Origin of the sequence: Streptomyces apocyni (assembly GCF_009739465.1) — a bacterium.
GTDB lineage: Bacteria > Actinomycetota > Actinomycetes > Streptomycetales > Streptomycetaceae > Streptomyces > Streptomyces apocyni.
Window position 1 is genome coordinate 1 of record NZ_WHOM01000034.1, and the last position, 111,719, is coordinate 111,719.

Below are 111,719 nucleotides of genomic sequence, written 5' to 3' on the forward strand. Positions count from 1 at the left end.
CGCGCTGACCGGGGGCCGCCCCGCGTACAGCAGCACGGCGTGCAGCCGCTCCTCGCTGGTGGCCGGGCCCTGGCGGAGCAGAAAGACGCCGGGCAGGAGCTGCTGCCAGGGCCCGCCGGGTCGGCAGGCGTCGTCGATCTCGGCTCCGGAGACGCCGTGGATCCGGAGTTGGGACCCGGTCAGGACCTGGCGCTGGGCGCCGGTGAGGTGGCGCAGGGGGCGGGGGGAGAGCGGGGTGTTGTGGTTCATGACCCGGAGATGCCCGCCCTCGAGCTCCTTGCTAACCGCTGTTACCGTCCCGTCGACAGAACGGGACAAGCCCGCACTAAAGGACGGACGTTCGACTGCCGAAAGCCCCACCCCCATCCGAGTGACTCACGGGCCCCCGCACATCCCGAAGGGGCGGGGGAATCCGCGAGCTCAACCACAACAGAAGGGGCGCGGGGAACTGCGCGACAAGCCACAACGCACCCGCACCCGACACACTGCCCCGCCCCGCCCCCTCGCCCCGCACAGGGCGCCCGGAACTACACCGCCGCCGCAGCGTCGCACCCCTGCGCCCGCAGGGCGCGGGCCAGATCGTCACGCGACTCCAGAACAAGGCGCCGCAGCGCGGGCGCCGCGTCCTGGTGCGTGGCAAGCCACGCGTCCGCCGCCGCCAGCGTCGCCGCGTCGTCCTGCAACGCCGGGAACAGCCCCCGCACCACCAGCATCCCGATCTGGATGGACCGCGAGGCCCACACCCGCTCGATCGCGTCGAAGTACGCCGTGGCGTACGGCGCGACCAACTCGCGCTGGGACGGCTGCGCGAACCCCGCGATCGTCGCCTCCACCAGCGCGTTGGACAGCGCGTCCGACTCCACGACCTGCGCCCAGGCCTGCGCCTTGACGGCTGCCGAAGGACGCGCGGCCAGGCACCGCACCTGGTGCCGCTTACCGGACGCCGTGTCATCCCGGGCCAGCTCCGCCGCCATGACGCTCTCGTCCGCCGCACCGTGCACCGCCAGCGGCTCCAGGAAGCTCCAGCGCAGCTCCTGGTCCACGTCGAGCCCGTCGATCTTCGCCGTGCCCTCCAGCAGCCCCCGCAGCAATTGCAGGTCCGCGGGCGACGAGGCGACGGCCGCGAAGAACCGCGCCCAGGTCAACTGGTGCTGGCTGCCCGGTTCCGCGACCCGCAGCTCGGTCAGCGCACCCTCGGCGACCAGCTCAGCGCCCCGCTCACGCCACTCGGGCGCCGCGTAGTGCGTCAGCGCCGTCCGCGCCCACGTGTGCAGCATCTGCAGCACCCCGATGTCGGTCTCGCGCCCCGCGAACCGCAGCACCAGGTCGATGAAGTCACGCGCGGGCATCAGCCCGTCCCGGGTGAGGCTCCACAGCGCGGACCAGCACAGCGCGCGGGCCAGCGGGTCGGTGATCTCGCCCAGGTGGCCCCGGAGCGTGGCCAGTGAGCGCTCGTCGAAGCGGATCTTGCAGTACGTCAGATCGTCGTCGTTGACCAGGATCAGGTCAGGCCGCACCGAACCCGCCAGCTCCGAGACGACTGTACGTGGTCCGGCCACATCCACCTCGGCGCGCGCGTACCGCACCAGGTCGCCGTCGGGGTCGCGGTGGTAGAGCCCCACCGCGACCCGGTGCGGGCGCAGTTCGCCACGCGGCGAAGCCGCATGTTCAGATGCAGCGGAGTCGGCGGCCTCCTGGAGCACGGCCAGCTCCGTGATCAGCCCGTGCGCGTCATAGGTGACCACCGGCGTCAGCGAGTTGACCCCCGCAGTCTGCAACCACGACCGCGACCAGGCGGCCATGTCCCGCCCGGAGGTCTCCGCCAGGACTGACAGCAGGTCCTCAAGCCGGGTGTTGCCGTACGCGTGCCGCTTGAAGTACCGCCGGGCGCCTTCCAGGAAGGCGTCCTGACCCGCGTACGCCACCAGCTGCTTCAGCACACTGGCACCCTTGGCGTAGGTGATGCCGTCGAAGTTGAGCTTGGCGTCCTGGAGGTCGCGGATGTCGGCGGTGACCGGGTGGGTCGACGGGAGCTGGTCGGCGCGGTACGCCCAGGCCTTGCGGTTGTTGGCGAAGGTGATCCAGCCGTTGGTGAAGCGGGTGGCTTCCACCATCGAGAAGGAGCCCATGAAATCGGCGAACGACTCCTTGAGCCACAGGTCGTCCCACCACCGCATGGTGACCAGGTCGCCGAACCACATATGGGCCATCTCGTGCAGGATCACGTTCGCCCGGCGCTCGTACGCCGCCTGGGTCACCTTGCCGCGGAAGATGAACTCCTCGCGGAAGGTCACACAGCCCGGGTTCTCCATCGCGCCGAGGTTGTACTCGGGGACGAAGGCCTGGTCGTACTTCCCGAACGGGTACGGGTAGTCGAAGTGGTCGTGGAAGAAGTCAAGGCCCTGCTTGGTGACCAGAAAGACGTCATCCGCGTCGAAGTGCTTGGCAAGCCCCTTGCGGCACATCGCGCCGAGCGGGATCTCCAGCGTCGTACCGTCGTCGAACGTCCGCGTGTAGTGGTCGGTCACATGGTGGTATGGGCCCGCCACGATGGCCGTGATGTACGTCGAGATCGGCTTCGTCTCGGCGAAACGCCACACGCCGTCCGTCAGTTCACCGCTCCCGTTACTCCACACCGTCCACCCCTCGGGCGCCCGCGCCTCGAAGCGGAAGGGTGCCTTCAGGTCGGGCTGCTCGAAGTTGGCGAACACCCGGCGGCAGTCGGCCGGTTCGTACTGCGTGTAGAGGTAGACCTCGCCGTCCTCCGGGTCGACGAAGCGGTGCATGCCCTCGCCGGTGCGGCTGTAGGCGCACTGCGCGTCGACCACCAGGACGTTCTCCTCGCGGAGGTCCTCCAGGGCGATGCGCGAGCCGTCGAAGACGGCGCCCGGGTCGAGGTCCTGTCCGTTCAGGGACACCGCCGTCACGCTCGGGGCGATCAGGTCGGCGAAGCTGGTGGCACCCGGCTCCGCACAGCGGAACCTGATGGTCGTCACCGAGCGGAACGTGCGCGGCTCACCCTCGCCGCCCTCGCCGTCGGCTCCGCCGATCGCCGAGCGCAGGTCGAGCGCGACCTCGTACCCGTCGACGGACAGCAGCGCGGCCCGCTCGCGGGCCTCGTCGCGGGACAGGTTCTCACCGGGCACAGGCACTCCCTTGTGACTGATATGACGTATGTGCGAACGCCTACGATCCTGCCATGCGGCGCTGACGGCGCGTATCCGGGAATGCCCGCGCCCGGGGCGGCGTTCCCGCGTGCAGCCACTACGACGCTAGGAGAAACATGACTGCCGCCCAACCGTCGAGCGACAAGGTCACGGCCGACTTCTGGTTCGACCCCCTGTGCCCCTGGGCCTGGATGACCTCCCGCTGGATGCTTGAGGTCGAGAAGGTGCGCCCGGTCCAGGTGCGCTGGCATGTGATGAGCCTCGGAGTGCTGAACGAGGACAAGCTGGACCAGCTCCCCGAGGAGTACCGCGAGAACATGCTCCCCGGCGGCCCGGCCTGGGGTCCGGTCCGCGTCGTCACCGCGGCGAAGGAGGAGCACGGCGAGGAGATCCTCGGCGACCTCTACACCGCGCTCGGCACCCGCATACACAACCAGGGCGAGGGTGTCACCAAGGAAGGCGTCGCCGCCGCCCTGGAGGAGGTCGGTCTGCCCGCCTCGCTCCTGGACCACTGGGACTCGCTGCGGTACGACAAGGAGCTGCGGGCTTCCCACAAGGACGGCATCGACAGGGTCGGCCAGGAGGTCGGCACCCCGGTGATCTCGGTCCCGGGCCCCGATGGCACCGAGATCGCGTTCTTCGGCCCGGTCGTCACCCCGGCCCCGCAGGGCGAGGAGGCGGCCCGCCTCTGGGACGGGACGCTGGCCGTGGCGTCGGTGCCGGGCTTCTTCGAACTCAAGCGCACCCGTACCAAGGGCCCGGACTTCAGCAACCTGTAAGAGCCCGCCTTCGCATCACGCAGAAGCCCCCGCGAGTCATGTCCTCGCGGGGGCTTCCGTTTCATCCGCCTGCCCGGTGAAGGTTGAGAAGACGATCACGAGCAGGACGCAGTAGGGGCGTCAGGGGGCGAGCAGCAGCGTGTTCGCGCGCTCCTTGGCCGCGGCGTAACGCTTGGCCACGTCCTGCCAGTTGACGACCTGCCACATGGCCTCGATGAAGTCGACCTTCTGGTTCTTGTACTGAAGGTAGAAGGCGTGCTCCCAGGCGTCGAAGACCAGGATCGGGACCGATCCCTGTCCGACGTTGCCCTGGTGGTCGTAGATCTGCTCGACGATCAGACGGCCGCTGACCGGCTCGTACGCGAGGACGCCCCAGCCCGAGCCCTGGGTGGTCGCCGAGGCCTTGGTCAGCTGGGCCTTGAAACCGGCGAACGAGCCGAAGGAGTCGGCGATGGCGTCCGCGAGGTCGCCCACGCCATCGGCGGCCAGCGGCTCACCGCCGCCCTCGCCGGTCATGTTGTGCCAGTAGATGGAGTGCAGGATGTGGCCGGAAAGGTGAAAGGCCAGGTTCTTCTCCAGGCCGTTGATCGCCCCCCAGGTCTCCTTGTCGCGCGCCTCCGCGAGCTGCTCAAGCGTGTCGTTCGCGCCCTTCACGTACGCCGCGTGGTGCTTGTCGTGGTGCAGCTCGATGATTTCCGGGCTGATCACGGGAGCGAGTGCGGAGTAGTCGTAAGGAAGTTCCGGAAGTGTGTAGACGGCCATAAGGATCGATCCCCTCCGAGCGCTTATTGCAATCAACTTGCAAGTGCACGCTACCAGCAGCAATGTCCGGAAGGCGGCCCAGGGCAGCCAAAAGGGGCCCTCGTACGGAACGTCATCCGTACGAGGGCCCCGAGAGCCTGCGCGTGCGCGTCAGCGATGTGTCAGCGGCGCGCCAGTGGTGCGCCAGTGGCGCGTCAGTGGCGCGACATCTTCGCCGCCAGCCGCCCCAGCAGCCCCTTCTGGTGCGCGTATCCCAGCGCCGCGAGCGTCGTCACCAGCCCGCCCGTGAAGTACAGCTGGACCCGGGTGTCCGGCTCCCGCGCCATCAGTACGAAGATCACCACCATGCCGAGCAGGGCGACCACCGTCAGGTACGGGAACAGCCACATCCGTACGACGAGCTGCTCCTTGTTCCTGCGGCGCAGGATCAGCTGGGACACCCCGATGAAGATCCAGACGACCAGGATCATCGCGCCGATCATGTTCAGCAGCCAGGTGAAGATCGTCTCCGGGCGCCAGTAACTGAGCAGCACGCACACGAAACCGAAGAGCGACGAAGCGAGTACGGCCAGCCGCGGCACCCCGCCGTTGACCCGGCTCAGCACCCGCGGGCCCTGCCCACGCTCGACCAGCGAGTAGGTGATGCGGGACGCGCCGTAGATGTTGGCGTTCATCGCGGAGAGCAGCGCGATCAGGATGACCACGTTCATGATCTGGCCCGCGCCCGGGATGCCCAGGTGGTCCAGGGTGGCCACGTAGGGGCCCTTGTCCTTGACCGCCGGGTCGTCCCAGGGCACCAGCGTGACGATGACCGCCATCGAGCCGATGTAGAAGATGGCGATCCGCCACATCGCCGTACGCACGGCCTTGGCCACACCCTGGACGGGGTTCTCCGACTCGGCCGCCGCGATGGTGACCGTCTCCAGACCGCCGTACGCGAAGATCGAGGCAAGCAGGCCCAGCATCAGCCCCTCGCTGCCGTTGGGCAGCCAGCCGCCGTCGCCGGTCAGGTTGCTCAGGCCGGGGGCATCCGAGCCGGGCAGTACGCCGGTGATCGCCAGGATGCCGAGGCCCAGGAAGAGGACGATCGCGCCGATCTTGAGCGCGGCGAACCAGAACTCGAACTCGCCGAAGTTCTTCACCGCGGCCAGGTTGGTGGCACAGAACACCAGCATGAACAGCGCGACCCAGGCCCACTCGGGCGTGCCGGGCAGCCAGCCCGTGACGATCTTCGCGGCGCCGATGGCCTCCAGGCCGACGGCCACACAGAGCAGCACCCAGAAGCCCCAGCCCGCGGTGAAGCCCGCCCAGGGGCCCATCGCGCGCTCGGCGTGCGCGGAGAACGAGCCCGACGAGGGGTTCGCGGCCGACATCTCGCCGAGCATCCGCATCACGAGCATCACCAGCAGCCCGGAGATCGCGTACGCGACGACGATAGAGGGGCCCGCCATGGCGATACCCGCGCCGGAGCCGACGAAGAGTCCCGCGCCGATCACGCCGCCCAGGGCGATCATCGAGAGGTGGCGCTGCTTGAGGCCGTTCGACAGCGGCGAACCGCTGGGGCTGGAGGAGGCCGGGGCGTCCTTCTTGCCGTCAACTGCCTCGGAAGTGAGGGTTGTCCGAGTCATGGGGGTGACGTGTCCAGTACGTGAGATGGCGTGCGAGGGCGGTCAGTGTGCGACGCGCGTTCGGCGAGGCGTCAGGGGTGACCGATATCCGGACGGAGCGGTGACCCAGAGTGCGCGCGCCCGTACGCGACCGCCCGCGCGGGTGGCGGTCGTGGCGGCGGGGGTGTCGTGCATGGTGGTGATGGCGCGCTCTCAGGGATTTGGCGAGACTCCACAGTCTCGCCCGCAGAAAGCCATCTACGCAAAAAGGGCAGCATGCGTCTAGCCCCCAGTGACGAGCATCACGCCCCGCCCTCCCCGCCTCGCGCATACTCCCTTCCCTTTGTGCACACCCCACCAAGTCCTCAAGCCCCGCTTTGTGGGCGGCTGATGGTGATCGGATGACCGCCGGTCGGTAGCGTCACGGTGTTCCCCCTTCGTTCCCGCTTCGCCCCACCCGCCCCTCGGAGTTCGCAGGCGTCCCCGCGCCCGGAATCCGGAATCCGGATGAACCTGGAGTCCGTATGACCACCGCTGCCCTCACCGCGCGCCCCGGCCAGGTGCTGGCCGACCTGCTGCCCGCCACCCGGGCCCGGGACATCGCGCTCGTGTTCGGCGGCGCCGCGCTCACCGGTATCGCGGCCCAGCTCGCCGTGCCCGTCCCCGGCTCGCCGGTGCCGGTCACCGGGCAGACCTTCGCGGCTCTGCTGGTGGGCACCACGCTCGGCGCCCGCCGCGGCTTCCTGTCGCTCGGTATCTACCTGATGGTCGGCATGGCGGGCGTTCCGTGGTTCGCCGAGGCCCAGTCCGGCGCCGCGATACCGTCGCTCGGCTATGTCATCGGCATGTTGCTCGCCGCGACGCTGGTGGGCGCCCTGGCCCGACGCGGAGCCGACCGCTCCGTCGTGCGGATGGCGGGTGCCATGGCGGTCGGCTCTCTGGTGATCTACGCGGTCGGCGTCCCGTACCTGATGCTCGCGACGGGGATGTCGCTGAGCAAGGCGGTGGCCGTGGGCCTGGTCCCGTTCCTGATCGGGGACGCCCTGAAGGTGGCACTGGCGATGGGCGCGCTGCCCACGGCCTGGAAGCTGGTCGGCCGCCGCGGCTGACCCGGGCGCGGCCACGCGCCCCCGGACATGCCACACTCAGACCATGCGCGTGTACCTCGGTTCCGACCATGCCGGATACGAACTCAAGAACCACCTCGTCGAGTGGCTCAAGGCGAACGGCCACGACCCCGTCGACTGTGGTCCCCACATCTACGACGCCCAGGACGACTACCCGCCGTTCTGCCTGCGCGCCGCCGAGCGGACCGCCGCCGACAGCGACAGCCTCGGCATCGTGATCGGCGGCTCCGGCAACGGCGAGCAGATCGCCGCGAACAAGGTCAAGGGCGTCCGCTGCGCCCTCGCCTGGAGCGAGCAGACCGCCGCGCTCGGCCGCGAGCACAACAACGCCAACGTCGTCTCTATCGGCGGCCGGATGCACACCCTCGACGAGGCGGTGAAGTTCGTGGAGATCTTCCTCGCGACGCCGTACTCCCACGAGGAGCGCCACACCCGCCGTATCGACATGCTCTCGGCGTACGAGACCACCGGCGAGCTCCCCGCGATCCCGGCCCACCACCCGCAGCCGAAGTAAGAGCCGTCTGAAGTAGGGGCCGTCTGAAGTAAGGGCTGTCTGAAGTAGGAGCCGTCTGAACCCCTTGGGGGCTGGGCTGGTAGCACACGTGACGAGGAGGACTCGTGCCTGAGGGGCACACCATCCACCGCCTGGCGGCCGACCACCGGGACCGCTTCCTGGACCAGGCGACCCGCGTCACCAGCCCCCAGGGCAAGTTCTCCGACAGCGCCGCCCTGCTGGACGGCCAGCGCCTCACCGAGGCCGAAGCCCACGGCAAGCACCTCTTCCTCGGCTTCGCCGACACCGGCTGGGTGCACATCCACCTTGGCCTGTTCGGCAAGCTGGGGTTCGGTACGGCCCCCGCGCCGCCGCCCACGGACACCGTACGGCTCCGACTGCGCACCGACGCGGCCTACGCCGACCTGCGCGGCCCCACCACCTGCGCCCTGATCACGGACGCCGAGAAGCAGGCGATACACGACCGCCTCGGCCCCGACCCGCTTCGTCACGCGGACGACCCGGACCGCGCCTGGCACCGCGTCTCCCGCTCCCGTACGACCATCGCGGCCCTGCTCATGGACCAGAAGGTGATCGCGGGCGTCGGCAACGTCTACCGCGCCGAGGTGCTGTTCCGGCACGGCATCGACCCGTACCGCACCGGCCGCGACCTCACCCCCGCCGAGTGGACGGCGATCTGGACCGACCTCGTCGCCCTGATGCGCGAGGGCGTACGCCTCAACCGCATCGACACCGTACGGCCCGAGCACACCCCCGAGGCGATGGGCCGCCCGCCGCGCGTGGACGACCACGGCGGCGAGGTGTACGTGTACCGCAGAGCCCACCAGCCCTGCCACATCTGTGGCGGCGAGATCCGCACCGCCGATCTCGCCGCCCGCAACCTCTTCTGGTGCCCCACCTGCCAGCGGCGCTGACAGTGCTGACCGTCCGACGGTCAGAAACCGTGCGGCAGCCAGGGCGCGACCGCCGACCCGAACGCCACCGACGCCTGAGCCACCGCCCCGCCGCGCAGCTCCCGCACCCGCCCGGCCGCCGCCAGCGACACCAGTGAGACCCCACCGAGATAGGCCGCGCCCAACTCCCGTACGGACAGCGCCACATCGGCCGCGTCCTCGGTGCGCTCACAGGACGCGCCCTTGGCGTCACCGGTCAGCCGCCAGCGCCCGGCGTTCCATGGGCAGAAGTCATCCTCGACGTCGAACACCACATCCACCGGCGTCTGATACGTACGCGCCTCAAGCGCGGCCCCGACCTCGACCAGCCGTACGTACAACGAGTCCCGCACCCGCACATTGCACCGCCGCACATCGGACACCATCTGCTGCCAGGCGTCGTCGACAGGCCGGTTCCGCAGCTGGACCGTCGAGATCAGGTCCAGGTCGAGGAGGTACCGCAGCAGCGCGGCGTACGCGGCCGGGTCCAGTGCGTCCAGATCGCGCAGCTGGACCGTGCCCTCGTGGGTGGAGGTCCACGTCCAGTCCGGCTTGACGTGGAACCGCGCGTACCCGACGATCTCACCCGCCCGCTCGGCCACCAGACACTGCAACGGCGACGCGCCGCCCCGGTCCTCGGCCGGGTCGATCAGCGCATGCCGCTCCCAGGGCGCCACCCGCGCGAGCATGCCGGGACGCCCCGGCACCAGCCGTGCGTACACCGCCTCACACGCGTCCAGTACCTCCGCGGGCGGCACCAACCGCAGCCGTACGTCATCCGTCCCGTCCGGCACGGCCAGCCGCACCCGACTGGTCTCGATCTCCGCCATCAGCTGCTGCGTCGCCGCCCCGTACCCGAAGCGGCCGTAGATCGCGGGTTCGGACGCGGTCAGGATGGCCAGCGGCTCACCCAGCGCCCGTACGTCGTCCAGCTGCCGCCGCATCAGGGCGCTGAGCAGACCGCGCCGCCGATGGGTGGGCTTCACGCCGACCATCGTCACCCCGGCCGACGGCACGAGGGCGCCGCCAGGCACGGTCAGCCGGAACGGGAAGGACCCGGCACCGGCGACGATTTCGGCCCCGCCCTTCGGCCCATCCCGGACGACGAGCGACCGCTCAGGGACGGTCGCCGCACGATCGAACCCGCGATTCTCGTCATCTTCTCTGATCCCGCCGAACGCCAGCTCCAGATTGCTGAACCAGGCATCCCAGTCACCCGGATCAAGCACGCCTATGTCTAGTCGTCCATCGCCTACTCGCCCATCCACCGTCATAGGCCATGCCTACCAGTACGCCGCCGCCCCGAGCGAGCCAATTCCCGCAGGCCGCGAGCCCGGCGCCCACCCAGACCGCCGACGGCCCCGCCGATGGCCCGCCGACAGCCCGCCGACGGCTCCGTAGAGGCCCAGAAGGGGACAACCGGCACCTCCTGTGCGCGACGGCCCGGCGGGTGGATAGGGTCCAGAGGCAATGGCACGAGCACGACGGCGCGGTCGCGGTAACCGCGCGGAAGCCGACACCGTCCCGGCCCGGCTGCGAAAGCGGGTGCACCGGGCGCGTATCGCGCTGCGCAGATCCGGCGTGGACTACTTCCGCGGCGACGGCTCCGACTGGGTAGCCCTGGCCGGGCTGCTGCTGTCAGTCCCGGCGATCACCGCCGGGACCCTCGCCATGCCCCTGTGGTTCTCGCCCGCACTCCTCGTGCTGCCGATCGTCGCGGGCGGCCTGCTGCTGCGCCCCGCCAGCCTGCTCGGCCTGTACGCCACGGTCGGCGCGGCGCTGATCCTGGAGTCCGTCCACCTCGGGCCCTACACGGAGGGCCATGACAGCGTCACCCCTGGCGTCGTCCTGACCGTCGCCGCCTGCGGCTTCTTCGGGCTGCTCATCGCCCAGTTCCGCAGCCGAGTCGGCGTGCCCTGGCGGCGCGGCCACACCATGCTCTTCGATCTGCGCGAGCGCATCCGCGTACAGAGCAAGCTGCCCAAACTCCCGAGCGGCTGGCACCGCGAGATGGCGCTGCGCCCGGCGGGCGGCCAGTCCTTCTCGGGGGACTTCGTGGTGGCCGCCCGTACGAACGGCGGCCGCACCCTGGAGATCGTCCTGACCGACGTCTCCGGCAAGGGCATGGACGCCGCCTCCCGCTCCCTGCTCCTGTCCGGCGCCTTCGGCGGCCTGCTCGGCTCGCTGCCCCCGCACGCCTTCCTCCCCGCAGCCAACGGCTACCTGCTCCGCCAGGACTGGGACGAGGGCTTCGCCACCTCCATCCACCTCGCTCTCGACCTGGAGTCCGGCGACTACGAACTCCTCACCGCAGGCCACCCACCCGCGATACAGCTGCACGCGGGCACCGGACGCTGGGAGGAGAAGTCCGCCGAGGGCCCCCTCCTCGGCGTGTACGACGGCGCCCAGTTCGACCCGGTCAAGGGCACCCTGCGCCCCGGCGACGTACTGCTCCTCTTCACCGACGGCTTGGTGGAGACCTCCGACCGCGACATCGCCGAGGGCATAGACCGCCTCACCGGCGAGGCCGACCGCTACGTCGCGGGCGGCTTCCGAGGCGCCGCCTGGCACCTGATCGAAGCGGTGGCAAAGGACGTCAACGACGACCGCGCCCTGCTCTTGCTGTCGCGAGACGCGTAGCTCTGCCCGGGATTAGGTCACCCGGTCACCCGGTACACAACCCACCCCACGGCAACCACGGTCAGCACGGTACTGGTGAACACCCACCTGCGCCGCAACCACCTGGCCACGCGAGGCGAAGCCCGCCGCGCCAACTCCTCCCGCCGAACCGCCCAGGCGGCCCGCACGGGCGCGGTCTTAAACCGAAGCGCGACAAGCACGAGCACCCCCAGCACCCCATAAACGATCAGCAACGCCCAAGCACCCCTTAGATCGCGGAAGCCGCGAGCGATGCTAACGGAGGCCCGACCCCCTGGCGTGCTCGGTGTTGGGGCGGGGCGGGGCGGTGTCCTGGTTGCCCAGTACCGGAGTAGGCACCGGCGGCCGCCCGGTCCGTCCGATGGTGGCAGGTCCGGGACGGGCGTCAAGGGCGCTCCCTTCGGTCGCGTCGGCTCCGCCGATTCCGCTGTCGCTCCACCCTTGACACCCGTCCCGGACCCGCGAGGGCGAGGTACACCGGGCGGCCCAAAAACGGGGCAGCGGTCCGGCCTCGGGAGGGGCGCGCGTTTGACCGCCGACCGCGGACTGGTTGTTGGGGCGCACGAGAGGGGCGGGGTGGTCCGACACCGGCTCAGCGTCTGCGGCGGGTGGGGGCCACCGGTGCGCACGAGTTGATGGCGGGTGCCGTCCCGGCTGAGCGGCTGCAGGTCGGGGACGGTCGCGGGTGGTGGGGCGAGGCCCCGGCCGGGAGGCCGACCGGCCCATCCTGCTTCAGTCGGGGGTAAGGGGAGACTTTGAGACAGCAACCTGCCCTCTTTGTCTGGCTTGTCGTGTCTCAAGTCGCACCTTTACTCCCCGACCTGCCCCTCACCGGCCCGTGGCAGGCGCACGGGCAGCGAGGTGTCAGCAGCACGCCCATCCCGTGGGGGAGGGGGACGTCTCGGGTCTGGCGACAGTCGTGGTGCAGGCCCTGGTACTCCGGGTGGCGGGCGAGCGTGCACTCGGCCGACAGCCCGTTCACCGTCCGTCTCCGGAGGCGGGCAGCAGGGTGACCACGTCGGGTGTGGGCGGCAGGACCGCCGCGCAGTCGGGGCAGGCGTAGACGCTGAAGCCGGGCCCCGAGTTCTGGTGCACCTCGGAGACGACCACCGGGGTCGTAGTGAGCACGGCGCACCGCACGCACACACGCGGCACTGGGCGCTGTGAGGTGGCTGCGCACGGCTGACACAGCAGTCGGTGACGCACCTGGCCGTCGCCGGTCTCGCTGGTGACGGTCGCGTACGGCCCCTGCGCCGTGCCGCACCCCGCGCACAAATCACCGCCCGTCTGCGATACGGCATCCATCACACCACCCCCACCCCGTACAGGACGTGGGTGTCGAGGTCGATCCCGAAGTCGGCCGCGAGCACGAGGGCGAGCCGCCGCTGCCGCTGCTCGTCGGCAGCCAGATACGGACGCACCAAGGCCGTCTCGGCACCGTCGATCGGTAGGTCCAGCCCGTATGGGGATCGGGGGAGCGCGACGGAAATGGGCCCGAGGGGGCGCGCCGACCTCTCGGGCGAGGGACCAGGCGTCGGGCGGCAACGGTGACGACCGTACGGACGAGGGCCAAACTTCACCGCCACCCAACTCAACAACGCGTGGATAATGCGCACTGTCATCAACCTCCATGGGGTTGGTGGCCACGCCCCCGGACGGCCGTCTCCCAAACGCCGTCGCGGGGGTCTGCTCTCGTCCCCCGACCTTACGCCAACTTGGTACGTCTTGGAACGTCTTCTCTCGTCCTAACCCGCCCTATGCTGTGATGGGTTGACCTTTTACGCTCCGAGTCATGATCGAGATCGACCGGGAGAGCATCACCCCGATGTACTTGCAGCTGGCATCGGTGCTGCGCGAGCGCATCCGACGCGGGGAGATCCCGGTTGGCCGCCGCATTCCCTCCCACCACGAACTGGAGCAGGAGACGGGCGGTGCGATCAGCCGCCGCACCATCAAGTCCGCCATTGACGTACTTGCGGCCGAGGGAACCGTTCAGGGCGTCCAGGGCAAGGGCGTATTCGTTGTCGCCGTGCCCGACGCTCCCCCGTCCACCGAGACGCCGGAGGCCGACGAGTCCGTCGATTGACGGCACCTTCACGTTCGCGTCGGAGGGGGCGCTGTGATCGCCCCTACGGCTATCGCCTTGCTGGACCTGGGGACGTCGAGCTTCAGTCTCCAGCCGGTGCGCGACAGAGACAATCGGGCCCCTGATCGGCCGCCTTGACGCCCCCGCCCGCACCACACCGCCAGTCGCGGCTGTGACCTACTGTGCTTCTCGGCCCCCGGTGGGCGCCTTCCAGACGATGTCTTCCTGGGCGTGTCCCCCACCCAGGAACGAAATGGTGGCGGGGCGGTCGTCCTTGGGCAGGAAGTGGATCGAGCACTGGGTGACTGTGGCGTTCGGCTTGACGAAGTCGTTCGGGACAGAGTGCGGACACTGCTTGACCCCAGGCCCGCCGATCTCAATTGCTGGCGCTCCTCCCACGGTCAGCCCGTTGGTGGTCTGTAGTTTTACGGTGTCCTGCATGCCGGGGTAGAGGTCGTTCTCCCCGTCGTTTCGGTACTCGAACGTCACGTAGTGCGGAACGGCCTTCTTCTGATCGTTGGTCAGGTCGAACTTGCTGAGATCGGCCAGGCTCCCCGCGCGGACGCTCTTCGGTGTGACCGGGATCGGGATGGAACAGCTGGACCTGTCCGTGCCGATGGCCTTGGCGGGTTCGCCCATCGGCAGCGCCTTGCTCGCTTCGGAGGCGTCGTCCTTGTCGTCCTTCGTGTCTCCCGCCTTCCAGGAGACCGGGTCGCCTCCCGGGGCGTCGTACCAGACGGACGCGGGCTCCTTGTGCTTGGTCAGCATGACGAGAGCGCAGACTTCCGCGGTTTCCCGGCAGCGAGCTCTGCGGGGTTTCCTTTCCGGCACTGCTTCGGCAGGTCCGAGGCGGAGGCAGGAGTGGCGTCGGCGAGCAGGACCGCCTTGCTCCGTGAGCTCGTCGGTCCGGCGAGGTAGAGGTAGCCGCCGAGGTCGGGGCGATCGAGCGTGTCCGGTCCGGTGTTGGTGAAGGCGACCGCGAGGTAGTACGGCCGGTCGTGCTGGAAGTTGACGTCGAGCCCCAGATGACTGAGATCCGATTCCGAACCGAGGGTCAGGCTCTTCGGAGTGACCCGGAGGGTACGGTCCTTCTCCTCGCGACTGGTCAACGTGACCTGTTCGGGGGTGGTCTGCAGGGGCAACGTCCGTGCGGCGGCGGCCTCGGCTGACGGTGTATCGGAGTTGGAACCCCCGCTACCCCCACCGCACCCCGTCACGAGGATGAGCAATGCGCCCGCCCCCGTGAAGCCAGCCTTCCGCCGAGCTGGTCGACCTATCCGCACGGTGCTCCTGTCCATCCTCTGCCCTGCAAAGCTGTTGTCGCTTACGTGTCGAGCTAGCCCACACCACCGCGCTGCGGCGGTGGTTGAAGGAGGCGTGAGCCTCAGGTGTCGATCTCGCCCACCCAGGCGTACTCCAGCAGTGCCTTCGGTAGGTAGTCGGATTCGACGTCGATCGGCATGTCGGCATCATGGGCCAGACAGGCGATGGCCAGGGGGCCGAGCGCGACCAGGCCGTCGCTACTCAGGGACCTTTCCTCGTCTGTGGTCCAGTACTCCTTGTGCCACCTGAGAGATTCGGCCAGCGCTTCGTTGAACTCCGCCTGCTCCCGGCGCAGATAGCGGTAGAAAATGTTGAGTGGCGGGTACAGGATCTTCAGCATCAGCTCCGTGTCCGCATGCCGGGCCACCGCTGGGGCGGTGCCGTTGACGGCGGCGACGAGTTTGTCCCAGGTGTCTTGTCGACCGAACCAGAAGTTCTGCAGGGTCTCTACCCAGTCGTAGATGTACTCGTCGAATTCTGCCCCCGACTCGCGGAGGAAGGAGACGGGCACCTGCGCCAGCTGCGCCAAACGCTCGTTCTCGCGGCAGATCGCCGCTAGGTAGAAGGAGGTGACCCAGGCTCCTGCGTGCAGGTAGGGCTGAGGCCCGGTCGCAGGGAGGTTCTTCACCTCACCGTGGCTCCCGATACGGCACGGCACAGGGCCCTCGGTCGCTGTGCCTGCGGCGAACAGCGCGGAGCCAGTCTGCATGGCCGTGACCCATGCCTCCCAGGTTGGGAACTCTGCCCCCCGTGGGTCGTCCGCGCAGTACGACTTGGCCACGTTCAGCGTGCTGCTCAGGACCCGGGAACGGGACATCTCCGATTCCTCGATCCGGTCGAGCATCCGGCCGAGACTCTCGATGCGCGCGGTGTTGCCCTCAGCCGTAACGCTATCGCTGGGGAAGTCATGACGGGTAACGCTCGTCACCACTGAGTCTCTCCTCTAGTAAATCTTGAGGTGCTCCAGTACTACAGCCGGAGATCTTGTAACCGTGGCATGTCACGTTCGTTGACCGGGCATGATGGGTGTGACGGCTGAGCAGATGGCTGGGTGGGACACGGAACTGTCCAAGCTGACCGGTTCGTTGGGCGGTTGTTCAACCGGCCTGAGCCACGCGTGGTGGCAATCCGACTGAGTTGTAGGAGGAGGTGACGGTAGGAACTCTCAGGACTGAACCAGGAGGGTTTCCGGGGCCATACCTTCTCGCACCCACGCGATCGCGACCTTCCTGGCGACGGCACGGTACAGCATGTCCTCGTCGCCGTCTTCGGATGAAGTTGTTTCAGTCTCCTTATTCAGCAGCATCGTCCGCTCGCGGCCCTTGATATCCGTGTACTTGTAGCGAACTTGCTGCTCGTCTTCCTGTAGTTTCTCAATCTTGGCGTACAGTGCCATCTTTACTCCCAGGCATAGTTTTCCCTTGCGGGAGGTGTCCTGACGCTACTCCAGTCGGCGACTTCTGTTGCCGCCGCATGCGCTTCTGCGTAGGTGGAACCGGGGTGAGCTTGGTAGTAGCGGTGTTCGGCGAGCTCGTGCTCCAGTAGAAGCAGATCAGACTCGGTATGCCTTCCGGACCTCAAGCGAATCCATGCCTCTGCCATGTCGGGGTTCGGATCATAGCGTGCGTGGACAATTCCGCCATCGACGGTCGCAAGTGGATGCTCCGCATTGAATACATGGTGCTTGATCTCTTCGATCTCTGCTCGCGAAAATCCCCTTCCCCCATCGATTCGCGGCACGTCACCTAGATGCTCTGCCATTGCCGTGGCATCGTCCGTAGTTCGGATCGCATCGTAGGCTTCCTCTGCCCACTCCTCCGATTTCATGTAGCTACGGACGCTGCCGTTGTCGGGCGGGCGCACTGTCCCACCGTGCTGACCTGGCGCATGGCCGTCCGCGCTCCCCGTACCGCCGTTGGCGCCCGTTGGGCCGCCGTGGCTTCCGCTGTTCGCGCCATCTCCGTAGTCACCCGGGCTGTCGCTATGTGGACCGACCGTACCGTCGCTGTCCCCACGTGGGCCGACAGGCGGTTCCTGGTTCGCGGACGGCCCCCGTGTCAGGTCATCGGTGCTGGCACCGGGGAGGTTGCCGCTTGTCCGACCGGCGTCGTCACCGGTCCGGCCAAGACCTCCGCCGCCCGGACCATTCGCACGGCCGGGCAGCGTGTCCGGCGCGCTGCCGCCCGAAAGGCCGTGGCTTGCGGTAGGGCCGCGGCCTCCCGGCAGGTTGTCGTCCAAGGCGCCGCCGCGCACGTTGTTGGTAAGGCGCCCGGGCAGTCCGTCGCCACCTCGTGCCACGCCTGCCGCGTCGCCGCCGACTTGTGCCCCGACCAACTGCCGGTCGGGGGCCGCGGCTCGAGTTGCGGCGGAGGGCTCGTGCGGGATGACGGCGCTGCTGATAGTGCCGTCGGTGTGGTGGATTTTGCGGGTTTCGACGTTGTAGTAGACGACCTTGCCCTCGGGGGTTTCCATGCGGACGGAGTTTTCCGGGGTCACACCCTCCGGGAGTTTCTCGGCCCTGGCGGAGTTCTCGGCGATCCTGTAGGACGTGTTGGCGAGTTCTACGTAGGTGCCGTTGGTGACTCCCTTCAGGCTTGCCATCACGTCACTGATCTTGACCATGCCGGCGCTCGCGCCCTTGATGATGTACGTCGTGGGGTCGACGATCCGGCTCGCCTTGTTCGCCGCCGAGAGCGCCTTGGCTGCCATGGAGGCCTTTCCGGCGGCGCTCGCGCCGGTTCCCACGCCGCCCGTGAAGACCGTGGTCAGGACGTTGAAGGTCGTCGCGCCTGCGGCCCGGGCCGGGTTGGTGCCCCACTGGTCCCAGGCGACCATCGCCTTGCCGGTCTCCTTCATCGCCGTACGCGACTCGCGGAGCCAGGAGGGGAGTTTGTCGTCGGGGGCGGTCAGGTAGGCGGCGCCGAGGCCCGGGGTGAGGGTGATCGCGAGGCCCGTGCCCAGCTTGCCCAGGCCCTTCCAGGCCTCCCCGGCCGCGTCCCAGCCGTCCGTGCCGACCAGGGTGCCCAGGCCCTTGAAGGTGCCCACGACGCCGTCCATGATGAAGCCGTCCCACACCGCACGTTTGATGTAGCGGTGGATCTCCCAGCCTCGGATGGACTCCTGCACCGGGTCGCCCCAGGGGAGGCCCTTGGCCCCGGCGAGGTCCTCGGCGCGGAAGCCGTACATGCCCTCCCGCTCGGACCCGTCGTTCACCGTCAGCGGGGTTCCGCCGACCAGGGTGACGATCTTGGAGTGGCAGGCCCGCTCGGCGGCCGTGAAGGCGTTCCAGGTGGCGGTTACCTCGTTGAGCCGTCGGTTGTTCTCGTCGGTCTTGCCGCCGTCGTCCTTCCAGTGGGCGTCGTCCGCGATGCTGGCACGGAAGGCGGCCGCCTGTCGGCGTAGCTCCTCGAGTTTCGCGATCAGCGGGCGGATCTCGCTCGCATAGGTGGCCAGTGCCTTGGAGATCGTCTGGAGTTCGTCGTGGAAGTCCTCGCCGGTGGCCGCCACAGGGGCGGTGGCGGCGAACAACTGCTCCGCCTCGGGCGCCTGGTAGTAGGCCGACAGTCCGCCGAAGGTCTTGTCCACGCCGGTCCCGGCGTCCCGCATCGCGGTCGCGGACCCGGCCAACTGCTTGATGTTCTGCTCCAGTTGGGCCAGGTTCCCGGTGAACCTGGGTATCTCTGCTGGGTCGACGGCGTCCTTGCCGCTCATCGGCGGCCCGTCGGCGGTTGCTGGGGACCGAGTTTGTCGGTCTCGGGCGTGAGCAGGGCGTCGCTCTGGGCCTTCTGGGCCTTCTTGGCCATCTCCTGGCCGCCCTCGTTGTAGGCGTTCATGGCCTTGACCGTGCCGCTCACGCTGTTCGCGGTCCGCTCTGCCATGAACGTCATCGTCTTCTGGCGCTTTTGCACGTACTCGTTCAGCGCGGCGGCCACCGGCCCAAGCGGCGCCCCCTCCCGGGGGGTTCCCACGGGCATGGGCCCCTGCACCGGCTGGTACTCGCTGCCCTGCACGACCGTGCCCGCCGACACCGCGGCGTCGGCCAGTTGCGTCACCATCGCCGAGCCCGCCTTCTCCAGCCGCCCGGCGGCCTCAGCCGTGGTCTTCAGTACCCCCAGAACACCCTGCTGCTTGATGTCCCACCCCGTCATGCCCCGCGTACCCCTATTCGCCTCTTCGCCGAAACGTTTCCCCGCGCCCTCTGGCGGCTGCTCAGCCGATGCCGTCGACTGCGGCCTTGGCCCGCGACATGGTCTGCTGCGCGGTGCCGTCGTTCTTCTCCAGCGTCGACTTCAGCAGTCGGATGATGGAGCGGACCTCGTTGGAGGCGCGGTTCCAGCGGAGTTCCTTGCCGTGGTACTCCTCGGAGACCCCGTCCGCCTGGAAGTCGGCCATCGCCGCCTTCACCTGCCGGTCCCGGTCCGCGATCACCCGTTCCAACTGGCCGATCACGGCTTGGATGTTCAGCTGCGCGTCCGAGGACGCGTTGGTGTCGTAACTGTTGCGGTCTGCGCCTGCGTTCGCCATAACGATGAATCTCCTTGGGTCAGCGGCCGCCGAAGCGGGCGGCGTCGAAGTTCGCGGCGGCCATGCTGGAGCGCGCGTTGTCCGCCGACTCCTGCTGGCCCGAGCCGAACGCCGCGTCCATCCCTGACTGGCCGCCCAGCAGTGCTGCCAGCGAACCGTTCAACGCCGCTGTGATTTCATCCGAGTTGTTCTTGAACTGGTCGAAGGCGACCTTGCCCGCTCCGTTGAAGCGGCCCTCCAACGGCTCCGCCGCCCGGATCAACTGCCGGATCAGCAACCCCAGATCCGTACTCGACCCCTGCGACTGCGACTGCAGACTCGCCAACACCGTCGCACCCATGTCGAACTTCATACGGCAACCCACCCCCATGTCTCAGTCCTGCGGCGGCACCTAGTCAGTCACACTGTTCGCATGCCGCACATGAGTACCCTACGCAATGAAGCCTAGGTGATTACGCGGGGTGAACTGAGAGGACATCGTGGTACAGCTGACCCTGGCCGAGGTCGAGGCCATCGCACGTGCCGCGCACGCCGGGCAGACCGACAAGGCCGGTCGCGCCTACGCCGAGCACCTGGCGGCCGTGGCCGACGGCGTACGCGCACGGGGCGGGACGGCGGAGCAGATCGCCGCCGCCTGGCTGCACGACGCTGTGGAGGACGGCGCGTTGAGCGAGGAGTGGCTCGAAGGGGCCGCGCTGTCTCAGCGGACCAAGGACGTCGTACGGGCGTTGACCAAGCAGAGCGGGGAGGAACCGCAGGCGTATGCGCGGCGCATTCTCGCGACACCGGGGGCCCTGCTCGTCAAGGAGGCCGACCTCGCGCACAACGCCGACCCGGCGCGGCTCGCCGCGCTCGACGACGAGCCGACCAGGATGCGGCTCAAGCGGAAGTACGCGGCCATGCGACAGTACCTCGGGCTGCCGGGCGAGGGCGGCGAGGACGGCGCGGATGGGGAGTAGGGGGCACGTACGTGGCGCGGGATTACGACAGCCAGCTCCTGGAGTCCGTGTCGGTACGCCGACGCAGACTGCGCGACGCGCTGCTCTTCGGAGCGCAGCGGGCCCGGCGCAGCGCGGACGAGCGGCTCGGGAAGGTGTTCGCCGGGATCGCCATCGCGGCCGTGCTGTGCGCGGGGTGCGTCGGCTGGTCGTTCGTCCAGGACATGCTGGCCCAGCAGAAGGCTGAGCAGCAGGAGCGCCAACAGCAGCAACAGCAGGTCAAGTAGCTGGCATATCAGGTGAATCGGGCCAAAGGGCGTCTCAGTCTCGCGATGATAGGTTCCCGCAAGTGGTGAGCACAGTAACGAATTCCCGTGCGCAACTGAGCCGGGTGACCCTCGTCGGCGAGCGGCGGCGGGCGGACATCGTGCTGCCGTCGGACGCGCCGATCGGGCAGTTGCTCCCGGACATCCTGCAACTGCTCGACGACCGGGCGGCGTCCCGCCCCATGACCCGGCAACTGATCACGACGGACGGCTCCGTACTTCCGCACGACAGCACACTCGCCTCCGCCGAGGTCGCGGACGGCGCGGTACTCCGCCTCGTACGCGCCCACGCCGCGCCCCCGGCCCCCGTCGTGCACGACGTCACCGACGAGGTCGCCGACGACCTCGACCTGCGGGCCTGGCGCTGGCGGTCCGCCGCGCGCCGGGTGTGCGCGGCGGTGACGACGGTCGTCTTCGCGGTGATCGCGGCACTGCTCGCCCGTGGCGAGTTCGCGCTCGCATCGGTCGCGGGAGGCCTGCTCGCGGTCACGCTCGTCGTCGCCGCTGTCGGCGCGCTGGTCGCCAAGGTCGGCGGAGGCAACCGAGGGCTTGCCGCCGCGCTGGTGCTCACTTCCGGGGTGCTCGGCCTGCTCGCCGCCTGGACGGGTGCGGACGCGTACGACTGGTCGGGCGCGGCACGCCTCGCCGCCGTCGCGGCGGCCCTTTTCCTTACGTTGCTGCTGCTCGGGTTCTTCACGCCGCTGGGCCGGGGCGGGCTCGTCGGTGCCGTGGCGGTCGCCGCGATGACCGGCGTCTGGGAGGTGGCCGCCGCCGCGCAGTCCGACCCGGCCCGGCTCGGGGCCGCGATGGCCGTGGTGTCCGTCGTGCTCCTCGGGACGCTGCCGCGGCTCGCGCTGATGGCCTCCGGGCTCACCGGCATCGACGACCGGCGCTCGGCGGGCAGTTCGGTCAGCCGCCACCAGGTGGGCAACGCGCTGGCCGCGACCCACCGCGGGCTGGCCCTCGCCACCCTCGTCACGGCCTGCTCCGCGGCGGCGGCGGGGTGGCTGCTCACGCTCGCGGAGCCGACCAGCTGGACGGTGCCGCTCGCGGTGCTCACAGCGGTGGTGCTGCTGTCCAGGGCGCGAGCGTTCCCGCTGGTCGCCGAGGTGGTGGCGCTGTTCGCCGCCGCCGCAGTGCTGGTGGTGCGGCTGGTCATGCTCTGGATGCGGTACGACGACGGGGTCGGGCCGCTCGCCGTACTGTGCGCGGCGGCCGTACTGCCGCTGCTCGTACTGGCGGTCCAGCCGCCCGAACATCTTCGGGTCAGGCTGCGGCGGATCGCCGACCTGGTCGAGTCCATCGGTGTGGTGGGGCTCTTCCCGCTCGCCGTCGGCGTCTTCGGCGTGTACGGGCAGCTGCTCGACACGTTTTGAGCGCGCCCCTAGAAGCCTTGGCCCCTGGGCCGCTTGGGCCCTTCGAAGCAGGGAGTAGGACGGGACATGCCGAACGGCGACAACTGGCAGGGTGACGTCCTGCGCGACCTGACGGGGGCGACGGCGCAGGGCGCGATACCCGTGACACCCACGGCACTGCCCGCCCCCGCACCCGCGCAGACGACCGCAGAGGCACCCCGTACCCGCGCCCCCGCAATCGAGGCCGGCCCACCCGCCCCGATCGCCCCCGCCACTCCCCACCCCACCCCCAACTCCCGCCCCACCCTGCCCCCCGCCCTCACCGCCACCGCCCGCAAGCCCCGCCACGGCGAGCCGCTCGTCACCCGAACCCTGCGAGCCCTGCGGCGAACCGTTTCCTCGTCCGCCGCCCGCGAGGTCGCCGAAGCGTCGAGCGTCGCCGAAGCGCTCCAGCAGCCCGTCACGACCGGGCGGCAGATCGCCGTCACCTCCATCAGAGGCGGCGCGGGCAAGTCCACCGTCGCCGCCCTGCTCGGCACCACCTACGCGCACTACCGGCACGACCCGGTCCTGCTCGTCGAGGCCGACCCCGCGCTCGGCACGCTGCCGCTCAGGCTCGGCGCCGACGCCCTGCGCTGGACGACCGCCGACGTCGCCGCCATCGTCGAGCCGCAGATGTCCCTGCTCGACATCACCGGCTACCTGGTCCAACTCCCCGACAACGCCTGGCTGCTGCCCGGTAGCCAGGGCCGTGTCGGCGCGATGCTCGACACAAAGGCGTACGAAAAGGTCATGGTGTCGCTGCGTCGCTACTTCGGGATCACCGTCGTGGACTGCGAGACCCTGCCCGCCGAAGTGGCCCGTACCGCCCTGTCCGCCTCCCAGGCCCGCGTCCTGGTCGCGCCCGCCACCCTGGAGGGCGTGGCCAGCACCCATTCCGTACTGGAGTGGATGACCGGACTGCCCCCGCACATCGTCGCCGGAACGGTCGTCGTGCTCACCCAGTCCGTGCCGCACGGCGGCGTCGACCTGGACAAGGCCGCCGGGCAGCTACGCGACACCGGCGCGAGCGTCCAACTCCTCCCGTACGACCGGCATCTGGCCGCCGGTGGCGCGATCAGCACGGACCGCTTGGCGCACTCCACCCGCACAGCGGCCACCCGCATCGCCGCCGAGGCACTCCAACTCTCCCAGCGACGACGCTGAGCGACCGAGACCCGACAGCGACAGTGACAGCGACAGTGACAGCGACATCGACATGAGTACGCGACTGATCCACCGCCCGGCCAGGACCACCCGCCCCGCGGCCACCCCCGAGCCCCGCACCATCGAGGCACCGCCCAACCTCCCCGAGGGCAAGGCGGGCAACATCGCGACGTCGCTGCTGCCCGTCGCCGGAGTGATGTCCTCCGTCGTCATGATGACGGTGCTGCGCAATAGCCAGTTCGCCGCGATCGGCGCGCTGATCCTCATCGTCACCGTCATCGGCTCCCTCGCCCTGGTCTTCTCCCAGCGCGGCAAGGCCCAGCGCACCCGCCGCACCCAGCGCGAGGCCTATCTGGAGTACCTGGAGGACCTGCGCGAGGAGCTGACCGACGAGGAGCGTGAGCGCCGCGACCGGGCGCGGGTCCTCAACCCGCCACCGGACGCGCTGTACGACATCGTCCGCGACCCGGCTCGCCTGTGGGAGCGGCGCCGCACGGACGGCGACTTCCTCCGGGTCCGCGTCGGCACCGGTGAGATGCCGGTACGGGACATCAGGATCGGCGAGCAGAGTTCGACGGTCCTCACGCCGCCCGACCGCTTCATGCTCAACGAGGCCTCGGCACTGCGCGCCCGCTTCCGCGACGGCACCGAACTCCCGCTCACCGTCCCGCTCGACCGCGTCGGCGACGTCAGCGTCGTCGGGCCGCGCGAGGACGCGCTGCGCCTGGTGCGCGCGCTCCTCGTCCAGGCCGCTGCCACCCACGCGCCGGACGACGTGGCGATGGCCGTCGCCGTACCCGGCGAGCACCTGGCCGACTGGGAATGGGCCAAGTGGCTGCCCCATCTCCTCGACCCAGAGCAGCTCGACGGCCCGGTCGCCGCCCGCCGCATCGCCCCGTCCCCGGCCCAACTCGCCCGCCGTATCGGACCCGAGCTGCGCCGCCGCGCCTCCTACGCCGCCGAGGTACGCCGTGGCCTGTCCGGCCGGGACGCCCTGGCGATGACCTCGCGGCTGCTGGTCGTCAGCGACGGCCACGGCGACGACGCCGCCGAACTCCCGCGCCCCGACGACGCGGTCGGCCTGCGCGAGATGGGCGTCACCGTGCTCCACCTGCTCGCCGAGCGCGTCCAGGAGCCCGGCCAGGTGTCCGTCCGTATCACCGTCGACGGGGACCAGGTCCGCATCGAGGACCTGCGCGATCCCGACCAGCCCGTCACCGCCCACGGCACGGTCGACGAGGTCACCGTCCCCGGCGCCGACGGCATCGCCCGGATGCTCGCCCCGCTCAGGCTCTCCGCCGAGTCGCTGGTCGACGCGCCGCTGTCCGGACCCGTCGACTTCGCCGAACTCCTCGGCATCGACGACGCGTCAGACCTGGATCTCAAACGGCTGTGGGCCCCGCGCGGTGAACGCGCCTTCCTGCGTGTCCCGATCGGCATCAGCGACTCCCACGAGCCCGTGCTGCTCGACCTCAAGGAGTCGTCCGAACTGGGCATGGGCCCGCACGGCCTGTGCGTCGGCGCTACCGGCTCCGGAAAGTCCGAGCTGCTGCGTACGCTCGTACTCGCCCTGGTCGCCACGCACCCGCCCGATGACCTCGCCCTGGTCCTGGTCGACTACAAGGGCGGCGCCACCTTCGCGCCGTTCGCCGGACTGCCGCACGTCGCGGGCGTCATCACCAACCTGGAGAACCAGGCGGGCCTGGTGGAACGGGTCCACGCGAGCCTCGCCGGAGAGGTCAAGCGCCGCCAGCAGGTACTCAAGGACGCGGGCAACGTCGCCGACATCGGCGACTACGCGGCCCTGCGCGCGAGCGAGCGCCCCGACCTCGACCCGCTCCCACACCTCTTCGTCGTCATCGACGAGTTCGGCGAACTCCTCACCGCCAAACCGGACTTCATCGACCTCTTCCTCTCCATCGGACGGATCGGCCGGTCCATCGGCGTCCACCTGCTGCTGTCCAGCCAGCGCATCGAGGGCGGCAAGCTCAAGGGCCTGGACACCTATCTCTCGTACCGGCTCGGCCTGCGCACGTTCTCCGCCGACGAGTCACGTACGGTCCTGGACACCACGGACGCCTTCCACCTGCCGCCGCTGCCCGGCTTCGGCTACCTCAAGGTCGACACCTCGGCGTACGAACGCTTCAAGGCGAGCTACGTCTCGGGCGCCTACCGTGGCCCGGTCACGCGCGAGACCGAGGACACCGGACCACTCGCGCTCCCGTACGACGCCTTCAACACCCTCACCGAGCCCGAGAGTTCCGCGCACGGGGGCGAACAGACGGTACGCCGCCGGGAGACCGGCCCCACCGAACTCGGCGTCATGGTGGACCAACTGACCGACGCCGCCGACCCGGTACGCCGCATCTGGCTGCCGCCGCTGCCCGACGCGATCACCCTCGACAAGGTCGCGGGCCCACTGGACGTCGGAGGGGCCCGCGGCATGCAGCTCGCCGGGCGCGGCGGCCCGCTGCGCGTGCCCGTCGGGCTGCTGGACGACCCGGCCAAGCAGTGGCAGGGCCGCTGGTACCTCGACCTCACCACGGCGGGCGGCCACGCCGCGATCATCGGCGGCCCGCAGTCCGGCAAGACCACCTTCCTGCGCACCCTCGCGCTGTCCCTCGCCCTCACCCACACCCCACGCGAGGTCGGCGTCTACGGCCTGGACCTGGTCGGCGGCGGACTCCAGGCACTCACCGGACTGCCGCACGTCGGCGGCGTCGCGGGCCGCGCCAACCGGGAGCGCGCCGCGCGCACGGTCGAGGAGATACGCACCATGCTGGCCGCGCGCGAGGAGCTGTTCCGCGAGCACGGCATCGACTCCGTCGACCAGCTGCGCGATCTGCGCGCGGCGGGCCGGATCGACGAGCTCGCCTCCACCGAGATCGTGCTGCTGATCGACGGATTCGGCGCGCTGCGCGACGACTTCGAGGAGCTGGACGACGCGGTCGTCGACCTCCTCAAGCGCGGCGGCGGCTACGGCGTCCACGTCGTGGCCTCGATGCTCCGCTGGAACGACGTACGGATCGCCACCCAGTCCACCTTCGGCACCCGCGTCGAGCTGCGCCTGAACGACGCGACCGAGTCCAGCGTCGACCGCAAGCTGGCCGAGACCCTGGCCCCCGACGAGCGCGGCCGCGCCCTCACCGACGGCAAGCTCTTCGCCCAGGTCGCCCTGCCCCGTACGGACGCCATCGCCGACGCGTCCGACCTCGGCACGGTCCTGGAGCGCACCGTCCGTACCGTCCGCGCCACCTGGACCGGCGAAGTCGCCCAGCCCGTACGGGTGCTGCCGCACCTGCTGGAGCCGCACCTGCTGCCGGGCCCCGCGGCCGAACCACGCCGCGTACCGATCGCCCTGGACCAGAGCGCCCTGGCCCCCGTGCACCTCGACCTCTTCGCCCATGACCAGCACCTGCTGATCATGGGGGACAGCGAGTGCGGCAAGACCAACCTGCTGCGGGTGATAGCCGACGGGCTGATCGAGCGCTACGGCGAGGACGATCTGGTCTTCGGTGTGATGGACCCGCGCCGTGGGCTGCGCGGCGCGATCCCCGAGGAGTACCGAGGCGGCTACGCCCACAACGCCAAGCTGTGCGCCGCTCTTTCGGCCGGTATCGCCACCGAGCTGGAGAAGCGGATGCCGGACGACGCCGCCGACGGTGAGCAGCTGGAGCCGGGCAGCTGGGGCTCCGGGCCGCGCATCGTGATCCTCGTCGACGACTACGACGTCCTGACGACCGCGGGCCAGCAGCCGCTCGCGCCGTTCCTGCCGTACATCCCCTCCGCGGTCGACATCGGCCTGCACTTCGTGCTCACCCGCCGCGTCGCGGGGGCGTCGCGCGGGCTGTACGAGCCGGTGGTGCAGGGCCTGCGCGAATCGGGCGCGTCGGCCCTGGTGATGACCGGCGACCGCGGCGAGGGCCAGCTGTTCCCCGGCGTGTACGCGTCCCAGCAGCCCACCGGACGGGGGGTGTTCGTCCGGCGTGGCGAACCGAACCGACTGATCCAGACGGTCCACGCGAGCAAGGACTGACCTGCGATGACCAAGAACCGAGCTGTGCCGAGCAAGGACTGACCTGCCATGACCAAGGACGTCACCGTCCTCACCCCGACCATGCCCGACCCGTGGAGCGTGCTCGCGGGTCTGCTCGCCGGTGGCCCCGACAAGCTGGTACGGGCCGCGGGCGACGGAGCCGTGGTCCAGCTCTGCGACGAGCGGGGGCGGCCGCTGGTCTCCATCGAGGCGCCCCTGTTCGTCCAGGTCGAGGGCGAGGCGGAGCGGCTGCTGGGCGCCGCCGCGCCCCACGCACCTGATGCGCCCGCCATGCCCCCCGTGCCCTTCTGGTGGACCGAGGCCCGCGCCAGCACCGGGGTCGGCGAGGCCGAGCAGTTGGCAGGGGCCTTCGCGGCCCGCGTCGTCGCGCTGCTCGGTGGCGGTGTCTGGCCGCCCGAGGCCGCGGGCGGGCTGGACGTGGTGGCCTCCTCCGGGGTGAGCGCGGTGACCGCTCCGGCCGCCGCGCAGCCCGCCGTCGACGTACTCACCGAACGCGCGGCCGTCGTCATCCAGGACCGTCCCGTCGTCGCGATGACGGCCTGGCTCTCCGACGCGCTCAGCGCCACGGCCGCCGCCGGGATCGGCCTGCAGATCGTCAGCCCGCCAGGCGCCCGGCTCACCCAGGCCGTACGTGACGCGCTCGGCGGCTGGCCTTCGCGCTGGGTGGTACGGGACGCCCGACGCGGATACTACGACGGTCTCTCCGGGGCCGTACTGAGCTGGCAGGACGGCATGTTCCAGCCGGTGCCCCGCGGTGCGGCGGTCGGCGAGGCGGACGGAGAGGCGGACGGCGGCACTCCGGTGGCCGAGTCCTTCCAGGAGGACATCCGCGACACAGGCGAGCGGCAGCTCACCCTCTCGTTCCGTACGGTGCACCCCGCCGACGAACGCCTGGTGCTCGGCGGCGCCCTGGAGGCCGTCTGGCGTGAGCTCACCGGTGGGCCCCCGGCTGGCTGGGGCACCGCCGAACCCGCGAACACCCCGTGGTCCCTACGGCAGCTGACCGACCTGGCCCGCGACCGGGCGCCCGAGCCGACCTGGCTGGTGGTGGTCGGCGACCCGGCCAGACCCGGCCTCGCCACGCTGCGGGTCAGCCGCACCGACGCGGGCGTGGAGGAGGAGGTCACGGTCACCTTCGGATACGGACCGGGCGAGGAACCCCCGCTCGCCGCCCTCCCGAAAGCCGCCGAGGCCCTGGCCACCCGCCATGACCTGCGCTCGCTGCTGGCCCAGATCCGCAAGGCCCGCCGCGACCTGTCCGTGCCGCCGCGTTTCGAGCCGCCCGCGGTTCCGGCCGGTTTCGCGCTCGGTGTGGACGAGGTACGCGCCCTGCCGGGCGACCGGGCCCGTCGTACGCCACTGGCCGCCGCCCCCGCCCAGCTCGGACCGGCCGCCCGGCACGGGCTGTACTACCCGCTGCCCGGCGACCCGTCCGACCTGTCCGGCTGGGCGGACTTCGAGCGGCTGGTCCGGCACCTCAACGGCGCTTGAACGCCCAGTCCAGCCGCGGCTCCACCGCGAACCCGAACAGCCGCCGGACCGGCGCCGTACACAGCAGGGTCACCACCACCCCCGACACGGCCGTGACGAAGATCGCACCCAGCGGCGTGTGCAGCCACTCCAGGTCGTACCAGTCCCAGAAGCGGGAGCCCTTGGCGAGGAAGCCGTGCAGCAGATAGCCGTACAGCGTGCCCGCCCCCAGCACCGTGAACCACATGTGCCGCCGGGGTACCCAGGCCAGGAAGCAGGCGACCAGCACCATGGAGCAGACGAAGAAACCGAGGGTCATCAGCACGCCGCTCCACCACGGAGCGGCCAGCTCCTGGGCGCTGTCCCGGTGGTAGAACCACTCGACGTTCATCCGCGGCGCGGCCCAGTACGCGAACGCCACCGCGCACGCGAAGACCGGTACGGACAGCCGCCGCACCTCACGGCGGCGTACCAACTGGAAGTGCTCGGGCTTCAGGAACAGGCCGACGACAAAGAACGGCAGGAACTGCAGCACCCGTTGCAGGTCGAGGTCGTTGCCGATGCTGGGTGACAGGGAGGCCAGTACGGCGATGGCGAGTGACAGCGGCACCGGCCAGCGCACCAGTTGCCACAGCGGGGTGGTCAGCCGCCAGATGAAGAGCGCGGCCAGGAACCAGGTCAGATACCAGGGGTCGAGCAGGCTGATCGGCTGGCCCGGAGCGTCGTCAGCCCATCGCTTGAAGAGGCTGTACGCGACCTCGAACACCACATAGGGGACCAGCACTCCGGTCACCAGCCGCTTGAGCCGGTCCGGCCGCATGTCGAAACTGCGGGAGAAGTAGCCGGAGATCAGGATGAAGGCCGGCATGTGGAACGCGTACACGGTCATGTAGAGCGCTTCGGCGGCACGGCTGTCGGCCGTCAGGGGCTGCCAGCCGTGGCCCATGCCCACCAGCACGATGGCCAGATACTTGACGTTGTCGAAGTACGCGTCCCGCTGCTTGACGGGTTCGGCGCCCCGGACATCGCCCCGGGAACTGGGGGAGGCGATCCGCGGCCGCTCGGTGTTCTTCACTGCGGTGGTAGTGGCGGCGTGGAACATCTGAGGCACCCTAGCCCCGCGAATGGGAATTCGTAAAACGGCCTCACAGGGTCTGTTTATGCGGCCCTCACATTGCGGCTCAGGTGACGTCGACATAGCGATCTGTTCCCGTGAGCGGAACCAGCAGGGTGACCGTTTTCTGCGCTCTCGTGCCGGTTGATACGGGCATAGCGCCTGCGGGGGACTCCGGTGATATGTCCCGGCTGCGGACCCGAGTGCGGGCCCGACTGTGTGCGCACCAACAATTCGAATGCATGACGAACACGATGTGTGTGTGGCGAAACGGGCGGGGCGGTTCAATATCATCAGCACAATCGAAGAAATTCGAATTTCTGCGCAAAGCTCCGCACAAGCGTGCGTACGGAGGTCCCGTACGAGTACCCCTGGCCCCTCGCCCCCCGCCGGTCCCTCCCGTATCGGCGGCACCCGGCGTGTGCGGTGGTCAGGTGATGTGTCAGGTGCCGCATACGGCGGGCGAGTTGGTGGCACGATGGTGTGGGCGGGGGCGTGCGGGGGCCGTGCACCTCCGGGCCGGGAGAGCGGACCGACCTAAGGTGTGATCAGTGTGGCCATTTCACTGTCAGTGGTGCTGATGTTGGGGATCATCCTGGTGGTGCTGATCCGTGGGGGGTCGATCAAGACGGGGCCCGCGATCGTCGCGATCCTCTTCGGCTTCTTCCTGGCCTCGACCGACATGGCGCCCTCGGTCAACCGCTTCCTCAACTCGATAGCGGACACCATCAACGAGATCACCTTCTGACCAGCCGCTGACGGGACCGGGACCGGGGCCGGAGGCCTGCGGCCGCAGGCCGTGTACGACCGGGAGATCCGAGACCGGAATCGGTGAGGAACGGGCGTAGTAGATTGGCGTTTTTGTCGACGTGCCGGTAACACCACCGGTAGCACCCGCACTTGAGGACACAACGTGACCACCAACGACCGGCCTCCCGTCTACGGTCAGATCACCCCGGACCCTCAGCAGCCCATCGCCCCGCCTGCCCCACCCGCTTACCTGGCCGCTCCGCACCAGCCCGCGCCCAAAGCGGACACGATCACCGTTCCCGTCATCAAGGGCAAGGCGGCCGCCTTCCTCTATCTGACGACTCTGCTCGCGCTGGTCGTCATAGCGTGGGCGCAGGTCAGCATGGCTTTGTCCGCCCGCGAGGACAGCGAGCGGTTCGAGCTCAACTACTGCGCGGGCGAGACCTACGGCGCGGAGCACTACACCGAGGCCGAGAAGGACAAGTTCCGCGAACTGTGCGGCCACGCCCCCCGCACCTCTGAGGAATAAAGCTGATCCCGGCCTCCAGAACGCGATCAGGGCCAGGCGAGGAAATGTCCTCTGACCTGGCCCTGAGTCGTGTGGAGCGGGTGACGGGAATCGAACCCGCGTAGCCAGTTTGGAAGACTGGGGCTCTACCATTGAGCTACACCCGCATATGCGGACCGCAGGTCACGACTGGCTGAAGACCGGTACGTGGACCGCGGCACGGAGAGCATCGTAGCGGGTCAACGCCCCGCGGCGCACACCCCCGTCAATGCGGAGGCCGCATCGCCTGCGGGCATGTACCCTACGTGTCGCACCGACGGGGTGTGGCGCAGCTTGGTAGCGCGTCCGCTTTGGGAGCGGAAGGCCGTGGGTTCAAATCCCGCCACCCCGACCACCAGCTCGACCAGCTCGGGCTCCGGCAAGCAAGATCGCTGGATCGTTTTTTGGGGCGCGTACCTGCTGCGGTTACTATGCAAGCTGCGCGCCCGTGTGTCTCTGTTCTGATCCGTTCTGATCCCAGTGTCTTCCGGGCGACGCTAATCCGCTGCAGCTCTCTGGCTCAGCAGAACCCAAAGCAGTCAGCCACAAGGAGACCGAACCGTGAAGAGCGCCGTGGAGACCCTGAACCCGACTCGGGTTCGGCTCACTGTCGAGGTGCCCTTCGAGGAGCTCAAGGACAGCCTCGACGCGGCGTACAAGAAGATCAACCAGCAGGTCACGGTGAAGGGCTTCCGTAAGGGCAAGATCCCGGCCCGCGTCATCGACCAGCGGTTCGGCCGCGGTGCGGTGCTGGAGGAGGCCGTCAACGACGCCCTCCCGAAGTTCTACACCGAGGCGGTCAACGAAGGTGAGCTGAACGTACTCGGTCAGCCCGACGTCGACATCACCGAGCTGAAGGACGGCGAGCTGCTGGCCTTCACCGCCGAGGTCGACATCCGCCCGACGATCGAGATCCCGGACTACTCCGGCATTGAGGTCGAGGTCGACGCCGTAGAGGTCACCGACGAGGACGTCGAGAAGTCGGTGGAGCAGCTCCGTGAGCGCTTCGCCTCCACCAGCCCGGTCGAGCGTGCCGCCGCCGAGGGCGACGTCCTCACCATCGACCTGCAGGCCAAGGTCGACGGCGAGGTCCTGCCCGACGGTGTCGCCGAGGGTGTCTCGTACACCATCGGCTCCGGTGAACTCCTCGAGGGCATCGACGAGGCCGTGACCGGCCTGGAGGCCGGGGCTGAGACCACCTTCACCTCCGAGCTCAAGGGCGGCAGCGCCGAGGGCAAGGAGGCCGAGGTGACCGTCAAGGTCACCCAGATCGCCGCCCGCGAGCTGCCCGAGCTGGATGATGACTTCGCGCAGCTGGCCAGCGAGTTCGACACCCTGGACGAGCTCAAGGCTGACAGCCGCAAGCGCCTCGAGAACATGAAGCAGTACGACCAGGCCACCCAGGCCCAGGAGCGGGTGCTCGAGAAGCTTCTCGAGCTGGTCGAGGTCCCCGTCCCCGAGAAGCTTCTCGAGGACGAGGTCAACACCCGCAAGCACAACCTGGAGAACCACCAGCTCGCCCAGATGGGCATGGACCTCGAGGGCTACCTCAAGATCCAGGGCAAGACGGTCGAGGAGTTCGACGCCGAGACCAGCGAGCAGGCGGTCAAGGGCATCAAGACGCAGTTCGTCCTGGACGAGCTCGTCAACAAGGAGAAGCTGAACGTCAACCAGGAGGAGCTCACCGAGCACCTCATGCGGCGTGCCCAGTCCTCCGGCATGAGCCCCGACCAGTTCGCCCAGGCTGTCGTCGAGGGCGGCCAGGTGCCGATGCTCGTCGGCGAGGTCGCCCGCGGCAAGGCCCTCGCGGTCGTCGTGGAGGCCGCCACGGTCAAGGACACCAACGGCGAGCTCGTCGACCTTTCGGACGACGAGGTCGAGGCCGAGGCCGCCGCCGAGCAGGCCGACGACAAGGCTGGCGACAAGGCCGAGGAGAAGAAGGAGGCCTGAGCCTCCGACCGACCCCCGATCTCGCCTAGGGCCTGATCACGTACGAGGGCCCCGGGACGCACTACGCGCCCCGGGGCCCTCGCCGTACCCGGCACACCGCGCCGTACCCGGCACCCGCGAAGTACCGCCATCAGGCCCGGCCGACAGCCCTGAGATCTGCCTCGGTGACCCTGCGCTCACAGCGAACAGTTCCCTGTGCGGGATGGCTCCCGCCTGCCTGCGCGTTAGGGTCCATAACTACGAGGGCAGGGGAGTCCCCGAAGCCGCCTGAGGCGGCGCGACGCGGGGAGTCCAGGCCCCGACCGAAGACGTGAGACGGCCCAACACCGTCGCAAGACGAGCAGGTGGATACGTGACGAATCTGATGCCCTCCGCCGCCGGCGAGCCTTCCATCGGTGGTGGCCTCGGCGACCAGGTCTACAACCGACTGCTCGGCGAGCGGATCATCTTCCTCGGCCAGCAGGTCGACGATGACATCGCCAACAAGATCACCGCGCAGCTGCTGCTCCTGGCCGCGGAGCCGGACAAGGACATCTACCTCTACATCAACAGCCCTGGCGGCTCGATCACCGCTGGCATGGCGATCTACGACACGATGCAGTACATCAAGAACGACGTCGTGACGATCGCCATGGGTATGGCCGCCTCGATGGGCCAGTTCCTGCTGAGCGCGGGCACGCCGGGCAAGCGCTTCGCGCTCCCGAACTCCGAGATCCTGATCCACCAGCCCTCCGCCGGCCTCGCCGGTTCGGCGTCGGACATCAAGATCCACGCGGAGCGGCTGCTGCTGACCAAGAAGAAGATGGCGGAGCTGACCGCCTTCCACACCGGGCAGACCGTCGAGCAGGTCACCCGCGACTCGGACCGCGACCGCTGGTTCGACCCGCTGGAGGCCAAGGAGTACGGCCTGATCGACGAGGTCATGCCCACGGCCGCAGGCGTACCGGGCGGCGGCGGCACCGGGGCCTGAGCCCCCAGCGCCCCGAGCCGACCCCCAGCCCCCTTCAGGAGACCCACAGTGAACGACTTTCCCGGCAGCGGCCTCTTCGAGCGCGCTCAGGCCGAGTACACCGGCCCGCGCGCCGAGTCGCGCTACGTCATCCCGCGCTTCGTCGAGCGCACCTCGCAGGGCGTGCGCGAGTACGACCCGTACGCGAAGCTCTTCGAAGAGCGGGTGATCTTCCTCGGCGTGCAGATCGACGACGCGTCCGCCAACGACGTGATGGCGCAGCTGCTGTGCCTGGAGTCGATGGACCCGGACCGCGACATCTCGATCTACATCAACAGCCCCGGCGGCTCCTTCACGGCGCTCACGGCCATCTACGACACGATGCAGTTCGTGAAGCCCGACGTGCAGACGGTCTGCATGGGCCAGGCCGCGTCGGCCGCCGCGGTGCTGCTGGCCGCTGGCACGCCGGGCAAGCGCATGGCGCTGCCGAACGCCCGCGTGCTGATCCACCAGCCGTACAGCGAGACCGGCCGTGGCCAGGTCTCCGACCTGGAGATCGCGGCGAACGAAATCCTTCGGATGCGTTCGCAGCTGGAGGAGATGCTGGCCAAGCACTCCAAGACGCCGATCGAGAAGATCCGTGACGACATCGAGCGCGACAAGATCCTCACCGCCGAGGACGCGCTGGAGTACGGGCTGATCGATCAGATCATCTCGACCCGGAAGATGAACAACGGCGCGGTCGTCTGAGCCGTCGCCTGACGCGGCACAGCGGCACCTGCCTCCCCTTGGCACGGTTCACGACAGGTTCACCTGATGGTGCGTGTCAAAGTGAACCGGGCCAAGGGGGGCCCGAACGGAGGGCCCGGCAAGGTACCGTCGGATAGAGGCACCAGGAGCCGCCGAACTTGGCGACTCCCAGGCGATTGGGGAAGCACCTCGTGGCACGCATCGGTGACGGCGGCGATCTGCTCAAGTGCTCGTTCTGCGGGAAGAGTCAGAAGCAGGTCAAAAAGCTCATCGCAGGCCCCGGTGTGTACATCTGCGACGAGTGCATCGACCTCTGCAACGAGATCATCGAGGAGGAACTCGCCGAGAACAGCGAGGTGAAGTGGGAGGAACTCCCCAAGCCTCGTGAGATCTACGAGTTCCTTGAGGGGTACGTCGTCGGGCAGGAGCCCGCGAAGAAGGCCCTCTCGGTCGCGGTGTACAACCACTACAAGCGCGTCCAGGCCGGCGAGAACGGCGGCGCCCAGGGACGCGACGACGCCATCGAGTTGGCGAAGTCCAACATCCTCCTGCTGGGCCCCACGGGCTCCGGCAAGACCCTCCTGGCCCAGACCCTGGCCCGGATGCTGAACGTCCCGTTCGCCATCGCCGACGCCACGGCGCTCACCGAAGCGGGCTACGTCGGCGAGGACGTCGAGAACATCCTGCTCAAGCTGATTCAGGCGGCGGACTACGACGTCAAGAAGGCCGAGACGGGCATTATCTACATCGACGAGATCGACAAGGTCGCCCGTAAGAGCGAAAACCCGTCGATCACGCGCGACGTCTCCGGCGAGGGCGTGCAGCAGGCCCTGCTGAAGATCCTGGAGGGCACCACCGCCTCCGTACCGCCCCAGGGCGGCCGCAAGCACCCGCACCAGGAGTTCATCCAGATCGACACGACGAACGTCCTGTTCATCGTGGGCGGCGCCTTCGCGGGCCTGGAGAAGATCATCGAAGGCCGCGCCGGTGCCAAGGGCATCGGCTTCGGCGCCACGATCCACTCCAAGCGGGAGCGGGAGGAGAAGGACCAGTTCGAGGACGTCATGCCGGAGGACCTGGTGAAGTTCGGGATGATCCCCGAGTTCATCGGCCGCCTCCCGGTCATCACCTCGGTCCACAACCTCGACCGTGAGGCCCTGCTCCAGATCCTGGTCGAGCCGCGCAACGCGCTGGTGAAGCAGTACCAGCGCCTGTTCGAACTCGACGGCGTGGAGCTGGACTTCGAGCGCGAGGCGCTGGAGGCCATCGCGGACCAGGCCATCCTCCGCCAGACCGGCGCGCGCGGCCTGCGCGCCATCATGGAAGAGGTCCTGCAGGCGGTGATGTACGAGGTCCCGTCCCGCAAGGACGTGGCCCGCGTCGTCATCACGGCGGACGTCGTCCGCTCCAACGTGAACCCGACGCTGGTGCCGAGGATCGTCGGCAAGAACGACGGCCGCCACGAGAAGAGCGCGTAGCGGCACTTGGTAAGCAACGCGTAGGGGCGCCACCCGGCCGGGTGGCGCCCCTACGCGTTGTCCACGTTGTCTACGCGGTCGCTATGCCTTCTCGCGCACCGCCTTGTAGACCTCGGCGGTCAGGTCCGCGAGTTCCGACTGGGTGTATCCCGTCGAGCCGCTGAGGATGCTCGCCATCTTGACGCCCTGTACCGAGCCGACGGTGCTGTAGTCGGCCCAGGCGCAGATCGGCGTCTCGATCGTCTCCGGCATGCCAGGCTTGGAATTCCCGCTGGTGTTCGTCATCTTGACGTCCTGGCACTTCATCAGGGCGCCCTCGAAGCCGCTGGGCTTGACCTCCTTGAGGTCGCCGACCAGCTCCACCTTCATGCCGCCGGAGCTCTTCTTCTGCTTCTCCTCCAGCCGCTCCTTCGAGAAGTAGCTGTCGAGCGCCTTCTCCGGGTCGGAGACGTCGCCCCAGAGCCCGTTGAAGTTCAGCTGCGTGCCCTTCAGGGCGTCCGCGGCGTTGGTGGGCTTGGCGACCTTGTCCTTCGCGTACGTGCCCTCGGCCTCGCGGGGGTTCGTGATCCCCACGGCCTCGGCTTCCGCCTTCTCCTCGCTGCCGACGGGCTTGTCGGCGTTGCCGGTCTGCTTCTCGAACTCGCCGATCTTGTCCGGGACGATCACCTTGTATCCCTTGGTGTCGTCGGCCACGGCGCCGTTCCCCTCGCTGCCGCTCATGAAGTACCAGACTCCGCCGCCGATCGCGGCGAGCGCCACGACGGCGCCGATGATCAGCCCGGTCTTCTTGCCGCTGCCGCCACCGGCCGGCGGGGGCGGCGGCGCCTGGCCGTACGGTGCCTGCTGGCCGTAAGGCTGCTGGCCGTAGGGTGCCTGCTGGCCGTACGCGGGGCCGGGCTGCTGAGGCTGGCTGTAGCCGCCCTGCTGCTGCCCGTACGGGTCCTGCTGCGGCACGCCGCCCTGCGGGGCCTGCTGCGGGTAGCCGTAGCCCGGCTGGGGCTGCTGCTGCGGATAGCCGTAGCCGGGCTGGGGCGCCTGCGGCTGCTGGCCGTGGGCCCCCGGCTGACCGTACGGTCCGGGCTGCTGAGGCTGGCCGCCGTACGGGCCCGGCTGGTTGTGGCTCATCTCTGTGTCCCCTCAAGATGCTTATGCGTTCCGAACATCCTCGCGGACGCGCCGACCGAGTGGGGTGGCGGGGGCCACTCCGTTACCGGAGAATCTGGTTTCGGTACACGACGGTGACAGCCCTAAACTGTGCCCGTGACCGAGAACACTCAGCATCAGACAGCCCCCGCCCCCACCCCCGAGCTGCCGAAGACCTTCGCTCCGGCCGAGGTAGAGGGGCCGCTGTACGAGCGCTGGGTAGAGCGCGGTTACTTCACCGCCGACGCGAAGAGCGACAAGCCGCCGTACACCATCGTCATCCCGCCGCCGAACGTCACCGGCTCGCTGCACCTGGGCCACGCCTTCCAGCACACCCTGATGGACGCGCTCACTCGCCGTAAGCGCATGCAGGGCTTCGAGGCGCTCTGGCTGCCCGGCATGGACCACGCGGGCATCGCCACCCAGAACAAGGTCGAGCAGCAGCTCGCCGAAGAGGGCAAGTCCCGCTACGACCTGGGCCGCGAGGAGTTCGTCGACCGCGTCTGGCAGTGGAAGGAGGAGTACGGCGGCAAGATCCTCGGCCAGATGCGACGCCTCGGCGACGGCGTCGACTGGTCGCGTGAGCGCTTCACCATGGACGAGGGCCTGTCCCGCGCCGTCCAGACGATCTTCAAGAAGCTGTACGACGACGAGCTGATCTACCGCGCCGAGCGCATCATCAACTGGTGCCCGCGCTGCCTGACCGCGATCTCGGACATCGAGGTCGACTACCAGGACGACGACGGTGAGCTGGTCTCGCTCAAGTACGGCGAGGGTGACGAGACCGTGGTCGTCGCGACCACCCGGGTCGAGACGATGCTCGGCGACACGGCCGTCGCCGTCCACCCCGACGACGAGCGCTACGCGCACCTGATCGGCAAGCGGATCAAGCTGCCGCTGACCGACCGGACCATCCCGGTCGTCGCCGACACCCACGTCGACCCCGAGTTCGGCACCGGCGCCGTCAAGGTCACCCCCGCCCACGACCCGAACGACTTCGCGATCGGCCAGCGGCACGGCCTCGAATCTCTGACGATCATGGACGAGCGCGCGGTCATCACCGCGCACGGCCCCTTCCAGGGTCTCGACCGCTACGAGGCCCGCTCCGCGATCGTCGCCGCGCTGCGCGGGCAGGGCCGCGTCGTCGCCGAGAAGCGCCCGTACACCCACTCCGTCGGGCACTGCTCGCGCTGCAAGACGACCGTCGAGCCACGCCTGTCGCTCCAGTGGTGGGTCAAGGTCGAGACGCTCGCCAAGGAGGCGGGCGACGCCGTCCGCGACGGCCGGGTCCAGATCCACCCCAAGGAGCTGGAGAAGCGGTACTTCGACTGGGTCGACAACCTCAACGACTGGTGCATCTCACGCCAGCTGTGGTGGGGCCACCGCATCCCGGTCTGGTACGGCCCCGACGGCGAGGTCGTCTGCGTCGGTCCCGACGACGAGGCCCCGACGGGCGAGGGCTGGACCCAGGACGCGGACGTCCTGGACACCTGGTTCTCCTCCGGCCTGTGGCCGTTCTCGACGCTGGGCTGGCCCGAGCAGACTCCGGACCTGGAGAAGTTCTACGGCACCGACGTGCTGGTCACCGGGCACGACATCATCTTCTTCTGGGTCGCCCGGATGATGATGTTCGGCCTGTACGCGATGGACGGCGTGGCCCCGTTCCACACCGTCGCGCTGACCGGACTGGTCCGGGACGAGAACGGCAAGAAGATGTCGAAGTCCTTCGGGAACGTCGTCGACCCGCTGGACTGGATGGACAGCTACGGCTCGGACGCCCTGCGCTTCACCCTCGCGCGCGGCGCCAACCCGGGCACCGACGTCCCGATCGGCGAGGACTGGGTCCAGGCGTCCCGTAACTTCGCCAACAAGATCTGGAACGCGACGCGCTTCGCGCTGATGAACGGCGCCACGGTGGAGGGCGAACTGCCGCCCGCCGAGCAGTTGTCGGCGACCGACCGGTGGATTCTGTCGCGGCTCAACCAGGTCGTCACGGAGGTCGACGCCTTCTACGAGGACTACCAGTTCTCGAAGTTGAGCGAGGCGCTCTACCACTTCGCGTGGGACGAGGTCTTCGACTGGTACGTCGAGCTGTCCAAGACGACGTTCATGGCCGGCGGCGCACCGGCCAAGGCGTCCCAGCGCGTCCTGGGTGAGGTCCTGGACGTCACGCTCAAGCTGCTCCACCCGGTGGTCCCGTTCGTCACCGAGACGCTGTGGACCACGCTCACCGGACGCGAGTCCCTCGTCGTCGCCGACTGGCCGACCGACAGTGGCTTCCGCGACACCGGCGCCGAGCAGGAGATCGAGACCCTCCAGCAGGTCATCACCGAGGTCCGCCGCTTCCGCGCCGACCAGGGGCTCCAGCCGGGCCAGAAGGTCCCGGCACGGCTGTCCCTGGACGGTACGGCGCTGGCCGCGCACGAGGCGGCCATCCGGCAGCTGCTGCGTCTGACGCCGGAGGGCGACGCCTTCAGCCCGACCGCGACGCTGCCCGTCGCGGGGGCCACGGTCGCGCTCGACCTGTCGGGCACCATCGACGTCCCCGCCGAGCGCAAGCGGCTGGCCAAGGACCTCGCGGCGGCCGAGAAGGAGGTCGCGGCGGCGACCGCCAAGCTGGGCAACGACGCGTTCCTCGGCAAGGCCCCCGACCACGTCGTGGAGAAGATCCGCACCCGCCTCAGCAAGGCTCAGGCGGACATCGCCCGTATCGAGGGGCAACTGGCCGCGCTTCCGCCCGAGTAGGCCCGGGCGCGCGTGTCCATCGCCTCAATCGCCTCAATCGCCGGACGGGCTCACCGCGAGCCGGTCCGGCGATCGGGGTTCTGGGGGCTTGGGTTCTGGGGGCTTGCTGCCCGTGACGGGCACGGGAAGGGGCGGGGCGGGGGAAGGCCAGGCCGGACGCAGGCCAAGCCGTCTCAGCTCCGCCTCCGCCAGCACGTCCAGCGTGTCGGGGTCGCCCTCGCGCCAGCCCTCCGCGAGGCTCCCCGGGGTCGCGTCCGGGAGGGCGGTGGCGGTACGGGCCACCTCGTCCAGAGGGCGCATCAGGGCCCGTAGGGCGAGCAGCTCCCTGCCGTCGTCCGAGGTGGCCAGCTCACGCGCCGCGACCGCCTGACGGCTCCAGCGCAGCCGTCGCGGCAGCCACACGGTGAGCACCAGGCCGACCGGGAGGACGAGGAGCGCGAGCGCTCCGGTGGCGGCGAGCACATCCACCAGGTGCGGCCCGCCACCGCCCGCGCTCACCAGCCGGTCCCCGGCACCCCCGACCGCACGCAGCGCCGCGTCCAGCGTGCCGCCGACCAGCGGCACCCTGGCGGCGGTCACTCCCGCCTCCGCCAGTTCCGCGCTGAAGCGGCTCCCCTCGGTGCCGCCCTCGGTGCCGCCCGGTGCGGGCTGGCCTAGAAGCTGAGCGAGCCGGTACGCGGTGACCGCGACCACGGCCCACAGTGCGGCCCACGACAGGACCGCGCCATCGACCATCATCTGCCGCGTACGGCGGCTGGAGCTCTGGGCATACCACATGCACCTATTGCACCCTTATATGCGGTTTACCTGATGAGGCCGCGCCGTGCGCGGGGCGGCGGTCGCCGGAACGGGTCAGTCACCCGGCACGGCCGGACGGGGCGGGTCGAGCGTCCTGTCCGACCTTCTCCGTAGACTGGCGTACGTGAGTGAGCTCCCCCCGCACGACAGCAGTGAGCCCGACCCCTTCGCCGAGGGCGGTGCCGGCGGTGACGGCGACGCGTTCGACGACCTGGTCGAGGCCGAGACCCAGCGCGACCCTGACCTGGCGGTGATCGAGGCCGGCAGCCGTACGCTGCGCACCCAGGCGGGACCGCCGCAGGGCGATGGCATCCCGGCCCGCCCCGATGACCCCGAGGTGGACCGGGCGCTGCGCGCGGTCGAGGCCGAGCTGGCCACCCGGTGGGGTGAGACCAAGCTGGAGCCCTCGGTCACCCGTATCCAGGCCCTGATGGACGTGCTGGGCGACCCGCAGCGGGCGTACCCCTCGATCCACCTCACGGGCACCAACGGCAAGACGTCCACGGCCCGCATGATCGAGGCGCTGCTCGGCGCCTTCGAGCTGCGCACCGGGCGGTACACCTCGCCGCATGTCCAGTCGGTCACCGAGCGGATCAGCCTGGACGGCGTGCCGATCAGCGCCGAGCGCTTCGTCGAGACGTACGACGACATCAAGGCGTACGTCGAGATGGTCGACGCCCAGCAGGAGTACCGGCTGTCGTTCTTCGAGGTGCTCACCGGCATGGCGTACGCCGCGTTCGCGGACGCCCCGGTGGACGTCGCGGTCGTCGAGGTCGGCATGGGCGGCCGCTGGGACGCCACCAACGTCATTGACGCGGATGTCGCCGTGGTCACCCCGATCGACCTGGACCACACGGACCGGCTGGGGAACACCCCCGCCGAGATCGCCGTCGAGAAGGCCGGGATCATCAAGCAGGACGCCACGGTGATCATGGCCCAGCAGCCGGTGGACGCCGCGCAGGTGCTGCTCAAGAAGGCCGTCGAGGTCAACGCCACGGTCGCCCGCGAGGGCATGGAGTTCGGCGTGGTGTCCCGTCAGATCGCGGTCGGCGGCCAGCTGCTGACCCTGCGCGGGGTCGGCGGGGAGTACGAGGAGATCTTCCTGCCGCTGCACGGCGCCCACCAGGCGCACAACGCCGCGGTGGCGCTCGCCGCGGTCGAGGCGTTCTTCGGCGTCGGGGCGCAGCGCGTCGAGCCGCTGGACGTCGAGGTGATTCGCTCGGCGTTCGCCACGGTGGTCTCGCCAGGCCGCCTGGAGATCGTCCGCAAGTCCCCGACCGTCCTGCTGGACGCCGCGCACAACCCGGCCGGGGCGCGCGCCACGGCCGCGGCGATCAGCGAGGTCTTCGACTTCAGCCGCCTGGTCGGCGTGGTCGGGGCGAGCGACGGCAAGGACGTCCGTGGGCTGCTCGAGGCCTTCGAGCCGATCTTCGCGGAGATCGTCATCACGCAGAACACCAGCCACCGCGCGGTGAACGCGGACGAACTGGCCGCGATCGCTGTCGAGGTGTTCGGCGACGACCGGGTGCAGGTCGAGCCGCGGCTGGACGACGCGCTGGAGGCGGCGATCACGCTCGCCGAGGAAGAGGGCGAGTACGCCGGTGGCGGGGTCCTGGTCACCGGGTCCGTGATCACGGTCGGCGAGGCCCGGCTGCTCCTGGGGAAGGGGTAACGAAACGATGCGTACGCTCTGTGCTTCCACGCTGATCGGCGAGCTGTTCGTCATCGGTTTCGCGGCGCTGGTCGCCATCAAGGACCCGGATCTGGCCACCTCCACGGTCTGGGCGGTGTCCGGTACGGCGATGGCGCTGTGCCTGCTGCTGTGCGGAATGATCACCCGCCCCGGAGGGGTCCAGCTGGGTTGGGCTTTGCAGATCGCCCTGATCGCCAGCGGCTTCGTCATCCCGACGATGTTCTTCCTCGGGGCCTGCTTCGCGGGCCTGTGGTGGGCTTCGGTGCATTTCGGCCGCAGGATCGACGAGGCGAAGGCACGCTTCGCGGCGCAGGAGGGGGAACAGGCTCAGGCGTAGGCGGTACGGGCCTCGGTACCGGGTGCCGCCTGCCGCGGGGCACCCGGTAGCCTCAGGGCAACCGCACACCCTTTGGCCTGCAAGGAGCCGCACACCATGACTCAGCGCACTCTCGTCCTCCTCAAGCCGGACGCGGTCCGTCGCGCACTGGTCGGCGAGATCGTCAGTCGCATCGAGCGGAAGGCGGACTGGCGCATCACCGCGCTGGAGCTGCGCACCCTGGACCGGGCCACCCTGGAGACGCACTACGCCGAGCACGTCGGCCGCCCGTTCTACGAGCCGCTGGTCGAGTTCATGCTGTCCGGCCCGGTCGTCGCGATGGTTGTCGAGGGGGAGCGGGTCGTCGAGGGCGTACGGACGCTGACCGGACCGACCGACCCGATCGCCGCAGCGCCCGGCTCCATCCGCGGTGACTACGGCACGATTGTCCGGGAGAACCTGATCCACGCCTCGGACTCCGAGGAGTCCGCCGAGCGCGAGCTGAAGATCTTCTTCCCCGGCTCCTTCTGAACCTCTCGCTGGCCTTCCCGCTGACCTCTCGCTGACGTCTTGCCGGCTTCTTTCTGACGGCCTGTCAGTGCGGCGGGTCCACGGGCCCGGGCGGTCGCCCACTCGGTGGCCGCCCTTTAGACATAGGCAAGCCGATTGGGGGAACGCATCCTTCCATCGGCACGTCTCCATTAGCGGGACGGCGATTCATCTGCTGACAATGGCGAAGACCCTTCAGGTCGCGTTCACCAGGGCGCGACTACGATGGGGACCCTTCACCCCTACACCCAACTTGCCCCCCAACCAGCCATCGACGCTCCACTTGGGAAGGCCAGAGCACCTGATGGGAACCACTATGTCGTTCATCGGCCGTGACATGGCTGTCGACCTTGGGACCGCCAACACGCTGGTGTACGTCAGAGGCCGGGGAATCGTACTCAACGAACCGTCCGTGGTGGCCATCAACACCAACACGGGCGGCATCCTCGCGGTCGGCGCCGAGGCGAAGAAGATGATCGGCCGTACGCCGGGCAACATCGTCGCGGTCCGCCCGCTGAAGGACGGCGTCATCGCCGACTTCGAGATCACCGAGCGGATGCTCCGCTACTTCATCCTCAAGATCCACAAGCGCCGGTACCTCGCCCGGCCGCGCGTCGTCGTCTGCGTACCCTCCGGGATCACCGGAGTCGAACGCCGCGCCGTCATCGAGGCCTCCACCCAGGCCGGTGCCCGCCAGGTGCACATCATCGAGGAGCCCATGGCCGCGGCCATCGGCTCCGGGCTGCCGGTCCACGAGGCCACCGGCAACATGGTGGTGGACATCGGCGGCGGCACCACCGAGGTCGCCGTGATCTCGCTCGGCGGCATCGTCACCGCGCAGTCCATCCGCGTCGCGGGCGACGAACTGGACAACGCGATCATCCAGCACATCAAGAAGGAGTACTCGCTGCTCCTCGGCGAGCGCACCGCCGAACAAATCAAGATCACCATCGGTTCCGCGTACGACATGGACAAGGACGAGCACACCGAGATCCGCGGCCGCGACCTCGTCAGCGGACTGCCCAAGACGGTCGTGATCTCCGCGGCCGAGGTCCGCAAGGCCATCGAGGAGCCGGTCAACGCGATCGTGGACGCGGTCAAGACGACCCTCGACAAGTGCCCGCCCGAACTCTCCGGCGACGTCATGGACCGCGGCATCGTGCTCACCGGCGGCGGCGCCCTGCTGCGCGGACTGGACGAGCGGCTGCGCCGCGAGACCGGCATGCCGATCCACATCGCCGAGGACCCGCTGGACTCCGTGGCCCTCGGTTCCGGCAAGTGCGTCGAGGAGTTCGAGGCGCTCCAGCAGGTGCTGGACGCGTCGCCGCGACGGTGACGCGGCACAGTAAGATCACGCATCCGCCGTACGGGCCCGCCTTTCCGTACGGCGGATCGTTGCTGCCGACATCGCCAGGCAACCCCGGGTGATATAGAGGGCATTACCCACCCATTCCGATGAGGAAGGCACGGCCGCCGCACTGTGAGGGACACACGAGAGAGTCGGCTGCTCCTGGTGCTGCTGATCGCCATCGCGTTCGCACTGATCACGGTGGACATCAGAGGCGGTGAGGAGTCTCCGGTCGAGGGTGCCCGCAAAGCCGCCGCGACGGTCTTCGGACCCGTACAGAACGGCGTGGCCGGAGCCGTCGACCCGGTCGGCAACGCCATAGCGGCGGTACGTGACTCCGACGACCGGCACAGCCGCATCAGCGAACTCGAACGCGAGAACGCGGCGCTCAAGGCCAAACTGGGCAGCGACGACCGCAACCGCAGCCGGGTCCGCCAGCTCGACAACATGCTCAAGAAGGCGGGCGCGGGCCAGTACGCGATCAAGGGCGCCGAGGTCATCGCCATAGGGGCGAGCCAGGGCTTCTCCTGGACCGTCACCATCGACGCCGGGGCACGCGACGGCATCACCCGCGACATGACCGTCCTGAACGGCGACGGCCTGGTCGGCAGGGTCACCACGGTCGGCCCGTCCACCGCCACGGTCCTGCTCGCCAGCGACCCCGGCTTCACCGTCGGCACCCGGATGGAAGGCAACGACGAACTCGGCTTCGCCACCGGACGCGGCGACCGCGCCCTCGCCGTACAGATGCTCAACGGCAAGGCCAAGGTCAAGGCGGGCGACCGGATGGTCACCTTCGGCTCGCAGGCCGACAAGCCGTTCGTCCCCGGCGTCCCGCTCGGCGAGATCGTCCGCGTCGACCCCTCAGGCGGCGACCTCACCCGCACCGTCTACGTGAAGCCCTACGTCGCCTTCTCCCAGCTGGACATCGTCGGAGTCGTCGTCGAAGCGCCCCGCAAGGACCCCCGCGACAAGGTCCTCCCGGAGCCGCCCAAGCCGAAGCCGACCCCGACCGTGACCGTCACGGTCACTCCGTCGGAAGACGCCCCCGCAGACGGGCCCGCCGACGGATACGAGCAGGAGTAGCAGCAGATGCGTTTCAACCGGATGCTCCTGGCCACCACCCTGGTGACCGTCGCGCTGGTCGTCCAGGTCACCATCCTCGCCCGACTGCACCTGCCGGGCGCCGTCCCCGACCTGCTGCTGCTCACCGTCCTTGGCCTCGCCCTGGTCTACGGCCATGTCAGCGGCGCCCTGATCGGCTTCGGCGCCGGACTGCTCGCCGACCTCGCGCCGCCCGCCGAGCACGCCGCGGGCCGCTACGCCCTGGTGCTCTGCGTCATCGGCTACCTCGCCGGACTGGTCAAGCCCGAGAAGGGCCAGGTCCGCTCCGCCACCGGGCCACTAATCGTCGTCGTCGGCGCGGCGGTCGGCGCGACGCTCCTCTACGCCGGTGTCGGCACCCTCGTCGGCGACACCGCCGCCCACCATGTGGGCCTCGGCAACCTGCTGTTCACCGCCGCCCTCTACGACCTGCTGCTCGCGCCGTTCGTCGTCCCCGGCGTGATGGCGCTGGCCAGACGGGCCGACAACGACCCGCTCGGCGAGACCGGCGGCAGCGGCCAGGCCAGCGACGTCTCCTCCGGCTGGCTCTCCGGCGGCACCGGACTGAGCATCGGCGGCCAGCGCGGCGGGCTGCGCACCAAGATGGCCAAAACCAAGGCGGCACGCGCCGGACGCATCAAGGGGGTCAAGCGGCTGTGACGACGACGATCCGGCCGACGAACCACGCCGCCGCGACCGACTGACCAGGGGGCAGACGTGACCAATATTCCCGAGACCGGCAGGACCCCCCGCGTCCAGATCCGGCTCATCATGATCCAGATCCTGGTTCTGTCGCTGCTCCTCACTCTCGGCGGCCGCCTCTGGTACCTACAGATCCGCAACGGCGACGAGTACGCCAGCGAGGCCAGCGGCAACCACGTCCAACGCGTCGTCACCCCCGCCGTGCGCGGCTCCATCCTGGACGCCCGTGGCGTCCCGCTCGCCGACAACGAAACCCGCCTCGTCGTCTCCGCGTCCCGAACTGACCTGATGAAGATGCGGGACGACGGCGACGCTGTGCTCACCCGGCTCGCCGAGGTCCTCGGTATGAAGCCCAAGGACGTCGCCGACAAGGTCCGCCTCTGCAACGCCGAAACACCGCAGCCCTGCTGGAACGGCTCCCCGTACCAGCCCATCCCGATCACCGACGAGGCCACCCCCAAGCAGGCCCTGCAGATCCGCGAACGCGCCGAGGACTTCCCCGGCATCACCGCCGAGCCCACCGCCGTACGCCGCTACACCGCACCCGGCAAGGCCAACACCGCCCAGGTGCTCGGCTACCTCTCGCCCGTCACCGACGACGAGATCCAGGCCGCCAAGGACAGCGAGTCCCCCTATCTGCGCTCCGACCAGGTCGGCCGCTCCGGACTCGAGCGCACCTACGACAAGCAGCTGCGCGGCAAGGCAGGCGTGACCGCCTACGAGGTCGACAAGCTGGGCCGCGTCATGGACCAGACCCAGAGCGACCCAGCCCGGCCCGGCTCCAACGTCGTGACCAGCATCGACGCCCACGTCCAGCGCGTCGCCGAGTACGAGCTCAACCAGGCGATGAAGCTCGCTCGTACCCAGACCGACAAGATCACCGGTCGTAAGTACGAGGCGGACTCGGGCGCCGTGGTCGTCATGGAGTCCAAGACCGGCCGGGTGGTGGCCATGGCCTCCGCCCCGGACTACGACCCCAACGCCTGGGTCGGCGGGATCTCCGGCAAGGACTACGCCAAGCTCACCGGCGAGAAGTCCAACAACCCGCTGCTCAACCGCGCCATCCAGGGCCAGGCCGCACCCGGGTCCATCTTCAAGGTGGTCTCCGCGAGCGCCGCCGTCCGGGCCGGATACCCGTTCAACGGCCGCTACAACTGCTCCAGCTCGTACAGCCTCGGCGGCCAGAGCTTCGCCAACTTCGAGTCCAAGGGGTACGGACCGATCAGCCTCGGCCGGGCCCTGGAAGTCTCCTGCAACACCGTCTTCTACGCGCTCGGCCACAAGGAGTGGCAGCGCGACGGCGGCATCAAGCCGAAGAAGGGCGCCAACGACTGGTTCTACAAGACCGCGCGCGACTTCGGGCTCGGCGCGGAGACCGGCATCGACCTGCCGAACGAAGTCACCGGGCGCATCCCGGACCGCCAGTGGAAGAAGGACTACTGGCAGGCCAACAAGGACGCCTGGTGCAAGCAGGGCAAGCGGCGCGGCGACTACGCCGAGCGGATCGCGTACGAGAACTGCCTCGAAGGCAACCGGCTGCGGGCCGGTGACAGCGTCAACTACGCCATCGGCCAGGGCGACATCCTGGTCACCCCCATCCAGATGGCCACCGCCTACGCGGCCATCAGCAACGGCGGCACGCTGTACGACCCCACCGTCGGCAAGGCCGTCATCAGCCCCGACGGCAAGAAGATCACCGAGATCAAGCCCACCTCGCACGGCAAGCTGCCGATAGGGGCCAAGACCATCAAGCAGCTGAACGGCGCGCTGAGGGACGTGGCGACCCAGGGCACCGCTTCCTGGCGGTTCGGCGGCTGGCCACACGACAAGATCCCGATGCACGCCAAGACCGGCACCGCCCAGGTCTACGGCAAGCAGACCACCTCCTGGCTCGCGACCTACACCAAAGACTTCACGGTCGTCATGACGATCTCCCAGGCGGGCACCGGCTCCGGCGCATCCGGACCGGCCGTCCGCAACATCTACAACGCCATGTACGGCCTCGACGAGAACGGCAAGCAAAGCCTCAAGAAGGCCCTGCTGCCCAAGCCCCAGAAGAAGCTGCCCAAGATCGACTCGGACGGCTCGATCCACGCGCCCAAGGTCAGGCCGTACGAGCCCCTGAAGGAAGAAGACCCCGTGGACGACCCGGCAGGCGAGGAGGAAGTGTTCACGGCCGGACCTCCCGGATTCGGCGGATCACCTGGAGTCGGTGGATCGCCCGGAGTCGGCGGGCTCGGCGGAGCGCCGGGCGGAGCGCCACCGGCCGGACTGCCCCCGGCCGGAGCCCCGGTCACCGGAAGGCAGCCCTGATGACCAGCGGCTTCTCCGTATCCGGATACGGCCCCGACCGGGTCGGCCTCTCCAAGCTGCTGGCCCGCGACTCCGTCGTCCGCAGGCTCGACTGGCCGCTGCTGGTGTCCGCGCTCGCCCTCTCCCTGATCGGTACGGTCCTGGTCTACTCGGCCACCCGCAACCGCACCGAGCTCAACCAGGGTGACCCGTACTTCTTCCTCACCCGGCACGCGATGAACACCGGCATCGGCGTCGCCCTCATGATCGGCATGCTCTGGATCGGGCACCGCGCGCTGCGCACCGCCCTGCCCGTGCTCTACGGCCTCTCCGTCTTCCTGATGCTGCTCGTCCTCACCCCGATGGGCGCCACCATCAACGGCGCCCGCTCCTGGCTGGTGATCGCCGGGTTCTCGCTCCAGCCGTCCGAGTTCGTCAAGATCACGGTGATCCTGGGGATGGCGATGCTGCTCGCCGCCCGGGTGGACGCGGGCGACCGCACCTACCCCGACCACCGCACCGTCGCCCAGGCCCTCGCCCTGGCGGTGGTACCGATCGTGATCATCATGCTGATGCCGGACCTCGGCACCGTCATGGTGCTCGCGGTGATCATCCTCGGCGTACTGCTCGGCTCCGGAGCCTCCAACCGCTGGGTGCTCGGACTGCTCGGCGCGGGCGCGGGGGGTGCCGTCGCCGTCTGGCAGCTCGGCGTACTCGACGAGTACCAGATCAACCGCTTCGCGGCCTTCGCCAACCCCGCTCTCGACCCGGCGGGCGTCGGCTACAACACCAACCAGGCGCGCATCGCGATCGGCTCCGGCGGCCTGACCGGCACCGGCCTCTTCCAGGGCAGCCAGACCACCGGCCAGTTCGTCCCCGAGCAGCAGACCGACTTCGTCTTCACCGTCGCGGGCGAGGAACTCGGCTTCCTCGGCGCCGGACTGATCATCCTGCTCTTCGGCGTGGTGCTCTGGCGGGCCTGCCGCATCGCCCGCGCCACCACCGAGCTCTACAGCACCATCGTCGCCGCCGGAATCATCGCCTGGTTCGCCTTCCAGACCTTCCAGAACATCGGGATGGCCCTGGGCATCATGCCGGTGTCCGGGCTGCCGCTGCCCTTCGTGTCGTACGGCGGTACGGCGATGTTCGCCGTGTGGATGGCCATCGGCCTGCTCCAGTCGATAAAGATCCAACGCCCGCTGTCCGCGTAGGTCCGTGCGGACGGTCTGCGGAGGCGGTCAGCGGAGGCGGTCTGCCCAGCAGACGACTTCGCGACTAAATTCGATTTATGGCGGAGACGAAGCGCGAGATCGAGCGAAAGTACGAGGGTTCCTCAGCAGCGGCCGAGGGCACCAACCTCCCCGACCTGACCAAGGTCGCCGGAGTGTCGGCCGTCGTCGACGAGGGCGTCGCCGAACTCGACGCGACCTACTACGACACGGCCGACCTCAGGCTCGCGGCGGCCAGCCGCACCCTGCGCCGCCGCACCGGCGGCGACGACGCGGGCTGGCACCTGAAACTTCCGGTCGCCACCGGCGTACGGGACGAGATCCGGGCCCCGCTCTCCGACACCGTGCCGCGCACGCTCGCCGGGCTCGTCCGGGCCGTCGTCAGGGAAGCGGAGCTGGTCCCGGTGGTCCGGCTGATCTCCTCCCGCGACGTACGCCATCTCGTGGACGCGGACGGCGCCCTGCTGGCCGAGCTCAGCGTGGACGCGGTGCGCGCCGAGCGGCTCACCGACGGTGGCGGCACATCGGAGTGGACCGAGATCGAGGTGGAGCTGGCGGACGGCGGCGACCCGGCCCTGCTGGACAAGGTCGAGAAGAAGCTCCTCAAGGCGGGTCTGCGCCCATCGGCCTGGGCGTCGAAGCTGGCCAGGGCACTGGCCGACACGGCACCGGAGGGGACCGAGGCGGCCGCGGACGAGTCCGGCACGAAGTCAGGCAGCAAGGCGAAGGCGAAGGCGGAGGCAAAGGACAAGGCGAAGGACGACGGCCCCCCGACCGCCGGAGACCACGTCCTCGCCTACCTCCGCACCCAGCGCGACGCCCTCGTCGAACTCGACCCCGCTGCCCGCCGCGATCTCCCCGACTCCGTGCACCAGATGCGGGTCGCCACCCGTCGTATGCGCAGCGCCTTCCGCTCGTACCGCAAGGTCATCGACCGGGCCGTCACGGACCCCATCGGCGACGAACTCAAGTGGCTGGCCGCCGAACTCGGCGTCGACCGGGACCGCGAGGTGCTCACCGAGCGCATCCAGCAGGGCCTGACCGAACTGCCCAGAACCCTGATCAGCGGCCCGGTACGCGGCCGCCTGCGCACCTGGAGCGCCGCCCGCCGCTCCGGTTCGCGCCGCCACCTCGTCGCCGTACTCGACAGCAAGCGGTACCTCGCGCTGCTCGACACCCTGGACGCCCTGCTCGACGCGCCCCCGCTGCGCCCCGCCGCGGCCAAGCCCCCCGCCGCCGTCATCGCCAAGGCCGTACTGCGCGACTACAAGCGCCTCTCCGCACACGTCCAGGAGGCCCTGGACGCCCCACCCGCGACCGAAGCCCGCGACCTCGCGATGCATGAGGCCCGCAAGAAGGCCAAGCGCACCCGGTACGCGGCCGAGGCGGCGACCCCCGCGCTCGGCAAGCCCGCCAAGAGACTCGTCCGCTACATGAAGGACCTGCAGAACCTGCTCGGCGAGCACCAGGACAGCGTCATGGTCCGCGGCGCCCTGCGTGACCTGGCCGCCCAGGCCCACGCGGCGGGCGAGAGCTCCTTCACGTACGGCGTCCTGTACGGCCGCGAAGAGCACAAGGCAGCCGCGTACGAGGACCAGCTTCCCGCCAAGAGCCCAGGCCAGCACCCCTCCTACGCCGCTGATCTTCGAGCGGGCTGACACGTTCGCAAAGCAGGTTAGGCTTGAGGGTCACCCCTGCCAGCTCATGAAGGTTCGCGATGCCTGTCGAGTCCGTCTTTCCTCAGCTCGAGGCTCTGCTCCCGCATGTGCAGAAGCCCATCCAGTACGTAGGCGGAGAGCTCAACTCCACCGTCAAGCCGTGGGAAAGCTGTGACGTCCGCTGGGCGCTCATGTACCCGGACGCGTACGAGGTCGGACTGCCCAACCAGGGCGTCATGATCCTCTACGAGGTACTCAACGAGCGCGAGGGCGTACTCGCCGAGCGCACCTACAGCGTCTGGCCGGACCTCGAAGAGCTGATGCGCGAGCACCAGGTCCCGCAGTTCACCGTGGACAGCCACCGCCCCGTCAAGGCCTTCGACGTCTTCGGGCTCTCCTTCTCCACCGAGCTCGGCTACACCAACATGCTCACCGCCCTGGACCTCGCGGGCATCCCGCTGGAGGCCAAGGACCGCGGCCTGGACGACCCGATCGTGCTCGCCGGAGGCCACGCCGCCTTCAACCCCGAGACGATCGCGGACTTCATCGACTGCGCGGTGATCGGTGACGGCGAGCAGGCCGTACTGGAGATCACCGAGATCATCCGGGCCTGGAAGTCGGAGGGCCGCCCCGGCGGCCGCGAGGAGGTCCTCTTCCGCCTCGCCAAGACCGGCGGCGTGTACGTCCCCGGCTTCTACGACGTCGAGTACCTCCCGGACGGCCGCATCGGCCGCGTCGTACCCAACAAGTCCGGCGTCCCGTGGCGGGTCTCCAAGCACACCGTCATGGACCTGGACGAGTGGCCCTACCCCAAGCAGCCGCTGGTCCCGCTCGCCGAGACCGTGCACGAGCGGATGTCCGTGGAGATCTTCCGCGGCTGTACGCGCGGCTGCCGCTTCTGCCAGGCGGGCATGATCACCCGCCCGGTGCGCGAGCGCTCGATCACTGGCATCGGCGACATGGTCGACAAGGGCCTGAAGGCGACCGGCTTCGAAGAGGTGGGCCTGCTCTCCCTCTCCTCGGCCGACCACTCCGAGATCGCCGACGTCGCCAAGGGCCTCGCGGACCGGTACGAGGAAGACAAGATCGGCCTCTCGCTGCCCTCCACCCGCGTGGACGCCTTCAACGTCGACCTCGCCAACGAACTGACCCGCAACGGCCGCCGCTCCGGACTGACCTTCGCCCCCGAGGGCGGCTCCGAGCGCATGCGCAAGGTCATCAACAAGATGGTGTCCGAAGAGGACCTGATCCGCACCGTCTCCACGGCCTACGGCAACGGCTGGCGCCAGGTGAAGCTGTACTTCATGTGCGGCCTGCCCACCGAGACCGACGACGACGTCCTGCAGATCGCCGACATGGCGACCAAGGTCATCCAGAAGGGCCGCGAGGTCTCCGGCAAGAACGACATCCGCTGCACGGTCTCCATCGGCGGCTTCGTCCCCAAGCCGCACACCCCCTTCCAGTGGGCCCCGCAGCTCTCCTCCGAGGAGACCGACGCCCGCCTGGCCAAGCTCCGCGACAAGATCCGCGGCGACAAGAAGTACGGCCGCTCCATCGGCTTCCGCTACCACGACGGCAAGCCCGGCATCATCGAGGGCCTGCTCTCCCGAGGCGACCGCCGCGTCGCCTCGGTCATCCGCGCCGTGTACGAGGACGGCGGCCGCTTCGACGGCTGGCGCGAGCACTTCAGCTACGACCGCTGGATCGCGTGCGCCGAGAAGACGCTCCCGCAGTTCGGCGTGGACGTCGACTGGTACACCACCCGCGAGCGCTCGTACGAGGAGGTCCTGCCCTGGGACCACCTGGACTCCGGCCTGGACAAGGACTGGCTCTGGGAGGACTGGCAGGACGCCCTGGACGAGACCGAGGTCGAGGACTGCCGCTGGACGCCGTGCTTCGACTGTGGCGTGTGTCCGCAGATGGACACGCAGATCCAGATCGGCCCGACGGGCAGGAAGTTGCTGCCGCTCACGGTCAACAAGTAGCCGTGACCAGCGGCGATGCCATCCAGAGGATGGCTGGCCGCTTGCCGACGCACCCGAGGCGGACCGCGCCGAAGCCCTGCGAGGGCTCGGCGTGAAGGAGCTCGAGCAGGCTCCCCGCCCCTCGGCGGGACCCGGGCATCGTCTCGGCGTTCGAGTGGGTGTAGGGGCGTAGAGAGAGGCGTTCGGGCGATCCGGTCCGGGCGCCTCTCGGCGTTTCTGGGGTCCTGTTTATGCGACAACGCGCATAGTCGCGTTTCCGCATGGACGCCACCTCCGCCCCGCTCGTACGGTCGTGGCGACCGGCCCGTAGAGGGCTCGTAGGAGGGGGTTCAGCATGGCCCGCGAAGAACTCACACGGCTCACCGGCAACACCGAGGGGGGGCGACTGCGGACAGGGTGACTGCCCGAACGTCTACCGCACCGCATCCGGCTCGTTCGTCGTCCAGGGCGATGTCTCCACCGCTTTCATCCCGCCCGCCGGGGAAGGGCTCGTGGAGATCCCCGAGGAAGTCCTGAGGGAGGCCGTCCATGCTCTTGGATGGTGAAGCCTGGGCGGACAAGTTCAGGACGTTCAGGACCGAAGCCTGGCGCCTTGAGACCCTGCCTCAGTACCTCGTACCGCAGGAAGCGGAAGAGTTCGCCGCCTTCAAGGCGGGGGCCCGCTTCCCCGGCCCGTACGAGGGCGCGTGGATGGCCATGGTCCGCACCCGCAACGTGGGCCGCGTCCACATCGTCACCCGACCCCTCACGGACTACCTGCGGTTCGAGTTCGAGCGCTACTACCAGCACCAGGCCCCGGCAGGGGAAGACATCCGCATCCTCGACATCACCGACCGGCCGAACCCGCTCCCCGATGTCCAGGACTTCTGGATGTTCGACCGCTCGACGGTCGTCCTCATGAAGTACGAGGCCGACGGTACGCAGATCGAGCGGGAGCTGTACGAGGGCGACCCCGCCCCGTTCCTCGCGTACCAGCGCATCGCCATCGCGGAATCGGTCCCGTTCTTGGAGTACGTGACCGAGTGACGTTCGAGCCCGAGCAGCTCGGCCGGTCCTCCCAGGAACTCGCCGCGACACTGCGCAAGCTGCGGAAGCAGGCCGGTCTCTCCGGGGACCGGCTCGCCGCGCGCTGCAACATGTCGCAGTCGAAGGTGAGCCGGATCGAGAGCGGGAAGGTGCGCCCGTCCCTGGTGGACATAGAGCGCATCCTCAGGGCCTTGGACGCTCCGCCGGCCTTGGTCGCGGAGGTGTCCGCACTGGCGCGCATCGCCGCGACGGAGTGGCAGGACGCGCGCTCGATGCGGCGGAAGGGACTGGACAAGAAGCAGCTTGAGCTGGCTGGGCTCGAAGCGTCTTCGACGGAGTTCCGGTTCTTCCTGCCGTCGATGCTCACGTCCCTGCTCTCGACCCCGGAGTACATCAGGGCCAGCCTTGCTCACATCCCCGGAGACCACGGCAAGGCCGTGGCGAGGAAGCTGGAGCGGCAGGAGATCCTGTACGACCGCCGGAAGAAGTTCACCTTCATCGTGACCGAGCAGGCGGCCCGCTCCCCGTTCGTCTCCTCGGACGCCATGGCCGTGCAGCTCGACCGGCTGGCTTCGCTGACCCACCTGCCGAACGTGCGCCTTGGCGTGCTCCCGATCGAGGCGCGCCTGCCTGGATGCCCGCTGAACACATTTACGGTGTACGACGGACGGTTGGCCACGGTGGAGACGACCGCCGGTGTGATCGTGTTCCGCGACCCGAGAGACGTCCGGATGTACCTCGATGAATTCGCTGGTTACGACGAGCGCGCCCTCTTCGGCGAAGCCGCGCGGGAACGGCTGGCCGAGTGGGCGACGGCGTTCCGTTCCTGATCTTTAGTCCAGTACGCGACTGAACCTCGAATCGCTCCCGGTCAGCGGGCAAGGATGCCGTGCCATCGGAGAACGCACGGGAGGCGTACGAGATGAGCAGCGAGCAGACCACCATGTCGGGGCCCGTACACCTGTCCCTTCCGTCTCCACCTCCGGACCCGGTGTCGGGTTGTCGTGAGTGCCTCGGCCTCGCGGTGAGCAGGGTGAACGCCACCTCGGTGGGCGACTGTTCGAAGGTTTCAGATGCGAACGTGGCCCTCCGTGCCCACCTGCGGAGCAAGCACGGGGGACGCTGATGGTGCGCGCGGTCCTGCGGTTCGTGACGCACCGGATCACGCGGCATCCGGACACGGACGTGACTTTCGAAGCGGAGTGCCTGCACTGCGAGTGGAAGGCGGAGCCTTCGCCGGACAGTGCGGCGGTCGACGTCGAGTGCATGAGCCATACCGGCCTGAGCAACCATCGCGGCTTTCGGCGGATCTGTACGTCGTTCGCCATGGTGGTGCGAGCGGAGTAAGGCAGGTGTTGTCCGTCCACGTACGACAACGGCCCCGACGTAGCCGGGGGCCTGTCTGAAACTGCTGTGCGCCTGACTCAGGCGCTCTCTCCCAGAGGGCTGACAGCCTGGGAGAGAGCGCCTGCGGCGACGGTGTCGTTCGCCTGAGTGGCTGCTCTCAGCGCGCGAGGTGACCTCTGGCTTCCTAGCTTGGCGGTATCCGCTGAAGAGGAGGCGCACATGCCGGGGAGTGAGCCACCTGCGGGTGGGCCCCAGTGGGGAAGTCCGAGTAGTGGTCGTCCCTCTTCTGAGCAGCCGACGTCTCCCACTGGGCCACTACAGAAGAAGCAGTGGGGTCGTGCCTGTCTCTGGGGGTGTGCCGGCGCCCTGGCCACGGTGATCGTCATCCTCGTGGTTGTGCTGGTGATCGCGCTGGGGGATAGCGACGAGAGCACGACTCCTGCGCCCGGTGAGACCAACACCGACATGACGCCGCAGGAGGCGACGCAGGAACCCCGGGGCGAACGAGCGGACCTCACCAGCTTCCAGCTCGACGATCGCTCAGAGGCCGGTATCACCAGTATCTGGGTCGTTTGGGAGCTCAAGAACAGCAGCAGCGAGAAGTCCAACTACTCATGGGACTGGGAGGCGGTCGACGCCAGCGGAACTCGACTGACGAACGGTTCTCAACTGGAGACCGACGTGCAACCCGGCCAGACCGCCCGGGGTGAGTACCCCACGACGCTCAAGACCGTTAAGGGCGTCAAGCTCAATATCACCAGCTTCAACCGCACCGCCAGCCACTGAACAGGTCGGCGGGTAAGAACCGCGCGCATCCTTTCCCCGCGCTGAAGCGTCTTGTGGGTTATGGAACTTGAGAAGCGCCCTGGTCAGCCGCCTGCGGGCGGAGGTTGCCTGACGACGGTCGTGCGCATTCCGGTGCGGATCGTGGTGCTGGTGCTGGTTGTGCCCTGCCGGATGGTGTGGGACGCGCTGGTCGTCTGCGGCCGGTTCGCGCAGCGGACGGTGCTGCGGCCGACGGGGCGGGCGCTTCAGTGGTGCTGGTGGACGCTGGTCGTCGGGCCGGTGGTGGCGGGCGGGCGTGGGCTCGGGCGTGGTCTTGGCTGGCTGGGACGGGTGCTGGTGGTCGCTCCCGCGGTGTGGCTGTACGGGCAGGTGCTGACGCCGGTCGGGCATGGGCTCGTGTGGTTGGCGCGGGGGATCGGCGCCGGGTTGGCGTGGCTGGGGCGGGGGATCGGTACTGGGGCTCGCGGGATCGGGACGGCTGGGCTGTGGCTGGGGCGGTATCTGTTCGTGGTTCCGGCCGGGTGGCTGTACCGGGGGGTTCTGACGCCTCTGGGGCACGGGCTGGCGTGGCTGGGGCGGGGGACCGGGGCAGGGCTCGGGTGGCTGGGGCGGGTGCTGGTGGCCGTGCCCGCGGTGTGGTTGTACCGGCGGGCGCTGACGCCTCTGGGGCACGGGATCGCGTGGGTAGCGCGTGGGATTGGCGCGGGGGTCGTGTGGGCGGCGCGCGGGATTGGCGCGGGGGTCGTGTGGGCGGCGCGCGGGATTGGCGCGGGGGTCGAGTGGGTGGCGAGTGGGATCGGCACCGGAATCGGGCTGCTGGTCGGGGTGCTCGTGGTGGTTCCCGCGGTGTTCGTGTGGCGGCGGGTGCTCGTGCCCGTCGGGCGGGGGGTCGCGGTCGTGGCCCGGGAGATCGGGGACGCGCTCGGGCACGCCTGGCGGATCGCCGGGCACGTGTCGCGGGCTGTCGGGCGGGCACTGGGCGGGCTGCTGCGCTGGCTGTTCGTGAACCCGGCGCGGTGGGTGTACGTGTCCGTACTCACGCCCGTCGGGCATGCCGTACGCGACACCGTGTGGCGCCCCGTCGCGCAGGCCGCGCGGGACGCGGGCCGGGTCGCGCGCCAGGTCGGTCAGGACGCGGGACGGGCCGCGCGGCAGGCGCTCACCGCCGCCCGGGAGAGCGCGCGGGAGACCAGGGCCGACATCCGGCGGATGCTGTTCGGGGCGGCGCGCGAAGCGCGGGAGCCGGTCCGGCTGGCGAAGCCCCGCAGGGAACCAGGCCTGGCCGAAGCACGTACTCTAGGTAGCGGTACCACCGCACTGACAAAGCTCACGAAGGACTAAGACACTGGGCAAGCGACAGCCCGAAGGCCCGCCGCCCGCACCTGCGGTGCAGCGCATCCGCCTGCGCTACACCAAGCGCGGCCGCCTCCGGTTCACCAGCCACCGCGACTTCCAGCGCGCCTTTGAGCGGGCGCTGCGCCGCGCCGAGGTCCCCATGGCGTACTCCGCGGGCTTCACCCCGCACCCGAAGGTGTCGTACGCCAACGCCGCACCCACCGGCACCGGCAGCGAGGCCGAGTACCTGGAGATCGCCCTCACCGCGCCACGGGACCCCGCCGAGCTGCGCGAGCTGCTCAACGACTCCCTGCCGGACGGCCTGGACGTCACCGATTCGGTCGAGGCCCGTGTCTCGGGGCTCGCCGACCGGCTGCAGGCCTCGGTGTGGGAGCTCAGGCTCGACGGTGTCACGCCGGAAGACGCCGAGAAGGCCGTCGCGGCGTTCCTCGCCGCCGAGACCGTCGAGGTCCAGCGACGCGCGAAGAACGGCATGCGGACCTTCGACGCGCGGGCCGCGGTGGCGGGCCTTGAGGCCCACGCCTCCGAGGCGCTCCGTCCACAGGCTGATAGGCCGGGGGACCAGCCCTGTGCGATACTGCGGCTGGTTGTTCGGCACGTGACGCCTGCCGTACGACCCGACGACGTCCTGTCCGGTCTCCGAGCTGTGGCCGACCTGGCGCCGCCGGTCCCCGTAGCGGTGACCAGGCTGGCGCAGGGGCCATTCGATGAAGAGACCGGCACGGTGACCGACCCGCTCGCGCCCGACCGCGAGGCAGTCACGGCCGCCCCCACTGTTGATCAGGGGACGGCGGGCTGACCGCCGCGGCAGCGCAGGTGCCGGAAGGTCCCGCGTAGGGACGGTCGCCGTAGCGCAGCCCTTTGACTCGGGAGCCACCTGGGTCGGGCAGCGCACTGCCCAGGAGACTTTCGCCAGGCCGTACGTACACCGCGTAGGGAACCGGCGAGACTAGACACAGAGAGCTCCCGTGCGGCGCCCGCGCCCCCGGACGGCGGTCCCGCGCATCGCGCGGTTGGCCGCGGACGTCACCGGACCAGCGCGGCGCCCGGGAGCGTGACGGGAGAACCGCCCGCATGCTCGAGCCGAACGACCCCGGTATGACCGGGGAAGCAGAGGATCATCGCACCACCCCAGGCGACAAACTGCCGCCCCGACGCCGCCGTGCCGCGTCCCGCCCCGCGGGTCCGCCCGTGGGGGCCACCGCGGACACCGGTGCTGCGGCCATACCACCCACCACCGGCGCTTCCGCCGCCGCAGGGAACCCAGTAGCGGTCGATGCGGCTGCCGCTGAGGCTCCCGCCGCCGCCGAGGAGGCCGCGCCGCGGCCTCGCCGACGGGCGACGCGCCGTGCGGCCGCGCCCGCCGGGGCGCCCAAGCCCGCCGAGGGAGCCGTCGCGGACGACGTGGATACGTCTGTCGGTACGGCTGACGACGGTGTCGCTACGGCTGACGGCGGCGAGCCCGCTGCCGCCGCTGAGCCCGCCCCGGAGGCCGCCCCGCGCAGGCCCCGGCGTCGTGCCACCCGCAAGACGACCGCCCCCGCTGGCGCCCCCGCGCGGACCGCGCCCGTGGAGCCTGCCGCAGCTGAGGCCGCTCCCGAGTCCTCCGTCGAGGAGGCCGCTGAGGAGGCCGCGCCCCGTGGGCGTACGCGCCGTCGTGCGACCCGCAAGGTGAGCGCCCCCGCCGGAGCGCCCGCGCGGAACGAGCCCGAGACCGAGTCGCTGACCGAGGAGCCCGCCGTGGCCGCCGCTGAAAGCGACGCGGCCGAGCCGCCCGCCGCCGAGACCCCCGCCGAGGAGGCCGCGCCGCGCGGCCGTACGCGGCGTCGCGCCACCCGTAAGGTCACCGCCCCCGTTGGGGCACCCGTGCAGTCCGAGACCGAGGAGCCTGCCGTGGCCGCCGCTGAGAACGAGTCGGCTGTCGCCGGTGCCGCGTCCGAGGAGCCCTCCGAGGGCTCCGTCGAGGAGGCCGCGCCGCGCGGCCGTACGCGGCGTCGCGCCACCCGCAAGGCGACCGCTCCCGCGGGAGCGCCCGCGCAGTCCACCCAGCCCGCCGAGGCCGAGCCCCAGGCCAAGGCACCCGCCGCCGAGCCCGAGCCCGAGGCCGCGCAGCCCGAGGCCCCCGCCGAAGAGCCCGCCGCCGACGCGGGTCCGCGTCGGGGTCGGCGTCGTGCGACCCGTAAGGCCGCGGAGATCTTCACCGCGCCGGTCGGGACCACCAGCGCCCCCGAGCCGGAGCAGGAGCAGGAGCCGGCGGCTCAGGAACAGGCCGAGGCCGCTACCGGGTCGCGGCGTCGCCCCAAGCGCCCCGCTGTCGCCATGTTCCAGGCGCCGGTGTTCACCGAGCCCATGTTCCAGACGCCGGAGACCGCCGCCGCCGCGGCCGCCGAGCCGGTCGAGGCCGAGGACGAGGAAGAGGACGTCGCCACCGCGGAGGTCGCGCCGGAGGAGCCCGTGGGCCGCGGCCGTCGTCGCCGCCGTCGCGGTGAGCAGGCCTCCGAGCCGGTGGCCGCTGCCGTGACCGCGCCGCCGCAGGAACCCGCCGAGGCCGAGGAGGAGGCCGCCGAAGCCGAGCACGAGGCCGGGGCCGAGACCGAGGACGGCGAAGGACAGGGCGAGCGGCCGGGCCGCCGTCGTCGTCGCGGCGGCCGTCGCCGTCGCCGTGGCGAGTCCACCGACAGCGACGCCGAGTCCGGCGAGTCGGACGAGGGAACCAACGACCGGACGGCCGCCGAGCGGGGCGAGGAAGACGCCGCGGACTCCGCCGAGCAGGCTGAGCAGGACGCCGAGGACGAGCGTTCCGAGCGGGGGGATTCCGGCTCCAGCAGCCGTCGTCGCCGTCGCCGCCGTCGTCGCGCGGGTGACTCGGGCCCCGAGGCCGAGCCGGGCGACGGCGACCCGGAGCGCACGGTCGTCAAGGTCCGCGAGCCGCGCAAGAAGGACGAGCCGAGCGCGCCGTCCGACGAGGTCCAGTCCATCAAGGGCTCGACCCGTCTGGAGGCCAAGAAGCAGCGCCGCCGCGAAGGCCGCGAGCAGGGCCGCCGCAGGGTGCCGATCATCACCGAGGCGGAGTTCCTGGCGCGCCGCGAGGCCGTCGAGCGCGTGATGGTCGTCCGCCAGAGCGGCGAGCGCACCCAGATCGGCGTCCTGGAGGACAACGTCCTCGTCGAGCACTACGTCAACAAGGAGCAGTCGACGTCGTACGTTGGCAACGTCTACCTGGGCAAGGTGCAGAACGTCCTGCCGTCGATGGAGGCCGCCTTCATCGACATCGGCAAGGGCCGCAACGCCGTCCTGTACGCGGGCGAGGTCAACTTCGAGGCGCTCGGCATGGCCAACGGGCCGCGCCGTATCGAGTCCGCCCTCAAGTCAGGACAGTCCGTTTTGGTCCAGGTCACCAAGGACCCGATCGGCCACAAGGGCGCCCGGCTGACCAGCCAGGTCTCCCTCCCCGGCCGCTACCTGGTGTACGTGCCCGAGGGCTCGATGACCGGCATCAGCCGCAAGCTCCCGGACACCGAGCGGTCCCGGCTGAAGTCCATCCTCAAGAAGATCGTCCCCGAGGACGCGGGCGTGATCGTGCGCACTGCCGCCGAAGGGGCCAGCGAGGACGAGCTGCGCCGAGACGTCGAGCGGCTCCAGGCGCAGTGGGAGGACATCCAGAAGAAGTCCCAGCAGATCTCCACCAGCTCGCCGAGCCTGCTCTATGGCGAGCCGGACATGACCGTCCGCGTGGTCCGGGACATCTTCAACGAGGACTTCTCCAAGGTCATCGTCAGCGGCACCGAGGCCTGGGACACCATCCACGGCTACGTCAACCACGTCGCGCCCGACCTGGTGGACCGGCTGTCCAAGTGGACCAGCGAGGTGGACGTCTTCGCGACGTACCGCATCGACGAGCAGCTGATGAAGGCCCTGGATCGTAAGGTCTGGCTGCCCAGCGGCGGCTCGCTGGTGATCGACAAGACCGAGGCGATGATCGTCGTCGACGTCAACACCGGCAAGTTCACCGGCCAGGGCGGCAACCTCGAGGAGACCGTTACCAGGAACAACCTGGAGGCGGCCGAGGAGATCGTGCGCCAGCTGCGGCTGCGCGACCTGGGCGGCATCGTCGTCATCGACTTCATCGACATGGTGCTGGAGTCCAACCGCGATCTGGTGATGCGTCGCCTGCTCGAATGCCTGGGCAGGGACCGTACGAAGCACCAGGTCGCCGAGGTCACCTCGCTGGGTCTGGTCCAGATGACCCGTAAGCGGGTCGGGCAGGGGCTCCTTGAGTCCTTCTCCGAGACCTGCGTGCACTGCAACGGCCGTGGCGTCATCGTCCACATGGAGCAGCCGGCCGTTGTCGGTGGCGGCGGTGGCAAGCGCGCCAAGAAGCGCGGCCGGGGTGGCGAGGCCGCCGCCGCGCCGGAGACCGGTGCTGAGCCGGAGGTCGAGACCGAGACCGAGGCGGAGGTCGCGGCTGAGGCCGCGGCGCCCGCGAAGCTGCCGGAGCCGGAGTTCGTTCCGGATGAGGAGCTGTACAGCAGCCGGGCCGAGGCGGAGGCCGCGGCGGGCCGTGGCCGCTCCCGGCGCAGGGTCAGCCGCAAGGCGTCGGCTCCGGCGGGTCCGGCCAAGGTGGCGGCCGAGCCGCCGGTGGCCACCGAGGCGCCGCGCGTCGAGGCTCCGGTGGAGGTCGCGGCTGAGGCCGAGGCCCCTGTCGCGGAGCCCGCCGCCGAGCGTGTTGCCGCCGAGGCGGCGCCGCGTTCCCGTCGCCGGGCTTCCCGTAAGGCGTCCGCGCCCGCGGGTGCGCCGAAGGCGAGCGCGGAGCAGGCTGAGGCCACTGCCGTGACGGCCCCTGAGGCCGTCGTGGAGGCGCCGCAGGTCCCGGAGGCCCCCGAGGCTCCCGAGCCCGCTCCGGCCGTCGTCGAGCCCGCTCCGGCCGTCGTCGAGGCCGCTCCGGCTGTCGAGGGCGTCGAGGAAGCGGCTCCCCCGGCGCGAGGCCGCCGTAGGGCCGTCCGGAAGGCGTCCGCGCCCGCCGGGTCGCCCAAGGCGTCCGCCGAGCCGGTGGCCGAGGCCCCTGCCGAGGTCAAGGCCGAGGTCGTCGAACCGGTCGCGGAGCCCGTGGCCGCGCAGCCGGTGACCGAGGCCGTCCAGGAAGCGGCCCCGCCGCGCCCGCGCAGGCGCGCCGTCCGCAAGGCGGCTGCGCCGACCGCTTCGGCGGAGGCGGCCGTGGTCGTGGTCCCCTCGGTCTCCCCTGAGGAGGCCGCGCCGACCACGGAGGCCGCGGAGCCCACCGAGGCCGCGGAGCCCACCGAGGCCGCGGAGCCCACGGAGGCTGGGGAGCCCACCGAGGCCGCCCCCGCCAAGAAGGCCGCCGCCCGCAAGTCGGCCAAGAAGGCCACCGCCAAGAAGGCCGCCACCAAGAAGACGGCGGCCACGGCGACGGCCAAGAAGACCGCGGCCAAGACCGTGGCGAAGAAGACGACGGCCAAGAAGGCCGCCACCAAGAAGACGGCGGCCAAGAAGACCTCGGCGGCGGAGCAGCAGGCCACGCCGTCCGTCTCCGCATCCGCCACGCCCCCCGACGGGGCCTGACAGCCCCGCTTCCGGCCCTGGTCCACGGACTGGGGCCGGGAGCGGGCTGGCGGGGGCTGGTTTGACCCTTTCAGGGCAGGCCCCGTAATCTAGACCGTCGGCGTCTGTTTAGTTGCGACGCCAACCTCTGAGCATCTCCCTCCCGCTCGCGCGGGAGAGGCCGCTTGTCCAATCCGGATCATCGGACCCCTCGGGGCCCGTGTGAGTGGCTGGCATCAGGGGTCCCGTTCCGAGCGAAAGAGAGATCCGCGTGTACGCCATCGTGCGCAGCGGTGGTCGCCAGCACAAGGTTGCTGTCGGCGACATCGTTGAGGTTGACAAGATTTCCACCGCCCAGGTTGGCGACACGGTAGAGCTCTCTACCCTGCTCGTTGTTGACGGCGAGTCCGTGACCAGCGACCCGTGGGTGCTGGCCGGCATCAAGGTCCAGGCTGAGATCGTGGACCACCACAAGGGCGCGAAGATCGACATCCTTCGCTACAAGAACAAGACCGGCTACCGCCGTCGTCAGGGCCACCGCCAGCAGTACACGGCGATCAAGGTCACTGAGATCCCCGCGGCTGCGAAGTAAGGGACTGAGGAGACATGGCACACAAGAAGGGCGCATCGTCCACTCGGAACGGTCGCGATTCCAATGCTCAGCGGCTCGGAGTGAAGCGCTTCGGCGGTCAGCTCGTCAACGCCGGTGAGATCATCGTCCGCCAGCGTGGCACCCACTTCCACCCCGGCGTCGAGGTCGGCCGCGGCAAGGACGACACGCTGTTCGCGCTGGCCGCCGGCGCGGTGGAGTTCGGTACCCACCGTGGCCGCAAGGTCGTGAACATCGTTCCGGTCGCCGAGTAATCTCGGTTCGTTAGAACGAATTCAGCGGAGGCGGACCTCACTTCCCCTTGCGGGAAGCGGGTCCGCCTTTCGCGTGTTACGAGTAAGACATTCCGCACGTAATTCTGGAGGCACCCCATGACCACCTTCGTGGACCGCGTCGAGCTGCATGTCGCCGCGGGTAGCGGAGGCCACGGCTGTGCCTCCGTACACCGGGAGAAGTTCAAGCCGCTCGGCGGCCCGGACGGCGGCAACGGCGGCCGTGGCGGCGACGTCACCCTGGTGGTCGACCAGTCGATCACCACGCTGCTCGACTACCACCACAGCCCGTACCGCAAGGCCACCAACGGCCAGCCGGGCGCGGGTGGCAACCGCTCCGGCAAGGATGGCCAGGACCTGGTCCTGCCCGTCCCGGACGGCACGGTCATCCTCGACCGGCAGGGCAACGTCCTCGCGGACCTGGTCGGCCAGGGCACCTCGTACGTCGCGGCCCAGGGCGGCCGGGGCGGACTCGGCAACGCCGCGCTGGCCTCGGCCCGCCGCAAGGCGCCCGGCTTCGCGTTGCTCGGCGTGCCCGGCCAGGCCGGTGACATCGTCCTGGAGCTGAAGACGGTCGCCGACGTGGCCCTGGTCGGCTACCCGAGCGCGGGCAAGTCGTCGCTGATCTCGGTCCTGTCCGCCGCCAAGCCGAAGATCGCCGACTACCCCTTCACCACCCTGGTGCCGAACCTCGGTGTGGTGACGGCCGGTTCGACCGTCTACACCATCGCCGACGTGCCGGGCCTGATCCCGGGCGCCAGCCAGGGCAAGGGGCTGGGCCTGGAGTTCCTGCGCCATGTCGAGCGCTGCTCCGTGCTGGTGCACATCCTGGACACCGCGACCCTCGAGTCCGACCGCGATCCGCTCTCCGACCTCGACATGATCGAGGCGGAGCTGGCGCAGTACGGCGGCCTTGAGGACCGTCCCCGTTTCGTCGTCCTCAACAAGATCGACGTACCGGACGGCAAGGACCTCGCCGAGATGGTCCGCCCGGACCTCGAGGCCCGGGGCTACCGCGTCTTCGAGGTGTCCGCGGTCGCGCACATGGGCCTGAAGGAGCTTTCCTTCGCCCTCGCCGAGCAGATCTCCGCGTCCCGTGCCGCCAAGCCCAAGGAGGAGGCGACCCGGATCGTCATCCGGCCGAAGGCCGTGGACGACTCCGGCTTCACCGTCACCCTGGAGGCGGACGGCACCTACCGCGTACGGGGTGAGAAGCCCGAACGCTGGATTCGGCAGACCGACTTCAACAACGACGAGGCCGTCGGCTACCTCGCCGACCGCCTCAGCCGCCTCGGTGTCGAGGACGAGCTGCGCAAGGCCGGGGCCCGCGCGGGCGACGCCGTGGCCATCGGCCCCGAGGACAACGCGGTCGTCTTCGACTGGGAGCCCACCGTCCTGGCAGGCGCCGAGATGCTCGGCCGCCGCGGCGAGGACCACCGCCTGGACGCCCCGCGCCCGGCGACCCAGCGCCGCCGCGACAAGCAGGCCGAACGCGACGAGGCCGAGCAGGAGTACGACGAGTTCAAGCCGTTCTGAGGTCCTGTCCGACCTCGGCGGCCGGGCGGTTCGACGCCTGGTCCGCCACAACGCCGAAGGGCTCCCGGAGTTGTTCCGGGAGCCCTTCGGCCGTATGCGTGGGTGGTCCTACACGTTGACTTCTTCGGTGTCGGTCGTGTTCGTGTCGCCCAGGTCGGCCGCGGTGTCCGGCTCGGGCTCACCGTCTTCGGTGAGTTGGCCTGGAGGCGTCTCGGCGGGGCGCGTCGCCATCCGTACCCGGCGGGCGTCGGCCTGCTCGCACAGGGCGCGGACCGCGGCGTTGAAGCGGTCGATGGACGGCGGGTCCGACGGGCCGAGGAGGCGTTCCTTGAGCTTGGCGCGGGCCTCCGCGAAGCGGTCGAGCTCCGGGTCGCGTACGGCCTTGAGGAGCGCCGGTACGGTGTCCGCGTCCGGGGCGAGGATGGCGGCCGCCGACACCGTCGGGAAGCTGTCCCGGAACTCCGCCTCGCTCATCCCCGACGTGTTGGCGACGGCGTACGGCTTGTCGCTGTAGAGCCAGTCGGAGACGACGCTGGAGACATCGCTGATCAACAGGTCGGCCTGATTGAAGCAGGTGAAGATCGCCGGGCGGGCGCCGATGACGATCCGGTGCTCCCACTCGGGGAACGACGCCCAGTACGCGGCCTCCCAGGCCTCCGTCGCCTCGGTCACCGCTGCCTCGCGGTCACCGTCCGGGGCGCCCTGCAGTCGCATGCGCTCCAGTTCGTCGGCGCTGACCCGGAAGGCCTTGCTGGTGAGCGCGTCGAGCTCGGCGGTGCGCCGGGCGAGCTCTCGGGCGGCCTCGGGTCCCGGACGGGCGCCCGAGCGCCGGGTGTTGGCCTCCTGGATCATCGCCCTGATGCGCTGGTCCGCCGCACCGGCGCTCGGGTCCTGGGAGCCGGTCATCGGGTGCGGCTTGTAGAGCAGCCGTACGCTGTCGTCGGCCAGCAGATGCCGGACGATGTTCTCGCCCGCCAGGACCACCGAGGTGTTGCCCGGGTTGCCGTCCCAGCCCTCCCAGGTGGGCGCGTACAGCACGGTGGTGTACGCACCGGACGGCGGGCCCGCGTAGGCCTGGATCGGGGACAGCTGGGGGCGCCCGACCTCGACGACGTCCCCGTCGTCGACGCCGATGTCGGCGAGCTGGTAGCGCTCGCGGGCCGCGGGGCCCGCCACCCACACCTCGTCGTACGCCTTGGCGTAGGGGTTGCAGGAGGAGAGCTTGTCGCTCTCGCCGTGGTTGATGAAGGCGTGCTTGATGGTGGGGATACGCAGCACCTGCGAGGTCTTCGCGGCGTTGGCCGGGTGCAGCATCATCCGCAGCGTCGAGTCCTCCAGGGCGTACATGTTCGTGACCCGGGGGATGCACAGGACCGGCACGTCAGTGGCGGCGATCTTTTGCACCATGAAGCGCTCGCGCAGCACGATCAGCGGCTTGCCGTCCAGCTCGGAGAGCGTGGAGAGCCACATGTTCGCCTGGTAGGCGGAAGTGGTGCCGCCGGAGAAGTACAGGGCGACGGTCGGCTGGTAGCCGGCCAGCCAGGCGTCCAGCCAGCGCAGCGCCTCCTGCTCGCCCACCGCGCGCTTCCTCGGCAGCAGCCAGCTGGCGAGATAGAGGCAGCCACCACCCATCAGCGCGATCGACAGGCCGACTCCGACAGCGCCCCAGACCAGGTCCGTGGTGAGCGCGGTCAGCAGCAGCCCCGTGGTGGCGGGCACCACGAAGGTCAGCAGCCGGTGGCTCTGGCGACGGGCCAGGATGCGAGGGGGGGCATCGGTCAGCCGCAGCGCGGAGGCGTCGACGTTCCGGGTGACGAACGGCAGTTGGCGGGCGCGGCGCACCAGGATCGCGGCCGCCTGGCACGCGAAGTGCAGGGCGTAGAACGCGATCAGCGCCACGGTGAGCGGGGAGCTGACCCCGGCGCCGATGTCGTCGCTGTTGAAGAGGCCGATCAGCAGCAGCGCGTCACGGAGCAACTGCCGGACCGTGACGTCGAAGCGGATCTTGCCGAGTACGGCGGTCAGCCGGGGGTTCTTGTACTGCAGGAACAGCTCGAGCGCGAGACCACCCGCGGACGCCACGACCAGCAGTGGCACGATCGAGGTGAGGGCACCGACGAGCTGGGCCGTGAAGAACGCGAGCATCGCGGACAGCGCGAGAAGCTGCACTGCGCGGCTTGCGAGGAGCTGTACGACGCGACTGGCGCGGCTGGGGACGAGTCCGGCAGAGGGCACGGGCTGGGGCTCCTGCAGAGGGAATGAGGGGCGCGGCGACAGGGTCGGGCCCACAAGCGGGGGAGTCTGACCCCTGACCGTATGACTTCAAGTGCCGTCGTAGCAATCTGTCGCGGCATCGATCACCTGATATCGACACAAACAGGGTGAGCTCCCGAGGCGTTCTCTACGGGCTCGGTGGGTGCTCGGCGGGTGCCCGGCGGTCTGACGGTGAAACGCTGCGGCGTCGCCCGCCCCCTCTCGCGTAGATTCAGGGAGCGGTACGGGCAGTACGGGCAGGTCGGAACCATTTCGGAACCATCGGAATCATTGGGGTCGTGGGAGTGTCAGGCACAAGGCAGAGTGTGGCGGATGCGCGCCGGATCGTGGTCAAGATCGGCTCGTCGTCGCTGACCACCGCGACCGGCGGCCTGGACGCGGACCGCGTCGACGCCCTGGTGGACGTGCTGGCGAAGGTGCGCAGCGGAGGTGAGAAGGAGATCGTGCTCGTCTCGTCGGGCGCCATCGCCGCCGGGCTCGCGCCGCTCGGGCTGCGCCGTCGGCCCCGGGACCTGGCCAGGCAGCAGGCCGCGGCGAGCGTCGGGCAGGGACTGTTGGTCGCGCGCTACACCGCGTCCTTCGCGCGCTATGGCGTACGGGTCGGACAGGTGCTCCTGACCAGCGACGACATGGCCCGCCGCGCCCACCACCGCAACGCCTCACGCACCCTGGACCAGCTGTTCGCGATGGGCGCGCTGCCCGTCGTCAACGAGAACGACACCGTGGCCACGGACGAGATCAGGTTCGGTGACAACGACCGGCTGGCCGCGCTCGTCGCCCATCTCGTACGCGCCGATCTGCTGGTGCTGCTCTCGGACGTGGACGGGCTGTACGACGGCGACCCGGCCAAGCCCGGCACCTCACGTATCGAGGAGGTACGGGAGCCCGCCGACATAGCGCACGTCCGGATCGGCAGCGCGGGCAAGGCGGGCGTCGGCACCGGCGGCATGGCCACCAAGGTGGAGGCCGCCACGATCGCCGCGGCCGCGGGCATCCCGGTCGTGCTCACCTCGGCCGTGCACGCCGCGGACGCCCTCGCCGGGCGGCCCACCGGCACCCACTTCCACCGCACCGGGCGACGCTCCGCCGACCGGCTGCTGTGGCTGCAGCACGCCTCGACGCCGCAGGGCGCGCTCACCCTCGACGACGGGGCGGTACGCGCGGTGGTCGAGCGGCGCACGTCGCTGCTGCCCGCGGGCATCCAGGCCGTCGAGGGTGAGTTCGCCGCCGGTGACCCGGTGGAGCTGCGGGACGCGGCGGGGCGCGCGGTGGCCCGCGGACTCGTCAACTTCGACGCCAAGGAGATCCCCCAGCTGATCGGGCGGTCGACCCGGGAACTGGCGAAGGAGCTGGGGCCCGCGTACGAGCGTGAGGTCATCCACCGGGACGATCTGGTGCTGCTGCCCTCGTAGGCGGGCTGACGCCCCGCATCCGACGTGACTCCAGCGAGCTGAATCCCGCGAACTGACTTCCGCGTAGGACAGTCCGAAAAAGGTCCGCTCCGCGTGCTCTAAGTGAGGGACCTTCCGGAAAACGGTCACGCGGGCCGACCCAAGCTGGTCAACTTTGAAGCGGGGAGTTCGGCATGGCGAGGGCAGCTGAGGGCACATCGGGAGGCCGCTGGTGAGACGAGTGCGCTCCGGGACGGCGGGGCGAGGCTCCGCTGAGCGGACACTGACGAGCGTCGCCGCGGGAGCGGGCTATACGGACGGAGACATGGACGAGGGGCCGAGAGAGCAGAGCGGAGCGAAGAGTGAGCCGCTGCCGCGGCTCTGGCATGTGACGCTGAGTGTCTCGGGAGCCCCGGCGTCGCTGCCGGACGTCAGACGCGGCCTGGAGCAGCTCGCCCACGACCACCCGTTCCTGCTGACCAGCCGGTACGCCGACGACCACGCGGAGATCCGCTACTGGGAAGAGGCCCGGGACCTGCACGACGCCGCGGCGGTCGCGCTGCGGCTGTGGGGCGAGCACCGGCAGAGCGCGCAGTTGCCGCCCTGGGAGATCGTCGGCCTGGAGGTCATCGACCGGGACACGTACCACCAGCGCGTCTCTGAGGGCTACGGACCGCCGCCCGCCGCGCCGGTGGGCGTACATCCGTACTGAGTCAGCCCGCGTGTCCGCGTACGTCTCGGGTGTCCGTGTGCGTGTCCGCGTGTCCGCGTGCGGGTGAGTGTGCGTGTCTCGGAGTGCGGGATGCGTGCGGGACGCCGTCGCCGACCCTATTACCCTGCGAGCATGACTGTGTCCTCCTCGCTCTCCCCGTACGACGACCTGTCGGCCGTCGCCCAGGCCGCCTACCGCGCCCGCGGCGCCGCCGCCGTGATCGCGCCGCTGCCGCGTGCGGCCAAGGACGACGCCCTGCTGGCGATCGCCGACGCGCTCGAAGTGCGCACCAAGGAGATCGTCGAGGCCAACGCCCAGGACATCGCCAAGGCCCGCGAGGCGGGCACCAGCGAGTCCATCGTCGACCGGCTCACCCTCACCCCCGAGCGGGTCAAGGCGATCGCCTCCGACGTACGCGATGTGGTGGCGCTGCCCGACCCGGTCGGCGAGGTGGTCCGTGGCTCGACGCTGCCCAACGGCATCGACCTGCGCCAGGTCCGGGTCCCGCTCGGGGTCGTCGGGATCATCTACGAGGCCCGGCCCAACGTCACCGTGGACGCGGCCGCCCTCTGCCTGAAGTCGGGGAACGCCGTGCTGCTGCGTGGCTCGTCCTCCGCGTACCACTCGAACATGGCGCTGGTGCGGGTGCTGCGGGACGCCGTCGGCGGGGCCGGGCTGCCCGCCGACGCCATCCAGCTGGTGCCGGGCGACAGCAGGGACTCGGTACGGGAGCTGATGCGGGCCCGCGGCCTGGTCGACGTGCTGATCCCGCGCGGTGGCGCGTCGCTGATCCGTACGGTCGTCGAGGAGTCCACCGTCCCGGTGATCGAGACCGGCACCGGCAACTGCCATGTGTACGTGGACGCCGACGCCGACCTGGACATGGCCGTGGAGATCCTGGTCAACTCCAAGGCGCAGCGCCCCAGCGTCTGCAACGCCGCCGAGACGCTCCTGGTCCACCAGGACATCGCCGACGCCTTCGTGCCGCGTGCGCTGGAGGCCCTCGCCGAGGCCGGGGTGACCGTGCACGCCGACGAGCGGGTGGCCGCGTACGCCGAGGAGGGGCCCGGGACCAAGGCCACGGTGGTGCCCGCGACCACCGAGGACTGGGAGACCGAGTACCTCTCGTACGACATCGCGGCCGCCGTCGTCGACTCGCTGGACGCGGCCGTGGAGCACATCCGGCTGTGGACCTCGGGGCACACCGAGGCGATCGTCACCACCTCGCAGCAGGCCGCCCGCCGATTCACCCAGTTGGTGGACTCCACCACGGTCGCCGTGAACGCCTCGACGCGGTTCACGGACGGCGGGCAGTTCGGCTTCGGCGCCGAGATCGGGATCTCCACGCAGAAGCTGCACGCGCGGGGCCCGATGGGGCTTCCCGAGCTGACCTCGACCAAGTACATCGTCACCGGCGACGGGCACATCCGCTGACGCGACGCCCGTACCGGACCCTCGTACGGACGGGATTTCCGTACTGACCGGATTCCCGTACGGACTGCCCAAAACGACCCCCCAGGTCTACTCTGGTTGCGTGCCGGAGGACGTGGGGGGTACGCCGTTTTCTGATGGCGGAGAGCCCGACGACAGCCAGGACCGCGGGGGCGCGGACGAGGAGTTCGCCTCCGTGGTCTTCGACGAGGACTTCGTGCGGTCCGCGCAGGTCCACGAGCCCACGGCTGTGGAGAGGCTGCTCGCCGCAGCTCAGGCGCGCGCCGAGGCCGAGGCGCGCCGGACCCGCTCCCGGCGGGCGAGACCCGACGACGAGACGGACGACGTTCCCGACGGGTACGAGACGTACGACGGGTACGACGGCTATGAGGGGTACGACGCGTACGACCGCCACCACGGCGGGTACGGCGGCGACCCCCGCGCGGATCGCGGCGCCGGGTACGGCCATGGCTCGGAGCTCTACGAAGGCTATGACCCGGATGCTGTCGAGGACGGCGGCCGGGGCCCGCTGAGCCGAGGCCGCTGGCACCGGACCGTCGCCTGGGTGCTCGCGGTCCTGATGGGGATCGGCATGGTCGCGTTGGCCTTCACCGCCGTGTACCGAGGCGCCTCGTCGGGCAACCGGGACCCGGTGCCGCCGCCCGCGACCAGTGGGATGGAGAACTCCCCGTCGGCCTCCGCCGACTACCGCCAGCCACCGGTCTCCGCGGAGCCGCGTACGCCGTGAGGTGATGTGACGTCGTGGCGGTCGTCGTGATGCGTCGGCGTGACGGTCGCCGTGACATGTCGCCATGGCGTGTGATGCTCCGTCAGAAGTTGTCCCGCGCAAGGGAGTTTAGCCAGGGCCGCGGAACCCTACTCTGAAGGTATGACCGGGCCTGGAGACCCACCTGAGGGCACACCCGAAGGCGTCCCCGGTGGTGGCGAGGAAGAGTACCGATCCGTGGTGTTCGACGAGTCCTTCGTCCGGGCTGCCCGGCTCCAGGAGTTCTCGGCGCGGGAGCGGATCACCGAACACGCGCCCGCCGTACGCCGACTCGCCGGGCGGCCCGGCCGCTCCCGTGGCAGGGGGCTGCGCGTCCAGGTCATGATCCTCGCCCTGTTGATCGCCCTGGCCTTCGCGACCGCGGTCCTCATGGGCCTCAGGCAGTCCGAGCCGGAGGCGGCCGCCCGGCCCGTCGAACCGCTGCGGATGACCGTCGTGCCGCTTGTCCCGCAGGGCGCGGTGCCTGGGGCGTCGCGGGCCGATGAGCTGTTCGCGCGCTCGCCCGCCGCGCAGTTCAAGTCCGGCGCGGCGGGGATCGCGCTGCCTGCGGCGCGGAGTACGGGGAACTTCACGGAGAGCCAGGTGATGACGGCGCTGACCACCGCCAAGGAGTACCTGGTGGAGTCCTCGCTCGACCCGGCCGTACTGATCGGTGGCGCGGTGCGGCCGGTGCGGATACTGCTCGACTCGGAGCAGTACGACCAGTTCGACCAGAGCCTGGCGCATCCGGCCGCGGACGGGCGGCACGCGGCCACCGGCTGGCTGGTGCGCTTCGACCCCGAGCAGGCCGTGCTGGCCGACGCCCGCGTCCGGGTGCGGGGCAGCATGCGGCTCGTGGAGGTGGACGCGGCGACCCTCGAGGTGACCTCCGCGCACACCTTCGTCTACGCGCTGAAGCCGGCGGTCGGGGGCGATGGGCGTGCCTCGCTGTTCACCGTCCGGCGGGAGCTGCGCTTCCGCTTCGACGAGGACGATCTGCGGCTGCGCCGGGCGGAGCTGCTGACCTCCGATGTCCAGGCCGGGCCGATGGCCTGCCCCAAGGACCCGCGGGCCGCGGCAGACCGGCTGCGTCCGCTGTTCGCGGGGGAGCGGTCCAAGGCCGGGGGTTCGGGTTCTGGCGCGACCGATCCGTACGCCAGGGGTGGGGCGCCGATGACGCTGTGCGGGGCGCTCTCCACCGCCGCGCAGCCGTCACCGGCCGCCTGACCCCGCTGGCTCCCGGGCCTAGCTGTCTAGCTGTCCGTGTCGCGGTCCTTTCCGGGCCCGTCGCCCCGCTCGCCCTGTCCGCTCTGTCCGCCCTGGCTTCCGGGCCCCCGGAAGCTGTTACGGAGCTTGCCGCCCAGGTCGCCGGCGCCGCCCGCGATGTCCGAGACCAGCTTCATCAGCGGGTCCTTGCTGGAGCGCACGTCATCGGCGTAGTTGCTCGCCGACTGGCGGAAGGAGTCGGAGACCGAGGTGTCGTCGTCCTCGCCGCGCCGCGGGTAGTGGCCGTCCATGATCCGCTGGTAGTCGCGGGTCTCGGACCACTTCTTCAGCTCGGCCGCACGCACCGCGGCGAAGGGGTGGGTGCGCGGCAGCACGTTCAGGATCTTGAGTACGGAGTCGCGCAGGTCGCCCCCGGCCTCGTACTCCTCGGCCTGCTTCAGGAACGCGTCCACGTTCATCTCGTGGAGGTGGTTGCCGCCCGCCAGTTTCATCAGGCCGCGCATCGAGGCCTGTAGGTCCTGCCCGACCAGGAGCCCGGCGCGGTCCGCGGAGAACTCCGACTTACGGAACCACTCGCGCAGGGCCGTGACGATCGCCATGATCGCGATGTTCCCCAGCGGAATCCAGGCGACGCGGAGCGCGAGGCTGGTGAGGAAGAGCAGGATCGTGCGGTAGACGGCGTGGCCGGAGAGCGCGTGGCCGACCTCATGGCCGATGACCGCGCGCATCTCCTCCTCGTCGAGCAGCTCGACCAGGCCCGTGGTGACCACGATGATCGGCTCGTCCAGGCCGATGCACATCGCGTTCGGATTGGCGTCCTGGGTGACGTACATCGGCGGGACCTTCTCCAGGTCCAGGATGTAGCAGGCGTCGCGCAGCATCGCGTACAGATGCGCGAACTGGTCGTCGCTCACCCGCACTGAGTCCGACAGGAAAAGCAGCCGCAGGCTGCGCTCGGGCAGCAGCCCGCTCAGTGCCTTGAAGACGGTGTCGAAGCCGGTGAGCTTGCGCAGCGCCACCAGGGCCGAGCGGTCCGCCGGGTGTTCGTACGCCCGTGAGGAGATCCCCTCGAAGCGCCGGCGCCGGCGACCCGGCAGGTTGTCGTGGCTTTCGGTGTTCTCGGTCATGTGACAGCCCCCAAAGTCTCCGCGCGTGGGTCCCGCGCTGTGCGAGTGTTCTCGCCCCCCGATGGAACGTCCAGCCTACGGGCAGGGTTCCGGCACGGCAGTGATCCGGGCGAGTCGGAACTCCGCACCGCCTGGCCTGGCACCGCGTACGCCTGAGTCGGGGTGAGGGCGTGCGGGGCCCCCGCTTACGATGTGCCTGAAGCTTCCAGCCCGTACCCACCCGGATAGGTCCTGTCGACGATGAGCCTCCTGCACAGCACCGCAGCCCAGCTGACCCCCCTCGCCTCCGAGGGAGGGTCAGGCCCCAGCCCCTACCTCACCGGCGGTGGTGCGCTTCTCGCGCTGCTGCTGCTGCTCTGGATCACCACGCGCTTCAACCGGGACCGCTGAGCCCGAGCGGCAAGCCGCTTTAGCCCCGGCCGCCGGGGGACCGGCCCGGTGACCGGGCCGGTAGGGTCTGCACGCATGGGAGAGCAGGACATGCCTACCGGCCCAGCGGAAGACAGCGGCGCGAACAAGCGCCGCCTCGGTGTCATGGGCGGGACGTTCGATCCGATCCATCACGGACACCTGGTGGCCGCCAGCGAGGTAGCCGCCCAGTTCCACCTGGACGAGGTGGTGTTCGTACCGACGGGTAAGCCGTGGCAGAAGACCCATGCGACGGTCTCCCCGGCCGAGGACCGCTATCTGATGACGGTCATCGCCACCGCCGAGAACCCTCAGTTCTCGGTCAGCCGTATCGACATCGACCGCGGCGGGCTGACCTACACCAAGGACACCCTGCGGGAACTGCGCGAGCTGAACCCGGACGCGGACCTGTTCTTCATCACCGGGGCCGACGCGCTGGGGCAGATCCTCACCTGGCGGGACGCCGCTGAGACGTTTTCCCTCGCTCACTTCATCGGGGTGACCCGGCCGGGGCATACCCTGGCGGACCCTGGCCTTCCGGAAGGCGGGGTGTCCCTGGTGGAGGTCCCGGCGCTGGCGATCTCCTCGACGGACTGCCGCGCGAGGGTCGCCAAGGGGGACCCGGTCTGGTATCTGGTGCCGGACGGTGTGGTGCGGTACATCGACAAGCGTGAGTTGTACCGCGGCGAGTGAGCCGAGAGGGGCACCGGTGAACGACCGACAGTACGACCCTTACCCGGGTCATCAGGAGGGTCAGCAGTACGAGATCGTCGGGTACGACGAGTACGGCCGCCCGGTGTACCAGCAGGTCGCGTGGCAGCAGCAGTACGACCCGTACGCCCCTCAGGTTCCCCAGCAGGGGTACGGCTACGACCCCTACGCCGCCACCTCCACCGACACGGGGCAGCAGCAACCCGTACCGGGCTACGACCCGTACGCCGCCCAGCAGCCCCAGCAGCAGCCCCAACAGCCCCAACAGCCCCAGCAGCAGACGCAGCAGCAGCCCCAGCAGACGCAGCAGACGGCTTGGGTCCCGCAGCAGCACCAGCCGGAGCCGCAGCGCCCTCATGAGCCGTCACGCCAGGACGACGCCGACCGCGCCGACCGCGACGACCGCGACTACCGCACCGAGATGTTCGCGTTCATCGAGGAGCCGGACGACGACTCCGAGGACGTCATCGACTGGCTGAAGTTCACCGAGAGCCGCACCGAGCGCCGCGAGGAGGCCAGGCGCCGCGGCCGCAACCGTATGGTCGCGCTGCTCGTGGTGCTCGCGCTGGCGCTCACTGGAGGCGTCGGTTACCTCTGGCACGCGGGCAAGCTGCCCGGACTGTCGTCCGGAGGCTCCGACGACCCGGTCGCGGGGAGCGGCCCCCAGAAGCGCGATGTGATCGTTGTCCACCTGCACAACACCAAGGAGGGCGGTACCTCCACGGCGCTGCTCGTCAACAACACCACCACCGGGCAGGGCACCACCGTGCTGCTGCCCAACTCGCTCGCCGTCACCAGCGACGACGGCTCCACCACGACCACGCTGGGCAAGTCCGTCGACGAGGACGGCACGGCCGGGACACGCGAGGCGATCGACGCGCTGCTGGGCACCCGGATCGAGGGCAGCTGGCGGCTCGACACTCCGTACCTCAACAACCTCGTCGAGCTCGTCGGCAACATCGAGATCGACACGGACACCGACGTCCCCGACCCCAAGGCGCCGAAGAAGGGCGAGTCCCCACTGGTCAGCAAGGGTGAGCAGCAGACCCTGAGTGGCCCGATGGCCGTCGCGTACGCCACCTACCGCGCACCGGACGAGTCCGAGTCGGCGCAGTTGGAACGGTTCGGCGCGGTCCTGCGCGGGGTGCTGCGCAAGCTGTCCACCGACCCGAAGGATGCCACCCTGACGGTGAAGACGCTCGCCCAGATCCTGGACCCGTCGCTCACCGAGAAGGACCTGGGCGCCTCGCTGGCCAAGCTGGCCGAGCACGCCAAGGAGGGCGCGTACGACACCCGGGTGCTGCCGGTCCAGGAGGACGGCGCGCTGACCGCGAAGGCCACGGACGCCGTGGTCAAGGACGTCCTGGGCGGCAAGGTCAAGAGCCCGGAGCAGGGCGCGGCGGTACGGGTGAACGTCTCCGGGGACAAGGAGGCGGTGCAGAGCGCCCGGGTCTCCCTGGTCAACGGTGGGTACACGGTCGTGTCCGGCGGTGGCGCGGGCGGTGCAGGCGGCGCGGACGGCGCGTCGGCCACCCTGGTCACGTACGCGGACAGCAGCCGGAAGGCGGAGGCGGTCGAGGTCGCCAAGACGCTGGGGCTGTCGGCGAGCGCGGTGCAGAAGGACAAGGTCGCGGCGAACGCGGACATCGCGGTCGTACTGGGCGCGGACTACGAGACCGAGTAGGCGGAAGGCGCACTGCGAGGCCGGGTAGGCGCACTACGAGGCCGGATAGTACGCGCCCCGCTGCCGGGGCCCCGAGTAAACGTTTGGGGACCTGTCGGTGGTCCGTGAGACCCTTGAGGTACTGCTTGATGCGGGGCAGCATCACGCACGGCTTCGCCGTGCGCCCCGCGCCCACCCGAATGACCGTCTAAAGAAAGCCTCGTAGTGACCGCGACGGACCGCTCCACCGAGCTCATCAACGTTGCCGCGCAGGCGGCGGCCGACAAGCTCGCGCACGACATCATCGCCTACGACGTCAGCGACGTCCTGTCGATCACGGACGCCTTCCTGCTGGCCTCCGCGCCCAACGACCGCCAGGTCAAGTCGATCGTCGACGAGATCGAGGAGCGGCTCAACAAGGAGCTCGGCGTCAAGCCGGTGCGCCGCGAGGGCGACCGCGAGGCCCGCTGGGTGCTGCTCGACTACATCGACATCGTGGTGCACGTCCAGCACAGCGAGGAGCGGGTCTTCTACGCGCTCGAGCGGCTCTGGAAGGACTGCCCCGAGCTGGAGCTGCCGGACGAAGCCAAGGCCACCCGTGGCAAGGCCGAGCAGCACGCCAAGGAGGCAGCAGCCGACGCCGACGCGACGGCGGGGGACTACAGGTGAGCGGTGCCACGACCGGCGACGTCCGCCGTGGCCGACGCGTCATCCTGTGGCGGCACGGCCAGACCTCCTGGAACCTGGAGCGCCGCTTCCAGGGCAGTACGGACATCGAGCTGACCGACGACGGCATCGGGCAGGCCCGCAGGGCCGCCCGGCTGCTCGCCTCGCTGCGCCCGGACGCGATCATCGCGTCCGACCTGAAGCGGGCCACCGCCACCGCCCAGGAGCTCGGCGTCCTCACCGGTCTGGACATCAGCTACGACGACAGCCTGCGCGAGACCTACGCGGGCCAGTGGCAGGGCCTGACCCACGACGAGATCATCGCGCGGTTCGGCGAGCAGTACGCGGCGTGGAAGCGCGGCGAGCCGGTGCGCCGCGGCGGCGGCGAACTGGAGACCGAGGTCGCCGACCGGGCCGCGCCCGTCGTGCTGCGGCACGCCGACAAGCTGCCTGACGACGGCACGCTGGTCGTCGTCAGTCACGGTGGCACCATCCGCACCACCATCGGACGCCTTCTCGGCCTGGACTCACGCGACTGGGAGAGCCTCGGCGGGCTCTCCAACTGCTGCTGGTCCGTACTGGGCGACGGCGCGCGCGGCTGGCGGCTCCTGGAGCACAACGCGGGCACGCTCCCGGAGCCGGTACTCGGCGACGACGACTGACCCCGGATTTCACTTTCCGGCTGGTCACGGGCTAGAGTTCTTCTTGTTCGCCCGCCGAGCGGGAAGAACGCCCGGGGCTATAGCTCAGTTGGTAGAGCGCCTGCATGGCATGCAGGAGGTCAGGAGTTCAATTCTCCTTAGCTCCACAATCCCGGAGTCCCGCCAGATCACCTTGATCGGCGGGACTTTCTGCATCCAGGGCGCGCCGCCCGCGACCGTGGGCGACGCGGACTGCCTCCCGAGTCCGGACTCACCGGACTCATACGGAAGGGAACGCGTACGCCGCTGACCCATCCGTGTGACCGTGACAGAATCGGACGGTCGCGAGGGGACGCAGCTGTACGAGCCGGCCCGGTGGGAGGGAGAGGCGTGATGCCCGCGAGCAACCTGAACTGCCCGTCCTGCGGTTCCGTTCACGTCGCCCAGGTGCTGGGGGACAACGGCGGAATCTCCTATGTGTGCACGGCCTGCGGCCACAGTTGGAGCTGATCGATGGGTGCACACAGGAGAACCTGCGACTGGTGCGGCAGCGGCACGCCCATCGTCCGCGACATGGAACCGGTCAACTCCGAGTACCAGTACTGGTGCGAGGAATGCGCACGGGCGCTGATCATAAAAGGCGACCCCATCGAGACCTACCGCGAGCTCGAGGGCGAGCCGATCTACGGTCGGCTGCTGGACGAACACTGCACCCTCAAGCGCTTCTATTCCTTCGCCACCGCGTGACCGGGCGCGCCTCCCCGGGGGCGGGCTTCCCGGTCTCGTAACCGATTTGGTGGATGGCCGGGTGGACCGTTAATGTTGTCGACGTCGCCGCGGGGAACACCGGGACGACACACCGCAAGGGGCTATAGCTCAGTTGGTAGAGCGCCTGCATGGCATGCAGGAGGTCAGGAGTTCAATTCTCCTTAGCTCCACAGAAGATCCACCAGCTTCACAGATCCACAGATGTGCAGATCCACCCAAGAGTGGGCCGCCCGATCCGGGCGGCCCACTCTTGTTTGTGCTGGGTCCGGTCAACCCCGGCCGCTGTCCAGGGCCTTGCGGCCGGGCGGGCTGGGCAGCGCGGCGCGTGCGGGCCGGTCGGCCGCCGCACCCGTACCCGTGCGCTCCAGGCGCAGCGCGAGTGCGGGACAGCGGCGTACGGCCCGCTGGGCCACCCCGCGCAGCGCCAGCGGAACGGCCGCGTCCGCGACGGTCGGGAAGCCGTCGGGCCCCAGCTGGATCAGCTCGGGCACCACGTCCGCGCACAGGCCATGGCCCTGGCACAGCGTCCAGTCGACCGCCAGTCGCTCACCGCTCGGCGCCCCGGGGTCCTGATGCCCAGCGCCCGGCAGCGGCAACAGCGCCCTGGTCTCGCGGCCGCAGCCCCCGCTCAGTACATGCGCGGCCAGATCGTCGGGGAACGCGGCGAGTGTGGAGGCGAGGAAGTTCGCCGAACCGTCGGGGTGCTTGCACGCGCCACGCCCCCGTACTGCCCGGGTCACCTCGCGCAGCGCCTCCAGGGCCGCCGGGCCGCCGCCGTTCAGAACGTCGGCGAGGCCGTTCGCCGCCGCTGGCAGCCCGAGTCGGCAGGGGCCGCACTGGCCCGCGCTCTCGGAGGCCAGCCAGTTCGCGACCTGGAGCGCTTCGCCGAGTGGGCAGGTGTCGTTGCCCAGGGGCAGCACCGCACCGGCGCCCAGCGAGCCGCCCAGCGCCTTCAGGGAGGCCCGGGAGACCACGGCGTCGTGCGCGGCCGTCGCGGACAGCCAGCTGCCGTGGTAGCCGCCGGTGAGCACGCCCTGGGGGAGCGGTGGCGCCCCGGCCAGCTGGAGGACGTAGCGCAGCGGCACTCCGGTGGGCACCTCGACGACCATGGGCCGGGACACATCGCCGGAGAGGGTGAGCAGGACCGTGCCGGGCTCGTCGAACAGGCCGGTGGCGCGGTAGCGGTTCGCGCCGACCCGGGCGGCGACCGCGAGCTGGGCGAACGTTTCGGCGTTGGACAGCAGGGTGGGGGCGCCGCCCACACCTGACTCCGCGGCGCGTACCCGGCGGCCGGGCGGCAGCGGGGGCCCGCCGTCGGCGGAGCGGATCAGCGCCGAGGCCTCTCCGGTGACCATACGGGCGGGGTTTCGCTGCACACGCGCGCGTAGCGCGGAACCGCGCCGGTCGGTGAGGCCCCGCTCGGCGAGTGCCGCGGTCATCGACGCCTCGGTGGAGTCCCGGGTCACCCCGATGATCAGGGTGCGGGCGCCCAGGGCTTCGGCGGCGAGCAGGGCGCCGTCCAGGATGAGGTGCGGGCCGCGGTTGATGAGCACCGTGTCCTTGCGGCAGGCGGGTTCGTCCTCGCTGCCGTTGACGACGACCACGGGACGTACGCCCCGCTTGATGGCGGCCTGGGCGACGGCCCGCAGCTTGGTGGCGAAGGGGAAGCCAGCGCCGCCTCTGCCGCGCAGCGAGATCTCATCGGAGAGCGCGGCGAGCCGCTCGCCGCCCACCGGGTCCAGCGGGCCGTGGACCTTCAGGTGCATCGCGAGGTCGAGGCGTTCCACGAGGTCGAACCCCGAGGTCAGCTGGGGGAGTCCGACGACTCGCACCTCGGGGACGTCAGGTAGGGGTCCGGTCACCTGGTGCCTCCTGTCGGGGCGCTCCAGGGCTCACCGGCGCTCGGGGGCTGGAAGGGGGAGGGGAGCGGCTGTGTGATGTCCTCGCTGCCCGCGTTCGGGATGGCGTGCGCGTGTGCGTCCGGGATGGCGTGCGCGTGCGCGTTCGGGATGGCGTGCGCGTGCGCGTCCGCGTTCGGGCTGGGGGCGACCGTGTGGTAGCTGGGCGCGGCCGTGTCGTGGGTGACGGCGTCGTAGGTGACGGCGTCGTACGTCACGGTCGGTGTGCTGCTGAAGGGGTCCGCTGGCGGCTCCTCGTACGTGGGGCGGAATACCTCGCCGGGCGGTGGCGGCGACGGCGCGGGCCAGCGGTCGGCGGGCGCCGTCGACAGCGCGCGGTAGGCGGCGGCCATCCCGGGGCTGGCACCGGTGTCCGGGCGTTCCGGATACAGCGGGGGAGCCGCTTCGTACAGCGGGGGAGCGGGCGACGCCATGCGCTGCCGTGGCAGTCGCGGTACGGGCCCGGGCTCCGACCCGTATCCGGTGTCCGCCGTGGCGGCGTCCATGCCGGGCAGCGGCGCGATACGCCGCGCGGGCTCCTGCTGGGCCGCCGCCGTGGCCGCCGCGGCGGGTGGCCCGACGTCGGGTCGGCCCAGGACGGCGAGCACCTGGTCGGCGACCCGGCGCTTGACCGGCCCCGGCGCGGCGCGCAGCGCGAGTGCCCCGGCGACCCCGAGCAGGCACAGACCGTACAGCGTCGTGACCCAGGGCTTGGCCTCGCGGCCCGCGTACAGGCCGTGCAGCAGCCCGGCGCACCAGGCGGGATAGGCCAGCATGTGCAGCGCCCGCCAGCGACCGGCGATTTTGGCGGGGGAGGCGAAGGCGCTGCGCAGCGCGCCAGTGACGCCCGCGGTGATCATCAGCAGTCCGGCGAGCGAGCCGAGGCCGATGAGCCCGTCGGTGCCACGGACGCCGAGCCCGAACGGGATCAGCGCGCCGACCAGCGACACATGGCCCAGGACGAGTTTGACCGTGCCGTGCAGCAGCAGAAAGCCGACCGCAGCGACGCCGGTCGCGCGGTGCACGGCCTGGGCGAGCAGCCGTTGCCGTGTGGTGAGGAACAGGCGGTCGGCGGCGACTAGCCCCCACACGACGGAGGCCGTCAGGGAGACCAGCGACAGAACGCCGGTGGTGAAGTCGAGGCCTTCGCGGAAGCTGTCACTTCCGGCCAGGACGGTCAGGGGTATGAGCAGCAGCGCGGCCGCGCTCATCATCCCCCTGGATGGCCCGCTCGGGGTGGTCCAGGAGGCGATCGTGCGAAGGGGGTTGAGGGTTTTGAGGGGATTTCGGGCGTGCGGAGGGTTCATGGGGGCGACTCCGAGTGGTTCGGTAAAGCGGTCCCGCTGTGCCGCATGCTAAGTCGCCGAGATACCGGGCAGTATGAGGTTTGAGTTATTGCGTTGTTATCTAGTGGGTATCGGGGCTCTATGTGCCCCATTAGGGGCCGGTACGCCGAGTAACCCTCGTCAGGGATGCTGCTCCGGTTCCTTGGGCAGGCGGTCGAGAGTGATGCCGAAGTGGTCACGGTAGGCGGCCAATAGATCAGCATCGGACGCGATTTCGGACGTACGGTGCTCATCGCCGACGGTGATCTTGAGGGTGTGCCCGCTCAGGGTGACCCGGCCGTGCTCGGTGAGCAGGGAGCAGACCAGGGACCGGGTGAAGTGGGACGCGGGTGAGGTGCGGTGGTACCAGGCCCCGGCCGTGAAGTCGCGGAGTGCGCGCGGGCGTAGGTCCAGGAGGTACTGCGGCTTGCCGTCGCGGCTGACGTCCAGGTCGCCTCCTGGGGCGTCGCTGAGCCGGAACGTTCCGGCGGGGTCCGGCTGATCCGTACGGTCGTCCAGCGCCAGCGGGTAGTGGGAGTGGACGCCGAAGCCGACGTCGGCCAGCCAAGGGCCGCCGTCCACCGTCTCGACGCGCAGCGCCAGATGGTCGTACGGGATGCCGGGGTGGCCGGTGTCGTCGTACACCCTGGCCTGGAGGAGCGACACCTCGAACCCCAGGGCGCGGAGCAACGCCCCGAAGGCGCCGTTCAGTTCGTAGCAGAAGCCACCGCGGCGGGCCTCGACGACCTTGGCGACCAGGGCCTTCTCGTCGAGCACGATGTCCTCGTCGAGGTGGAGGGAGAGGTTCTCGAAGGGGACGGTCCGCAGGTGCCGCAGATGGAGGTCGCGCAGGGCGTCGGTGGTGGGGCGGGCGGGGCGCTCGGCGCCGATCCTGTCCAGGTACGCGGCGAGGCTCGTGGAGTCCATGCGGCTCAGTCTGCTCGTGGGCATCCGTAGGCGCCATGGACTGAGGTCCCGCGCGGTCCGCGACCGGGGACCTAGGTCCGTCGCCTGATCCGCGCCGATGACCCACTCGGCTAGCTTCTCGTCCCATGACGAACCTCGAACCGGCCCGTAGCCGGGAGCAGCGGATTCACGATGTGCGGGAGCGGTTGGAGAAGGACGTGGACGTCTGGGTCTCCACGGCCTCGGCGGACGGCGGCCCGGTGCTCGTTCCCTTGTCGTTCGTGTGGGACGACGGCGCGCTGATCATGAGTACGAAGCGGGTCAACGCGACGGCGCGGAACCTCACCCCCGGCGGGCCCGTGATGCTCTCGCTCGGCCACACCCGCGATGTCGTCCTGATCGAGGCCACGACGACGGTGATCGAAGGCACCGAGCTGCCCACGGCATCGGCGGACGCGTTCGCCCGTCAGGCTGGCTTTGACCCGCGTGACCGCGAGGCCTGGATCTATCTGCGGGCCGTGCCCCAGGTGATCAGGACCTGGCGGGAGGAGAACGAGCTGGCGGGCCGGGTCGTCATGCGGGACGGGGCCTGGCTCGGCTGACCGCCCGGTGCGCCTCGCGGGCCGCTGCGCGTGTGGCGGCTCGCTACGCGCGCGTGGCGGCCCGCTGCATGCGTGGCGGCCTTGCTGCATGCGTGGCGGCCCGCGCACCTCGATGCGGCCGGTGTGAGCGCTGCGGTACCCTGACGCCATGCGTGCCGTACGCCTTCTGCTTAGCGAGCCGCGCTGATCAGTCCCGGCCACTGATGATTCGTGGTCGGAATCGGCGCGGCGTCCCCTCCTGTGCGAGGGGATTTTTCGTTTCGGCTGACAGCCGCGACGCATCCGCCAGGCAGAGACGATCGATGGAGCCTTAAGGATCATGAGCGAGACGAATTCCGCTGCTGCCGAGGTGGCAGCGCCGCACCGCTACACGGCTGCCATGGCCGCCGATATCGAGGCACGCTGGCAGGACTTCTGGGACGCCAACGGCACCTACGAGGCGCCGAACCCCTCCGGCGACCTGGCCGGTGACCCGGCGATCGTCGCCCGGCCCAAGAAGTTCATCATGGACATGTTCCCGTACCCCTCGGGCGCTGGCCTGCACGTCGGCCACCCGCTGGGCTACATCGCCACCGACGTCACCGCCCGCTTCCAGCGGATGACCGGGCATAACGTCCTGCACACGCTGGGCTTCGACGCCTTCGGCCTGCCCGCCGAGCAGTACGCCGTGCAGACCGGAACCCACCCGCGGGCCTCCACCGAGGCCAACATGGTCAACATGAAGGACCAGCTGCGCCGCCTGGGCCTGGGCCACGACAAGCGCCGCAGCTTCGCGACGATCGACCCGGACTACTACAAGTGGACCCAGTGGATCTTCGTACAGATCTTCAACTCCTGGTACGACGACCAGGCGAAGCAGGCCCGCCCGATCACCGAGCTGGTCGCCCAGTTCGAGAGCGGTGAGCGCCCCGTACCGGACTCCACGCGCGCGTGGAGCGAACTGAGCACCCTGGAGCGCGCCGAGATCCTGGGCCGCTATCGGCTGGCCTACGCCTCCGACGCCCCCGTCAACTGGTGCCCGGGCCTGGGCACCGTCCTGGCGAACGAGGAGGTCACCGCGGACGGCCGGTCCGAGCGCGGCAACTTCCCCGTCTTCAAGGCCAAACTGCGCCAGTGGAACATGCGGATCACCGCCTACGCGGACCGGCTGATCGACGACCTGGACGCGCTGGACTGGCCCGAGGCCATCAAGCTGCAGCAGCGCAACTGGATCGGCCGCTCCGAGGGCGCCCGCGTGGACTTCCCCGTAGGGGACAACGGCGACGCGATCACCGTCTTCACCACCCGCCAGGACACGCTGTTCGGCGCCACGTACATGGTGCTGGCGCCCGAGCACGAGCTGGTCGAGAAGATCGTCCCGGCCGCCTGGCCCGAGGGAACGCACGAGGTGTGGACTGGTGGCCACCCGACCCCGGCCGACGCCGTGTCCGCGTACCGCAAGCAGGCCGCGTCCAAGTCGGACGTGGAGCGGCAGGCCGAGGCCAAGGACAAGACCGGCGTCTTCACCGGCGCGTACGCGACCAACCCGGTCAGCGGCGAGCCGGTCCCGGTCTTCATCGCCGACTACGTGCTGATGGGCTACGGCACCGGCGCCATCATGGCCGTCCCGGCGCACGACAGCCGTGACTTCGCCTTCGCCCGCGCCTTCGAGCTGCCGATGCGCTGTGTCGTCGAGCCGTCGGACGACCGGGGCACCGACCCCGCGACGTGGGACAACTCCTTCGACTCGTACGACGCGAAGATCATCAACTCCTCCGGCACGGAGATCTCGCTGGACGGCCTGGGCGTCTTCGACGCCAAGACGAAGATCACCAACTGGCTGGCCGCCGCGGGTATCGGCGAGGGCACGGTCAACTTCCGGCTGCGTGACTGGCTGTTCAGCCGCCAGCGCTACTGGGGCGAGCCCTTCCCGATCGTCTACGACGAGGACGGCGTCGCGCACGCGCTGCCCGAGTCGATGCTGCCCCTGGAGCTGCCCGAGGTCGAGGACTACTCACCGCGCACCTTCGACCCCGACGATGCGGACACCTCGCCGGAGACCCCGCTGTCCCGCAACCAGGACTGGGTCAACGTCGAGCTGGACCTGGGCGACGGCGCCAAGCGCTACCGCCGCGAGACCAACACCATGCCCAACTGGGCGGGTTCGTGCTGGTACGAGCTGCGCTACCTGGACCCGCACAACTCCGAGAAGCTGGTCGACCCGGCCATCGAGCAGTACTGGATGGGCCCGCGCGAAGGCCAGCCGACCGGCGGCGTCGACCTGTACGTAGGCGGCGCCGAACACGCCGTGCTGCACCTGCTGTACGCGCGCTTCTGGTCCAAGGTGCTGTTCGACCTGGGCCACATCTCGTCGGCCGAGCCGTTCCACAAGCTGTACAACCAGGGCATGATCCAGGCGTACGTCTACCGGGACAGCCGCGGCTTCCCGGTCCCCGCCGCCGAGGTCGAGGAGCGTGACGGCCAGTACTTCTTCGAGGGCGAGCCGGTCAAGCGCGAGCTGGGCAAGATGGGCAAGTCCCTGAAGAACGCCGTCACTCCGGACGAGATCTGCGAGGAGTACGGCGCGGACACGCTGCGCCTGTACGAGATGGCGATGGGCCCGCTGGACGTCTCCCGGCCGTGGGACACGCGCGCGGTGGTGGGCCAGTACCGGCTGCTGCAGCGGCTGTGGCGCAATGTCATCGACGAGGCGACGGGCGAGGTCACGGTGGTCGACACCGAGGCGGAGACCGACGTGGACGAGGCCACTCTGCGCGCCCTGCACAAGGCGATCGACGGCGTCCGCCAGGACCTGGAGGGCCTGCGCTTCAACACCGCCATCGCCAAGATCACCGAGCTGAACAACCATCTGACCAAGACATATGGGGGCGGGTCCGCAGGACCCTCGGTTGAGGGCGGTGGCGGGCGACGGGCGGGCGGCCCGGTGCCGCGCTCCGTCGCCGAGCGGCTGGTCCTGCTGATCGCGCCGCTGGCCCCGCATGTGGGCGAGGAGCTGTGGCGCAGGCTGGGCCACCGCGAGTCGGTCGTGCACCAGGACTTCCCGGTGGCCGACCCGGCGTACGTCGTGGACGAGACCGTGACCTGCGTCGTACAGATCAAGGGCAAGGTCAAGGCACGTCTGGAGGTCTCGCCCTCGATCGCGGAGGCGGAGCTGGAGAAGGTGGCGCTGGCCGACGAGCGGGTGGTCGCGGCGCTGGACGGCGCGGGCATCCGCAAGGTGATCGTCCGGGCGCCGAAGCTGGTGAACATCGTCCCGGCGTAGCTCCCGTGTGACGCGTATGCGGGGTTTCCCCTACGGGCAGGTTGGGGGTTCGAAGGAACCCTCGGCCTGTCCGTCAGCGTTTACGGTGGAACTGACCATCCAGACTCCCAAGGAGCCGTCATGGCTGAAGTGATCGCCGTACTGGCGGTGCTCTTTGTGCTCTTCGTGGCGCTGGGGGTGTTTGTCACGGTCAAGGTGGTCAAAGCAGCCAAGCGCGGTGTGGATCGCACGCTGACCCAGGCGCGCCGCAGTGTCGAGGACTCGACCCTCAGAGCGAAGAGCTTTACGCAGGTGGGCGCGGCTGGCGAGCTCGCCCAGCTGCGGCTGCGGCTGCGGACGTCGATGCGGGCCACCCAGGACTCGCTGGGCGCCGCGGTCAAGGAGGACCCCACGCTGCGCGAGTCGCTGGGCCTCTTCGAGCGGCTGAGTCAGCACGGCCATGAGCTGGACGACGAGCTGCGACGGCTGGAGCGCGAACCGGACAAGACGCGGCTCGGCGAGCGGCTGCCGGAGCTCAGAGCGCGTACGAAGCGGATCACCGAGGCCGCCGACTCGCTGCGCTGGGCCGCGCACGACCGGGCCCGCAGGTTCGCGGACGACGACCTGGAGGTGCTCGGGCAGCAGATAGAGGTCGAGTCCGGGGCGCTGCGGCACTGGACGACGGAGCCGGGCGATGACCCGTCGGTATCCGCACCAGCCGCGCCATCGGCGCCATCCGCATCGTCTGCACCATCTGCGCCCCCCGCTGGCGCAGGCTCCGAGGGCGCCAGGCCTCCGGGGGCCAGGCCGCCGGGGGCCGGGGCACGGGCAGCAGCGTGGCCGGAGCCGCCCCGGGCCGACAGCGCTGATGGTGCCACCAGTGCCGAGCAGACCTGGCCCGAGCCGCGGTCCGCCGAGGAAGCGCAGGGGCCGCAGGCGATCGAGCCGACTCGGCCGGTCACCTCCTACCCATGGCAGAAGGCCCACCGCCCCGAGAGCACGAACTGACCGCCGCCGGACGGCCGATCACGGGCGGCGGGGTCGGACTGCCGCCGGAGCGCCGTGGCGGGTAATCTCCAGCTCATGTCCCGCCATGTCGCGATCATCACTGACTCAACGGCCTACCTGCCGCGGCGGGCGATGGATCGGCACGGCATCACCGCGGTGCCGCTGACCGTGATCGTGGACGGTCGGGCCCTGGAAGAGGGCACCGAGATCTCGGCCCGCTCGCTCGCCCAGGCGCTGCAGAAGCGCCGCCCCGTCACCACCTCGCGGCCCAGCCCCGAGGTCTTCGCCGCGGCCTACCGCGCGGCGGCTGAGGCGGGGGCCTCCAGCGTCATCTCGCTGCACCTGTCAGCCGAGTTCTCCGGGACGTACGACGCGGCCACGCTGGCGGCGAAGGACGCCCCCGTGCCGGTGCGGGTGGTGGACACCGGCATGGTGGCGATGGCCCTGGGCTTCTGCGCGCTGGCCGCCGCGGAGACCGTGGAGGCGGGGGGAACGATGGACGAGGCGGTCGCGGCGGCCGAGAAACGCGCCGCGTCCACCTCCGCGTACTTCTACGTTGACACGCTCGACTACCTGCGCCGGGGCGGCCGGATCGGAGCGGCACAGGCGCTGCTGGGCTCCGCACTGGCGATGAAGCCACTGCTGGAGCTGAACGGCGGCCGGATCGAGCCGTTGGAGAAGGTGCGTACGGCGTCGAAGGCGATCGCGCGGCTTGAGGAGATCGCCGTCGAGCGTGCCGGGGCGAGCCCGGTGGATATCGCGGTGCACCATCTGGCGGCCCAGGAGCGGGCGTCCGCGCTCGCGGACCGGCTCAGGGAGCGGGTGCCGGGTCTCGCGGAGCTGCATGTCAGCGAGGTGGGTGCGGTGATCGGGGCGCATACGGGGCCGGGGTTGCTGGGTGTGGTGGTCTCGCCCAGGTGAGGTTGTTGAGGTTGTTGTGACCCGTGTGAGTGACGAAGTTCTCCACAACTGCTGAGTAATCCACGGAAATTGAGCAAGATCATCAAGGTTCGGTCGGGGCGCCTAGCGTCGCGGCATGACTCTTCGACCTTCTCGACCCGCGCGATCTTCTCGACCTTCTCGACCTTCTCGCTCTTCTGACGCGACGAGCGGGCCGGGCCGTCCCCCGGCCTCGGACGGCCGGGCCCGGCACCGCCCGTACCGCGCCCGGACCGGCGTCCGCCGCAGGCAGGCCGCGGCAGACCGCCTCCGGGTGCGGGCGCAGACGTTATGCGAGCAGACCCGGCAGTACCCCCCGGATGCGGCAGCCGCGTCACCAGCGCCCTCGCCACCTCCAGCCCCTGGCCCATCCCCAGCCCCAGCCCCTGTGCCAGGGCTGGCGGGTGAGGTGGGGGACGGGGCTGGGCGAGCGGGGCGGGTGAGGCTGGCTGTGCGGGAGCGGGTGCCGCTCTGGTTGCAGGCGCGGTGCCGTCTGGAGCGCAGAAGCCTGGTGGCGCTCGCCGTGTTCCTGGCTGTCGCGGTCGCGTTCGCGGTGCACCATTTCTGGACCGGCCAGCCGCAGCCGGTGCGGGCCCCCGAAGTCGTACGGGAGGCCGCCGCGGAGCCAGGGGCCCTACCAGGGTCACCTGCCGGGGCACCCTCCGGGTCTCCTGCTGGAGCCCGGGCGGCAGCCGCGTCCGCTGGCCCCGCGTCGTCCAGCCCGCGCATCGTCGTGGACATCGGTGGCAAGGTCCGCAAGCCCGGAGTGCGCCGACTGCCCGTGGGGTCACGGGTCACCGACGCGCTACGGGCCGCTGGCGGGGTCCGCCCCGGCACGGACATCAGCGAGCTCAACCGCGCCCGGCACCTGGTGGACGGCGAGCAGGTGATCGTGGGCGAACCCCCGGACGCCGCCGCGCCAGCGGCGGTGCCCCCGGTACCGGGCGGCGGCGCCGCGGCAGGTGGCGTCGTCAGCCTCAACTCCGCGGCTGAAGAACACCTACAGACCCTCCCCGGCATCGGCCCCGTACTGGCCAGGAACATCGTCGCCTACCGCACGGAGCACGGCGGCTTCCGCTCCGTCGAGCAGCTCCGCGAGGTCAACGGCATTGGCGACCGTCGCTTCGCGGTGCTGCGTGAACTCGTACGGCTATGACCCGCGACCCGGCTACGACCCGCGACCCGGTGCACAGCGCCTCGGGCAACCGCCTGGGCGCCGCGAACCCTCGGCAGGAGGCCCCCGCCGATCTCCGCCTCATCCCGCCCGCACTGGCCGCCTGGGCCGCGGCGGCCCTGGCCCTGGGCGCTCCGGGGAGCTGGGCGGCCGTCGGCGTGGCGCTCTGCGTCGCGGCGGCTCTCATCCTGCTGGCCATGCGACGGCGGCGGCGAACGACCGGGGTGCCGGGGGCCGTTGCTGGTGGTGGGTGGGTCGCCGGGGCGGCGGTGCTGCTCTGTGCCGCCGCCGGGGCCGCGTCCGCTGGACTGCACGCGGCGGATCTGCACCGTGGCCCAGTGCCCGACCTGGCCAGCCAACACGCGCGGGCCATGGTGGAGTTGCGGGTCAGCGCCGTTCCCCGGCAGACGCGGCCCCGGGTCTCCGGCGCCCGGACGGTCCCGCCAAGTGTCGTCCTGGAGGCCGACGTCGTCCGCGTCAGCACCGACGCCGCCGCGCCGACCCAGACCCGTACGCCGGTCCTGGTGGTCGTACGAACAAGAGCCGTCGCCCACGACGAGGCGAACCCGTCCGCATCCCGCTGGCTTGGCCTGCTGCCGTCGACGCGGATCAGGGCACAGGCCACCTTCGCACCCCCGTTCCCCGGCAGCAGCCTGGTCGCCGCCGTGGCGCGGGTGGACGGCAGCGAGCCGCCGCACATCGTGGAGCGGCCGACCGCCCTCCAGCGCGTCGCCGGACACCTGCGGGCTGGGCTGCGCGCGGCCACCGAGGACCTCCCGCCCGACGCCCGCGCGTTGCTCCCAGGGCTGGTCGTCGGGGACACCTCCAGGGTGCCGTCCGAGCTGCGTGAGGCGTTCCTCGCCACCGATCTGACGCACCTGCTCGCCGTCAGCGGGGCGAACTTCACGATCTTGCTGGCGCTGCTGATCGGGCCGCCAGGAACGGCGATGCGCGCCGAACGTGGCGGGCTCGCCCCGCGACTTGGCATCCCGCTGCGGCTGACCGCCCTGCTCGGCGGCGTGCTCACGCTCGGCTTCGTCGTTGTCTGCGGGCTCGACCCGAGCGTGCTGCGCGCGGCGGCCTGCGGGCTGATCGCGCTGCTGGCCATCGCCACCGGGCGGCGCAGATCCCTGCTCCCCGCGCTGGCCGCCGCCGTACTGCTGCTGGTGCTCTACGAACCATGGCTGGCCCGCAGTTACGGCTTCGTCCTCTCCGTCCTGGCCACTGGGGCGCTGCTGACCGTCGCACCGAGGTGGAGCGCCGCGCTGCGTCGGCGGCGGGTGCCGCCCCGGATCGCCGAGGCGCTGGCCGCGGCCGCCGCCGCGCAGGCCGTCTGCGCCCCCGTCGTCGCCGTGTTCGCCGCGCATGTCAGCCTGGTCGCGGTGCCCTGCAATCTGCTCGCCGAGTTCGCGGTGGCGCCCGCCACGGTGCTGGGCTTCGCCGCGCTGGCCGTGGCCCCCGTGTCGCTGCCCCTCGCCAAGACGGCGGCCTGGTGCGCGAGTTTGCCCACGGGATGGATCGCCGACATCGCCAGGACCGGTGCCGCGCTGCCCGGTGCCGACGCCGACTGGCCCGGCGGCTGGCGCGGCGGGCTGCTCCTCGCCGCGCTCACGGCCGCCGCCGTACCGCTGGCCCGCCGCCTGTTCAGATGCCCTGCCCTCGCCCTGGCCTGTGCCCTGCTCCTGCTGCTCGCCATCGCCCGCCCCGTCCCCCTGGACCGCGCGCTCACCGGCTGGCCGCCGCCCGGCTGGCGCCTGGTCGTCTGCGATGTGGGCCAAGGCGACGCCTTGGTGCTCGCCGCGGGTGAGGGCACCGCCGTCGTCGTCGACGCCGGTCCTGACCCAGTGCTCGCCGACCGCTGCCTACGCTCCCTGGGCATCACGCGCGTGCCGCTCGTCGTTCTCACCCACTTCCACGCCGACCACACGGCGGGTCTGCCCGGCGTACTCAAGGGCCGCGAGGTCGGCGGGATCCAGGCGACCAGGGTCCAGGAGCCTGCGGGCCAGGCCGCGTTCGTGGGGAAGCTGGCGGCCGCGCACGGGATTCCGCTGACCAGCGCCAGCGCCGGGGAGCACCGTCGCTCCGGGGCCCTGAGCTGGCAGGTGCTCTGGCCTCCGGCGCCCCCGGAACCCATCCCCGAGGGTGCCAACGACGCGAGCGTCACCCTCCTGGTGCGAACCGGAGGCCTGACCCTGCTCCTCGCGGGCGACCTCGAACCCCCGTCCCAGCAGGCACTGCTACGGATCACCCCAGGGCTCGGCCCGGTCGACGTCCTCAAAGTCGCCCACCACGGCTCCGCGTACCAAGATCCCGAGCTGCTGCGCCGAATACGTCCCCGGCTGGCCCTGATCTCCTGCGGCGCGGACAACTCCTACGGTCACCCGGCCCCCAGCACCCTGACCGCCCTCCACGCCCAGGGCACCGCCGTCCTACGCACCGACACGGACGGCGCGGTCGCGGTCACCGGCGCCGGACCGGATCTGCGCGCGGTACCGCTGCGCTAGGGGCCACCTCGCGGGGCGCGGGACCGGAACACGCCCTACCGCCGAGTCCGACCCCCCCGTACGCCGCGCGTGATTCGATGGGAGTCATGGCGGGCACCGGGCTGCGGTTGCGCTTCGCCGAGGAGCTGCGGTTGTTTCTCGCCCCTCGGTACCGAAGCGCGGCCCCGTTCTCCGCGCCCTATGACGGCGCCTCCTCGCTCGGCCATGTGGTCCAGTCACTGGGCGTACCGCTGCCGGAGGTGGGCCGGTTGCTGGCGGACGGCCAGGAGGTGCCGGACAGCCACCGGCCGCGCGGCGGCGAGCTGATCGACGTCGAGGCGGTGCCCAGGCCGCAGCGGCTGCCGGAGACCGGCCTGCTCCTTGACGTACACCTGGGCACCTTGGCGCGGTGGCTGCGGCTGCTGGGGCTGGACACGGAGTACCGCAACGATCTGGACGACGACACCCTGCTGGCCCGGGCGAACACCGACCGGCGGGTGCTGCTCACCCAGGATCGCGGGCTGCTGAAGCGCCGCGCGCTGTGGTACGGCTGCTATGTGCGCGGCGCCGGGCCGGACGAGCAACTCGCCGACGTCCTGGACCGTTTCGCACCGCGGCTGGCTCCCTGGACCCGGTGCATGGCCTGCAACGGGCGGCTGGTCGTGGCCACCAAGGACGAGGTCGAACCGCTGCTCCAGCCCGGCACCCGACGTACGTACGACGTCTTCAGCCGCTGCCTGTCGTGCGGCCGGGCCTACTGGCGCGGCGCGCACGGCGGGCGGCTGGCGGCCCTGGTCGATCGGGCACAGGAGACGGTGGCGGCCCGGGAGCGCCGCACGGGCGAGTGACTCCGCACGGAACCGCGTCCCCCCACCTACCGACCTGTTCTCACCTGTTCCCAATCCAAGCCCCCGAACGAGGCCGCGGGGAGTCGGGGGAAAATGTCTTCGTGAGCGATGTGAGACATGTACTGGTGTTGCCCGACCGCGACGGGGCCGAGGAGGCGGCGCAGGCCGTCGGGGAGCGGTTCGGGGTCGTCGACGAACCTCAGCTCGTACGGGACGCGCTGGCCGGTGAGGACGACGCCGAGGACGCTCAGTGGCTGGTGGTGATCGAGGACCCGCGAGGGGCGCTGGATCCGGTGGCGCTGGACGCCTTCGCGGCCGAGTGGGACGGCTGGCGCGAGGAGCCGTAGGGCGTACGGAGATCGAGACCGGGACCGGGGACCGGGGCGGGCGGCGTTGTCAGTGGCTCGTGGGATGCTTGACCACGATGGCCAGGAACCCCGGAAACGACGACCCGCTCGCCCCCGTCACGCTCGCCGTGGGCCAGGAGGACCTGCTGCTCGACCGCGCCCTGCAGCAGGTGGTGGCGGCCGCCCGTGCGGCCGACGCCGACACGGACGTACGCGAGCTGACCCCCGACCAACTGCAGCCGGGGACACTCGCCGAGCTGACCAGCCCCTCGCTCTTCGCCGAGCGCAAGGTCGTTGCCGTACGCAACGCCCAGGACCTGTCCGCCGACACGGTCAAGGACGTGAAGGCCTATCTCGGCTCTCCCGCCGAAGAGATCACCCTGGTACTGCTGCACGCCGGTGGCGCCAAGGGCAAGGGCCTCCTGGACGCCGCGCGCAAGGCGGGCGCGCGCGAGGTCGCCTGCCCGAAGATGACCAAGCCCGCCGACCGGCTCTCCTTTGTGCGCGGTGAGTTCCGCGCGCTGGGGCGGTCCGCGACCCCTGAGGCCTGCCAGACCCTGGTCGAGGCGATCGGCAGTGATCTACGGGAGCTGGCCTCCGCGGTCAGTCAGCTCACCGCGGATGTCGAGGGCACGATCGACGAGGCCGTCGTCGGCCGGTACTACACGGGCCGCGCGGAGGCCTCCAGCTTCACCGTCGCCGACCGGGCGGTGGAGGGCAGGGCGGCCGAGGCGCTGGAGGCCCTGCGCTGGTCCCTGGCGACCGGGGTCGCCCCGGTGCTGATCACCAGCGCGCTCGCCCAGGGCGTGCGGGCTATCGGCAAGCTCTCCTCGGCGCGGGGCGGACGGCCCGCCGACCTGGCCCGTGAGCTGGGGATGCCGCCGTGGAAGATCGACCGGGTGCGGCAGCAGATGCGGGGCTGGACTCCGGACGGCGTCGCGGTCGCGCTCAGGGCCGTCGCGGAGGCGGACGCGGGCGTCAAGGGCGGCGGCGACGATCCGGAGTACGCCCTGGAGAAGGCGGTCGTCACCATCGCCCAAGCCGCCCGCGCCCGCCGCGGCTAAGGCGCTCAGCCGTCAGGAAACGCCGAAAGCCCCGCCCGGCGTCCTGGGGAAGGACACCGGCCGGGGCCACGGTTCAAGCTGGGTGGTCCGCACCCGCGTGGCGAACGCAGATCGTGTGCGGACCGGGGGTGCCGGTCAGGAGCGGAAGAGAGGGCCCGCTGAGTCCTGTCCGGCGGTCAAATCAAGAGTGTGCTCAGCCCTTGAGGGAGGCAACCTTGGAGGCCAGCGCCGACTTCTTGTTGGCGGCCTGGTTCTTGTGGATGACTCCCTTGGAGACAGCCTTGTCGAGCGCGCGGTTGGCGTCGCGGAGGGCCGTGGTGGCCTTCTCGGCGTCACCCGCGGTGACGGCCTCACGGGCCTTGCGGACAGCGGTCTTGAGCGAGGACTTGACGGCCTTGTTGCGCAGGCGCGCCTTCTCGTTCGTCTTGTTCCGCTTGATCTGGGACTTGATGTTCGCCACGAAAGAGCCTTTACAGGTTCGATGATCTTGATGGGTGCCCCGTCGCTTGAGAGGGCTACGAGGCACAGCTGCCCAGATTACCAGCAGCGTCGGCACCGGCCCAAACCGACCACCGGCCGCCACTCATGGGACGATGGAAGCTACGTAACGATCCGACCCGAGGCTGCAGAGAGCTGCAGACGTTCTCAAGAATCAGGACCCTGCGTGCCCGCGACCCCAACCAACGTGCCCGAGCCGAGCCGCACAGACCCGGCGCTGATCCGCAACTTCTGCATCATCGCGCACATCGACCACGGCAAGTCCACGCTCGCCGACCGGATGCTCCAGCTCACCGGAGTGGTCGAACAGCGGCAGATGCGTGCTCAGTACCTCGACCGAATGGACATCGAGCGCGAGCGCGGCATCACGATCAAGTCCCAGGCGGTCCGGCTGCCCTGGGCGCCCACCGAGGGCGAGGGTCAGGACAAGACCCACATCCTCAACATGATCGACACCCCCGGCCATGTGGACTTCACGTACGAGGTGTCCCGTTCCCTCGCCGCCTGCGAGGGAACGGTCCTGCTCGTCGACGCGGCCCAGGGCATCGAGGCCCAGACCCTCGCCAACCTGTACCTGGCGATGGAGAACGACCTCACGATCATCCCGGTGCTCAACAAGATCGACCTGCCGGCCGCCCAGCCGGAGAAGTTCTCCGAAGAGCTCGCCAACCTCATCGGCTGCCAGCCGGAGGACGTACTGAAGGTCTCCGCGAAGACCGGCATCGGCGTGGACAGCCTGCTGGACCGGGTGGTCCGGGACGTTCCGCCCCCGGTCGGCGTCGCGGACGCCCCCGCCCGCGCGATGATCTTCGACTCGGTCTACGACTCGTACCGCGGCGTCGTGACGTACGTCCGTGTCATCGACGGCAAGCTCAACAAGCGCGAGCGCATCAAGATGATGTCCACCGGCGCCACCCACGAGCTGCTGGAGATCGGCACCAACTCCCCGGAGATGCTCGCCGCCGACGGCCTCGCCGTGGGTGAGGTCGGCTATCTGATCACTGGTGTGAAGGACGTCCGCCAGTCCAAGGTCGGTGACACGATCACCACCCTCTCCAAGGGCGCGACCGAGGCGCTTGGCGGCTACAAGGACCCCAAGCCCATGGTGTTCTCGGGCCTGTACCCGCTGGACGGCTCGGAGTACCCGGACCTGCGCGAGGCCCTGGACAAGCTCCAGCTGAACGACGCCGCGCTGGTCTACGAGCCGGAGACCTCCGCGGCCCTCGGCTTCGGCTTCCGCGTCGGCTTCCTCGGTCTGCTGCACCTGGACGTCATCCGGGAGCGGCTGGAGCGCGAGTTCGGCCTCGACCTCATCGCGACCGCTCCGAACGTGGTCTACCGCGTGATCATGGAGGACGGCACCGAGCACACGGTCACCAACCCGAGCGAGTTCCCCGAAGGCAAGATCGACCAGGTCTACGAGCCGACCGTTCGGGCCACCCTTCTCGCCCCGTCGGAGTTCATCGGCTCGATCATGGAGCTCTGCCAGAACCGCCGCGGCGTCCTGCTTGGCATGGACTACCTCTCCGAGGACCGCGTCGAGATCCGCTACACCCTGCCGCTCGCCGAGATCGTCTTCGACTTCTTCGACCAGCTGAAGTCCAAGACCCGCGGCTACGCCTCGCTGGACTACGAGCCCACCGGCGAGCAGTCCGCACAGCTCGTCAAGGTCGACATCCTGCTGCACGGCGACAAGGTCGACGCCTTCTCGGCGGTCACGCACAAGGACCAGGCGTACGCCTACGGAGTGCGGCTCGTCGCCAAGCTCCGGGAGCTCATCCCGCGCCAGGCCTTCGAGATCCCGGTCCAGGCGGCCATCGGCTCCCGGGTCATCGCCCGGGAGACCATTCGGGCCATCCGCAAGGACGTGCTCGCCAAGTGCTACGGCGGCGACATCTCCCGTAAGCGCAAGCTCCTGGAGAAGCAGAAGGAAGGCAAGAAGCGGATGAAGATGGTCGGGTCCGTCGAGGTCCCGCAGGAGGCCTTCATCGCGGTGCTCTCCAGCGACGAGAGCGCCTCCAAGAAGAAGTAGTCGGCTTGATCCCGCTCCGCCGGGCCCGTCACGCACCGCGTGTGGCGGGCCCTTCGGCTATCCGGGGTCTGTAGAAAGTGACAGGTCGCAGACTCTTACGCACCGGGCGAACGCGCTCTACCCTGATCACTGCTCGAAGGTTACTCGCCAGTTAAACAAGTGGCCGCAGTCAACTGGACTGTCGCGGGCCCGGAGGATGTCGTGAGCGACTCACAGACCTTGATCGAGAACCGTCCGCCCAGCGTCGCCATCCTGCTCCAGGAGCGGGTCGCGGCCACACCGGACGCGGAGGCGTACCGCTATCCGGTGCCGCCGGCTTCCGGCCAGGGCCCGGACGACTGGAAGTCGCTGAGCTGGGCGCAGGCGGCCGAGCGGATCTACGCCATCGCCGCCGGACTGATCGACCTCGGCGTCAGCCCCGAGGAACGGGTCGCCCTCGCCTCGAACACCCGGGTCGAGTGGATCCTCGCCGACCTCGGCATCCTGTGCGCGGGCGCGGCCACCACCACCGTCTACCCCTCGACGAACACCGAGGAGTCCGCGTACATCCTCGCCGACTCCGGCAGCAAGGTGCTGATCGCCGAGGACGCGACACAGCTGGCCAAGGTACGGGAGCGGCGCGCCGAGCTGCCCGACATCCAGCACGTCGTGGTGATCGACGCGGCGGACGCCCAGGCCGCCGAAGGCGACCCGGAGGGCTGGGTGCTCTCCCTCGCCGAGCTGGAGGCGCGCGGAACGGCGTATCTGGAGAAGTCGCCCGAGGCCGTCAAGGAGCGGATCGCGGCGATCACCAAGGACCAGCTCGCCACGCTGATCTACACCTCCGGGACGACGGGCAAGCCCAAGGGCGTACGGCTGCCGCACGACAACTGGTCGTACATGGCGAAGGCGATCGCCGCGACCGGGCTGCTCGGACCCGACGACGTGCAGTACCTCTGGCTGCCGCTCGCGCACGTCTTCGGCAAGGTGCTCACCTCGGGCCAGATCGAGATCGGCCACGTCACCGCCGTCGACGGCCGGATCGACAAGATCATCGAGAACCTGCCGGTCGTCCAGCCGACCTATATGGCGGCCGTGCCGCGCATCTTCGAGAAGGTGTACAACGGCGTCGCGGCCAAGGCGCGGGCCGCCGGCGGAGCCAAGTACAAGATCTTCAAGTGGGCCGCGGAGGTGGCCCGCGAGTACGCCAAGACCTCGCAGGAGAACTTCCGCCGCACCGGCTCGGCCTCGGTGCCGTTCGGGCTCTCGGCCAAGCACAAGGTCGCCGACACCCTCGTCTACGGCAAGCTGCGCGACGCGTTCGGCGGGCGGCTGCGGGCCGCGGTCTCCGGCTCCGCCGCCCTCTCCCCGGACATCGGCTACTTCTTCTCCGGTGCGGGCATCCACATCCTGGAGGGGTACGGACTCACCGAGTCCAGCGCCGCCTCCTTCGTGAACCCGGGCGAGGCCTATCGCACCGGTACGGTCGGCAAGCCGGTGCCCGGCTGCGAGGTGCGGATCGCCGACGACGGCGAGATCCTGCTGCGCGGCCCCGGCATCATGGAGGGCTACCACGGGTTGCCCGAGAAGACCGCGGAGGTCCTGGAGCCGGACGGCTGGTTCCACACCGGCGACATCGGCGAGCTGTCCGCGGACGGCTATCTGCGGATCACCGACCGCAAGAAAGACCTGATCAAGACCTCTGGGGGCAAGTACATCGCCCCGGCCGAGGTCGAGGGCCAGTTCAAGGCCGTCTGCCCGTACGTCTCCAACATCCTGGTGCACGGCGCGGACCGGAACTTCTGCACCGCGCTGATCGCGCTCGACGAGCCGTCGATCCTCGCCTGGGCCGAGGAGCAGGGCCTCGCCGCCAAGACCTACGCGGACGTGGTGGCCGCGAAGGAGACGGTCGACCTGATCGACGGCTATGTGCGGCAGCTGAACGAGGGGCTGCAGCGCTGGCAGACGATCAAGAAGTTCCGGCTGCTGCCGCGTGACCTTGACGTGGAGCACGGTGAGCTCACGCCCAGCCTGAAGCTGAAGCGGCCGGTCGTCGAGCGCGAGTACCGGGGGCTGATCGACGAGATGTACGCGGGGAGCCGCGAGGACTGACGGCGCCGAGCTCCGCACGCCACCCGGTGTGGGGCCGACCACACCGGGTGGCGCTGTGCCCGGCTGCCGCACAGGCGCCCAGGGCGCACGGTCGTTCACAGTCGCCCCCGTACCGGACAATGGGTGCATGCCCTCCGTACTGCCTGACGGCGAACCCGTGCCCGACGACGGGTCGCTGCCCGCGTCCGCCCTGACCGGCGCCGCCGAGCGGCCCCTCGGGTTCTATCTGCACGTCCCGTACTGCGCGACCCGCTGCGGCTACTGCGACTTCAACACCTACACCGCGAGCGAACTGCGCGGCACCGGCGGCGCGCTCGCCTCCCGCGACACCTACGCGTCCAACCTCGTCGAGGAGATCCGCCTCGCCCGCAAGGTCCTGGGCGACGACCCACGCCCGGTGCGGACCGTGTTCGTCGGCGGCGGTACGCCGACCCTGCTCGCCGCGTCCGACCTGGTCACGGCGCTGGGCGCGATCCGCGACGAGTTCGGCCTCGCGGCCGACGCCGAGATCAGCACGGAGGCGAACCCCGAGTCGGTCGACCCCGCCTATCTCGCCGAGCTGCGCGCCGGGGGCTTCAACCGGATCTCCTTCGGCATGCAGAGCGCCCGCCAGCACGTACTGAAGGTCCTGGACCGTACGCACACCCCGGGGCGGCCCGAGGCGTGTGTCGCCGAGGCACGCGCGGCCGGGTTCTCCCATGTGAACCTGGACCTGATCTACGGCACGCCGGGCGAGTCGGACGACGACTGGCGGGCGTCCCTGGACGCGGCGATCGGCGCCGGTCCCGACCATGTGTCGGCGTACGCCCTGATCGTCGAGGAGGGCACCCAGCTGGCCCGCCGCATTCGCCGCGGCGAGGTTCCGATGACAGACGACGACGTCCACGCGGACCGCTATCTGATCGCCGATGAGGCGCTGTCGCGGGCGGGCTTCTCCTGGTACGAGGTGTCCAACTGGGCCACATCCGACGCCGGACGCTGCCTGCACAACGAGCTGTACTGGCGCGGCGCCGACTGGTGGGGCGCGGGTCCCGGCGCGCACAGCCATGTGGGCGGGGTGCGCTGGTGGAACGTCAAGCACCCGGGTGCGTACGCCCAGGCCCTGGGCGACGGCCGCTCGCCTGGCGCCGGGCGAGAGATCCTCCCGGACGAGGACCGCCGGGTGGAACGCGTACTCCTAGAGCTACGCCTGCGGGAGGGCTGTCCCCTGTCCCTCCTGCGCCCAGACGGCCTGGCGGCCTCACGCCGGGCGCTCGCCGACGGCCTCCTGGAGCCATCCGCGTACGACGCGGGCCGCGCGGTACTGACGCTACGGGGCCGCCTGCTCGCTGACGCGGTGGTCCGCGACCTGGTGGACTAGAGGCTTGCAGCGAAGCCCCACCCTGCCGTGGCACGATGGGGCCGCTCGCGCCAGTTTCGGTTAACCGACTGGTCAGACGGTGTCGAACTCTCCAGCCTTGACGCCTGCAACGAAAGAGGCGAACGAGTCGGCGGGGAAGTCCAGAACGGGACCGGTCGGGTTCTTGGAGTCACGGACGGGGACCACGCCACGCGAGGCGGCGAGGTTTGCGGCGACCTCGATGCACTGGCCGCCATTGTTGCTGTACGAGGACGTGAACCACTGCGGGTCTTCGGTCGTCACAAGGTGCCCTTTCGTAACGTGCTGATCATGGCCACAGTCTCCGCCTGGGAGAGGGATTCGGCCTGTAGTTGATGGTAGGCCGTGAGCATCGGCAGTACGAACGTGCTTTCCCGCTCGAGATGGCCCCGTTGGGCGGACTCGGCATACGACATGAGCGATCGATCGGACAGCGTCAACACCGTGATCGGCAAGTCGAACGGACGGCGGGCCCCATGGCGAACGGGGCAACCTGGAGCACGGTGTTCGGCAGCTCGGCGAACTCGATCAATCGGGCCAACTGCGCGTCCATGACGGCAGGTTCTCCGATGGGGCGGCGAAGGCAGCTCTCATCGAGCACGACGAAGACCAGCGGTGAGGGTGTCCGTTCGAGTGTGGCTTGCCGCTCGGCGATGAGGGTGACCCGCTCCTCTGCCTGGTCATCCGTGATAGCTCCCCGCTTCACGGCACTCTGCGCAAGCACTGTTGCGTAGTCCGGTGTTTGCAGCAGGCCAGGGATGATGCCCACTTCGTAGAGCCGGATCTCTTGCGCCTGAGCCTCGTGGTCAACGAACTGAGGGAAGCCCTCCAATAGCCCCGCGTGCCGCACCTTGCGCCATGCGCGCTCGAACATGTCGCCGGTCCCCAGCGCCTTGTCCGCGCTACGCGCGAGGCGGAAGGTTGGAAGTTTGCGACCAGTTTCGACCGACGAGATGTGCGTACTGGAGTACCCCATCTGTTCCGCCAGTTCCTCCTGTGTCCAGCCGAGTTCCTCACGCAGCCTGCGCAGACGCGCCCCAAAGGCTGCTTGCGGTGAACTGTCCGGGTCTAACTCCTTGCGGTTCAAAGGGGTTTCACCGACCTTTCGTTCATGTCTGACAAGTTGAAGAGTGCCCCGATACAGGGTCACGCTGAACCTCCTTGGTAGTGGAAGCACTACGGAGAGGAGTGATCGTGTCCGGCAAGAACACCCCCGCAGAGCGGCAAGCATCCCCACCACCCGTTCCAGCCCCCGGCACGCTCGTGGTGGACACCAGCTGTGCGCGTGGCGTTGGTGAGTTCCGGGGGCTCGCTGGCCCGTACTGGTCACTGCGTCCGCTCTGCGGTGGGACCGAGTGGGAAGCGAAACCCGAACACGTCCGCCTCGCAGCTCCCATAGAGCGGCTGCAAGCCGAGAACGCGCGGTGTAACGCCCGGAGCCGGGGTGAGCTGTTGTGACCCGCCTACCCGTCCGGCTCATCCTCGCCGCAGACCAGATCGACTCGGACCCCGACTTCCGCGCGGAGTTCTTCGCGGCTCTCGACACCGAGCTAGAGCGGCGCTCCGCCGAGCGGACGGCCGAGCTGGAGGCGTTCGCGGCAGCCGTGAAAGTGGCAGCCGAAGGGCTCGTACAGGCAAGACCCGATTCCATGGAGGTACGCAGAGTGAATGCCGCAACGGCTATCCCGTTCGGGGTCCGGCACCTGGTGTCACCGGCCCCGACGAACAGCGAAGCGCCCGTCATCACGTACAGCGACGCGCTTCAGCTGAACGTCTCGGCGGAGGGCAACCCGTGGCACGCCATCACGGCGGAGATGCCGGAGACGCAGACAGAGACCAGCAACGGCGACGGCAGTGCTCCGGGCTCCGACAGCGGGACCGATCTGTACTGACATGCGGTCCATCCTCATCCTGACCGGCCGGGACGACCTCACGGCCGATGCGGTGATCGAGGAGTTGGTGAAGCGCGGTGAGGACGTCGTCAGGTATGACACTGGCGACTTTCCCACCGCTTCCCGCCTGGCCGTCTCCCTTACCGGAGACGGCTGGACGGGGTCGCTCACCGGCTCCCGTGCCGTCCGCCTGGAAAGCATCAAGTCGGTGTGGTGGCGTCGCCCCAACGAGTTTCGGACCCCCGGAGACTGGCCCGGACACGCGCGCGCCCTCGCGGTGTCGGAGGCACGGTCGGGCCTACTCGGCGTGCTCGGGTCGATGCCCGTCCGGTGGATCAACCACCCGAGCAGAGACGCCGCCGCGAACTACAAGCCCGTTCAACTCGCCGTGGCCGCGCGCTGCGGACTGGACGTGCCCCGCTCCGTCATCACGTCCGACCCCGGCCATGCGCGGGAGTTCATCGGGGCCGAGGCCGTGGTCTACAAGGGGCTCGGCGGTGGTGTGATCGGCCCTGGAGGTAAGCGCCAGTTCCTTCCCGTGGCGCTGGTGTCCGCGGACCAGGTGGACGACGGAGTGAGCGGCACCGCCCACCTGTTCCAAGAGAGCGTGGACAAGGCGTACGAGGTGCGTTTGACGGTGATCGGTGACCGCATGTTCCCCGTCGCCATCCACACGGGCAGCGAAGCAGCGCAACTCGACTGGCGAACGGACTACCAGTCCCACCGGTACGAGGTGGTGGGCATGCCCCCGAACGTGGAAAGGGGGGTCCACCGACTCATGGACGAACTTGGCTTGTTCTTCGGTGCGCTGGACTTTGCCGTCACCCCGGACGGACGTTGGGTGTTCTTCGAGGTGAACCCCAACGGCCAATGGCACTGGCTCGCTGTCAGGGCCGGTGTCCCGCTCGTTGAGGCCATGGCCGACGCCTTGCAAGGAGAGACAGCATGACCGAAGCACCTCCATGGACCACAGCCGCCGCAGCGCTTGCCGACACGGTGACCGCTGACGCTCCAGCGTGGCACGACGCTGTGAGCAACACCCCCCGTCACCGGCTGGTCCCGCGCTGGTGGCACCGCGTCCCGGACAGCCCCACGCGGGAATGGGAGTTGGTAGACCACCCTGAGGAGTCCCCCGAGCGGCTGCACGCCGCCTACTCGGACAAGACACTCGTAACTCGCGTCGGCCCCACGCACGCCGACCAGGCTAACCTCGGTGAACGCGGCAAGGGGGACCCCACGTCATCCAGTACTTTGCCGGGGCTCATCGTGTCGATGGCACACCGGCTCGACGTCGAGCGCGGGCACCGAGTGCTGGACGTGGGCACGGGCTCGGGATACTCCGCCGCCCTGTTCGCCCGCCGCTTCGGGGACGCCAACGTGACCAGCGTGGACGTGGACCCGTATCTGGTCGAGGCTGCCCGTAACCGTCTCGCCGAGTTCGGGCGCACGCCGCGTGTGGAGGCCATCGACGCCACCGGGGAACTTCCGGAGCCGGAATACGACCGCATCATGGCGACCGTTTCCGTACGGCCGGTCCCTCCGCCATGGCTGCGCGCGCTCCGCCCCGGCGGACGGCTCGTAACGACCATCGCCCACACCGCCCTGCTGATCACGGCGGACATGGGAACCGACGGCGTCGCGCGAGGCACGGTCCAACCCGACCCGGCGACGTTCATGGAGACCCGGCAGGAACAGGAAGCGGACTACCCGCCGAAGCTCGACGACGCGTTCAGGTTCGCCCGAGTGCGACAGGGTGATGACGTACGGCCCCCGGACGGGCCGATTCCCGACCTGTGGCGGGAATGGGCCCTTCGGTGGCTCTACGAGCTGGACACGCCCGGAGTCGAGACCCGCGCGGCCACGTACCCCGACGACGGACGCCGTGTGGTGTGGCTACTCGCCGTGGACGGTTCGTGGGCACGCGCCGAAGACGGGCCGAAGTCCATCGTCCACCAGGGTGGCCCCCGTCGGCTCTGGGACGACCTGGAGCGAGTCCGCCGCAAGTGGGAAGAGAACAACCGGTTCTCCCTGCACGCGCTCCGGGTGGAACTCAAGCCGGACGGCAGCAGATTGCTGTCGCCCGACGGATCGTGGGTCTTCGCTGTCTGACGGACACTAGTTGGACTCCGTTAGGTCTTCTCGTTCGGCCTGCTTGGGAGCACGTTGGACGTATGGACATTAGACAAGTGGAGGGTCTGCGCGCTGATCTGGCGGAGTTCGTTGCGGACGTCTTCGCTGCGGTGCCACGGCGGGATCAGCGGGACAAGGCCGACTGTTATCTACGCGGACTGATGCTGGACGGACGGCGCAAGTCGATCCAGGCGATGGCCTCGCGGCTGCCGGACGGCAACGAACAGAACCTTCAGCAGTTCGTGAACCAGTCGCCATGGAACCCGCAGCCGGTCCGGCGACGGATCGCCGAGCGCGTGGCGAGGTCTCTGGCGCTCTTCAGGGCTTGCTGAGGTGCTGGACCGGGACCTGCACCGCCTGCCATCGCCCACTACCGCGTCACCACCAACGCAAACACTCAAGACCCACGCAAACCTAACGGAGTCCTACTAGCGCAGGGCACCGCCCGCGTCCGCGACCGGCCAGGCCCGGGCGGGAACCCTCGTCGTCCGCGCGAAGCACGGGGGCAGCGACGTCTGGCACCCTCCTTTGGGCTGCGAATAAGTCAGGTTACGCGGGCATCCTGCTGCGTTCCATTAGGGGGAATAGGAAGTTGAGGTGGTGGGATCAGCGTGGGCGCATCTGGATCTATCTGGCTCATTCGCACCTACCCGAACCTCAATTCCCCCTCAAGTAGGGAGATGTCGTCTGCATGTCCATGCTCCACTCTCCTGCGAAGGGAAGCGCACGCGTCCGTGCGCGACTCCTGTACCCGACCAGTCCAGGAAACCCGAAGGAGAGCACGTGCAGTCCACAAAAAGCTGTGAAGAAACCTCGGTCAACTGCGGTGGCGCTCGACTGAAGCTCAGTAATCGCGTTTCCGCAGCCGCCGTCTCGACTGTCATGGCCGGCGCTCTCGTCGCAGGCATTGCACCGGTCGCGCAGGCTGCGAACGCAGAATCCACCCGCTCCAGCTCCTCCGTCTCAACCGCCCACCCGGAGGCCGCGAACCAGGCTTTTGAGAAGGCCAGGTTGAGAGTGCTGGCGACCAGCCAGCCGCAGACGGTCAAGGTCGGCGAAGGGGCCGTCATAGAGTTCGCTCTGCCCGAGACCGCTAAGGGCGATGGCGTGATCTCGCCACAGGCGCATTGGAACTGGGGCTGGGTCACCGGCACGCTCTACCTGAACAAGGCCGAGACCCATAAGGCTGCACTCGGGACCGCAGGGGTCGCGGCCATCATTAACAGCCTCCCCATCCCTGATTGGGCAAAAACTGCGGTCTTGGGCGTTGCCGGCGTAGTCGTCTATCAGGCAGGGGTCGCCAGTAAAGAAGATCGCTGCATCAAGATCAAGGTTCCCACTGCCTCGGTACGCCGCTACTCTGGGGAACACTGCGACTGAAAGGTGGCTGATGAGCGAGGTGACTCCTGCCAAGGGCAGCTACTGGCGAATCCGGCGAGCCCCCCTCCTGTTCGCCTTGCTCTTCGTGGTAGCGATCGTCGTCACTGCGATCAGAAATCCGCACGGCGTCCTCGGGCCGATCACTGAATGGGCATCGCTGAGTGTGGGGCTGATAGCAGCTGTCGTAGCTGGTGGATTCAACGCTGCCACCGAGCGGAAGCTGCTGCCGGCGCTACTGGTCGGCCTCATGATCGGGTACGTGGCGGCTGGAGTCACCTCGTCACTCAGATGAGCGAGGAGGTGTCGGACGCTGTATCTCTCGCATCCCTGGCGGCACGACCGTTGACCCTCTGAAGGTTGCTGGAAAGGCTGAAGCCTGTCCAGCAACCTTCAGGCTTGGGTGGATCAAGTCCAGCATCGTTCACACCACAGGCGTCCAGGCCACGCTCAAGAGCTGCACCGAGGCCGTCCGTGACCAGCTGCGCCTGCTGGCCGAGGAAAGAGCACACCACGATCACCGAGCTCCTCGAGGAGCTCGCGAAGTCGCGCCCCACCCGTACCGAGCGTGAGCAGCAGGCCCTCGAGACCGCCCGGCACCTCGGCGTGGAGTACACCCCCGAGCCGCGTGACGGACATGCCGGTGACAGCCTCACGAGGTCCACGGCGGGGACGGTGAAGGGCCCGGCCGCACAGCGATCGGGTCGCCCTTGGCCCAGTCGCGGTAGGACACCGAGAACTTCTCGTGAGGCGCGTCGCGGGTGACGCCGTCGACCTCGGATGTGGCGGGAACCTCGGTCTCCAGCACCATGGGCAGGTCACGGGAGTCGACTGTCAGGACGAAGCTGACCAGGCCGTTGGGGTGTTCGGCAACATGCGGATGGTAGAACGCGCCGATGGCCGGGTCCACGGCGAGGTCGCTCAGGGGGGAACGGCCGGAGAGGGTCAGGGTCCCGCCGGTCCGTAGCGAGCGGAAGTCACGCGCGTGGTCGACAAGCGCGACGAGTTTCAGGTCGACCCCGACCAGCCCTTGGGCGATCATCGCGCTGCGGATGTCCTCGGCTCCACGGGTGTTCTCCAGGTTTGTGGTCGCCGGTCCGCCGGGCCACACTCCTCGTACGACGCCGACGCCGATGGCCAGAGCACCGGCCGCGAGCGTGGAGATCACCCAGCGGCGCTTCAGCGAGGGTTGACGGGTTTGCCTGCCGGAGCGCATCGGACCGGGGACAGGCTGTGGGGACGGCGGCGACGGGGGACCGCCGGACCCTGGAGCCGCTATGGCAGACCTCTTGGATTCGGTGTTCGATCGCGCGGCGCAGGCCGAGGCCAAGCAGGAGCGGGAACACGACGGGGGCGTGCATCCGCAGTTGCTCGCGCTGCTCTACGCGCCAGACCTCGCAGTCGCCGCAGGTCGGGCAGGTGTCCAGGTGCCGCTGTACGAGCTTGGCCAACTCGGCGGTGAACCTCGCGCCGTTCCGGTCCTCGTACTCCTCCAGGAGAGTGCGCAGCTCCGGGCACTTGGTGCGGTCCCCGCGCACCAGGAGCAGCAGACCGACGTAACGGCCGACCTTCTTGGTGAGGTGGGTGCAGTGGTCGCTGACGGTGGAGGGATTCCGGCCGAGCTTTACGGCGATCCTGCCCGGCCGGATGCCTTTGGTGAACCGCAGCTGGAAGAGGCGCCGTTCCTCCTCACTCAGGGCGGTCCTGACCTCTTCGATCAGGCGCGCTGCCTCGTCCGTCGCGGCCGGGTCGTCGCGGACTTCCCTCTGCCGGGCGAGTGCGCCGTCGCTCAGCTCTGCCACCGCGCTCTCGTCTGCCGCGAGGAGCTCGCGGTGCTTGCGCCAGTTCGCGTACCTCCGGTTCCGCGCCACGCCGTGCAGCCATGGGCCGAGCAGGCGGGGCGCCGGGATGGTGACGTGCTGCTCCAGGTAGCGGAAGGCGTCGTAGAAGGTCTCCTGCACCACGTCCTCGGTCGCGGTCAGGTCGTACCCCATGGCCGGGGCCACCCGACGGACGATCGGATCCTGGTGGCGGCGGGCAATCTCCTCGTAGACGCGGCCGCGGGCCTGGGCGTCCGGCCGTGGTTCTGCCTCCAGTTCGTCCAGCAGCGCGTCGTCGATCGGATCCCTGTCGGGTTGCTGCCTCATCGCCTCTGACACGGACCGGTCCCCCTCACGCAACGTCGTCGGACACGGCTGTTCGCCAGATCCCCCGGACTCCCGAATCCAAGGGTTCCGGCGAAGCCCAACGAAGCCAGCTGGAAATGAAGATCGCGTCGGGCGGTGACGAGCTCACGCCACCGGCCGCGGGTGGGCTCTTCGCTGTCCAGCCGTTGCGGCGCCACGTGTCCGGCGGAGAGCGGGAGGCCGGCCATGAAGTGGACGATGTCGATGTAGTACGCGTACATGTCGCCGCGGGTCTGTTCGGCCAGCCGGCCGAAGCGTGGTTCCTGGCCGGTGCCGCGGGGCTCGCCGGGCAGGCAGGCCTGCCTGGGGACCTCGTACCATCCCCTGACCCTGAAGCGGCCCGGGGCGCTAAGGAATGGCTGTCGAAGCGGATGCCCCGCGGTGCTACGTACCAGGCGACAGCGCGCCAGCCGTCGTTCGTCGAGGGTTCGACCTCGACGCAGCCCGCTCCGGGGCGCCTTCGTTCGACAAGTTCTGCCACGACGTGCAGTTCCTCCTCAAGCACGACGCACGGTCATGATCTGCGGCATGGGCTGACACATATGCGCCAGGACCAAACCATGTCGGCCCTGTGCCCACCTGAACGGGCGTTTCGTCCCGGCAGGGCTGCTTGATGACTCGGGTGGCAAGGCGGCTTTAAGGTAGGCGTGCGTGTGTGATGATCGGGTCGTGAGCGCCCCTAGGCTCTGCAGTTGCGTGCGGGATCGCCCGCAGAGGCAAGGGGGTGCCGGGAATGAGCAGTGTCGGAACCGCGCGGCTGCTGATCGGCAATGGCGGTGAGGCGGCGCTGGAGCTGACCGTGGAGCCCTGGGCGGAGACGCACCAGATGCTCCCGAAGCAGACGTGGGCTATTGTCACCCACTCGCCTGCAGCGGATGGGTCATGGTCCGGAACTCTGCGCAGGAACGAACCATTCCAGGTCGACCATCGGCCCGAATCGGTCACGGTGTGGGTCAACGGCAACTGCTTCCACCTCAGCAACGCGGAGGGAACCACGATCGACTCGGCCGACTGGCAGTGCCCTGCTCAGGGCACTGCCTCCTGACCTAGTGCCGCATCAGGCAACGTTCGCCCTGTCGACGACGGCGCGTAGGCGCCGGTCGTCGGCGTGGCGGTTTCGCCAGATGATATAGCGGCGGATCATGCTGCCCTGTTCCTTGTGGTCGGCGTGGTCGGTGCCGTCGAGGGTGAAGTAGCGCAGGGCTGTGAACTGGGCCTCGATGCGGTTGAGCCAGGAGCTGTTGGTCGGGGTGTAGGCCATCTCGACGTTGTTCGCCGCTGCCCAGGTGGCGACGCGCTGGCACTTCTTCGTGGTCAGGTGCGGGGAGAGGAAGCCCCTATGTTTCGTCAAGCCACAGAAGGGGTCTGGTTGGCGGCTCGGGGCTGGATGTGCCGGTAGAGCTCGCGGGCGACGTACCGCTTCAGACACCGGATGATCTCGCGCTTGGACATGCCCTCGGCGGTGCGTCGCTCCAGATACTTCTGGGTGCGTTCGTCCCAGCGGATGCGGGTCTGCACGATGCGGTAGAGGGCGGCGTTGGCCTGGCGGTTGCCTCCGCGGTTCAAGCGTCGGCGTTGTGTCTTGCCGGAGGACTGCTCGACCGGGCTGACGCCGCACAACGCGGCGAAGGACGTTTCGTCGACGAGTCGGTCGGGGTTGTCACCTGCGGCGATGAGGAGGACTGCGGCGCTGTCGGGCCCGACGCCGACCAGGTCCAGCATCTGGGGCCGGCAGGCGCGGACGGCCCTGGTGGTGCGGCGGGTGAGCTCTTTGACCTCGTCGGACAGGTGCTGGACTCTGCGGGCGAGCAGGCGCATCGTGAAGACGGCCTCGCCGCGGTGATCCACGTCGAGGGCCGCGCAGGTGGCGACCAGCGCAGGGTTGCTCAGGCCGGTGAGGAGTTCGCGCAGATCCGGGTCGATGGACATGAGGACGGCCTTGAGCTGGTTCAGCGCCTGAGTGCGGGCCTTGACCGCCGATTCCTTGGCCAGCCGCAGGACCCGCATGTCCTCCACAGGCCCGTCCGCGCTCTTCGGCACGGTGGTGGCCCGTCCGGACAGCACGGCACGAGCGGCCGCGTCCGCGTCGATG

General features: G+C 69.9%; 95 protein-coding genes, 4 tRNA genes and 5 pseudogenes. 74 read left to right on the plus strand and 30 right to left on the minus strand.

Translation table 11 applies throughout. The annotated features are described in order from the left end of the window. Together GCN81_RS02505 and pepN are read right to left on the minus strand one after the other, a co-directional pair. A pseudogene (locus GCN81_RS02505) lies at window positions 1-249 on the minus strand (hypothetical protein); the annotation flags it as partial. A 278-nt stretch (window positions 250-527) separates the two neighbouring features. Continuing rightward, entirely contained in the window at window positions 528-3,146 is a 2,619-nt protein-coding gene (pepN, locus tag GCN81_RS02510) for an aminopeptidase N (RefSeq protein WP_156721766.1), read from the minus strand. 137 nt (window positions 3,147-3,283) lie between these two features. Here pepN and GCN81_RS02515 point away from each other — a divergent pair, with 137 nt between their 5' ends. Beyond that, on the plus strand, window positions 3,284-3,946 hold the full coding sequence (locus GCN81_RS02515) for a mycothiol-dependent nitroreductase Rv2466c family protein (protein ID WP_156721767.1): 663 nt from the start codon (window positions 3,284-3,286) through the stop codon (window positions 3,944-3,946). Between the two features lie 120 nt (window positions 3,947-4,066). Here the strand turns inward: GCN81_RS02515 and GCN81_RS02520 are convergent, their stop codons facing one another. Together GCN81_RS02520 and GCN81_RS02525 are read right to left on the minus strand one after the other, a co-directional pair. Beyond that, window positions 4,067-4,708, minus strand: coding sequence for a superoxide dismutase (locus tag GCN81_RS02520; RefSeq protein ID WP_156721768.1), 642 nt, complete (start codon window positions 4,706-4,708; stop codon window positions 4,067-4,069). Between the two features lie 194 nt (window positions 4,709-4,902). After that, window positions 4,903-6,336, minus strand: a complete 1,434-nt coding sequence (locus GCN81_RS02525) for an amino acid permease (RefSeq protein WP_156721769.1) — start codon at window positions 6,334-6,336, stop codon at window positions 4,903-4,905. Window positions 6,337-6,839: 503 nt separating this feature from the next. On the opposite strand from GCN81_RS02525, the gene GCN81_RS02530 reads away from it, so the two are divergent. The 3 genes from GCN81_RS02530 (at window position 6,840) to GCN81_RS02540 (ending at window position 8,870) form a co-directional block, all read left to right on the plus strand. Next, on the plus strand, window positions 6,840-7,424 hold the full coding sequence (locus GCN81_RS02530; protein WP_156721770.1) for a biotin transporter BioY: 585 nt from the start codon (window positions 6,840-6,842) through the stop codon (window positions 7,422-7,424). A gap of 43 nt (window positions 7,425-7,467) precedes the next feature. Continuing rightward, a complete protein-coding gene (locus GCN81_RS02535; RefSeq protein WP_156721771.1) occupies window positions 7,468-7,956 on the plus strand; it encodes a ribose-5-phosphate isomerase in 489 nt (162 codons plus the stop codon). A gap of 104 nt (window positions 7,957-8,060) precedes the next feature. Continuing rightward, window positions 8,061-8,870: an Fpg/Nei family DNA glycosylase gene (locus GCN81_RS02540; RefSeq protein WP_156721772.1), complete on the plus strand. Its 810-nt coding sequence runs from the start codon at window positions 8,061-8,063 to the stop codon at window positions 8,868-8,870. Window positions 8,871-8,890: 20 nt separating this feature from the next. Here GCN81_RS02540 and GCN81_RS02545 read toward each other — a convergent pair whose 3' ends face one another. Next, entirely contained in the window at window positions 8,891-10,162 is a 1,272-nt protein-coding gene (locus GCN81_RS02545) for a GNAT family N-acetyltransferase (protein WP_156721773.1), read from the minus strand. 196 nt (window positions 10,163-10,358) lie between these two features. On the opposite strand from GCN81_RS02545, the gene GCN81_RS02550 reads away from it, so the two are divergent. After that, window positions 10,359-11,528 (plus strand): PP2C family protein-serine/threonine phosphatase, encoded by a 1,170-nt coding sequence (locus GCN81_RS02550; protein ID WP_156721774.1) that lies wholly within the window; start codon window positions 10,359-10,361, stop codon window positions 11,526-11,528. A 996-nt stretch (window positions 11,529-12,524) separates the two neighbouring features. Here GCN81_RS02550 and GCN81_RS31695 read toward each other — a convergent pair. Continuing rightward, a complete protein-coding gene (locus GCN81_RS31695) occupies window positions 12,525-12,674 on the minus strand; it encodes a hypothetical protein (RefSeq protein ID WP_197287452.1) in 150 nt (49 codons plus the stop codon). A gap of 664 nt (window positions 12,675-13,338) precedes the next feature. Here GCN81_RS31695 and GCN81_RS02565 point away from each other — a divergent pair. Next, a complete protein-coding gene (locus GCN81_RS02565) occupies window positions 13,339-13,632 on the plus strand; it encodes a GntR family transcriptional regulator (RefSeq protein WP_156721777.1) in 294 nt (97 codons plus the stop codon). A gap of 177 nt (window positions 13,633-13,809) precedes the next feature. On the opposite strand, the gene GCN81_RS02570 is transcribed toward GCN81_RS02565, so the two are convergent. From GCN81_RS02570 to GCN81_RS02605, 8 genes are all read right to left on the minus strand, one after another. Beyond that, complete coding sequence (locus GCN81_RS02570) at window positions 13,810-14,400, minus strand: hypothetical protein (protein ID WP_156721778.1); 591 nt, start codon at window positions 14,398-14,400, stop codon at window positions 13,810-13,812. Then, a complete protein-coding gene (locus tag GCN81_RS02575) occupies window positions 14,394-14,774 on the minus strand; it encodes a hypothetical protein (protein WP_156721779.1) in 381 nt (126 codons plus the stop codon). The genes GCN81_RS02570 and GCN81_RS02575 overlap by 7 nt, the downstream gene beginning before the upstream one ends. Window positions 14,775-15,016: 242 nt before the next feature. Further along, a complete protein-coding gene (locus GCN81_RS02580; RefSeq protein WP_325065088.1) occupies window positions 15,017-15,883 on the minus strand; it encodes an immunity 49 family protein in 867 nt (288 codons plus the stop codon). A gap of 237 nt (window positions 15,884-16,120) precedes the next feature. Next, entirely contained in the window at window positions 16,121-16,351 is a 231-nt protein-coding gene (locus GCN81_RS02585) for a hypothetical protein (RefSeq protein ID WP_156721780.1), read from the minus strand. 2 nt (window positions 16,352-16,353) lie between these two features. Beyond that, the gene (locus tag GCN81_RS02590) at window positions 16,354-18,666 is read right to left on the minus strand and encodes a hypothetical protein (RefSeq protein WP_156721781.1); all 2,313 of its coding nucleotides are present in this window, start codon (window positions 18,664-18,666) and stop codon (window positions 16,354-16,356) included. Continuing rightward, a complete protein-coding gene (locus tag GCN81_RS02595) occupies window positions 18,663-19,103 on the minus strand; it encodes a DUF6507 family protein (protein WP_197287448.1) in 441 nt (146 codons plus the stop codon). Before GCN81_RS02595 ends, GCN81_RS02590 begins: the two co-directional genes overlap by 4 nt. Before the next feature lie 61 nt (window positions 19,104-19,164). Then, window positions 19,165-19,479, minus strand: coding sequence for a pore-forming ESAT-6 family protein (locus GCN81_RS02600; RefSeq protein ID WP_156721782.1), 315 nt, complete (start codon window positions 19,477-19,479; stop codon window positions 19,165-19,167). A gap of 19 nt (window positions 19,480-19,498) precedes the next feature. Further along, a complete protein-coding gene (locus GCN81_RS02605; RefSeq protein ID WP_156721783.1) occupies window positions 19,499-19,831 on the minus strand; it encodes a hypothetical protein in 333 nt (110 codons plus the stop codon). Window positions 19,832-19,955: 124 nt separating this feature from the next. On the opposite strand from GCN81_RS02605, the gene GCN81_RS02610 reads away from it, so the two are divergent. The 6 genes from GCN81_RS02610 (at window position 19,956) to GCN81_RS02635 (ending at window position 28,852) form a co-directional block, all read left to right on the plus strand. Then, window positions 19,956-20,438 (plus strand): HD domain-containing protein, encoded by a 483-nt coding sequence (locus GCN81_RS02610; RefSeq protein WP_156721784.1) that lies wholly within the window; start codon window positions 19,956-19,958, stop codon window positions 20,436-20,438. An 11-nt stretch (window positions 20,439-20,449) separates the two neighbouring features. After that, the gene (locus tag GCN81_RS02615; protein ID WP_156721785.1) at window positions 20,450-20,704 is read left to right on the plus strand and encodes a hypothetical protein; all 255 of its coding nucleotides are present in this window, start codon (window positions 20,450-20,452) and stop codon (window positions 20,702-20,704) included. 62 nt (window positions 20,705-20,766) lie between these two features. After that, window positions 20,767-22,119: a type VII secretion integral membrane protein EccD gene (gene eccD / locus GCN81_RS02620; protein WP_156721786.1), complete on the plus strand. Its 1,353-nt coding sequence runs from the start codon at window positions 20,767-20,769 to the stop codon at window positions 22,117-22,119. 66 nt (window positions 22,120-22,185) lie between these two features. Beyond that, complete coding sequence (locus tag GCN81_RS02625; RefSeq protein ID WP_156721787.1) at window positions 22,186-23,304, plus strand: MinD/ParA family ATP-binding protein; 1,119 nt, start codon at window positions 22,186-22,188, stop codon at window positions 23,302-23,304. Window positions 23,305-23,356: 52 nt separating this feature from the next. Further along, window positions 23,357-27,340, plus strand: a complete 3,984-nt coding sequence (gene eccCa / locus GCN81_RS02630; protein ID WP_156721788.1) for a type VII secretion protein EccCa — start codon at window positions 23,357-23,359, stop codon at window positions 27,338-27,340. Window positions 27,341-27,388: 48 nt separating this feature from the next. After that, window positions 27,389-28,852 carry a DUF6177 family protein gene (locus tag GCN81_RS02635; RefSeq protein WP_156721789.1) on the plus strand — a complete coding sequence of 488 codons (1,464 nt, stop codon included), beginning with the start codon at window positions 27,389-27,391 and terminating at the stop codon, window positions 28,850-28,852. On the opposite strand, the gene GCN81_RS02640 is transcribed toward GCN81_RS02635, so the two are convergent. Next, window positions 28,839-29,933 (minus strand): acyltransferase family protein, encoded by a 1,095-nt coding sequence (locus GCN81_RS02640; protein ID WP_156721790.1) that lies wholly within the window; start codon window positions 29,931-29,933, stop codon window positions 28,839-28,841. The genes GCN81_RS02635 and GCN81_RS02640 overlap by 14 nt on opposite strands. Before the next feature lie 565 nt (window positions 29,934-30,498). On the opposite strand from GCN81_RS02640, the gene GCN81_RS02645 reads away from it, so the two are divergent. Together GCN81_RS02645 and GCN81_RS02650 are read left to right on the plus strand one after the other, a co-directional pair. Beyond that, on the plus strand, window positions 30,499-30,693 hold the full coding sequence (locus tag GCN81_RS02645; protein ID WP_156721791.1) for a hypothetical protein: 195 nt from the start codon (window positions 30,499-30,501) through the stop codon (window positions 30,691-30,693). A 165-nt stretch (window positions 30,694-30,858) separates the two neighbouring features. Continuing rightward, the gene (locus GCN81_RS02650; RefSeq protein WP_156721792.1) at window positions 30,859-31,224 is read left to right on the plus strand and encodes a hypothetical protein; all 366 of its coding nucleotides are present in this window, start codon (window positions 30,859-30,861) and stop codon (window positions 31,222-31,224) included. A gap of 72 nt (window positions 31,225-31,296) precedes the next feature. On the opposite strand, the gene GCN81_RS02655 is transcribed toward GCN81_RS02650, so the two are convergent. After that, window positions 31,297-31,370: transfer RNA gene (locus tag GCN81_RS02655), tRNA-Gly, on the minus strand. A gap of 150 nt (window positions 31,371-31,520) precedes the next feature. Between GCN81_RS02655 and GCN81_RS02660 the strand changes: the two genes are divergently transcribed. The 5 genes from GCN81_RS02660 to clpX all read left to right on the plus strand — a co-directional run bounded on the left by GCN81_RS02660 (window position 31,521) and on the right by clpX (window position 36,369). Continuing rightward, window positions 31,521-31,597, plus strand: a tRNA-Pro gene (locus GCN81_RS02660). A gap of 206 nt (window positions 31,598-31,803) precedes the next feature. Next, complete coding sequence (gene tig, locus GCN81_RS02665; RefSeq protein ID WP_156721793.1) at window positions 31,804-33,192, plus strand: trigger factor; 1,389 nt, start codon at window positions 31,804-31,806, stop codon at window positions 33,190-33,192. Between the two features lie 364 nt (window positions 33,193-33,556). Beyond that, on the plus strand, window positions 33,557-34,162 hold the full coding sequence (locus GCN81_RS02670; RefSeq protein WP_197287451.1) for an ATP-dependent Clp protease proteolytic subunit: 606 nt from the start codon (window positions 33,557-33,559) through the stop codon (window positions 34,160-34,162). Window positions 34,163-34,210: 48 nt separating this feature from the next. Beyond that, window positions 34,211-34,891 (plus strand): ATP-dependent Clp protease proteolytic subunit, encoded by a 681-nt coding sequence (locus GCN81_RS02675; protein ID WP_156721795.1) that lies wholly within the window; start codon window positions 34,211-34,213, stop codon window positions 34,889-34,891. Window positions 34,892-35,082: 191 nt separating this feature from the next. Beyond that, entirely contained in the window at window positions 35,083-36,369 is a 1,287-nt protein-coding gene (clpX, locus tag GCN81_RS02680; RefSeq protein WP_156721796.1) for an ATP-dependent Clp protease ATP-binding subunit ClpX, read from the plus strand. 81 nt (window positions 36,370-36,450) lie between these two features. On the opposite strand, the gene GCN81_RS02685 is transcribed toward clpX, so the two are convergent. Further along, window positions 36,451-37,494, minus strand: a complete 1,044-nt coding sequence (locus GCN81_RS02685; protein ID WP_156721797.1) for a flagellar basal body-associated FliL family protein — start codon at window positions 37,492-37,494, stop codon at window positions 36,451-36,453. Between the two features lie 135 nt (window positions 37,495-37,629). Between GCN81_RS02685 and GCN81_RS02690 the strand changes: the two genes are divergently transcribed. Beyond that, on the plus strand, window positions 37,630-40,257 hold the full coding sequence (locus GCN81_RS02690) for a valine--tRNA ligase (protein WP_156721798.1): 2,628 nt from the start codon (window positions 37,630-37,632) through the stop codon (window positions 40,255-40,257). A 33-nt stretch (window positions 40,258-40,290) separates the two neighbouring features. On the opposite strand, the gene GCN81_RS02695 is transcribed toward GCN81_RS02690, so the two are convergent. Beyond that, window positions 40,291-41,034, minus strand: coding sequence for a hypothetical protein (locus GCN81_RS02695; RefSeq protein WP_231626324.1), 744 nt, complete (start codon window positions 41,032-41,034; stop codon window positions 40,291-40,293). Between the two features lie 145 nt (window positions 41,035-41,179). On the opposite strand from GCN81_RS02695, the gene folC reads away from it, so the two are divergent. From folC to obgE, 21 genes and pseudogenes are all read left to right on the plus strand, one after another. After that, window positions 41,180-42,727 carry a bifunctional tetrahydrofolate synthase/dihydrofolate synthase gene (gene folC / locus GCN81_RS02700; RefSeq protein WP_156721799.1) on the plus strand — a complete coding sequence of 516 codons (1,548 nt, stop codon included), beginning with the start codon at window positions 41,180-41,182 and terminating at the stop codon, window positions 42,725-42,727. Between the two features lie 7 nt (window positions 42,728-42,734). After that, the gene (locus GCN81_RS02705) at window positions 42,735-43,085 is read left to right on the plus strand and encodes a DUF4233 domain-containing protein (RefSeq protein ID WP_156721800.1); all 351 of its coding nucleotides are present in this window, start codon (window positions 42,735-42,737) and stop codon (window positions 43,083-43,085) included. A 96-nt stretch (window positions 43,086-43,181) separates the two neighbouring features. After that, a complete protein-coding gene (ndk, locus tag GCN81_RS02710) occupies window positions 43,182-43,595 on the plus strand; it encodes a nucleoside-diphosphate kinase (protein ID WP_156721801.1) in 414 nt (137 codons plus the stop codon). 334 nt (window positions 43,596-43,929) lie between these two features. Continuing rightward, entirely contained in the window at window positions 43,930-44,949 is a 1,020-nt protein-coding gene (locus tag GCN81_RS02715) for a rod shape-determining protein (protein ID WP_052580008.1), read from the plus strand. A gap of 144 nt (window positions 44,950-45,093) precedes the next feature. After that, a complete protein-coding gene (mreC, locus tag GCN81_RS02720) occupies window positions 45,094-46,047 on the plus strand; it encodes a rod shape-determining protein MreC (protein WP_156721802.1) in 954 nt (317 codons plus the stop codon). A gap of 6 nt (window positions 46,048-46,053) precedes the next feature. Next, on the plus strand, window positions 46,054-46,725 hold the full coding sequence (mreD, locus tag GCN81_RS02725; protein WP_156721803.1) for a rod shape-determining protein MreD: 672 nt from the start codon (window positions 46,054-46,056) through the stop codon (window positions 46,723-46,725). Between the two features lie 57 nt (window positions 46,726-46,782). After that, window positions 46,783-49,080: a penicillin-binding protein 2 gene (gene mrdA / locus GCN81_RS02730; protein WP_156721804.1), complete on the plus strand. Its 2,298-nt coding sequence runs from the start codon at window positions 46,783-46,785 to the stop codon at window positions 49,078-49,080. Next, complete coding sequence (gene rodA, locus GCN81_RS02735) at window positions 49,080-50,270, plus strand: rod shape-determining protein RodA (protein ID WP_156721805.1); 1,191 nt, start codon at window positions 49,080-49,082, stop codon at window positions 50,268-50,270. The genes mrdA and rodA overlap by 1 nt, the downstream gene beginning before the upstream one ends. Before the next feature lie 77 nt (window positions 50,271-50,347). Beyond that, window positions 50,348-51,946, plus strand: coding sequence for a CYTH and CHAD domain-containing protein (locus GCN81_RS02740; RefSeq protein WP_156721806.1), 1,599 nt, complete (start codon window positions 50,348-50,350; stop codon window positions 51,944-51,946). 59 nt (window positions 51,947-52,005) lie between these two features. Next, window positions 52,006-53,931: a TIGR03960 family B12-binding radical SAM protein gene (locus GCN81_RS02745; RefSeq protein WP_156721807.1), complete on the plus strand. Its 1,926-nt coding sequence runs from the start codon at window positions 52,006-52,008 to the stop codon at window positions 53,929-53,931. Between the two features lie 334 nt (window positions 53,932-54,265). Then, window positions 54,266-54,476, plus strand: a pseudogene (locus GCN81_RS32145) (hypothetical protein). After that, on the plus strand, window positions 54,460-54,957 hold the full coding sequence (locus tag GCN81_RS02755) for a DUF6879 family protein (protein WP_156721808.1): 498 nt from the start codon (window positions 54,460-54,462) through the stop codon (window positions 54,955-54,957). The pseudogene GCN81_RS32145 and the gene GCN81_RS02755 overlap by 17 nt, the downstream one beginning before the upstream one ends. Continuing rightward, window positions 54,954-55,787 carry a helix-turn-helix domain-containing protein gene (locus tag GCN81_RS02760; RefSeq protein ID WP_156721809.1) on the plus strand — a complete coding sequence of 278 codons (834 nt, stop codon included), beginning with the start codon at window positions 54,954-54,956 and terminating at the stop codon, window positions 55,785-55,787. The genes GCN81_RS02755 and GCN81_RS02760 overlap by 4 nt, the downstream gene beginning before the upstream one ends. A gap of 295 nt (window positions 55,788-56,082) precedes the next feature. Next, the gene (locus GCN81_RS02765) at window positions 56,083-56,304 is read left to right on the plus strand and encodes a DUF7848 domain-containing protein (protein ID WP_197287449.1); all 222 of its coding nucleotides are present in this window, start codon (window positions 56,083-56,085) and stop codon (window positions 56,302-56,304) included. Window positions 56,305-56,679: 375 nt separating this feature from the next. Beyond that, on the plus strand, window positions 56,680-57,090 hold the full coding sequence (locus tag GCN81_RS02770; RefSeq protein WP_156721810.1) for a hypothetical protein: 411 nt from the start codon (window positions 56,680-56,682) through the stop codon (window positions 57,088-57,090). Between the two features lie 60 nt (window positions 57,091-57,150). Beyond that, entirely contained in the window at window positions 57,151-58,431 is a 1,281-nt protein-coding gene (locus GCN81_RS02775) for a hypothetical protein (RefSeq protein WP_156721811.1), read from the plus strand. A 46-nt stretch (window positions 58,432-58,477) separates the two neighbouring features. Then, a complete protein-coding gene (locus GCN81_RS02780; protein ID WP_156721812.1) occupies window positions 58,478-59,245 on the plus strand; it encodes a TIGR03936 family radical SAM-associated protein in 768 nt (255 codons plus the stop codon). Between the two features lie 275 nt (window positions 59,246-59,520). Then, window positions 59,521-64,026, plus strand: coding sequence for an Rne/Rng family ribonuclease (locus GCN81_RS02785; protein WP_156721813.1), 4,506 nt, complete (start codon window positions 59,521-59,523; stop codon window positions 64,024-64,026). Window positions 64,027-64,276: 250 nt separating this feature from the next. Further along, window positions 64,277-64,597, plus strand: coding sequence for a 50S ribosomal protein L21 (gene rplU, locus GCN81_RS02790; RefSeq protein ID WP_156721814.1), 321 nt, complete (start codon window positions 64,277-64,279; stop codon window positions 64,595-64,597). A 14-nt stretch (window positions 64,598-64,611) separates the two neighbouring features. Continuing rightward, entirely contained in the window at window positions 64,612-64,869 is a 258-nt protein-coding gene (rpmA, locus tag GCN81_RS02795; RefSeq protein ID WP_156721815.1) for a 50S ribosomal protein L27, read from the plus strand. Between the two features lie 117 nt (window positions 64,870-64,986). Beyond that, window positions 64,987-66,423 carry a GTPase ObgE gene (gene obgE / locus GCN81_RS02800; protein WP_156721816.1) on the plus strand — a complete coding sequence of 479 codons (1,437 nt, stop codon included), beginning with the start codon at window positions 64,987-64,989 and terminating at the stop codon, window positions 66,421-66,423. Window positions 66,424-66,531: 108 nt separating this feature from the next. On the opposite strand, the gene GCN81_RS02805 is transcribed toward obgE, so the two are convergent. Further along, window positions 66,532-68,658 (minus strand): hypothetical protein, encoded by a 2,127-nt coding sequence (locus GCN81_RS02805; protein ID WP_407697931.1) that lies wholly within the window; start codon window positions 68,656-68,658, stop codon window positions 66,532-66,534. 344 nt (window positions 68,659-69,002) lie between these two features. Here GCN81_RS02805 and proB point away from each other — a divergent pair, with 344 nt between their 5' ends. The 5 genes from proB (at window position 69,003) to GCN81_RS02830 (ending at window position 74,224) form a co-directional block, all read left to right on the plus strand. Next, window positions 69,003-70,109, plus strand: coding sequence for a glutamate 5-kinase (gene proB / locus GCN81_RS02810; RefSeq protein WP_156721817.1), 1,107 nt, complete (start codon window positions 69,003-69,005; stop codon window positions 70,107-70,109). Window positions 70,110-70,320: 211 nt separating this feature from the next. Then, complete coding sequence (locus GCN81_RS02815; RefSeq protein ID WP_156721818.1) at window positions 70,321-70,800, plus strand: hypothetical protein; 480 nt, start codon at window positions 70,321-70,323, stop codon at window positions 70,798-70,800. Between the two features lie 132 nt (window positions 70,801-70,932). Further along, window positions 70,933-72,234 (plus strand): glutamate-5-semialdehyde dehydrogenase, encoded by a 1,302-nt coding sequence (locus tag GCN81_RS02820; protein WP_156721819.1) that lies wholly within the window; start codon window positions 70,933-70,935, stop codon window positions 72,232-72,234. A gap of 100 nt (window positions 72,235-72,334) precedes the next feature. Next, window positions 72,335-72,979: an SCO2584 family spore wall biosynthesis protein gene (locus tag GCN81_RS02825; RefSeq protein ID WP_156721820.1), complete on the plus strand. Its 645-nt coding sequence runs from the start codon at window positions 72,335-72,337 to the stop codon at window positions 72,977-72,979. Window positions 72,980-73,120: 141 nt separating this feature from the next. After that, window positions 73,121-74,224 (plus strand): SCO2583 family membrane protein, encoded by a 1,104-nt coding sequence (locus GCN81_RS02830; RefSeq protein WP_156721821.1) that lies wholly within the window; start codon window positions 73,121-73,123, stop codon window positions 74,222-74,224. Window positions 74,225-74,250: 26 nt separating this feature from the next. Here the strand turns inward: GCN81_RS02830 and GCN81_RS02835 are convergent, their stop codons facing one another. Further along, window positions 74,251-75,351, minus strand: a complete 1,101-nt coding sequence (locus tag GCN81_RS02835; RefSeq protein WP_156721822.1) for a M48 family metallopeptidase — start codon at window positions 75,349-75,351, stop codon at window positions 74,251-74,253. 240 nt (window positions 75,352-75,591) lie between these two features. Between GCN81_RS02835 and GCN81_RS31700 the strand changes: the two genes are divergently transcribed. The 8 genes from GCN81_RS31700 (at window position 75,592) to GCN81_RS02870 (ending at window position 80,378) form a co-directional block, all read left to right on the plus strand. Then, window positions 75,592-75,741, plus strand: coding sequence for a hypothetical protein (locus tag GCN81_RS31700; RefSeq protein WP_197287450.1), 150 nt, complete (start codon window positions 75,592-75,594; stop codon window positions 75,739-75,741). Between the two features lie 75 nt (window positions 75,742-75,816). Next, complete coding sequence (gene nadD, locus GCN81_RS02840; RefSeq protein WP_156721823.1) at window positions 75,817-76,452, plus strand: nicotinate-nucleotide adenylyltransferase; 636 nt, start codon at window positions 75,817-75,819, stop codon at window positions 76,450-76,452. Window positions 76,453-76,468: 16 nt separating this feature from the next. Then, window positions 76,469-78,154: an LCP family protein gene (locus tag GCN81_RS02845; RefSeq protein ID WP_156721824.1), complete on the plus strand. Its 1,686-nt coding sequence runs from the start codon at window positions 76,469-76,471 to the stop codon at window positions 78,152-78,154. A 204-nt stretch (window positions 78,155-78,358) separates the two neighbouring features. Continuing rightward, the gene (rsfS, locus tag GCN81_RS02850) at window positions 78,359-78,802 is read left to right on the plus strand and encodes a ribosome silencing factor (protein ID WP_156721825.1); all 444 of its coding nucleotides are present in this window, start codon (window positions 78,359-78,361) and stop codon (window positions 78,800-78,802) included. Then, window positions 78,799-79,461 (plus strand): histidine phosphatase family protein, encoded by a 663-nt coding sequence (locus tag GCN81_RS02855; protein WP_156721826.1) that lies wholly within the window; start codon window positions 78,799-78,801, stop codon window positions 79,459-79,461. The genes rsfS and GCN81_RS02855 overlap by 4 nt, the downstream gene beginning before the upstream one ends. Window positions 79,462-79,534: 73 nt before the next feature. Then, window positions 79,535-79,607, plus strand: a tRNA-Ala gene (locus GCN81_RS02860). 346 nt (window positions 79,608-79,953) lie between these two features. Next, window positions 79,954-80,187 carry a hypothetical protein gene (locus GCN81_RS02865; RefSeq protein WP_156721827.1) on the plus strand — a complete coding sequence of 78 codons (234 nt, stop codon included), beginning with the start codon at window positions 79,954-79,956 and terminating at the stop codon, window positions 80,185-80,187. A gap of 118 nt (window positions 80,188-80,305) precedes the next feature. Then, window positions 80,306-80,378, plus strand: a tRNA-Ala gene (locus tag GCN81_RS02870). A 99-nt stretch (window positions 80,379-80,477) separates the two neighbouring features. On the opposite strand, the gene GCN81_RS02875 is transcribed toward GCN81_RS02870, so the two are convergent. The 3 genes from GCN81_RS02875 to GCN81_RS02885 all read right to left on the minus strand — a co-directional run bounded on the left by GCN81_RS02875 (window position 80,478) and on the right by GCN81_RS02885 (window position 84,358). Next, window positions 80,478-82,070 carry an NADH-quinone oxidoreductase subunit NuoF family protein gene (locus GCN81_RS02875; RefSeq protein WP_156721828.1) on the minus strand — a complete coding sequence of 531 codons (1,593 nt, stop codon included), beginning with the start codon at window positions 82,068-82,070 and terminating at the stop codon, window positions 80,478-80,480. After that, window positions 82,067-83,413, minus strand: a complete 1,347-nt coding sequence (locus GCN81_RS02880; RefSeq protein ID WP_231626326.1) for a ferric reductase-like transmembrane domain-containing protein — start codon at window positions 83,411-83,413, stop codon at window positions 82,067-82,069. Before GCN81_RS02880 ends, GCN81_RS02875 begins: the two co-directional genes overlap by 4 nt. Window positions 83,414-83,572: 159 nt before the next feature. Continuing rightward, window positions 83,573-84,358, minus strand: a complete 786-nt coding sequence (locus GCN81_RS02885; RefSeq protein WP_156721829.1) for an arylamine N-acetyltransferase family protein — start codon at window positions 84,356-84,358, stop codon at window positions 83,573-83,575. Window positions 84,359-84,483: 125 nt separating this feature from the next. Here GCN81_RS02885 and GCN81_RS02890 point away from each other — a divergent pair, with 125 nt between their 5' ends. From GCN81_RS02890 to holA, 9 genes are all read left to right on the plus strand, one after another. Continuing rightward, window positions 84,484-84,939, plus strand: a complete 456-nt coding sequence (locus GCN81_RS02890) for a pyridoxamine 5'-phosphate oxidase family protein (protein ID WP_156721830.1) — start codon at window positions 84,484-84,486, stop codon at window positions 84,937-84,939. Window positions 84,940-85,258: 319 nt separating this feature from the next. After that, a complete protein-coding gene (gene leuS / locus GCN81_RS02895; protein ID WP_156721831.1) occupies window positions 85,259-88,201 on the plus strand; it encodes a leucine--tRNA ligase in 2,943 nt (980 codons plus the stop codon). Between the two features lie 120 nt (window positions 88,202-88,321). Beyond that, window positions 88,322-89,188, plus strand: coding sequence for a hypothetical protein (locus GCN81_RS02900; RefSeq protein ID WP_156721832.1), 867 nt, complete (start codon window positions 88,322-88,324; stop codon window positions 89,186-89,188). A gap of 75 nt (window positions 89,189-89,263) precedes the next feature. Continuing rightward, window positions 89,264-90,109 carry a DegV family protein gene (locus GCN81_RS02905; RefSeq protein WP_156721833.1) on the plus strand — a complete coding sequence of 282 codons (846 nt, stop codon included), beginning with the start codon at window positions 89,264-89,266 and terminating at the stop codon, window positions 90,107-90,109. A gap of 457 nt (window positions 90,110-90,566) precedes the next feature. Next, a complete protein-coding gene (locus tag GCN81_RS02910) occupies window positions 90,567-91,283 on the plus strand; it encodes a ComEA family DNA-binding protein (protein WP_325065089.1) in 717 nt (238 codons plus the stop codon). After that, window positions 91,280-93,805, plus strand: coding sequence for a ComEC/Rec2 family competence protein (locus GCN81_RS02915; RefSeq protein WP_156721835.1), 2,526 nt, complete (start codon window positions 91,280-91,282; stop codon window positions 93,803-93,805). Before GCN81_RS02910 ends, GCN81_RS02915 begins: the two co-directional genes overlap by 4 nt. Window positions 93,806-93,891: 86 nt before the next feature. Further along, on the plus strand, window positions 93,892-94,632 hold the full coding sequence (locus GCN81_RS02920) for a Mut7-C RNAse domain-containing protein (protein ID WP_156721836.1): 741 nt from the start codon (window positions 93,892-93,894) through the stop codon (window positions 94,630-94,632). Window positions 94,633-94,733: 101 nt separating this feature from the next. Then, window positions 94,734-94,979 carry a hypothetical protein gene (locus GCN81_RS02925; protein ID WP_156721837.1) on the plus strand — a complete coding sequence of 82 codons (246 nt, stop codon included), beginning with the start codon at window positions 94,734-94,736 and terminating at the stop codon, window positions 94,977-94,979. A 77-nt stretch (window positions 94,980-95,056) separates the two neighbouring features. Beyond that, window positions 95,057-96,043: a DNA polymerase III subunit delta gene (holA, locus tag GCN81_RS02930; RefSeq protein WP_156721838.1), complete on the plus strand. Its 987-nt coding sequence runs from the start codon at window positions 95,057-95,059 to the stop codon at window positions 96,041-96,043. 193 nt (window positions 96,044-96,236) lie between these two features. Here holA and rpsT read toward each other — a convergent pair whose 3' ends face one another. Then, window positions 96,237-96,503, minus strand: a complete 267-nt coding sequence (gene rpsT, locus GCN81_RS02935) for a 30S ribosomal protein S20 (protein ID WP_156721839.1) — start codon at window positions 96,501-96,503, stop codon at window positions 96,237-96,239. A 204-nt stretch (window positions 96,504-96,707) separates the two neighbouring features. Between rpsT and lepA the strand changes: the two genes are divergently transcribed. The 3 genes from lepA to hemW all read left to right on the plus strand — a co-directional run bounded on the left by lepA (window position 96,708) and on the right by hemW (window position 102,024). Further along, entirely contained in the window at window positions 96,708-98,573 is a 1,866-nt protein-coding gene (lepA, locus tag GCN81_RS02940) for a translation elongation factor 4 (protein ID WP_156721840.1), read from the plus strand. A gap of 201 nt (window positions 98,574-98,774) precedes the next feature. Further along, a complete protein-coding gene (locus GCN81_RS02945; RefSeq protein WP_156721841.1) occupies window positions 98,775-100,664 on the plus strand; it encodes an AMP-dependent synthetase/ligase in 1,890 nt (629 codons plus the stop codon). Window positions 100,665-100,791: 127 nt separating this feature from the next. Then, entirely contained in the window at window positions 100,792-102,024 is a 1,233-nt protein-coding gene (gene hemW, locus GCN81_RS02950) for a radical SAM family heme chaperone HemW (protein ID WP_156721842.1), read from the plus strand. A gap of 72 nt (window positions 102,025-102,096) precedes the next feature. Here hemW and GCN81_RS02955 read toward each other — a convergent pair whose 3' ends face one another. Together GCN81_RS02955 and GCN81_RS02960 are read right to left on the minus strand one after the other, a co-directional pair. After that, the gene (locus tag GCN81_RS02955) at window positions 102,097-102,306 is read right to left on the minus strand and encodes a DUF397 domain-containing protein (protein WP_156721843.1); all 210 of its coding nucleotides are present in this window, start codon (window positions 102,304-102,306) and stop codon (window positions 102,097-102,099) included. Further along, window positions 102,303-103,129 (minus strand): annotated as a pseudogene (locus GCN81_RS02960) (helix-turn-helix domain-containing protein). The gene GCN81_RS02955 and the pseudogene GCN81_RS02960 overlap by 4 nt, the downstream one beginning before the upstream one ends. A gap of 107 nt (window positions 103,130-103,236) precedes the next feature. Here GCN81_RS02960 and GCN81_RS32150 point away from each other — a divergent pair. The 7 genes and pseudogenes from GCN81_RS32150 to GCN81_RS02990 all read left to right on the plus strand — a co-directional run bounded on the left by GCN81_RS32150 (window position 103,237) and on the right by GCN81_RS02990 (window position 107,736). Further along, a complete protein-coding gene (locus tag GCN81_RS32150; RefSeq protein WP_231626327.1) occupies window positions 103,237-103,500 on the plus strand; it encodes a hypothetical protein in 264 nt (87 codons plus the stop codon). Beyond that, window positions 103,497-103,934 (plus strand): putative ATP-grasp-modified RiPP, encoded by a 438-nt coding sequence (tgmA, locus tag GCN81_RS02965; RefSeq protein WP_156721844.1) that lies wholly within the window; start codon window positions 103,497-103,499, stop codon window positions 103,932-103,934. The genes GCN81_RS32150 and tgmA overlap by 4 nt, the downstream gene beginning before the upstream one ends. A 1-nt stretch (window position 103,935) precedes the next feature. Beyond that, window positions 103,936-104,883, plus strand: a complete 948-nt coding sequence (gene tgmB, locus GCN81_RS02970; protein WP_156721845.1) for an ATP-grasp ribosomal peptide maturase — start codon at window positions 103,936-103,938, stop codon at window positions 104,881-104,883. Continuing rightward, window positions 104,880-106,043, plus strand: a complete 1,164-nt coding sequence (locus tag GCN81_RS02975; RefSeq protein WP_156721846.1) for a methyltransferase domain-containing protein — start codon at window positions 104,880-104,882, stop codon at window positions 106,041-106,043. The genes tgmB and GCN81_RS02975 overlap by 4 nt, the downstream gene beginning before the upstream one ends. Before the next feature lie 62 nt (window positions 106,044-106,105). After that, a pseudogene (locus GCN81_RS02980) lies at window positions 106,106-106,375 on the plus strand (transposase); the annotation flags it as partial. A gap of 472 nt (window positions 106,376-106,847) precedes the next feature. Further along, window positions 106,848-107,444 (plus strand): hypothetical protein, encoded by a 597-nt coding sequence (locus GCN81_RS02985; protein ID WP_156721847.1) that lies wholly within the window; start codon window positions 106,848-106,850, stop codon window positions 107,442-107,444. 10 nt (window positions 107,445-107,454) lie between these two features. Then, a complete protein-coding gene (locus GCN81_RS02990; RefSeq protein WP_156721848.1) occupies window positions 107,455-107,736 on the plus strand; it encodes a hypothetical protein in 282 nt (93 codons plus the stop codon). A gap of 357 nt (window positions 107,737-108,093) precedes the next feature. Here the strand turns inward: GCN81_RS02990 and GCN81_RS02995 are convergent, their stop codons facing one another. Further along, window positions 108,094-108,483 (minus strand): hypothetical protein, encoded by a 390-nt coding sequence (locus GCN81_RS02995; protein ID WP_156721849.1) that lies wholly within the window; start codon window positions 108,481-108,483, stop codon window positions 108,094-108,096. Then, on the minus strand, window positions 108,419-109,600 hold the full coding sequence (locus tag GCN81_RS03000; protein ID WP_156721850.1) for an RNA polymerase sigma factor: 1,182 nt from the start codon (window positions 109,598-109,600) through the stop codon (window positions 108,419-108,421). The genes GCN81_RS02995 and GCN81_RS03000 overlap by 65 nt, the downstream gene beginning before the upstream one ends. A gap of 760 nt (window positions 109,601-110,360) precedes the next feature. On the opposite strand from GCN81_RS03000, the gene GCN81_RS03005 reads away from it, so the two are divergent. Next, entirely contained in the window at window positions 110,361-110,672 is a 312-nt protein-coding gene (locus tag GCN81_RS03005; RefSeq protein WP_156721851.1) for a hypothetical protein, read from the plus strand. Window positions 110,673-110,684: 12 nt separating this feature from the next. Here GCN81_RS03005 and GCN81_RS03010 read toward each other — a convergent pair. Both GCN81_RS03010 and GCN81_RS03015 read right to left on the minus strand, forming a co-directional pair. Beyond that, window positions 110,685-110,954 (minus strand): annotated as a pseudogene (locus tag GCN81_RS03010) (IS630 family transposase); the annotation flags it as partial. A gap of 20 nt (window positions 110,955-110,974) precedes the next feature. After that, on the minus strand, window positions 110,975-111,719 hold a 745-nt coding region (locus tag GCN81_RS03015), incomplete at its 5' end, for a transposase (RefSeq protein ID WP_156721852.1).

Bases quoted from the DNA above. Each gene is read 5' to 3' on its own strand.
- GCN81_RS02515 (WP_156721767.1), top strand. From the start codon at position 3,284: ATGACTGCCGCCCAACCGTCGAGCGACAAGGTCACGGCCGACTTCTGG.
- GCN81_RS02605 (WP_156721783.1), bottom strand. From the start codon at position 19,831: ATGAAGTTCGACATGGGTGCGACGGTGTTGGCGAGTCTGCAGTCGCAG.
- hemW (WP_156721842.1), top strand. From the start codon at position 100,792: ATGCCCTCCGTACTGCCTGACGGCGAACCCGTGCCCGACGACGGGTCG.
- GCN81_RS02920 (WP_156721836.1), top strand. From the start codon at position 93,892: ATGGCGGGCACCGGGCTGCGGTTGCGCTTCGCCGAGGAGCTGCGGTTG.
- GCN81_RS02890 (WP_156721830.1), top strand. From the start codon at position 84,484: ATGACGAACCTCGAACCGGCCCGTAGCCGGGAGCAGCGGATTCACGAT.
- GCN81_RS02545 (WP_156721773.1), bottom strand. From the start codon at position 10,162: ATGACGGTGGATGGGCGAGTAGGCGATGGACGACTAGACATAGGCGTG.
- GCN81_RS02550 (WP_156721774.1), top strand. From the start codon at position 10,359: ATGGCACGAGCACGACGGCGCGGTCGCGGTAACCGCGCGGAAGCCGAC.
- GCN81_RS02745 (WP_156721807.1), top strand. From the start codon at position 52,006: ATGCCTGTCGAGTCCGTCTTTCCTCAGCTCGAGGCTCTGCTCCCGCAT.
- rpmA (WP_156721815.1), top strand. From the start codon at position 64,612: ATGGCACACAAGAAGGGCGCATCGTCCACTCGGAACGGTCGCGATTCC.
- GCN81_RS02765 (WP_197287449.1), top strand. From the start codon at position 56,083: ATGGTGCGCGCGGTCCTGCGGTTCGTGACGCACCGGATCACGCGGCAT.
- GCN81_RS02565 (WP_156721777.1), top strand. From the start codon at position 13,339: ATGATCGAGATCGACCGGGAGAGCATCACCCCGATGTACTTGCAGCTG.
- GCN81_RS02705 (WP_156721800.1), top strand. From the start codon at position 42,735: ATGCGTACGCTCTGTGCTTCCACGCTGATCGGCGAGCTGTTCGTCATC.
- GCN81_RS02835 (WP_156721822.1), bottom strand. From the start codon at position 75,351: ATGACCGAGAACACCGAAAGCCACGACAACCTGCCGGGTCGCCGGCGC.
- GCN81_RS02625 (WP_156721787.1), top strand. From the start codon at position 22,186: ATGCCGAACGGCGACAACTGGCAGGGTGACGTCCTGCGCGACCTGACG.
- rodA (WP_156721805.1), top strand. From the start codon at position 49,080: ATGACCAGCGGCTTCTCCGTATCCGGATACGGCCCCGACCGGGTCGGC.
- GCN81_RS02715 (WP_052580008.1), top strand. From the start codon at position 43,930: ATGTCGTTCATCGGCCGTGACATGGCTGTCGACCTTGGGACCGCCAAC.
- GCN81_RS02820 (WP_156721819.1), top strand. From the start codon at position 70,933: ATGACTGTGTCCTCCTCGCTCTCCCCGTACGACGACCTGTCGGCCGTC.
- GCN81_RS02880 (WP_231626326.1), bottom strand. From the start codon at position 83,413: ATGAACCCTCCGCACGCCCGAAATCCCCTCAAAACCCTCAACCCCCTT.
- GCN81_RS02590 (WP_156721781.1), bottom strand. From the start codon at position 18,666: ATGAGCGGCAAGGACGCCGTCGACCCAGCAGAGATACCCAGGTTCACC.
- GCN81_RS02885 (WP_156721829.1), bottom strand. From the start codon at position 84,358: ATGGACTCCACGAGCCTCGCCGCGTACCTGGACAGGATCGGCGCCGAG.
- GCN81_RS02640 (WP_156721790.1), bottom strand. From the start codon at position 29,933: ATGTTCCACGCCGCCACTACCACCGCAGTGAAGAACACCGAGCGGCCG.
- GCN81_RS02990 (WP_156721848.1), top strand. From the start codon at position 107,455: ATGAGCGAGGTGACTCCTGCCAAGGGCAGCTACTGGCGAATCCGGCGA.
- GCN81_RS02900 (WP_156721832.1), top strand. From the start codon at position 88,322: ATGGCTGAAGTGATCGCCGTACTGGCGGTGCTCTTTGTGCTCTTCGTG.
- leuS (WP_156721831.1), top strand. From the start codon at position 85,259: ATGAGCGAGACGAATTCCGCTGCTGCCGAGGTGGCAGCGCCGCACCGC.
- GCN81_RS02755 (WP_156721808.1), top strand. From the start codon at position 54,460: ATGCTCTTGGATGGTGAAGCCTGGGCGGACAAGTTCAGGACGTTCAGG.
- GCN81_RS02865 (WP_156721827.1), top strand. From the start codon at position 79,954: ATGGGTGCACACAGGAGAACCTGCGACTGGTGCGGCAGCGGCACGCCC.
- nadD (WP_156721823.1), top strand. From the start codon at position 75,817: ATGGGAGAGCAGGACATGCCTACCGGCCCAGCGGAAGACAGCGGCGCG.
- GCN81_RS03005 (WP_156721851.1), top strand. From the start codon at position 110,361: ATGAGCAGTGTCGGAACCGCGCGGCTGCTGATCGGCAATGGCGGTGAG.
- GCN81_RS02585 (WP_156721780.1), bottom strand. From the start codon at position 16,351: ATGGCACTGTACGCCAAGATTGAGAAACTACAGGAAGACGAGCAGCAA.
- GCN81_RS02535 (WP_156721771.1), top strand. From the start codon at position 7,468: ATGCGCGTGTACCTCGGTTCCGACCATGCCGGATACGAACTCAAGAAC.
- GCN81_RS02785 (WP_156721813.1), top strand. From the start codon at position 59,521: ATGCTCGAGCCGAACGACCCCGGTATGACCGGGGAAGCAGAGGATCAT.
- GCN81_RS02695 (WP_231626324.1), bottom strand. From the start codon at position 41,034: ATGTGGTATGCCCAGAGCTCCAGCCGCCGTACGCGGCAGATGATGGTC.
- GCN81_RS02600 (WP_156721782.1), bottom strand. From the start codon at position 19,479: ATGGCGAACGCAGGCGCAGACCGCAACAGTTACGACACCAACGCGTCC.
- eccCa (WP_156721788.1), top strand. From the start codon at position 23,357: ATGAGTACGCGACTGATCCACCGCCCGGCCAGGACCACCCGCCCCGCG.
- GCN81_RS02975 (WP_156721846.1), top strand. From the start codon at position 104,880: ATGACCGAAGCACCTCCATGGACCACAGCCGCCGCAGCGCTTGCCGAC.
- obgE (WP_156721816.1), top strand. From the start codon at position 64,987: ATGACCACCTTCGTGGACCGCGTCGAGCTGCATGTCGCCGCGGGTAGC.
- GCN81_RS02595 (WP_197287448.1), bottom strand. From the start codon at position 19,103: ATGACGGGGTGGGACATCAAGCAGCAGGGTGTTCTGGGGGTACTGAAG.
- GCN81_RS02520 (WP_156721768.1), bottom strand. From the start codon at position 4,708: ATGGCCGTCTACACACTTCCGGAACTTCCTTACGACTACTCCGCACTC.
- GCN81_RS31700 (WP_197287450.1), top strand. From the start codon at position 75,592: ATGAGCCTCCTGCACAGCACCGCAGCCCAGCTGACCCCCCTCGCCTCC.
- GCN81_RS02830 (WP_156721821.1), top strand. From the start codon at position 73,121: ATGACCGGGCCTGGAGACCCACCTGAGGGCACACCCGAAGGCGTCCCC.
- GCN81_RS02905 (WP_156721833.1), top strand. From the start codon at position 89,264: ATGTCCCGCCATGTCGCGATCATCACTGACTCAACGGCCTACCTGCCG.
- GCN81_RS02525 (WP_156721769.1), bottom strand. From the start codon at position 6,336: ATGACTCGGACAACCCTCACTTCCGAGGCAGTTGACGGCAAGAAGGAC.
- GCN81_RS02685 (WP_156721797.1), bottom strand. From the start codon at position 37,494: ATGAGCCACAACCAGCCGGGCCCGTACGGCGGCCAGCCTCAGCAGCCC.
- GCN81_RS02775 (WP_156721811.1), top strand. From the start codon at position 57,151: ATGGAACTTGAGAAGCGCCCTGGTCAGCCGCCTGCGGGCGGAGGTTGC.
- GCN81_RS02915 (WP_156721835.1), top strand. From the start codon at position 91,280: ATGACCCGCGACCCGGCTACGACCCGCGACCCGGTGCACAGCGCCTCG.
- GCN81_RS02740 (WP_156721806.1), top strand. From the start codon at position 50,348: ATGGCGGAGACGAAGCGCGAGATCGAGCGAAAGTACGAGGGTTCCTCA.
- GCN81_RS02995 (WP_156721849.1), bottom strand. From the start codon at position 108,483: ATGATCGCCCAAGGGCTGGTCGGGGTCGACCTGAAACTCGTCGCGCTT.
- GCN81_RS02570 (WP_156721778.1), bottom strand. From the start codon at position 14,400: ATGCTGACCAAGCACAAGGAGCCCGCGTCCGTCTGGTACGACGCCCCG.
- mreD (WP_156721803.1), top strand. From the start codon at position 46,054: ATGCGTTTCAACCGGATGCTCCTGGCCACCACCCTGGTGACCGTCGCG.
- GCN81_RS02635 (WP_156721789.1), top strand. From the start codon at position 27,389: ATGACCAAGGACGTCACCGTCCTCACCCCGACCATGCCCGACCCGTGG.
- holA (WP_156721838.1), top strand. From the start codon at position 95,057: ATGGCCAGGAACCCCGGAAACGACGACCCGCTCGCCCCCGTCACGCTC.
- GCN81_RS02670 (WP_197287451.1), top strand. From the start codon at position 33,557: ATGCCCTCCGCCGCCGGCGAGCCTTCCATCGGTGGTGGCCTCGGCGAC.
- ndk (WP_156721801.1), top strand. From the start codon at position 43,182: ATGACTCAGCGCACTCTCGTCCTCCTCAAGCCGGACGCGGTCCGTCGC.
- GCN81_RS02530 (WP_156721770.1), top strand. From the start codon at position 6,840: ATGACCACCGCTGCCCTCACCGCGCGCCCCGGCCAGGTGCTGGCCGAC.
- tgmB (WP_156721845.1), top strand. From the start codon at position 103,936: ATGCGGTCCATCCTCATCCTGACCGGCCGGGACGACCTCACGGCCGAT.